The organism is Thermogutta hypogea (assembly GCF_055386265.1).
Window position 1 is genome coordinate 3287277 of sequence record NZ_AP042425.1, and the last position, 115343, is coordinate 3402619.

Annotated in this window: 86 protein-coding genes and 1 riboswitch (2 of these 87 cut by a window edge); of the genes, 46 read left to right on the forward strand and 40 right to left on the reverse strand. The window is 63.6% G+C overall.

The features are described 5' to 3' along the window. From ACZ5B4_RS11855 to ACZ5B4_RS11875, 5 genes are all read left to right on the forward strand, one after another. Positions 1-818 carry the 3' portion of a TFIIB-type zinc ribbon-containing protein gene (locus tag ACZ5B4_RS11855; RefSeq protein WP_464911440.1) on the forward strand. The gene continues 187 nt to the left of window position 1, outside the view, so 818 of the gene's 1005 nt are visible here — the last part of the coding sequence; its start codon lies beyond the left edge, outside the window; the stop codon is at positions 816-818. 136 nt (positions 819-954) lie between these two features. Beyond that, positions 955-2760, forward strand: coding sequence for an ArnT family glycosyltransferase (locus ACZ5B4_RS11860; RefSeq protein WP_464911441.1), 1806 nt, complete (start codon positions 955-957; stop codon positions 2758-2760). Positions 2761-3120: 360 nt separating this feature from the next. Beyond that, on the forward strand, positions 3121-4002 hold the full coding sequence (locus ACZ5B4_RS11865; RefSeq protein WP_464911442.1) for a DUF1559 domain-containing protein: 882 nt from the start codon (positions 3121-3123) through the stop codon (positions 4000-4002). Between the two features lie 60 nt (positions 4003-4062). Continuing rightward, the gene (locus tag ACZ5B4_RS11870) at positions 4063-4521 is read left to right on the forward strand and encodes a hypothetical protein (protein WP_464911443.1); all 459 of its coding nucleotides are present in this window, start codon (positions 4063-4065) and stop codon (positions 4519-4521) included. A 173-nt stretch (positions 4522-4694) separates the two neighbouring features. Next, a complete protein-coding gene (locus ACZ5B4_RS11875; RefSeq protein ID WP_464911444.1) occupies positions 4695-7172 on the forward strand; it encodes a hypothetical protein in 2478 nt (825 codons plus the stop codon). A 106-nt stretch (positions 7173-7278) separates the two neighbouring features. Here ACZ5B4_RS11875 and ACZ5B4_RS11880 read toward each other — a convergent pair whose 3' ends face one another. The 3 genes from ACZ5B4_RS11880 to ACZ5B4_RS11890 form a co-directional block, all read right to left on the reverse strand. Beyond that, positions 7279-8619 (reverse strand): Gfo/Idh/MocA family protein, encoded by a 1341-nt coding sequence (locus ACZ5B4_RS11880; protein WP_464911445.1) that lies wholly within the window; start codon positions 8617-8619, stop codon positions 7279-7281. Positions 8620-8804: 185 nt separating this feature from the next. Beyond that, positions 8805-10727, reverse strand: a complete 1923-nt coding sequence (locus tag ACZ5B4_RS11885) for a hypothetical protein (protein WP_464911446.1) — start codon at positions 10725-10727, stop codon at positions 8805-8807. A gap of 80 nt (positions 10728-10807) precedes the next feature. After that, positions 10808-12505 (reverse strand): DUF4091 domain-containing protein, encoded by a 1698-nt coding sequence (locus ACZ5B4_RS11890; RefSeq protein WP_464911447.1) that lies wholly within the window; start codon positions 12503-12505, stop codon positions 10808-10810. 405 nt (positions 12506-12910) lie between these two features. Between ACZ5B4_RS11890 and ACZ5B4_RS11895 the strand changes: the two genes are divergently transcribed. Next, entirely contained in the window at positions 12911-13300 is a 390-nt protein-coding gene (locus ACZ5B4_RS11895) for a PilZ domain-containing protein (protein WP_464911448.1), read from the forward strand. 43 nt (positions 13301-13343) lie between these two features. On the opposite strand, the gene proB is transcribed toward ACZ5B4_RS11895, so the two are convergent. Then, entirely contained in the window at positions 13344-14489 is a 1146-nt protein-coding gene (proB, locus tag ACZ5B4_RS11900) for a glutamate 5-kinase (protein WP_464911449.1), read from the reverse strand. A 546-nt stretch (positions 14490-15035) separates the two neighbouring features. Between proB and ACZ5B4_RS11905 the strand changes: the two genes are divergently transcribed. The 3 genes from ACZ5B4_RS11905 (at position 15036) to ACZ5B4_RS11915 (ending at position 17564) form a co-directional block, all read left to right on the forward strand. After that, the gene (locus tag ACZ5B4_RS11905; protein WP_464911450.1) at positions 15036-15650 is read left to right on the forward strand and encodes a lysophospholipid acyltransferase family protein; all 615 of its coding nucleotides are present in this window, start codon (positions 15036-15038) and stop codon (positions 15648-15650) included. Between the two features lie 75 nt (positions 15651-15725). Further along, entirely contained in the window at positions 15726-16691 is a 966-nt protein-coding gene (locus tag ACZ5B4_RS11910) for a phosphatidate cytidylyltransferase (RefSeq protein ID WP_464911451.1), read from the forward strand. A 207-nt stretch (positions 16692-16898) separates the two neighbouring features. Next, positions 16899-17564, forward strand: coding sequence for a metallophosphoesterase family protein (locus ACZ5B4_RS11915; RefSeq protein ID WP_464911452.1), 666 nt, complete (start codon positions 16899-16901; stop codon positions 17562-17564). A gap of 77 nt (positions 17565-17641) precedes the next feature. On the opposite strand, the gene ACZ5B4_RS11920 is transcribed toward ACZ5B4_RS11915, so the two are convergent. The 3 genes from ACZ5B4_RS11920 to ACZ5B4_RS11930 are packed head-to-tail and all read right to left on the reverse strand — an operon-like array spanning position 17642 to position 21646. Beyond that, positions 17642-19054, reverse strand: a complete 1413-nt coding sequence (locus ACZ5B4_RS11920; RefSeq protein WP_464911453.1) for a 3-hydroxyacyl-CoA dehydrogenase — start codon at positions 19052-19054, stop codon at positions 17642-17644. After that, a complete protein-coding gene (locus ACZ5B4_RS11925; protein WP_464911454.1) occupies positions 19051-20184 on the reverse strand; it encodes a HEAT repeat domain-containing protein in 1134 nt (377 codons plus the stop codon). Before ACZ5B4_RS11925 ends, ACZ5B4_RS11920 begins: the two co-directional genes overlap by 4 nt. Positions 20185-20212: 28 nt before the next feature. Continuing rightward, the gene (locus ACZ5B4_RS11930; protein ID WP_464911455.1) at positions 20213-21646 is read right to left on the reverse strand and encodes a hypothetical protein; all 1434 of its coding nucleotides are present in this window, start codon (positions 21644-21646) and stop codon (positions 20213-20215) included. Positions 21647-21893: 247 nt separating this feature from the next. Here ACZ5B4_RS11930 and ACZ5B4_RS11935 point away from each other — a divergent pair, with 247 nt between their 5' ends. Beyond that, positions 21894-23972: an alpha/beta hydrolase family protein gene (locus tag ACZ5B4_RS11935; RefSeq protein ID WP_464911456.1), complete on the forward strand. Its 2079-nt coding sequence runs from the start codon at positions 21894-21896 to the stop codon at positions 23970-23972. Positions 23973-24009: 37 nt separating this feature from the next. Here ACZ5B4_RS11935 and ACZ5B4_RS11940 read toward each other — a convergent pair whose 3' ends face one another. Beyond that, the gene (locus tag ACZ5B4_RS11940) at positions 24010-26850 is read right to left on the reverse strand and encodes an alpha-amylase family protein (RefSeq protein ID WP_464911457.1); all 2841 of its coding nucleotides are present in this window, start codon (positions 26848-26850) and stop codon (positions 24010-24012) included. 351 nt (positions 26851-27201) lie between these two features. On the opposite strand from ACZ5B4_RS11940, the gene ACZ5B4_RS11945 reads away from it, so the two are divergent. Further along, on the forward strand, positions 27202-27405 hold the full coding sequence (locus ACZ5B4_RS11945; protein ID WP_464911458.1) for a DUF6485 family protein: 204 nt from the start codon (positions 27202-27204) through the stop codon (positions 27403-27405). Positions 27406-27576: 171 nt separating this feature from the next. Here ACZ5B4_RS11945 and ACZ5B4_RS11950 read toward each other — a convergent pair whose 3' ends face one another. From ACZ5B4_RS11950 to fmt, 4 genes are all read right to left on the reverse strand, one after another. Continuing rightward, complete coding sequence (locus ACZ5B4_RS11950; protein WP_464911459.1) at positions 27577-28509, reverse strand: dienelactone hydrolase family protein; 933 nt, start codon at positions 28507-28509, stop codon at positions 27577-27579. A 57-nt stretch (positions 28510-28566) separates the two neighbouring features. Next, positions 28567-29142: an RNA 2',3'-cyclic phosphodiesterase gene (gene thpR, locus ACZ5B4_RS11955; protein ID WP_464911460.1), complete on the reverse strand. Its 576-nt coding sequence runs from the start codon at positions 29140-29142 to the stop codon at positions 28567-28569. A gap of 49 nt (positions 29143-29191) precedes the next feature. Beyond that, positions 29192-30094 carry a PfkB family carbohydrate kinase gene (locus tag ACZ5B4_RS11960; protein ID WP_464911461.1) on the reverse strand — a complete coding sequence of 301 codons (903 nt, stop codon included), beginning with the start codon at positions 30092-30094 and terminating at the stop codon, positions 29192-29194. 209 nt (positions 30095-30303) lie between these two features. Beyond that, a complete protein-coding gene (gene fmt, locus ACZ5B4_RS11965) occupies positions 30304-31260 on the reverse strand; it encodes a methionyl-tRNA formyltransferase (RefSeq protein WP_464911462.1) in 957 nt (318 codons plus the stop codon). 432 nt (positions 31261-31692) lie between these two features. Here fmt and ACZ5B4_RS11970 point away from each other — a divergent pair, with 432 nt between their 5' ends. After that, positions 31693-32952, forward strand: coding sequence for a Gfo/Idh/MocA family protein (locus tag ACZ5B4_RS11970; RefSeq protein ID WP_464911463.1), 1260 nt, complete (start codon positions 31693-31695; stop codon positions 32950-32952). 64 nt (positions 32953-33016) lie between these two features. Here the strand turns inward: ACZ5B4_RS11970 and ACZ5B4_RS11975 are convergent, their stop codons facing one another. From ACZ5B4_RS11975 to ACZ5B4_RS12010, 8 genes are all read right to left on the reverse strand, one after another. Then, positions 33017-33601: a hypothetical protein gene (locus tag ACZ5B4_RS11975; protein WP_464911464.1), complete on the reverse strand. Its 585-nt coding sequence runs from the start codon at positions 33599-33601 to the stop codon at positions 33017-33019. 100 nt (positions 33602-33701) lie between these two features. Next, complete coding sequence (locus ACZ5B4_RS11980) at positions 33702-36803, reverse strand: type II and III secretion system protein family protein (RefSeq protein ID WP_464911465.1); 3102 nt, start codon at positions 36801-36803, stop codon at positions 33702-33704. A 107-nt stretch (positions 36804-36910) separates the two neighbouring features. After that, positions 36911-37423, reverse strand: a complete 513-nt coding sequence (locus ACZ5B4_RS11985) for a hypothetical protein (protein WP_464911466.1) — start codon at positions 37421-37423, stop codon at positions 36911-36913. A gap of 561 nt (positions 37424-37984) precedes the next feature. Beyond that, the gene (locus ACZ5B4_RS11990) at positions 37985-38734 is read right to left on the reverse strand and encodes a sugar phosphate isomerase/epimerase family protein (RefSeq protein ID WP_464911467.1); all 750 of its coding nucleotides are present in this window, start codon (positions 38732-38734) and stop codon (positions 37985-37987) included. A gap of 398 nt (positions 38735-39132) precedes the next feature. Then, complete coding sequence (locus ACZ5B4_RS11995) at positions 39133-39999, reverse strand: DUF4465 domain-containing protein (RefSeq protein ID WP_464911468.1); 867 nt, start codon at positions 39997-39999, stop codon at positions 39133-39135. 67 nt (positions 40000-40066) lie between these two features. Then, positions 40067-40882: a PEP-CTERM sorting domain-containing protein gene (locus ACZ5B4_RS12000; protein WP_464911469.1), complete on the reverse strand. Its 816-nt coding sequence runs from the start codon at positions 40880-40882 to the stop codon at positions 40067-40069. Between the two features lie 120 nt (positions 40883-41002). Further along, positions 41003-41782 carry a DUF1559 domain-containing protein gene (locus tag ACZ5B4_RS12005; RefSeq protein WP_464911470.1) on the reverse strand — a complete coding sequence of 260 codons (780 nt, stop codon included), beginning with the start codon at positions 41780-41782 and terminating at the stop codon, positions 41003-41005. Between the two features lie 277 nt (positions 41783-42059). Then, positions 42060-42310: riboswitch (cobalamin riboswitch) on the reverse strand. Positions 42311-42421: 111 nt separating this feature from the next. Next, complete coding sequence (locus ACZ5B4_RS12010) at positions 42422-44149, reverse strand: NPCBM/NEW2 domain-containing protein (protein WP_464911471.1); 1728 nt, start codon at positions 44147-44149, stop codon at positions 42422-42424. A gap of 612 nt (positions 44150-44761) precedes the next feature. Here ACZ5B4_RS12010 and ACZ5B4_RS12015 point away from each other — a divergent pair. Further along, the gene (locus ACZ5B4_RS12015) at positions 44762-46369 is read left to right on the forward strand and encodes a PP2C family protein-serine/threonine phosphatase (protein ID WP_464911472.1); all 1608 of its coding nucleotides are present in this window, start codon (positions 44762-44764) and stop codon (positions 46367-46369) included. A gap of 16 nt (positions 46370-46385) precedes the next feature. Here the strand turns inward: ACZ5B4_RS12015 and ACZ5B4_RS12020 are convergent, their stop codons facing one another. Further along, positions 46386-47918 (reverse strand): sulfatase, encoded by a 1533-nt coding sequence (locus ACZ5B4_RS12020; RefSeq protein ID WP_464911473.1) that lies wholly within the window; start codon positions 47916-47918, stop codon positions 46386-46388. A 309-nt stretch (positions 47919-48227) separates the two neighbouring features. Between ACZ5B4_RS12020 and ACZ5B4_RS12025 the strand changes: the two genes are divergently transcribed. Further along, positions 48228-49064 carry a sugar phosphate isomerase/epimerase family protein gene (locus ACZ5B4_RS12025; RefSeq protein ID WP_464911474.1) on the forward strand — a complete coding sequence of 279 codons (837 nt, stop codon included), beginning with the start codon at positions 48228-48230 and terminating at the stop codon, positions 49062-49064. Positions 49065-49143: 79 nt separating this feature from the next. Here ACZ5B4_RS12025 and ACZ5B4_RS12030 read toward each other — a convergent pair whose 3' ends face one another. From ACZ5B4_RS12030 to ACZ5B4_RS12045, 4 genes are all read right to left on the reverse strand, one after another. Continuing rightward, complete coding sequence (locus ACZ5B4_RS12030; RefSeq protein ID WP_464911475.1) at positions 49144-51261, reverse strand: response regulator; 2118 nt, start codon at positions 51259-51261, stop codon at positions 49144-49146. A gap of 68 nt (positions 51262-51329) precedes the next feature. Next, positions 51330-51989, reverse strand: a complete 660-nt coding sequence (locus ACZ5B4_RS12035) for a YfiR family protein (RefSeq protein WP_464911476.1) — start codon at positions 51987-51989, stop codon at positions 51330-51332. Between the two features lie 39 nt (positions 51990-52028). Beyond that, positions 52029-54305 carry a TonB-dependent receptor plug domain-containing protein gene (locus ACZ5B4_RS12040; protein WP_464911477.1) on the reverse strand — a complete coding sequence of 759 codons (2277 nt, stop codon included), beginning with the start codon at positions 54303-54305 and terminating at the stop codon, positions 52029-52031. 349 nt (positions 54306-54654) lie between these two features. Beyond that, a complete protein-coding gene (locus ACZ5B4_RS12045; RefSeq protein ID WP_464911478.1) occupies positions 54655-55677 on the reverse strand; it encodes a leucine-rich repeat domain-containing protein in 1023 nt (340 codons plus the stop codon). Between the two features lie 197 nt (positions 55678-55874). Here ACZ5B4_RS12045 and ACZ5B4_RS12050 point away from each other — a divergent pair, with 197 nt between their 5' ends. After that, complete coding sequence (locus tag ACZ5B4_RS12050; protein WP_464911479.1) at positions 55875-57458, forward strand: class I SAM-dependent methyltransferase; 1584 nt, start codon at positions 55875-55877, stop codon at positions 57456-57458. A gap of 107 nt (positions 57459-57565) precedes the next feature. Here the strand turns inward: ACZ5B4_RS12050 and ACZ5B4_RS12055 are convergent, their stop codons facing one another. The 6 genes from ACZ5B4_RS12055 to lpxD form a co-directional block, all read right to left on the reverse strand. Further along, complete coding sequence (locus tag ACZ5B4_RS12055; RefSeq protein ID WP_464911480.1) at positions 57566-58861, reverse strand: cytochrome-c peroxidase; 1296 nt, start codon at positions 58859-58861, stop codon at positions 57566-57568. Positions 58862-59057: 196 nt separating this feature from the next. Further along, entirely contained in the window at positions 59058-59912 is an 855-nt protein-coding gene (locus ACZ5B4_RS12060; RefSeq protein WP_464911481.1) for a PSP1 domain-containing protein, read from the reverse strand. 110 nt (positions 59913-60022) lie between these two features. Further along, complete coding sequence (locus ACZ5B4_RS12065) at positions 60023-60730, reverse strand: hypothetical protein (protein WP_464911482.1); 708 nt, start codon at positions 60728-60730, stop codon at positions 60023-60025. 92 nt (positions 60731-60822) lie between these two features. Continuing rightward, entirely contained in the window at positions 60823-62331 is a 1509-nt protein-coding gene (locus ACZ5B4_RS12070; RefSeq protein WP_464911483.1) for an SDR family oxidoreductase, read from the reverse strand. 122 nt (positions 62332-62453) lie between these two features. Next, complete coding sequence (locus tag ACZ5B4_RS12075; protein WP_464911484.1) at positions 62454-63380, reverse strand: LpxI family protein; 927 nt, start codon at positions 63378-63380, stop codon at positions 62454-62456. Positions 63381-63493: 113 nt separating this feature from the next. Then, positions 63494-64549: a UDP-3-O-(3-hydroxymyristoyl)glucosamine N-acyltransferase gene (lpxD, locus tag ACZ5B4_RS12080; RefSeq protein WP_464911485.1), complete on the reverse strand. Its 1056-nt coding sequence runs from the start codon at positions 64547-64549 to the stop codon at positions 63494-63496. Between the two features lie 849 nt (positions 64550-65398). Between lpxD and ACZ5B4_RS12085 the strand changes: the two genes are divergently transcribed. The 4 genes from ACZ5B4_RS12085 to ACZ5B4_RS12100 all read left to right on the forward strand — a co-directional run bounded on the left by ACZ5B4_RS12085 (position 65399) and on the right by ACZ5B4_RS12100 (position 74267). Then, complete coding sequence (locus tag ACZ5B4_RS12085) at positions 65399-67837, forward strand: protein kinase domain-containing protein (RefSeq protein WP_464911486.1); 2439 nt, start codon at positions 65399-65401, stop codon at positions 67835-67837. A gap of 609 nt (positions 67838-68446) precedes the next feature. After that, on the forward strand, positions 68447-69220 hold the full coding sequence (locus tag ACZ5B4_RS12090; RefSeq protein ID WP_464911487.1) for a class II glutamine amidotransferase: 774 nt from the start codon (positions 68447-68449) through the stop codon (positions 69218-69220). A 323-nt stretch (positions 69221-69543) separates the two neighbouring features. Beyond that, positions 69544-72693: a PSD1 and planctomycete cytochrome C domain-containing protein gene (locus tag ACZ5B4_RS12095; RefSeq protein ID WP_464911488.1), complete on the forward strand. Its 3150-nt coding sequence runs from the start codon at positions 69544-69546 to the stop codon at positions 72691-72693. A gap of 107 nt (positions 72694-72800) precedes the next feature. Next, positions 72801-74267 carry a DUF1501 domain-containing protein gene (locus ACZ5B4_RS12100; RefSeq protein ID WP_464911489.1) on the forward strand — a complete coding sequence of 489 codons (1467 nt, stop codon included), beginning with the start codon at positions 72801-72803 and terminating at the stop codon, positions 74265-74267. Positions 74268-74480: 213 nt separating this feature from the next. Here the strand turns inward: ACZ5B4_RS12100 and ACZ5B4_RS12105 are convergent, their stop codons facing one another. Next, positions 74481-75815: a Gfo/Idh/MocA family protein gene (locus ACZ5B4_RS12105; RefSeq protein ID WP_464911490.1), complete on the reverse strand. Its 1335-nt coding sequence runs from the start codon at positions 75813-75815 to the stop codon at positions 74481-74483. Positions 75816-76305: 490 nt separating this feature from the next. Between ACZ5B4_RS12105 and ACZ5B4_RS12110 the strand changes: the two genes are divergently transcribed. Next, positions 76306-77307, forward strand: a complete 1002-nt coding sequence (locus ACZ5B4_RS12110) for a type I phosphomannose isomerase catalytic subunit (protein ID WP_464911491.1) — start codon at positions 76306-76308, stop codon at positions 77305-77307. Positions 77308-77409: 102 nt separating this feature from the next. Here ACZ5B4_RS12110 and ACZ5B4_RS12115 read toward each other — a convergent pair whose 3' ends face one another. The 4 genes from ACZ5B4_RS12115 to ACZ5B4_RS12130 form a co-directional block, all read right to left on the reverse strand. Further along, positions 77410-78993 carry a hypothetical protein gene (locus ACZ5B4_RS12115; protein WP_464911492.1) on the reverse strand — a complete coding sequence of 528 codons (1584 nt, stop codon included), beginning with the start codon at positions 78991-78993 and terminating at the stop codon, positions 77410-77412. Positions 78994-79175: 182 nt separating this feature from the next. Then, positions 79176-79841, reverse strand: a complete 666-nt coding sequence (locus ACZ5B4_RS12120; RefSeq protein ID WP_464911493.1) for a DUF1349 domain-containing protein — start codon at positions 79839-79841, stop codon at positions 79176-79178. A 73-nt stretch (positions 79842-79914) separates the two neighbouring features. Beyond that, complete coding sequence (locus ACZ5B4_RS12125) at positions 79915-80919, reverse strand: hypothetical protein (RefSeq protein WP_464911494.1); 1005 nt, start codon at positions 80917-80919, stop codon at positions 79915-79917. 65 nt (positions 80920-80984) lie between these two features. After that, positions 80985-81827, reverse strand: coding sequence for a sugar phosphate isomerase/epimerase family protein (locus ACZ5B4_RS12130; RefSeq protein WP_464911495.1), 843 nt, complete (start codon positions 81825-81827; stop codon positions 80985-80987). Between the two features lie 740 nt (positions 81828-82567). On the opposite strand from ACZ5B4_RS12130, the gene ACZ5B4_RS12135 reads away from it, so the two are divergent. Then, positions 82568-83653, forward strand: coding sequence for an IS630 family transposase (locus ACZ5B4_RS12135; protein WP_464911496.1), 1086 nt, complete (start codon positions 82568-82570; stop codon positions 83651-83653). 43 nt (positions 83654-83696) lie between these two features. On the opposite strand, the gene ACZ5B4_RS12140 is transcribed toward ACZ5B4_RS12135, so the two are convergent. Then, positions 83697-84539, reverse strand: coding sequence for a C-GCAxxG-C-C family (seleno)protein (locus ACZ5B4_RS12140; protein WP_464911497.1), 843 nt, complete (start codon positions 84537-84539; stop codon positions 83697-83699). 323 nt (positions 84540-84862) lie between these two features. On the opposite strand from ACZ5B4_RS12140, the gene ACZ5B4_RS12145 reads away from it, so the two are divergent. The 12 genes from ACZ5B4_RS12145 (at position 84863) to ACZ5B4_RS12200 (ending at position 98168) form a co-directional block, all read left to right on the forward strand. Continuing rightward, positions 84863-86509 (forward strand): outer membrane protein assembly factor BamB family protein, encoded by a 1647-nt coding sequence (locus ACZ5B4_RS12145; RefSeq protein ID WP_464911498.1) that lies wholly within the window; start codon positions 84863-84865, stop codon positions 86507-86509. A gap of 13 nt (positions 86510-86522) precedes the next feature. Next, positions 86523-87656: a hypothetical protein gene (locus ACZ5B4_RS12150; protein ID WP_464911499.1), complete on the forward strand. Its 1134-nt coding sequence runs from the start codon at positions 86523-86525 to the stop codon at positions 87654-87656. Between the two features lie 299 nt (positions 87657-87955). Then, positions 87956-88414, forward strand: coding sequence for a glycosyl hydrolase (locus ACZ5B4_RS12155; RefSeq protein WP_464911500.1), 459 nt, complete (start codon positions 87956-87958; stop codon positions 88412-88414). 748 nt (positions 88415-89162) lie between these two features. Then, complete coding sequence (locus tag ACZ5B4_RS12160) at positions 89163-90131, forward strand: DNA-methyltransferase (protein ID WP_464911501.1); 969 nt, start codon at positions 89163-89165, stop codon at positions 90129-90131. After that, positions 90128-90739, forward strand: a complete 612-nt coding sequence (locus ACZ5B4_RS12165; RefSeq protein WP_464911502.1) for a BglII/BstYI family type II restriction endonuclease — start codon at positions 90128-90130, stop codon at positions 90737-90739. The genes ACZ5B4_RS12160 and ACZ5B4_RS12165 overlap by 4 nt, the downstream gene beginning before the upstream one ends. A gap of 356 nt (positions 90740-91095) precedes the next feature. Further along, entirely contained in the window at positions 91096-91956 is an 861-nt protein-coding gene (locus tag ACZ5B4_RS12170) for a molybdate ABC transporter substrate-binding protein (protein ID WP_464911503.1), read from the forward strand. Between the two features lie 8 nt (positions 91957-91964). Then, positions 91965-92747 carry an ABC transporter permease gene (locus tag ACZ5B4_RS12175; protein ID WP_464911504.1) on the forward strand — a complete coding sequence of 261 codons (783 nt, stop codon included), beginning with the start codon at positions 91965-91967 and terminating at the stop codon, positions 92745-92747. Then, entirely contained in the window at positions 92734-93834 is a 1101-nt protein-coding gene (locus ACZ5B4_RS12180) for an ABC transporter ATP-binding protein (RefSeq protein WP_464911505.1), read from the forward strand. Before ACZ5B4_RS12175 ends, ACZ5B4_RS12180 begins: the two co-directional genes overlap by 14 nt. A 59-nt stretch (positions 93835-93893) precedes the next feature. Then, the gene (locus tag ACZ5B4_RS12185; protein WP_464911506.1) at positions 93894-95486 is read left to right on the forward strand and encodes an RHS repeat domain-containing protein; all 1593 of its coding nucleotides are present in this window, start codon (positions 93894-93896) and stop codon (positions 95484-95486) included. Further along, positions 95471-95965 (forward strand): hypothetical protein, encoded by a 495-nt coding sequence (locus ACZ5B4_RS12190; RefSeq protein ID WP_460182196.1) that lies wholly within the window; start codon positions 95471-95473, stop codon positions 95963-95965. The genes ACZ5B4_RS12185 and ACZ5B4_RS12190 overlap by 16 nt, the downstream gene beginning before the upstream one ends. Positions 95966-96339: 374 nt before the next feature. Further along, positions 96340-97647 (forward strand): RHS repeat-associated core domain-containing protein, encoded by a 1308-nt coding sequence (locus tag ACZ5B4_RS12195; RefSeq protein ID WP_464911507.1) that lies wholly within the window; start codon positions 96340-96342, stop codon positions 97645-97647. Positions 97648-97730: 83 nt separating this feature from the next. After that, positions 97731-98168 (forward strand): hypothetical protein, encoded by a 438-nt coding sequence (locus ACZ5B4_RS12200; RefSeq protein ID WP_464911508.1) that lies wholly within the window; start codon positions 97731-97733, stop codon positions 98166-98168. 577 nt (positions 98169-98745) lie between these two features. On the opposite strand, the gene ACZ5B4_RS12205 is transcribed toward ACZ5B4_RS12200, so the two are convergent. After that, positions 98746-99551 (reverse strand): IS5 family transposase gene (locus ACZ5B4_RS12205; RefSeq protein ID WP_464913989.1). Its coding sequence is split into 2 segments (ribosomal slippage): positions 98746-99206 and positions 99206-99551, totalling 807 coding nucleotides; the frame shifts between segments, so codons are not numbered across the junction. Between the two features lie 395 nt (positions 99552-99946). Here ACZ5B4_RS12205 and ACZ5B4_RS12210 point away from each other — a divergent pair. Further along, on the forward strand, positions 99947-101083 hold the full coding sequence (locus ACZ5B4_RS12210; protein ID WP_464911509.1) for an RHS repeat domain-containing protein: 1137 nt from the start codon (positions 99947-99949) through the stop codon (positions 101081-101083). 66 nt (positions 101084-101149) lie between these two features. On the opposite strand, the gene ACZ5B4_RS12215 is transcribed toward ACZ5B4_RS12210, so the two are convergent. Next, a protein-coding gene (locus tag ACZ5B4_RS12215; RefSeq protein WP_464913989.1) for an IS5 family transposase occupies positions 101150-101955 on the reverse strand; the annotation gives its coding sequence in 2 pieces (ribosomal slippage) (positions 101150-101610 and positions 101610-101955; 807 coding nt in all). A gap of 134 nt (positions 101956-102089) precedes the next feature. Here ACZ5B4_RS12215 and ACZ5B4_RS12220 point away from each other — a divergent pair. The 10 genes from ACZ5B4_RS12220 (at position 102090) to ACZ5B4_RS12265 (ending at position 112090) form a co-directional block, all read left to right on the forward strand. Then, entirely contained in the window at positions 102090-102560 is a 471-nt protein-coding gene (locus ACZ5B4_RS12220; RefSeq protein ID WP_464911510.1) for a hypothetical protein, read from the forward strand. 262 nt (positions 102561-102822) lie between these two features. Next, a complete protein-coding gene (locus ACZ5B4_RS12225; protein WP_464911511.1) occupies positions 102823-103494 on the forward strand; it encodes an RHS repeat-associated core domain-containing protein in 672 nt (223 codons plus the stop codon). Beyond that, on the forward strand, positions 103479-104195 hold the full coding sequence (locus ACZ5B4_RS12230) for a hypothetical protein (RefSeq protein WP_464911512.1): 717 nt from the start codon (positions 103479-103481) through the stop codon (positions 104193-104195). The genes ACZ5B4_RS12225 and ACZ5B4_RS12230 overlap by 16 nt, the downstream gene beginning before the upstream one ends. Positions 104196-104266: 71 nt before the next feature. Continuing rightward, on the forward strand, positions 104267-104458 hold the full coding sequence (locus ACZ5B4_RS12235) for a chromo domain-containing protein (protein WP_464911513.1): 192 nt from the start codon (positions 104267-104269) through the stop codon (positions 104456-104458). Between the two features lie 276 nt (positions 104459-104734). Continuing rightward, positions 104735-104875, forward strand: a complete 141-nt coding sequence (locus ACZ5B4_RS12240) for a hypothetical protein (RefSeq protein WP_464911514.1) — start codon at positions 104735-104737, stop codon at positions 104873-104875. Positions 104876-105055: 180 nt separating this feature from the next. Further along, positions 105056-106045 (forward strand): alpha/beta hydrolase fold domain-containing protein, encoded by a 990-nt coding sequence (locus ACZ5B4_RS12245; protein WP_464911515.1) that lies wholly within the window; start codon positions 105056-105058, stop codon positions 106043-106045. A 227-nt stretch (positions 106046-106272) separates the two neighbouring features. Then, complete coding sequence (locus ACZ5B4_RS12250) at positions 106273-107406, forward strand: glycoside hydrolase family 62 protein (protein ID WP_464911516.1); 1134 nt, start codon at positions 106273-106275, stop codon at positions 107404-107406. Between the two features lie 68 nt (positions 107407-107474). Then, positions 107475-109076 carry a hypothetical protein gene (locus tag ACZ5B4_RS12255; protein WP_464911517.1) on the forward strand — a complete coding sequence of 534 codons (1602 nt, stop codon included), beginning with the start codon at positions 107475-107477 and terminating at the stop codon, positions 109074-109076. A 537-nt stretch (positions 109077-109613) separates the two neighbouring features. Then, a complete protein-coding gene (locus ACZ5B4_RS12260) occupies positions 109614-110345 on the forward strand; it encodes an N-acyl amino acid synthase FeeM domain-containing protein (RefSeq protein ID WP_464911518.1) in 732 nt (243 codons plus the stop codon). 167 nt (positions 110346-110512) lie between these two features. Beyond that, complete coding sequence (locus ACZ5B4_RS12265) at positions 110513-112090, forward strand: FAD-binding oxidoreductase (RefSeq protein ID WP_464911519.1); 1578 nt, start codon at positions 110513-110515, stop codon at positions 112088-112090. Between the two features lie 68 nt (positions 112091-112158). On the opposite strand, the gene ACZ5B4_RS12270 is transcribed toward ACZ5B4_RS12265, so the two are convergent. Then, positions 112159-112545: a nitrous oxide-stimulated promoter family protein gene (locus ACZ5B4_RS12270; protein WP_464911520.1), complete on the reverse strand. Its 387-nt coding sequence runs from the start codon at positions 112543-112545 to the stop codon at positions 112159-112161. Positions 112546-112999: 454 nt separating this feature from the next. Here ACZ5B4_RS12270 and ACZ5B4_RS12275 point away from each other — a divergent pair, with 454 nt between their 5' ends. Both ACZ5B4_RS12275 and ACZ5B4_RS12280 read left to right on the forward strand, forming a co-directional pair. Further along, positions 113000-113839, forward strand: coding sequence for a tetratricopeptide repeat protein (locus ACZ5B4_RS12275; protein WP_464911521.1), 840 nt, complete (start codon positions 113000-113002; stop codon positions 113837-113839). 219 nt (positions 113840-114058) lie between these two features. Then, positions 114059-115343, forward strand: the 5' portion of a protein-coding gene (locus tag ACZ5B4_RS12280; RefSeq protein WP_464911522.1) for a hypothetical protein. It continues 608 nt past the right edge of the window; only the first 1285 of its 1893 coding nucleotides appear in the window; it begins with the start codon at positions 114059-114061; its stop codon lies beyond the right edge, outside the window.

A 115343-nucleotide genomic window follows, 5' to 3' on the forward strand; every position in this document is an offset into this window, starting at 1 on the left:
CCATGAGTTACGATGCCGGGGCCGCGGCGCTGCGCTGTCCCTTTTGCGGTTCCACGCAGCTCGAGGCCAAGCCGGATGCGAAAAGCATCGCCCCACGGGGCGTCATTCCGTTCGCCGTCAACCGAGCGGAAGCCGACAGAATCCTGCGCAGCCGCATGAAGCGCGGCCTGTGGCAACCGTCGGATCTTGCCGAAACGGCCACCGTCACCGAGATGACCCCGGTTTACGTGCCCTATTGGTCGTTTTCCGCCAAGACGCACACGTATTGGGCGGCCGACTCCAGCGTCACTCCGGCCGGGGCCCGGGGGAATTGGTACCCTCTGTTCGGCGAGCATCGGGGGCGGTATGACGGCCTGTTGATCGGGGCGGGCGGCACCCTGAGCATTTGGGAAAGCTCGGAGATCTGCCCCTTCGACCTCGGCCGCGCCGTCCCTCCGCAAGAAGTCGATCTCGACCATGCCATCGTGGAGCAGTTCTCGTTGCCGCGGAGGTATGCCCGGACCTTGGCCGTGCAGAGTTTTCACAGCGGCGAAGCGGCGGTCTGCGCGGCCAAGTACGTTCCCGGCTCCGCCCGCAACGTCAAGGTCAACGTCGTGCTCAGCGGGATGAGCAGCGAAGCGATCTTGGCCCCGGTATGGATTCTGGCCTATCGTTACCGCGATCGGCTATTTCGGTTCGTGATCAACGGCCAAACGGGCAAGGCGGTGGGAGACCTGCCGATTTCGCCCGCCAAGATCATCGGCACGGTCGCCGTCAGCGCGGTCGCGCTCTTCGCTTTCGTGCTGTTATTCGCAGCACTAATCCGCGGCTGCGGTTGAAGCGCCGGAGGAGAGCGGCATCCGGCGCGCTTCGGGCCGACCGCGATTCTCTCTTGTGACATCCGCGCGTTCGACCTAGAATCCATCCACGCCGGATTGCGCGGCGATCATCAAACGAGGCTCCACGGAGGGGACCATGCGCGAATGGGTAAAGTTCGGCCTGCCCGCGATCTTGACCGCGGCCTTCGTGTTCTTCTTCAATCTCGGCGGACCGCGACTTTGGGACCGAGACGAACCTCGCAACGCCGGTTGCGCGTGGGAGATGATCGAGCGGGGCGATTGGGTCACCCCCTATTTCAACGGCGAAATACGCGATCATAAGCCGGTCCTGTTGTACTGGTTCATGATGTCGGCTTACGCAGTATTCGGGGTGAACGAGTTCGCCGCCCGATTCTGGTCCGCCTTGCTGGCGGTGGGGACCGTGGCCTTGACGTTCGACCTCGCGCGGCGGTGGGTGTCTCTGCGGGCGGGGCTTTGGGCCGGCATCATGTTGGCCTCCTGCCTGATGTTTCCCGTCGCCGCAAGGGCGGCGACTCCCGATTCCGTCCTGATTTTTTTCACCACGGCGGCCCTGTGGTGTTACACGGCGACCGTACGACCATCGACGCCGCGCGGAGGGCCGAGCGAGGCCTCGGATCGACCGTCCCCCGACCCCCGTGCCTGGTTCCCGACCGGCCTGTTCGCCGCTTCGCTGATCTACGGGCTCATGGGTGCGGCGGTGCTGGCCAAGGGACCGATCGGCTTCGTGCTACCCACGGCGATCATCGGGCTGTTCATGCTTTGGCAGGGCCTTTACGATCGCGTCGATCCGCCGCCGAAGGGCAGGTTCCGCCGCATTCTTCGCCCGCTTGTACACATGTTTTCGCCGCGGGTGATGGGGCGAACCATCCTGGCCATGCGACCGCTTTGGGCCCTGATCGCCGTGCTCCTAGTGGCCGGTCCCTGGCACCTTTGGGTGGGGCTGCGGACCGACGGCGCCTGGCTGCGGGGCTTCTACTGGACCCACAATGTGAACCGCTTCATCGAACCAATGGAGGGGCACGGCGGTCCCATCTTCTATTATCCGGCCATCCTGCTATTGACCTTTTTCCCTTGGTCGCTGCTGTTGATCCCGGCGTTGATCCACGCCGTGCGGGAATGGCTCGCGCGGGGGCCGCACGCGCGGGCGGTGGCGTTCTTCGGTTCCTGGGGACTGGTTTATGTGGGCTTCTTTTCGTTGGCGGGGACCAAGCTGCCCAGCTATATTACGCCCAGCCTGCCCGCCTTCGCCGTGCTCACCGCTTGGTTTTTGGACACGCGCTTGACGGGCGAATCGGCCGTGCGACGCGGATGGCTCAGCGCGGCATTCGTGATCACGGCGATCGTGGGCTTGGGAATCGCCGCCGCCCTTCCGCCGGTGGCCTCGCGCTTTCTGCCGGGCGAGGAGAGCTTGGGCTTGCTCGGCGTCATCCTCGCTTGCGGCGGAATCGCCGCCATGGCCGCCTTGCGCAAAGAGCGACGTTGGGCCGCCGTAACCGCCTTCGCCGTCTCCGCCGTCCTCTTCGCGGTGACGGCCTTCGGCGTCGCCGCCGAGCGGGTGTCGCGCCATCAGAAGTTCGCCCGGCTGGCCGACGTGATACGTAGGCAACCCGACGCCTCCCTCGCCGCGTTCAACTGCCTCGAACCGAGCTGGGTCTTTTACACCGGCCGCAAGGTGCAATGGTTTGCTCCGCCGGACACGGCCGCCCTGCGCGAGTTTTTGGCAAGCTCCCCCTCCGGCTACGTCATCACCACGGAAGAGGATTACCGGCGCCTTGCTCCCCACTTGCCCCGCGATGTGCAGGTCGTGGACCGCGTCCCGTACTTCTTGGAGGGGACCGATTTGGTCCTGCTGGGCCGCGCGGCCCCCCGGGACGACGTCCCCATGATCGGCAGCCGCAGCGAGGATTCCGCCGTTCGCTGACCCGCGCCGCCGACGGCCCGGGATTGCCCGCCGTTCTTTCCTTTGCGCCGGATGTTTCTCTCAGCGCCCCGCCGCCGTAAATCGGTGATGGCCATCCTTGGAATGCGTTGCAAAAAATATCAGGCCCTGTGATTTTCGCTTTGGGCGGACGTTGGCGTTGCCGACTACCCTTGGCCGGTGACTCGTTCGATGCACGGCCCTGCCCCATGCTTGCCCGTTTCGTCGCAAGTTCATTGACGCGAGAAAAGGGAGAAAGTAAAGTGAGAGCGAGCGTAATGCCCCAGTTCGGTCACAGGTGAATGACGTAGCTGTGTTCCGCGCCATGATGTTGAAACGCTCCCCGCGAAAAAGGAGATAGGTGTGAGGCGTTCCGCATTTACCCTAGTGGAGCTTCTGGTTGTCATCGCTATCATCGGCATCTTGATCGCCCTGCTCCTCCCCGCGGTACAAGCCGCGCGCGAGGCGGCTCGGCGCTCCCAGTGCATCAACAACCTCCGCCAACTCGGTATTGGATTCCAAAACTACCACGATGCCTGGGGGCAATTTCCCCTGCCGGGAATGATCGCCAATCAATTGGGATGGACGGCGTCGGTCCTGGCGGTGATCGAACAAAAACCGATCTATGATCAAATGGATTGGAATGCCGGCAGTTACACGGCCCCGGGCAAGATCAAGCACGCCGCCAATCGTATCCCCGTTTACATGTGTCCCTCGGCAATCCAGGTTCGGACGGAATACGCGGCGGAGATCTGGCCTAATCCCGGCGGCGAGAAGGTGTATACCGTTCATTACTATGGAATTCTGGGCCCCTATGGTTCCAATCCCATCACCAACCAGACCTATCGCTGTCGCGATACCACTCAAGCCTTCGGCGGGGAGTGCGATCAGGGTATTCTATGGCAGTATTCCAGCCGCATGGCCGACGTAACCGACGGGACATCCAACACGCTGCTGTTGGGGGAGATCTCGTGGTCTCCCATGACCAAATATCGCGCCTGGACGCGGGGCAAGTACAGTGACAGCCGAGGAACGCTATACCTCTTGGCCAAGTATCTACGTTTTCCCCTCAACTCCAAGAACGAATCGATTTGGAACGGCATCGCCTTCGGAAGTTTCCATCCGGGCGGTTGCCAGTTCGTGAGGGCGGACGGGTCGGCCAGTTTTCTTTCCGAGACCATCGATTTTGGTATCTATCTCGCGTTGGGCAGCAAGGACGGCGGCGAATCCGTCCAGTCGCCGTGATTTCCGCAAGCGTGAACTCCTCGCGGCACGCTCTATGCACGGTATTGGGAAAGGCTTGGCGTGATGATCCTTTTCAATTGTCGGACTCACCTTTTCCTGCTCACCGCGCTAGGTATCCTATCAGCGGCGGGGTTGGGTTGCGCGAAAGATGATCCCCGTGCCAACCCGATCTCGGGGACCATCGTCTACCGCGGTCAGCCGGTACCCGCAGGGTCGGTCACCTTTATTCCGGACGCATCCCAGGGTAACAACGGACCGGCGGTGACCATCCCCTTCGAGAACGGGCGATACGAATCGCGGAGCGTCGGCATGGGACATGTCGGCGGGCCGCACAAGATCCGTATCACCGGCTTGACCGGCAAGAATTCCGGTGATGAATTCTTTCCCCAAGGGACCCTCCTATTCCCCGATTACGAAACCTCAGCCGACCTGCCGAAAGGTCCGAGTGAGCTAAACTTCACGATCCCGGACGATTGGGTTTTGCCCACTACGGCCCCCCAACCGTATGAAGGTCCCTGAAACGCCTGCTGCTTTCCACCTCGGGCTGACGCCCGAGGCTCGCGCCCGCGCGTCTGGTACGGTGTCTTCGTTGTGCATGCGTTCCTTCCCCCGCACGTGCAAGCCGGTGCTGTTGTAGCGCAATCCAACTCGAGCCCCCGATCCGCGCCTCGTAACCTTTTGGAGACGTTTCCATGCGACGACCCTCGATCATGCCGGCGGGCATCCACCGGCGGCTGTTTTCGGCCTTCGGGCTCGCAATTGTGCTGGTAGTGCCGGTCCGGTCCTGGGCTGCTGAGCAGGCGGATTCCGACCAGACCGGCTATTGCCGCATCTCCGGGATTTATCCGCATCTGGCGGTCTTCAACCAGCCCGAAAATGCCGCCGATCGACCGAATCACGGAGAGTGCGGTATCGGGGCCGTCGCCGTGTGGCAGGATCGTTTGTGGTATCTCACCTACCCGCAGCACAAAACGACGGGCAGCAACGACAAGCTGTACGAGCTGGACGCCGCGATGAACGTCCGCATCCGACCGGAGAGCGTGGGCGGGACGCACGCCGGGCGGATGTATCACCGAGAATCGAATCAACTGATTCTGGGGCCGTACTTCATCGACGCCCGGGGCAACGTTCGCGCGGCCGACCTGAACCGGCTGCGGGGCCGGATGACCGCCGTCATGCGACACCTCCGCGAGCCGGCCGACAAGGTCTATTTCTTCGATATGGAGGGGGCGATCTACGAGGTCGACGTGCGTTCCTTGGATGTCACCAAGCTGTTCGAGAAGCCGGTCCCCGGCTGGCACGGCAAAGGCGGGTACACGGCCCAGGGCCGCGTCGTCATCGCCAATAACGGCGAAGTCGGTCCCGCGGAGGCCTACCGCAAGTTGTTGGTGGGCGGGCCGGCGGTGGGCGACGAGGCCGGCGTCTTGGCCGAATGGGACGGCGACGTCTGGCGGATCGTGGAACGCAAGCAATTCTGCGACGTGACCGGTCCCGGCGGCTTGTGGGGCTCGCCCGACGATCGCGCTCCGCTCTGGGCCGTGGGCTGGGACAAGCGCTCCGTAATCCTGAAACTGCTCGACGGCGGAATCTGGTTCACGTTCCGTTTGCCGAAAGGCTCGCACACGTTCGATCCGCGCCACGGCTGGTTCACGGAGTGGCCCCGCATTCGCGAGATCGCTCCGGGACGGCTCATGCTCTGCATGCACGGCCAGATGTTCGAGTTTCCGCCGAGCTTCGCCGCGCGATCCGCCAAGGGAATTCGGCCGATTTGCACGCATCTGCGGTACATCCCCGACTTCTGCCACTGGAACGGCCGGGTGATCCTGGGCGCCGATGACGCCTCGATGATGCAGAACCCGCTGTGCGGCCAAGCCCAATCCAACTTGTGGTTCGGAACCGTGGAAGGGTTGCGGGAGTTCGGCCCGGCGGCGGGTTGGGGCGGCGTATGGCTGGACGATCCCGTTCGCGCCGGCGAGCCTTCGGAGCCGTACCTGTTCGCCGGGTACCGTGAGCGGACGATCCACATCGTCCACGACGCCTCGACGCCGGTGCGGTTTTCGCTGCAAGTCAGCGACGATGGTACGGAAGCATGGCGGGAACTGGAGAGCATCGAAGTCCCGCCCGGCACCTATTCCGGCAAGGTATTACCGGAAGGCGACCCCGGCGAATGGCTCCGTGTGATCGCCTCCGCCGACTGCCGTGCAACCGTGTATTTGCACTATGCGTCGCCGCGACCGGAGTCGCCGCGCGAAGACGCTTGGTTCGCGGGGCCGGCTCGCGTGACCGACGATTCTCCCCTGTACGGCGGCATCATTCGCCCGGCCGCGCACAATCGCAATCTGCAATGGGTCGTGGAGGAACACCCGGGCATGGGGAATGAGGCTCGCCGATACCGTGAGGTGGACATCACGCCGCGGGGCGAGCCGATCTTCACGCAGCCCGGCGAGGACCGCACCGAGGAGGTCCTCGCGGTGGGACGGGTCGCCGCCGACTATGCCGTGGATGAGGCCTCCGTCATCGTCCGCGACTCGGACGGCAAGATCTTCCGCCTCCCCAAGGGCGCGGCCGAGTTCGACGCCCTGGTCGGCCGGGCACGGGGCGCCCGCGAATGCGCCTCCGAGCGTTTTTTGGCCAATCTCCACGGCACGTTTTACGAAATACCGCGGGCAAGCAACGGCAAGCCCGATTGGGAGCGGATGAAACCCGTCGCCTCCCACGATCGCCGCATCTTCGATTTCTGTTCGTGGCGCGGTCTGCTGGTTATGGCCGGCGTGCGAGCCGACGCTGCGCCGGACGGCCATGTATTCCGAGCCGAGGACGGCCCCGGCTTGTGGTTCGGCGCCTTGGACGATCTTTGGAAGCTCGGTAAGCCCCGCGGTCAAGGTGGGCCGTGGAGGGATACCGCCGTTGCAGCCGGCAAACCGTCCGACCCCTATCTCATGACGGGGTTCGATCGAAAGACGTTGACGCTGGCCCACGATCAGGCCGAAACGGTAACCTTTACCCTGGAAATCAACTTCGATCACCAAGGCTTTCACGTTTGGCGGGTAATTGCGGTGCCTGCCGGGCAAGGCATTTCTTATACCTTCCCCGAGGGCTACCATGCGCACTGGTTGCGGCTTCGCTGCGACAGAGACTGCCGCGCTACGGCGCAGTTACAGTACGAATAGCCCGCCGCCGTTGCGGGATTTACGTGATTCCCGGCGAAACACCCGTCGGCACGCCCCGCCGGCGGCATCCGGCGGCGGAAATGCGGGCGAAGACGCGCGTCGCCTTTCAAGCCTTGAGGTATTCCGCGGGGAATTTCCAGGGCTTGCGATATTCGGGCACGGCCAGGCGGGCCGCCTCCTCGTCGCCCACGATGGATTCCGTGGCCGGGTCGAACTGCACCGAGCGTCCCAGCCGGTACGATAGATTGCCCAGCACGATGGGGATATCGATCTTGATGTGATACTCCACATTACAGGAGGGTTGCCGGCGGTCCTTCACGCATTGGACCCATTCAATCTCGTGGCCTGGCGAGGGCGGAATGGAGGGTTCCGGCGGCGTGCGGTCCTTCATGCGGTCTCCCTCGGGGATGATTTCGTGCATCGAGTAGTTGCAGTACATCGTGCCGTCCAGGCCGTGGAAGTAGATGCCCAACCGCCGCTTGGGCACGGGTTCGCCGTGGAAGTCGAAACCGTAGCTATTGATCAGGCTGGACATCCAGGTCATGGTCAGGTTGGGATACTGGAAGAGCATTTCCTGGACGTCGGGGGCGTCGCCGTCGTCACGGATGACGTACCGCCCGCCCGAGCAATGCACCCGCGTCGGCAACCCCAAGTCCAAGGCCCAAATCGGCAGATCGATGATGTGGGGCGCCATGTTGGGCGTCCACCCGCCGCTGATATCCATCCAGGAACCGTGATTGTAGGAGTTGGCGGCGAGGATGGCGTTGAAGGGACGTTGCGGGGCGGGGCCGAGCCACATCTCCCAATCCAAGCCCGGCGGAGGCGTCGTGTTGGGGTCGTGTCCCACGCCCTCCGGCCCTTGGTTCATGACGTTGAACGTCCGCACGCAGCCCACCGGGCCGATGAAGCCGGCGCGAATCTTCTCGACCACGCGGCGGTAGTTCTCCGAGGCATGGATTTGCGTGCCGATTTGGACGATGCGTTGATGCCGCCGGACGGCGTTGCGGACGGCCAGGCTCTCGCCCAGGTGCAGCGTCATGGGTTTTTGCAGGTACATGTCCTTGCCCGCCTCGCACGCGGCGACGGCAATCAAGGTGTGCCAATGGGGCGGCGTGGCCACGATCACCGCGTCGATATCCTTTTGATCGAGGACCTCGCGGAAGTCCTTGTAAGCGCGGGCGCCTTCGTATTTCTTGACGACGGCCGCCGCGCGTTCATCCCAAACGTCGCAAGCCGCCGCCACGCTGACATCGGGATGTTGGGCGGTATTGGCCAGATTGGCCTGCCCCATGCCGCCGCAGCCGATCAAGGCCACGCGGAGCTTCTCGTTGGCCCCGCCGGTACCGCTCTGTCCTAAAACGCCTTGGGCCAACACCAAGGGCACGGCCGCGCCCGCCGCCGAGCGGTCGAGGAATCCCCGCCGGTTCATTTTCCGAGGTTGCGACATGGTTCGATCTCCGCTGAGGGTCGGCCAGGAATCGATGATCCACTCGGCGGCCCCGCCCTGCCGACCGAAATTGCGACAAGGCCGCCGAGTTCGTCGCGGCACGAATGCCGTGCCGCCGCGACTGGATCGCTTTCACCGAAACCTCCCCCCGAACGCCGGCAAAAACGCTCCATCCGGTCGCGTTCCTATTGCAACTCCACGATGCTCCAAAAGTCAAGTCCCGGCACCTCGATCTGCAATCCTTTTTCGACGGCTTGCAAACGCACTTCCACGGGTTCGACCCGGGGTGCGTACAAGGTCGCCTTGCGGAAGGTCTCCGCCGGGCGTCCCAAAACATCCGGGCTCAAGAGCACTTGGAAAGGCGGCCGCGGGTCCATGCGATCGTCCTCCTTGCGGTAGGCGCGATTCAAAAGATGCACCGCCAAGGTCGAGCCGCCCTGTCCGACTCGAACCCGCGGCACCACCAGCACCCGATCCGTACCTTGGACGCGAACCGGCTCTCCCAGCCGGGCCTGAATCGCGGCGACGTCGGACCAGACGACCGCGCGACCCTGCTCCGTCTCCGCTTGAAGCAGAGCGGCGAGTTCGGAGTCGGGCTGCAAGTCGGCGGGCACGACCAGCAATCGGTAGCGAGCAAGCGTCTCGCCGGTGATTCGATAGCCGGGCAACCAATCGTCGCCTTGCACGACCACGGCGAACGGCACATTGGCGTCGGCCAAGGTCCGCACGATGTCCTGGATGCTTCCTTTGCCCTGCCGCTGGGAATGATTGTCGTACAGAACCGCAAGGGGTGCCGCCGCTTCAAATGCGTCGAAGAGGTCGGCGTGCTCGCGCACGAAACGATAGAGCCAGACGTATTCCTCCGTCGGGCCGGAGTACCAGTGCGTGCCCTTTTGCTGCGTATAGCACCACATGCGGTGGGGCGCCATCAGGTTGTGGCCGAAGGCGTAGGACAGGGCCGCCCAAGTCCGCACCAAGCCCGGCAACCGGTGCTCGTTGATGTAGGCCCAATCCCCGCCGCTCGCCGTGGACGTCACGCTGCGGTGCAAACCGTCCGCCAGTTTGTAGGCGTAGACGGGTTGGAGCGGGACCTCCCGCGAAGCCGCCCGATGGTCCAACTCGCAGCAGAAATAGCCGAGGTGCGGGGTAATCGCCAGGTTCATCGGACCGTTGAGATTGGAGTTGACGGCCAGGGGCAACGGTCCGCCCTTCAACCGCTCGCCTTCGCGGCGAAACTCGGCCACGAAGTCGGTGACGGACCGGACGTGGAAATCCAGGAAGGCTTCGGCCGGCGGCAGCTTGGTCCGTTCCTTATGGTAGCGATCCGGCGTGATTCCCTGCTGCCGCAAGAACGCGCCGTAGTCGAAGGCATCGAGGTCGGCGACGCCCCATTCGCGAAGCTGCGCCGCGTCGTAACGGCTCCGCAGATACTCGCGGAAGCCCTTCATGCAATCGGGGCAGAAGCAGGCATCCAACCAGGTCACGGCGCCGGCCGTCCCCGTATAGTCGTCGATGTGCAGGGCATCGGCGCCGGCGGCGACGACGCGCTCCAGGCGCTGCCGCAGGTACGATCGATACAAGGGGCTGTTGGTGCAAAACCACCACGCCGGCTCCCCTTTGTGCTTGTGATCCCAAAGCCAGGGCACGATGAAGGGTTCGCCCGCGAAATTGAGGCATCGGGCCTCGGCGAAGCGCGGCGAGAAATCGATCATCCCGGCGAATTCCGTGCGGAAGCCCACGCTGGAGGCGAAGACGCGCACCCCCTTTTGATGGGCGACCGCGATATGCTCGCGATCGGCGCGCCCGGCCCAACCCATCACCGTGCATCCGTAAGCCTCGTAGAGGGCCGGATTGTCGTACATGAAGACCACGTCCGAACGCCGGATGACCCGCGGCGTCTCCGCGGCGTCGTCCCCCAAGACGGTTTCGCCGGCGGCGACTCCGCCGATCGCCAGCGCGATCACGGCCCGCACCGCGACGGCGACTCTTTTTCCGCCCGAAGCGGCGACCGACGGCGATACGAGGCGACTCGGCCGGACGCACGGCAGGCTTGCGATCTTCCGAACCCACGACAGCGGACGATCCAGGCACGAGGTCCGGGGAAGCATGATCAGGTCCTTTCCATCAAGCTCGACGTCGGAGGGAACACGGAAAGCAGGCGACGGGCGGGAGGCAGGTAGGAAGCGGGTCACGGACTCGCGGCGCGTTGCAGCAGCTCGGCCAGGCGAAGGCGCGCCCGATCATACGCCGCAGGGTCGGGGTTCCAATCGAAAAAGGAAGTCGTCAGTTCGCGGACGATCGCCTCGGCCTCGGCGCGGCGCCCGGCACGCTCCAGCATGGCCAAGTATTCGTAATCTTGGATGCCGTCGCGGAGGGCCTTGAGGCGCAGGCTGGGGACGATTCCGTCATAGCCGACGGGCCGCGCCGGATAAACCAAGGTCCCCTCGCCGTTGTACACGCGTCCCTTTCCCTCACTCTGTCGGCCGTAGGTCCACGGGTCGGTCCAGGGGTCTTCCGTCTGGTCCCAATACGACATCCCGCCCCAATACAGAATGCCGCGCATCCGATCGTTCCACGCCATCCACAGGGGCACGCGGTAATGCAGTAAGGGAAAGTCGATCTGCCACCACGGGGTCGGCCGGGCGCCTTGGCAGAGGGCCGTGTACGTCCAGACCGTCTCACCCAAGGCCAGCCTTTCCAGAGCGCTCTCCGGCCGGTGGAGGCAGAAGAGCGGGCACCAAATATCCACCGCGCCGTAGAGGTCGCCCCAGGCCGGATCCTGCGTCCATGTCTGCTCGACGACGAGGACCTTGAGCGCGGAGCGAAACTCCTTGATCGCTCGGCCCCACGTTTGCACGTACCGATAGGCTTCCGCGTCATTCGGTTCGTCCTTGAGGTAGGTGTAAAAAACGAGGTTCCGCCGATCCAAGGCTTGAGCCGCGGCATCCCAGGCGGCCAGCCACGCGCCCAAGCGATCCCGCTCCGCCGTGGGATATTGGATCGCCGAGGACGGATGCGGCGTTTGCACGGCGTTCACGTGATATCGGTCCACGAATTCCCGCAACGCGGCAAGATTCTCGTCCGGAATGCGGAAGGTGCCGTCCGGCTGCTCCACCGGAATCAACCACTGCCGGGGGGGCGTGGCATTGATCCGATGTTCGCTGACGAGGGCCGCACACTGTTCCTCCACCGCCGCCCAATCGGTGGGCGGTTCCTCTTTTCCCGCCCGAGAACGCTTTTGGTAGTATCCCCGCATCCGATCGGCGGGCGATCCCAGGGCCGTCTGAACGCTCGGCACCTCCGGCAGGGCGAAATCCCAGACCGTCAACGTCACGGGAATCTCCGCCGCCGCCACCCCTTCCGCCGTCAGGCGATAGACCCCGCGATAGACGCCGGCAGGCGCATCGCCGGGAACAAGCAGGTCCACCCAAAAGCCGTGCGTCTGCTCGGCCGGCAGATCGAAAGGCATGGCCGCATACCGCGCCGAGCCTAATGGCGTCCCCGTTCCAGGATGCAGCACGGGAATCAAGGCGTCCGGATACCAGCCGGCGCGGAAGCGGTCGTTGCGGACGCTGCCTGCGGTCAGTTCGAACTGATGTTGCCGATACAGCCGAGCAGCGGCGCCCGGCAGCACACGGCCGTTCGGCCCAAGCAAATCGCCGGCCACGAGCGAAACGGCGGCGAGCGGTTGGTCGCTTCGCATCAGGATTTGGAAGCCGCGGCATTCGTTGCGCGCCGCGAACAGCCGCGCTTCCGCCGTTGCTCCCGGCGCATCGTCACGGAGCACCCTCACGGTATCGGTCGCGATTCCGATGTGCCATTCGGCGCGGGCCGGCCAAGCCGCAAGGATGATCCCCAGGAGTGCGAAGTACTTCGCCGCGACCATGATGCATCCTCCATCGAAGAAGACCGCCGCGCCGACCCCTGCGCGACCCGGCGGTGATTCACGCCCGACTCGTACGGAAAATGCGCACCCATTTGCGGCCGTCCGAATCGGGCGAACCTTGCCCGTTTTCCAAGGCCTGTGCCGGTGTGGGTAGCTTAATCCCGAAGTCCGAGCGAAACAAGCCTGCGAAAAGTCGCCTCGCGGCGGAGGGCTCCGGGGTACCCGAATCCGCTCGTCCTATTCCGGCCCTGCCGATTTTGCGGCCGACCCCGCCCAATCCGCCGTTGCATCAACCGGGGTCCCCAACGCACAGACGGCGGCCCCGGCCTATGTTTGTTTAAAGGCCTCGGCGGATGTCAACCGACGTTGCCGCGGCCTCGGCAATCCGTATCCGAGGGGGCGGTCATGGGATCCTCCACCACCGAAACCGAAAAACTCGGCAAAGCCCCTGTCGCGCAACGATCCGCGGAGCAGCGGCGTAAGCACGAAAGGTTCAACTTTCCCGTCCTTCAGAAGATTTGTCCGTGTCGGGGTGATGTCATCCCCAGGCCGGCACGCTTCTTAACCGTTAAGTGCAAGGATCTATCGCGGGGCGGGATCTCGTTCTACTTGGACTTCGAACCCTCTTTCGACCGATTTATCTTGATGCTCTGCAACAAGGATCGAACGGACTACGTGCTGGGGGAAGTGATTCATCTGCAAGAGTTGCCGGCCGACTCGCCCGACCGCTATTTGGTGGGTTGCCGGTTGATCAGAAAGGTGAAATCCGCCGCCTGCGCAAGCGAAGAGGAATGACGCCGTTCGCCCGGCCGCCCATTATCACCGGGACACGAACAGATCACCGGGACACGAACAGATTGTCCCGATGAATGATTTCTTCGTAGGGCAACCAGCCGAGGATCTGGGCGATTTGCTTGGTCCGCAGCCCCTTGATGCGTCGCACCTCCTCCGCCGAATAGTTGCTGACGCCGCGCGCGAATTCCACGCCTTGCGGATCGCGGAGGGCCACCAAGTCGCCTTTTTGGAAGGAGCCTACCACGTCCGTCACGCCGATGGGCAGGAGACTGGTGCCCCGGTTTTCGATGGCCTGCCGGGCGCCGGCATCCACCACGACATGCCCCCGCGGCTGGATACTTAGGCCGAACCAGCGTTTTCTCGCCCCCACGGTCTCGCCTTGCGGGAAGAAGAGAGTGCCGACGGTTTCTCCGCGGATGATCTTGCGCAAGGCGCCGGGTTCTCGTCCCGCCGCGATGATCACGCTGCCGCCGGCGGTGGCGACCAACCGCGCCGCGCGCAACTTGCTCTCCATGCCGCCTTTGCTTAAGCCGGTCTTTCGGTCACGAACCAATTGGAACAGGCCTTCGTCGAACTTGCGGACGAGCGGAATCAACTGCGATTGCGGATCGCGCGGATCGCCGTCGTAAAGCCCTTCCACATCCGATAGCAACACCAGCAAGGGGGCGCCCAGCAGCGTCGTCACCAAGGCCGCCAAGCGATCGTTGTCGCCGAAGGTCATGCGCAGCTCTTCAACGGCCACGGTATCGTTCTCGTTGATCACGGGAACGGCGTCGTAGCGATGGAGCAGCGTCAGCAGCGTGTTGCGCGCATTCAGGTAGCTGACGCGGTTCTCGATCACGTCGGCGGTCAGCAGGATTTGAGCGGCCACGTCGCCGAAACGACGAAACTGTTCGTCGTAGGCTTCGACGAGCAGGCTTTGCCCGATGGAGGCCACCGCCTGAAGCTCGGCGAGATCGGTGGGGCGTTGCTTCAGGCCCAGCCTTCCCATGCCCGCGCCTACGGCGCCCGAGCTGACCAAGACCACCTTGCGTCCCGACTGCCGCACGTCGTGAAGCTCTTCAGCCAAGGCGGAAATCCGCTCCTCGTTGAGGCGGCCGTCGGGATGGGTCACGACGCGCGTGCCCACCTTGACCACGATCAAATTCGCCTCGCCGGCAATCTCGCGACGCACCAAATCGATCATCATGGAAGACACCGTCATGACGGAGCCGGAAACGCACGCCGAGACCTGCGCTCCAAAGTAAGACCGCCCGGCCGAACACGCCTTGAGCGAGGGATGAGCGCTGATCGCCCGCGCCCCGGAGCGCACATCCGTATCGGCAGGCCGCAGACCGATGCCCTTCCGTCCCCGCCGAGGTCAAGTTCAACGGCGCCGCAGGCTCGCAACCCCCTCATCCTAGCCCTTCGTTGCTCGGCGGACAATGCGAGGTGACCCTTGCCGTTCGTAGCGACCAAGCCGTTGTCCAATGTACCCACCGCCGGACTACGCCGGAGTCCCGGGAAGGCGGCATCCGCCGCGCGGCGCGCCGAGCCCGCCGTCGTCGCAACGGGACTCAAGGCTGCGCCGCCTTCAGCGTCGGCGCGCTGAAGAGGCGGAATGCGTATTCCGGGGTTTGCACACCACGGGCGGGGGGGTAATATGGACGTTTAGGGTAAGCTTTCGATTTCGTTTGAAACTCCCCGGCCTTCGATTACGAAGTCGCCGCGGCTCATATCCGGAACGGCGCGGGATATGATCCCCCACTTTTTGCGGATTCTTCTGGCTCAAATCGCGCAGTTGCTGAGCGGCGCCAGCGTCCGCTGGGTTGATTGCCAGCCCGACACCTGCCAACGCATCTATTTCGCCAATCACACCAGTCATCTCGACGCGGTGGTAATTTGGTCGTCGTTGCCGATCGCGGTTCGGGCGGTCACGCGACCCGTGGCGGCCAAGGACTATTGGGCGGCGGGGCCGATCCGGCGGTACCTCTCCGAAAAGGTCTTCAACGCCCTTTTGATCGACCGGCAAGACATCAAGGTCCACCAAACGCCGATCCAAGAGATTCTCAACGCGGTGGGCGACCGCTATTCGCTGATCTTATTTCCGGAGGGCGGTCGTTCTTCGGGGGAGGAGGTGGGAGAGTTCAAGAGCGGTCTCTATCATTTGGCCCGGCGCCGACCCGACTTGGAACTGATTCCCGTTTATTTGGACAATATGAACCGCATCCTCCCGCGGGGAGAATTCCTGCCGGTGCCGCTTTTGACCCGCATCACCTTCGGCCCGCCCATGTGGCTGGAGCAAGGCGAACACAAGCAGGCTTTTTTGGAGCGGGCCCGGGCCGCCGTGGTTCGCCTCCGTGATTTATAATCAGAAGCGGACGGCCGCCGCGTCGGCGCTCGCGTCTTCGTTTTCCAGCGGTCCTCGCCGATCTTCGAGCGTGATATGGATGCCGTAGCCTGGGGTTTGATGGGAGGAGTCGTCGCGCTCTTGATCATCGCCACGGTGGTGGTCAATTTGCTGCGGCGCAGGCTCCCCGACCGTCTCAATCCGGCCTTGTTGGAGAACATTTCCAGCCGGTTGCGGGCGTGGTGGTTGCTTTTGGCCGGACTGGCGGGGGCCTTGATGCTCGGCAAAACCGCCACCGTCGTGCTGTTCTTCCTGATTTCGTTTTGGACGCTTCGCGAATTCATCACCATCGCGCCGACGCGGCCGGGCGACCATCGCGCGCTGTTCTGGGTCTTCGTCTTGGCGACCCCCGCCCAATACCTTCTGGTGGCCCTGGCTCAGTACGAGCTGTTCGCCATTCTCATCCCCGTTTATGCCATGCTTTTTCTCCACGCGCGGATCGCCCTGTCCAACGACCCCGTGCAGTTCCTGGAACGGACGGCCAAGATTCAGATCGGCCTGATGATTTGCGTGTACTGCCTCAGTTATACGCCCGCTCTGTTGACGGCCTTGCCCCTCGATCCCGACGGCTACTCGCCGAACGTTCGCTTGTTGTTTTTCTTCGTGCTGATCACGCAGCTCAACGATGCCCTCCAGTTCGCCTGGTCGCAATTGCCCAGCCGCCACTACATCGTGCCCAATATCAACCCCGCGCGGACCTGGGAAGGGCTTTTGGGCGGAGCCGCCAGCGTGACGCTGCTGGGAGCGCTGTTGAGCTGGGCCACGCCTTTCGGTTCGAGCTGGGTCGCCGCGGGCATGGCCTTGGCCGTGGCGCTGGCCGGTTTCGCCGGCGGAATCACCATGTCGGCCATCAAACGAGATCGCGGCGTCAAGGATTATGGGACGCTGGTGGAAGGGCACTCCGGCGTGCTCGACCGGCTGGATTCGCTCTGTTTTGCGGCCCCGGTCTTCTTCCATCTCACCAAGCTCTACTTCCACTATGTCCCATTCGCCGCGGGATAAATCTCGCCCCCGCCGGGATTTTCGAACACCCCTCCGAACCGGACGTAAGTTGAAAATAGGAGATTCCCGCAACTGCGACCGAACGCCGTGCTCGCTTCGGCAACAAACCATCCGAGCGTCCAGGAAAGCTCGGCCGGGAATCACGCCCGGCGGCGACGCAAGCCCCCGATCGCTCGCCCGCCCAAACCCTTGGAATGACGATCCGGCATGACCGAATCCGCCCGCATCATTGCCATCGGCGACATCCACGGCTACTCGCGGCCGCTGGCGGCGCTGCTCAACGCCGTCCGCCCTCAACCCGGTGACACGATCGTCACGCTGGGCGATTACGTGGATCGCGGGCCGGACAGCAAGGGCGTCTTCGAGATGCTTCTGGCTTTGGAACAGCTCTGCCGACTCGTGCCGATTTTGGGCAACCACGATGAAATGCTGCTGGACATCGCCCACGGGCGGACGGAGTTTTTCGAGAACTGGTTGAGCTACGGCGGGACGACGACGCTGGCGTCCTACGGTTGCGCCCTGCCTTCAGAAATCCCCCCCGCTCACCTCGCCTTTTTGGAACGTTGCCGGGACTACTACGAGTCGGAGCGGCATTTCTTCGTTCACGGCAACTATTGGCCGGGCTTGCCCTTGGCCGAGCACCGCGCTCTGGAACTTCGCTGGGAGTCCCTGCGGCAGCGAACCCCCGGCCCGCACATGTCCGGCAAGATCGCCGTGGTCGGTCACACGGCGCAAAAAGACGGCGAGATTCTCGATCTCGGCTACCTCAAATGCATCGACACGTGGTGCTACGGGGGCGGATGGCTGACCGCGCTGGAGGTGCAGACGGGGACGGTCTGGCAAGCCGACCAAGAGGGACATCTGCGTTCATGATGCCGCAGGCCGATGCGAAATCGCTCGGCCGCGCAGCCGCTGGGGTCACGCCGGGGTCCGCCGCCCACGCGATCGGCTCAGTCGGTGCCGTTTCCCGATCGCCCCACGATGCGGCGAATCACTTGTTCCACCCGTTCGTTGACCACGAAAAAGGGATGGTGCCTTCCCAGCTCTGCCAGCTCCCGTACCAAGGCGGACTCGCCGATGACCTGTGCTAAACGGCACGGCCCGCCCCACCGCGGGGGAAACCCCAAGCCGAACACCGCCGCCGCGTCCACGCCCCGAGGATCGCCGATCACACCGTCGGCCAGCAGGCGAAAGCCCTCCAACATCATCCCCAGGGTCACGCGGCGAACGATTTCCTCGCTCGGCGGCCGCGTTTCCGCGGCGGTTTCCCACCAAGAGCGGATCCAATCTTCGCAGACTTCATCGCGTTGCGGCGGCGTGGTCCAGGCGGTCGTGCTTGCATAGCTGTAAAAGCCGCTGCCGCACTTCCGTCCCAGCCGTCCTCTCTTCAACAGGGTTACCAGGATGGGCGACGGGGCGACACGATCGGGGAAGGCCTGCCACAACACGCGACCGACCCGAAACGTGGTATCGATACCGATTTCGTCCATGATCTTGCACGGTCCTCCGACCCAGCCGCAGCGTTCGATCACGGCATCGACCTGGTGCGGCAACCAACCGTGCCGCAGCATGTGCAGCGCTTCGCTCAGAAACGGGAAGAGCAGCCGATTGACCGCGAACCCCGGCCCGTCACCGACTTCCAGCGGCAAACGACCCAGGTCCGCCGCCAGACGCCGCGTCGTCTCCAGGGTCTGTTGCGACGTGGCAGGCGCCCGCACCACCTCCACCAACATCCGCTCCCGTACCGGGTGAAGAAAGTGCAAGCCGAGAAAGCGCGCGGGCCGCGTCAACCCTTGCGCCAGCGTCGCCAACAGTATGCCCGACGTATTGCTGGCCAGCACGGCCGTGGGACTCAGAACGCTCTCCAACCGCGGCAGGAGATCGCGTTTGACGGCCTCATCCTCCACCACGCACTCCAGCACGAAATCGCAATCCCGGAGATCGGCAAGCTGGGAGCTCAGGCTGAGCCGGTCCAGCAAAGCCGAGATTTGGGACTCCGTGCATCCGGCCGCCGAGCAGTCTTGCGCGATCCGCTGCGGCGCCGTTTGAAGGGCTTGCGATTGCACCTCCTGCAAGGTCACGCGGCGACCGCATCGCAGGAACAAAGCGGCGATCGTACAGCCCATCAGACCGGCCCCGACGATACCCGTCCGGCCGGCCGTTCCCTTCACAACCTCAGGCGGAAGGCAGGCCCCGCCCATTCCTGACCGGCTCGGCACCGCCGGCGCGCCGTCGGTGAATTCCCCGAACTCCGCACTCTTGCCGTGCCGCATGCAATAACTTCGCAATTCGCGGAGGTAGTCCGCGGCAGCGGGCACCCCGGCCTGGGAATCGCTTAAGAGCCGTTGCCAGACGTCGGTCATGGCTGCTCCTCGGGGGAAACGGCTCCCGGCACAGGTCCGAACGGGACCGCGTGGGAGCGCGCCGGATCCGCTTGGACGTCCGGCGGATGGGCCCGAGCGAATTCCTCGCGCAAAGCCTCCAGCCGCTCGGCGTTTTCGGCGGGGCCGGATTGCCACGGGAAGTCCCGGGCCGGAGGCCAGTGCTCGGAAAGCCGCTCGTGGGCCGATTTCCGCACCGCATAGACCTGCGACGCGAGACCTTCCAAAAGCAAAGGAGCCGCCTGCCGCCACGGCCACCGCGAAACGGAACGTATCACTTCGAGCTGTACGTCACCGCCGGAATCTTGCAGCAGGCGCCAAGCCGCCGCCGAGACCTCGTCATCCGGCGCATCCGACGGCCGCAACTCCGCCAAGAGCCGGGCAACTTGCAGGCGGACGTACGGCGAGCGGTCGCTCGCGGCACGACGCACGGCCTCCTTGTCGCCCCCCAAAATCAATGCCTTGGCCGCCGCCGCGCGAAAGGCATCCCCTTCCGCCTCGGCCAACCGCCGCAACTCCTGCCGCGAGGTCGGAGTGTTGATGCGTCCCAAAGCGGCCACGGCCGCCAACCGTACCCCTAGGTCGGCATCCGTCAGCGCCCCGCCGACGAGCGTTTCCAACCCGGCATCGGCGGCATCCCCGGAGACACTCTCAAGAGCCGCGATCCGATCCGCGGAGCGGGGACTTTGAAGAGCGCGTGCCAATTCTTCCGAGGAGGGTTGCTTCGCCGGACTGCCTTGCACGTCGGTCGCCGGTCCTCCTTTCGCTTGAGTCGCGGCCTTCCCGCGGTCCTTGCCATCGGATTGGGGTGGGGTTGCATGGGCCTCGTCGCTTGCGCCCGTCGCCCCCGAATGCTCATCCTTCCCGGGGCCGTCGGTTTGCCGCGCATCGCGCGATGGTGCTTGCCCGGGGGACGCCATCGGTCGCGGTTCGCCGAGCCAAGCCACGCTGGAACAACCGTAGCACAGGCAGAGGAGTACGAGAGGAAGCATTGCCCGGCCGGGCACGCAAGCCTCGAAACTCAGCGGCATCCGGGGCAACACCGCCCGACAACCCGGCGTCGCGACCAACGCCGAGCCGGTTCGTCGCATCAAGGAAAATGTCGCCTCCATGCGTCAGGCCTCCCGTATCGGCCGGGAATTACCCGGTGGGAGCCGCGGCGGCGGGCGCGGCGGTCGGCGTCGCGGCGGGGGGCGCCGCCGGTTGCAGGGCCTGCACCGCCGTACTCAGCGTCCCCAATGCCCTGGGCAAGCGCTGCAACAAATCCGCGTTGGGATCGCGCGCGCTCGCCGCATCGTTGAGCGCCTTGGTCACGCCGTCCAGTGCCGTGGAGAGCTTCGCGGCGGCTTGTTCGACCGGCTGTCCGCCCACGGCGCTTCGCACGGCGCGCAAGCCGGTTTGGGCTGAGTACACGTACGAAGCAATGCGACGCGAAGACAGTTTGTTGGCGCTGCCCGCCAGGGAGGCCTGAACGTCGGCCACGCACAAGTCAAGCACCATCTTACCCAGCGCTTGCGTCACGGCGGCGAAATCCACTCCCTGAGCCGAGGACAGATTCAGCCCGCCCAAGGCCTGCGCCGCGGCCAAGCGAACGCGTACCGGTTCCGCGGCGTCGCCCACCATGCCGGTCAAGGCCTGCACGACTTGCGTATTGGCGCCCAAGGCCTGCATCCCGCCCAAAATGCCGATCGCACGCGCACGGAACCAGGCATGGACTTCGGCATCGCGTTCCGCCGGCGGATTCTTCTCTTGAGCCATGGACAACAACAAGGGTATCACCTGCGAGTTCAGTACGTTCGCATCGGCAATCCCGATGACGCAGTGGCGCTCCAGCCCGACCAAGGCGGCCAATTTGACGGCGTCGCTCTGCTGCGCGTCGGTGAGCGCTTCGATGATGACGGGCAAGGCCGCTGCACACGGAGCCGGGGGTTGCGTGCTCCCGACTCCTCGCTCGCGATCATTCAGCTCTCCGATCGCCAGCATCGCACTCACCCGCACCGCCGGATCCAGTTGCTCGTTCTTGACGTAATCGGCCAACGTCTGGAGGGCAATCTGGACCAGGAGATCGTGGGGCGGCCCACCGGCCCGGGCCATGTTCCCCAACTCCGAATTGGTCAGTTGCGTCCGCAACTGTTGCAACTTGGAACGGTTGGCCGCTTGAGTCCAACTGGGAAGAAAATAGTTGACGTAGTAGTCGCGGAATACCTGCTGCCCATTGGCGACGGCGTTGAAGTTGCCCTCGCGGAGCATCCGTTGCACGTTTTGACGCTGCGCCGCCAAGGTGTTATCCACCGACAGTTCCAGGTAGTTCGGCACCGCCGGGGGAACGGGCTTCGGCTCGGGGACTTCCGGCGTGGTCCCGGGCAGGGGGGGAAGGCCGGGGATGTTCGGCACGCCTCCGGGCGGTGGAGCGCCGGCCCCCGGTCCAGGGCCGCCCAAGCCCGGCGGCGGTCCCGGCGGCTGAGCCTGGACCACGCCCCACGCCCAACATACGGCCGCCAAGGCCGCGGTCCCGATCGGCAAAACCATCACGCCGCGACGAACCGAGAGAATAGCGCCCATCCGGTATAGCATGTTCTTTGTTTCCGCTGGCAAACGGACCGACGAAAGGGGACGAGGAACCACCTTTTAGGCTACTCTCGATGGAATCGGCATGTCAAGCTAAACGAGCATGGAATCGCAGCGGTTGATTGATCGTGACGGTCCAAGGCGGTAAACTCCCGTGCGACGGTTTGCGCCCGCGGCGAACGGCTTGATGGGACGATCGCCGCCGAGCGGTGTGGACGCCGTTTTTCGGTCCGATTAGCTTGGAGGATCCGCCATGAGGCCCCGCTACGCCGGTTTTGTCACGCTGGGTTTGGCTGCATTCTGTGCGTTCCGCGCCGCCGTGATGCCGCCGCCCGCCGCCGCCGAGGATGCCCCCTATCGCGTCTTGGGGGAAAAAGAGGACTTCGGTGCGCCGGGCGAAATGATGACGCATTACCTTTTCGCTGAAGTCGCCCGCGCCGAGCAGGCGTGGAAAGAGGCCTACGAGGCACGCAAGACGCCCGAAGCGATCCGGGACTACCAGCAGCGGTGGAAGGCGGAATTCGTGAACCGCATCGGCGGATTTCCGGAACCGACGCCGCTGAACCCGCAGACCGTGGGTACGCTTCAGCGGCGGGGCTACCGCGTCGAAAAGATCCTCTTCGAAAGCCAACCCAAACACTTCGTCACCGCCGCCCTCTTCCTGCCGGATGCCGACCGCTATCCGCCGCCGTATCCCGGCGTCCTGGTTCCTTGCGGGCACTCCAACGAGGCCAAGGCCTACCGGAACTATGCCGGCTACGGCGCCCTTTTGGCGGCGAACGGTTTGGCGGCCTTGGTCTTCGACCCGATCGACCAGGGCGAGCGTCATCAGTGGCAGGACCCCGACGGCAAGTTCACCCTCTGGGGAACCGCAGCCCACAACATGGTCGGCAAGGGCTGCATCCTGCTAGGTTGGAACACCGCGCGTTACGAAATCTGGGACGCCATGCGTGCCGTGGATTATCTCCAGGCTCGCCCCGAAATCATCCCCGACAAAATCGGTTGCTCCGGCATCAGCGGGGGCGGCACGCAAACCGCCTACCTGATGGCCCTGGATTCCCGCATCCTTGCTGCGGCCCCGGGGTGCTACATTTGCGGCCTGTTCGGGCGACTGCTGAAAACCAACGGACCGCAGGACGCCGAGCAAAACATCTTCGGGCAACTCGCCTGGGGCATGGATCACGCCGATTACTGCATGATGCGGGCGCCGCAACCGACCCTGCTGCTCACGGCCACCCGCGATTACTTCAATATCGAAGACGCTTGGGCCTCCTTCCGCATGGCCAAACGGTTGTACAGCCGTCTGGGCTACCCGGAACGCATGGAGCTGGCCGAAACGGACGAAGAGCATGGTTTCACCAAGCAGCTTCGCGAGGCCTCCGTGCGGTGGATGCTCCGCTGGTTGGCAGGCCGCGACGAAGTCGTCTTTGAACCGGAAGACCTCGACGTACCCACCGCGGCCGAGTTGCAATGCACGCCGCAGGGCGAGGTCATGTTGCTGCCGGATGCCCGATCGGTTTACGATCTGAATCGTGATCAGGCCGCCAAGCTGACCGAGCGCAGGGCCCAATTGCGGCGCGAACAGCCGCGCGAGAAGCTGAAGGAACACGTCGCCCGACTCGCCGGTATTCGTCCTCTTCAAGACTTGCCGGAACCCAAGATCGAGTCTCGCGGCGACCTGGAACGGGCGGGGTATCGGGTGCAAAAGCTCGTCTTCCAGGTTGAGGAAGGCGTCGTTTTGCCGGCCCTGCTGTTCGTGCCGCAGGGAAATCCCTCGGGCAAGGTCTTGTACGTTCACGAGCAAGGCAAGGCCGCCGAGGCCGCGCCGGGAGGGGCCCTCGAAGCCTTGGTCCAAGCCGGCAAGATCGTGCTGGCGGTGGACCTCCGCGGCACGGGAGAGACCCAGCGGACCGGACAACGCTATTTTCATCCCGACTATCACGGCCCGGACGGGCAGGACTTCTACATCGCGTATTTGCTGGGAAGATCGTACGTGGGCATGCGGGCCGAGGACTTGATGGTCTGCGCCCGGTGGCTTCAGGGGAACCAACCGCAAGGGGCCGCTCCGGAGTTGATCGCGGTCGGGCACCTGGGCATTCCGGCGCTCCACGCCGCGACGGTCGCCCCCGACCTTTTTGGTCGCGTGACGTTGATCCGGCCGTTCATCTCCTGGACGAACGCGGTCGAATTGGGCGTCAATAAGCTGCCGTTGGTGGGAACGGTGCACGGGGCGCTGGAGGTTTACGATCTGCCCGAGCTGGCCGCGCTGCTAGGAGATCGCTTGCAGACGATCGATCCGCGCGACGCCATGGGCCGCCCCGTGCAGCCTTGACGCAGCACGCACGCGAGAACTCGGACTGTCTGAAGGCTCAATCGATCACGACCATGTAATAGGGCGTGCGGTCGCGGGCACCGTCGATCAGGAATCGGCCGCCTGTGACCGGCAGCTCGCGACCTGTCTCGCGACCGGCCTGATCCAGCACCAGCACGCGGATGGTGCCCGATCGGCGGATCGTGATCTCGGCCGACACCGGCTCCATCCGAATCGGCCCCTCTCCCGGAACCAGCAAGCGCGTGCCGTCGGGCGAGACCTTGGCGTTGGTGTTACGGGCGCGAGCCAGCGCTGTGATCAGCAATGCGCGCGAGGCGGCCAGCGTGCCGTCCTTCTCCCGGGCCGTGACGTAAACGGCTCCGAAACGGCTTCGCGGGGCAAGGACCACCTCCCCCAGGTTGAAGGTCTCCCCTTGGAAAAAGCCGACGGCGGCCTTGGTCGCCGGGGTATTCAGGGTCATCCAACCACCGCGATTCCCGTCGCCTTCCCGCCACGCCAACTGGCCGGTCGCCGAAACGATGAGGCCGTCGTGGAGATACGGGCCGAGATCGAACGGCGGCGTCGGTCGAAAGGCGTCCGCGAAACTGACGACGCAGCGCGCCGCGGCCAAGGCTTGGGCGGGCACCTGGCTGCCGCTCAATTCCTTCGCGTCGTAGCCCTGAACCACACGATCCTCGAATCCCAATCGGCCCTCCCACAGCGACGGGACATGCACCTCGCGCGAGATGACGCGCTCGGATTCGACCACGTCGCCGCGCAAGACGTGCCGGGCGACCGCGGGAAAGACGCCTAGCACTTGCGGCGCGGTCACGTCCCACTGCTGCCGCCCCAATCGCTCGCTGAAGCCGCCGTCGTCCCCGTTCTGGAACATGAAGGAGACGTCCCAACCCTGCAAACCCAAGCCGTAGGCACCGATCACGGCCGGTCCCTCCACGCCCATCTCGTTGGGAAACACGTGAATCCATTCGGAGAGCATGAAGGGGCGATCGGCCGCCTGCTGCAAACCCGTGCTGAGCATGCCCGAACCCGCCCGCGACATCATCGTCGCATCGACCTTCTCGCCGCCGAAGTAATTGTGGCGGTCAATGGTACCGACCAAGTAATCGGAGTGGAGATTGGCGAAGTGACTAAAGGCCCGACCGGCCTGCCAATTGGAGGCCACCAACTCGCCGGAATACCCGGCCTCGCGCACGGCGCGGACGTAGCGCCCGTAGAATTCGCACTGCAATTGATAGAGGAATTGAAGCGTGTCCAGCAGCCGCCGCCTACGAAAGGCCTGCGATCCCGCCAGTTGGTCGGGGTCCCAATACCAGGGGTTTCCCAAAGGCAGAATGTTTCCCTTTTCCAGCCGTTCCGGTTCGCTCGCGGGCACCTCGCCGGAGAAACTATCCAAGGCCGCTTTCCCCCACGCTTCCACGAGTTTCTCGTGACTGCCATATTTCTCGGCCAACCATCGGCAGAATCGCTCGCCCGTCATCCGCCGCAGCGTCGCGCTCTTCTTCAGCGGTTCCATGGAGGAATAGAAGAGGATGCTCTGCTCGTTAATAATCTCGATGAAAGCCACGGCGGGGTCTTCCGCGTAGGTCAAGCCCGTGTAGGGATTCCGGTGCTCCAAGAGACGCCGAATCTGGAGGATTTGCACCTCCTGCAACTCCGGCGAGTAATGCACGGCGCTGTGCGGCGGTCGCACGCGGGCTGCGGATCCCGAAAAAGCGCCGAACTCTTCCAGGTACGGCACATATCGTCGATCCTTCGGCCCCAGCGACGGCGTTCCAAAGTGCGCGGAAAGCTTGACGAAAATGCCGGCCTCCTTGAACTTCGCCACTTGGTAGTCCATGCGATCCAAGGCCTGGGGATCGAACTCCAGGCAGCTTTCCGGGGACTGGATACCGGCCCAACCCGGCCCGTCCGCGAACTTGTGCAAACGCACGGCGTTGATGCCGTAACGGGCATAAAGCCGAGCCCGCTTTTCCGCCAATTCTCGTTCCGGAGCGCACGCGCTATAGCACAGGTTGAGGCCCCACAGCTTGATCGATCGATCGCCGTAATAGAGATCGTCGCCGCGGCGCGTGATGCGGCCGCGTCCTCCCGCCGGCTTGTCCAACCAGTCCTCCAAGCCGATCCGGCTCCCGTCCTCCAAGCCCGTCGCGGTCCATTCGTACCACGCGTCCAAGCCGGGCTCATCCGGAATGTCGGCCGCGGTCGGATACCAGGCCACGTCGTCGGGCAACGCTAACGTCAGTTCGATCCGAGGGCTTTCGGACGCCTTGAGACGGTCCGCGGCGAGGACGATCCGCGCCGCCCCATCGGCTTGAATCGTGACCGGGACCGCAAACTCGACGGCGGTCACGCGGTTCGCTTCGTCGTGCAACTCCATTTCCCGCACGTCGCGTCCGACGACGCCTCGCCCGAAGGGACACTTGACCGGTGATGCACCCTCCGCACCGCGAACGACGCCTTGCCGCCCTTGAAAGGCCCGGCCGGTCGCCATTTCCAACACGATCAACGTGAGGTCGGTGTCGCGCTCGGCCTTGAGCTCCACGGAGAGAGCAATCCGCCGGGCATCCAACGGCTCCGCGCGAAGTACGGCCCGGATCGGCACCCCCGTCCCGCCCAACACGGCGGAAAGCTCGCTCACCGCGGCCCGACCTTCCTTGCGAGCATCCGCTTTGAATCCGGTCCAAGCCCAATTCGGCCCCCAGGCCGCCGTTTGAAAACGCAGATAGTCTTCGCCGCGGTCACTGATGACCAATTCGCGGCCCTGGATAAAATAAGCGTCCATTGCGAGACACACGCGGTGCCCGGCGATGGTCGACCACAACGTCAAGCCCGCGATGATCGCTGCGCAACGCACCCCGACACGCCTCTTCTCGACCATGGGACGGCTCTCCGATCTGCTGCTGAATTTGGAGGATGGGCCACGCCGGCGGGCAAGAGCAGTGGGACGCCGGCGGGCAGCATGATGCGGGCCTGCGTCGCCGCCGGGTGAAGGGCGACTGTTCCGATACGCCCCGGCAACCGCGCCGGTCCCGCGATCCTTGAGCCAAGTATAGTCCGTGCCGCCCCCGCCCGCCACGCCGCGCGGACGGCCGTGCAGCGTCCAGGCGGTAGCGTCATCCGCCGCCGCGCCGGGGATTGTTTCACCGGCCGAACCGCACTATCCTGCCGTGAAAAAGGCGATTTCAAGAGGCACGCCGACGACGACTTCGAACGGGAGGAAGGGCCCCCAATGGACTGCAAAAAAGAGCGGAATCTGGACCTTTGCACTTGCACCTACGATCCCTGCCCGCGCAAGGGCGTGTGTTGCGATTGCCTGCAATACCACTTGAGGAACCGCCAATTACCGGGATGCTGCTTCCCCAAGAGCGCCGAAGCGACCTACGACCGATCTTTCGCCCATTTCGCTCGCTTGGTGCAGGAGGGCAAGGTCTGATCCGTGCCGGCCCCGTCGAGGGCCGATCGCAAACGGACGGCGGACGGCTCGGCATTCCGAGTATTCACGCCCTTGCCGGCTGAGACGTTTCGGGCACCGGTCGATGCGGGCCGAATTCATTACGCGTCCCACGCAAGAGTCGGAACGCAAGAGTCGTGATGTGCCGTCCGTTCAACCCCGCAAGTGCCGGGCGAACCATTCCCGGGTGCGTCGCCACATCTCGTCCGAGAGGACATGCCCCGCTCCCGGCTCGATGAAATGGCTGAAGTTCTCTTCCGCGCCGGCATCGCGATAGGCCGCGCGAATGATCTCGATTCCTTGGCGTACCTCGGGAATCGGACTGCCGCCGTCTTCTTCGCCGAAGTTCAGATGCAGTGCCCGCGGCGCAATCAAACCCGCGATATCCGGCGTGTCGCCGTATTGGAACCAGCCCGGAATGAAGTTGGGAAAACAGTGCAAGATGTGCGTGCGGTGGATGGCGGCGTACGTGGGCAAACAACAGTTGCCCACCAAGCAGCGCAGCCGCTCGTCCCAAGGACCTACCAACCACGTGAAGGTGGAACCCATCGAGTGCCCATAACAACCGATGCGATCGGCTCGCACATAGGGCAGGCTGACGAGCAGATCGATCGCCCGGCGCATGTCCAGGATGTTCTTCCAGGCCATGCATTTCCCTTGCACCACGTAGCGGAGAAACTCGAACCGTTCGTAATTCCCGCCCTTGAGATAGGGGCTTTGGCGTTCCTCGAAGCAGAGGGCGTCGGGGCAAAGCACCACGTATCCCTCGCGTGCCAAGGCCGCCCCCGTGTGATGCATGGGGTTGCCCGCCAAACCGGCCGGTTCGCTCTTGCCCAGGTGCCACTCGCCGTTGTGCTGATGCCAGACCGCGACGGCGGGGGCGGGATGGGCGTCGTCCACGCCGTCGGGAACCAGCAGCAAGGCGGGAACGCGATCTCCCGGTTCCACCGCGTACCGCACGGGGAGGATGCGGTAGCCGTCTTTTCGCTCGGGTTCGCCCCACTGCGGATCGAGAGGCGTCGGCTCCGGCCAAGGCCCGCCCAAACACTGCAACAGCTTGCTCTTGAGGAATTCCTTGCGATCCATGGGAAAGGCCTCCGAGGAAGATGGCAGCGTCATCATCGAGCGACCGAAGCCCGCGCGTCAACCGCGCAGTTCGGCGCGGCCCATCGGCTCGTAGACCGGCCCGCTCGGTTGAAGTTCGCTGGAGAAAACCACCACTTCGTCCACCGAGGACGGCCCGAACTCCAGGTCCTGCGCCTCGCGCATCATCTCCGCCAGGTCTTGCACGGCGTGATCCTGCCTGCGGACCCGTCCCAGGGTCAGATGGGCTTGAAACCGCCGCGCCTCGCGGGGATAGCCCAGCGATTGGAGCGCCGACTCGACCCGCGCGTTGAGGTCGCACATTTGCTCCGCGCCGTCATCCACGCCCAGCCACAGCACCCGCGGCCGCGTCGGCGTAGGAAAGGCCCCGACCCCGCGGACCTCGATGGAGAACGGCTCGACCGCGGCCACGGATTTCTCCACCGCCAAGCAGATGTGATAGACGTCGCGCAGGTCCACCTCGCCCAGGAACTTGAGCGTGATGTGCATTTGCCGGGTATCGACCCAGCGGACGTCGGCGCCGCTCTGTTGCAGGCGGCGGATCAACTTGGCGGCTCGATTGCGAACCCCCTCATCGACTTCGACGGCGACAAAGGTGCGAACCTTTCCCTTCATGGATGCCACTCCGACCCGGCGGTCCGTCCGCCGCTACCCGGAATCCGCTCTAAAACGTCAACATCCGGCGATACTCTTCCATCCGGCGTTCGACGTCATCCCGCGTGATCTTGAGGAGGCGATCGACGCTGAAATCCTCGACGGTGAACCCGGCGCAGACGATGCCGTAGGCCATGGCCAGCTTCAGCGTCTCGGGAGTGTAATCGGCCTGCTCGGCCAAATACCCCATCATGCCGCCGGCGAAGCTGTCGCCCGCGCCCGTCGGATCCTCCACGCGATCCGTGGGATAGGCCGGCAACACATACATTTCGTGCTTGCTGAAGAACATCGCGCCGTGCTCGCCCTTTTTGATGACGATGAAGCGCGGCCCCATTTCCAGCAGCGCTCGGCCGGCGCGGAGAACGTTTTCGTCCTCCGCCAAGAGCTTGGCCTCCGAGTCGTTGAGCACCAGCCCGTCCACGCGACGCATCAACTCCCGCAATTCCTGCGGCTCATTGCGGATCCAGTGATCCATCGTGTCGGCCACGGTCAGCATCGGCCCCACGCATTGCGAAAGGACGTTGAGCTGCATCTTCGTCGAGCCGTTGGCCAAGAATAGGAACTTGCAGCGGCGCAGGTCCTCGGGCAGGATCGGATCGAAACGCGCCATGACGTTGAGTTGCACGTCCAGCGTCTCGCGTTCATTCATGTTGGAGAAGTAGCGTCCCCGCCAGAAGAACGTCTTGGCTCCCGGAACGACTTGCAGTCCCGCCGTATCGACGCCCTGGGCTTGCAGCAACTCCGTGTATTCGGGGGGCCAATCCTCGCCCACGACGCCCACCAAACGCACCCTGGTGAAGAACCGCGCCGCCAGCGAGAAATAGACGGCGGAACCGCCCAACACGCGTTCCCGTGTCGCTCGCGGCGTCTCCACGCTATCGAAGGCTACCGAACCCACAACCACCAAGGGCATGGCACTCATCTCCCGACGTATCAATTAGGGGAACCGATGGAGCCGCGGTGCCGGGGGGAGTTCCTGCGTCCGTCCTGCCCGGCCGGGCCGTCCCGCCGGGCCGGCAGCCTTCACTCCCGGCTCCACGGCTTTCTCAACATGTTACACGGACGGGGCGTCGCCTGCATGAGGGAGCGGGAGCGACCCCGCGGCGTAGCCGACATCCGCCCCTACGCGCCGGTTTCCGGCGTTCCCAGACGATCGCCCGGCTGGAGGCGATAACCGCGGAGGAAATCTTCGGCCGACATGACCCGTTTGCCGGCCGGTTGCAAGGCGCGGATCAGCACGGCCCCCTCTCCCGCCGCGACCAAAATGCCCTGCGAACCGACCTCCAGGACCGTGCCGGGAGGCGCCGCATGGGACCGCTCCGCTGTTTGCACGCTCTCGAGGATCAACCGCAGGGGCGGTTTTCCCGATCGGCACCAATAGGTGTACGTCTTGGGCCAAGGGACCATCGCTCGCACCTGATTGCGGATCACTTCGGCCGGCCGCCGCCAATCCACCAGCCCATCCTCCTTCTTCAGCTTGGGGGCACGGCAAGCGGCCTTGGCGTCTTGCGGTAACGCCTCCAGCAAGCCGGCCTCCAAATTGTCGATCGCCCGGAGCATCAACCAGGCCCCAATCTCCGCCAGTCGCGCTTCCAATTCCACGGCCGTTTCGTCGGGCAGGATGTCCACCTCGCTTTGCGCGATCACGGGCCCCGCGTCCACCTGCGGCGTCATATGGATCACGCTCACGCCGGTGGTCTTTTCGCCGTGGTAAATCGCCCAGGGAATGGGAGCGGCCCCGCGATACTTCGGCAGCAGCGAAGCGTGCAGATTGACGCCGCCGAGCCTGGCCGCGGCCAAGGTCTCCGCCGACAGGATCTGCCCGTAATCGCAAACCACCAGCAAATCCGCCTCCCACGAGGCAAGCGTCCGCCGCGCTTGTTCGGCGTTGATGTCCGGCGGGTCGAAAATGGGGATTCGATGGGCCGCCGCGATTTCGCGCAAGGGGCTGGGAGGCAAGGGACGGCCGTCTCGCTCGCTCGGCGCGGTGATCAAGCTCAGCACACTGTGCCGCGATTCCAACAGCCGACGAAACGTGGGGACCCCGAACGGACCGGTCCCGACCATCACAAGTCGCATGTTTGCTGGAGTATCCCTCCTTGGGCTGGGAAGGCCGCCGATTTACAACGCGAAAACGCATCGCCGAGGCTTGCCGGGAACAGGGCGAAGGACCGTTCCCCGGCCGCGCCGAACCGCTTGCCCCAGTGCGGGAAAAACGCCCACGCCCTCAGCATATCGCGGTCGGCTCGGATCGTCACCCCCGCCGCAACCAAACACCGGCCATGGCGGCGGGCGGCGTGCCGCGACCGCAAGACCGTCCATCCTCGCCGCCGCATCCCGCTCGCTCGGGGATTTCGCCGCCCGGGCGAACGTCCGGCGCCGTAGGTTCTTGCTTTTCCCGGACCCCGCGCTGTGGTAACGTATCGTCGGCTCGATGCCGTATTGCGGTTCGGTGTTGGAGGGGAGCGATTCGGTTTCAACCGGGAGATCAGTGCTATGGAGACCAGTGCCATGAAACCAACCTCAGGATCGTCTTGTGACCGTCGTCGTTGGCTGGGAACGGCCGGTAGCTTGGCCGCCGCGGCCGCGCTGCCGATGCCCCAGATCTTCGCATCATCGCGGATCGCAGGGGCGAATGACCGGCCGGGCATCGGGTTCATTGGGACGGGCGGGCGGGCCGGCGCGCACATCGACATCTGTCTGAAATTCAGGGAACAGGGACGCTGCGACACCGTAGCCGTCTGCGACGTGTACCGACCGCGGGTGGAGGCGGCCGCAGCCCGCACCGGCGCGAAAATCTACCGCGACTATCGGGAATTATTGGCCGACGACGGCGTCGATCTGGTCTGCATCGCAACGCCGGATCGGCACCACGCCCCGCAGGCCCTGGCCGCCGTCCGTGCCGGCAAAGACGTTTACGTGGAGAAACCGCTCACGCATTGGTCGCAAATGGATTTGGCAACCGAGTTGTGCGACGAGGCCGAACGCCTCCGACGGATCGTTCAGGTCGGTACGCAGTATGTTGCCGACGAGGCCTACGCCAAGGCTCGCGCATTGATCGGACAAGGAATCGTGGGCAAGATCGTTCACGTCCAGCTCGGCTACTTCCGCCGCGGCGACTGGGGCGAACGGATGCCCATCCCGGATCCCAACGCCAAACCCGGGCCCGACCTCGACTGGGAGCAGTTCCTGGGCGATGCCCCCAAAGTCCCCTTCGACGTGTCGCGTTTCTTTCAGTGGCGTCTGTATTGGGACTATGCGGGCGGGCCGGCGACCGATTTGCTCGTGCACGCCTTCACCCCCGTTTTCTGCCTCCTCGAACTCGGTTACCCGGAACGCGTCCTCGGCGGAGGCGGAACGTTCCAATATCCCCGCGAAGTGCCCGACCAGTGCAACATCATCGCCGACTATCCGGGCGGCCCCAGCGTCGTCATGAGCAATTCGCTATCGAACTTTACGGGCATTCAGACGATCTTGCGCGGCACCGACGGCGCGATCGTGCTGGGCGATCTGGATCATCCCGGGCGGGGGATTCGCATCGTGCCCGTCGCCAAGGAATCGCAAGAGGTGGTGATCCCTTGGAGCGGATTCGGCAACACGGAAAAGCTCTGGGAAAACTTTCTCGACTGCGTGCAAACGCGGCAGCGTCCGTTCAGCCCGGTGGACATCGGCGTCCGGGTGCAGGCACCCTTGAACATGGGAATCCTGTCGCATCGCGAGGGTAAAGTCGCTCGCTTCGACGCCGCCGCGCGCAAGATTCTCTTGCAATAAGAAGGCTCCAGGGGACAGCGATGCCGGCGGCTTGCCGGTTTCCGAGACTTCGGCGAGCGCAACTTCACCGCCGGAGGCCGCCGAAGGAGCGGCCGTAGCCGCCGTAGCCGGCGCCGGTGCCGTAGGTATCGTTGAGCGTGCGGTAGTAGGCGGCCTCGCCCTCCACGGCGCTGAGGCCGGCCGTGAAGCCGGGGGCCGTGATCACGCGCGCGTCGATCTCCTCCCGCGGATAGCCCAACTCCGTCAGGAGGTTCACGATCGTCGCCCGCCGGGCCTGATCCAAGGCCGGGTCCTTCTCGTCCGGCAGTTCCTCGACCACCACCGGGAAGGGGACGTGCTTCAGCCGCACGGCGACCGACAGCAGGTGTTTTCGCCCCAGCGGCGTCAACTCCGGCGTCCGGCCCACGAATTCGTGGTCGTAGAAGATGAAGTCGGCCGCCTCGGCGTTGGTCTGCATCGTCTCCCAATGGGCGTCGGTAACCTGGCCCAAGGGGAAGGGCCGGTCGTAGGCCGGTCCCCGCTTGGCCTCCCCCACCGCCCCGTGGCAGCCGCTCAAGAGCGCCAGCAGGGCCAGCCCGCCGATCGTCTCCGCCGCCGTCCGCCGCGATCGCGGACGCACGCCTGCCTGATATTGCCGATGCCGTTCCATGGCTTCCGCTCCGGGTCTTGCTTCGTTTCGTGTCTGATCGCTGGTGCGGTTCGCGCGCCGCCGCGCAACGCCGCCCTTGCCTCTCCGCCCGCCGGCCGGGTCAGTCCCCGTGACCGAAGGGACCGGAGATCGTCGCCGGTCCGCCCGCGTTGTACCGCCGGCGGAGGTTGGGCCAGGTCGTGCTGTCGTACTCCAGCGTGGGCCGGCCCTCCAGGTGTCCCTTGATGAAAAACTCGTGGTTCGTCGGCTCGGTCACGTCGAAGCCCGGCAGCGGCGGCGTCTCCTCCGGCTCCATCGGGTGGACCAGCTCCGGCGTCACCAAGATGATCAACTCCGTCTCGTTGCGGGACATGCTGCGGCGGCCGAAGATCTGGGCCACGATCGGCAGGTCCCCCTGGTTGTTACCCGACATCGAGTCGTCCAACAGACCGGCCAGGGCCAGGGTCTGACCCTCCCGCATCTCCACCGTGGTGGTCACCGCCCGGGTCCGCAGTCCCGGCGTCCCGTTGACCTTGTTCTTGTTGTCGATCTGGCTGAACTCCGGCGAGACCTCCAGGCGGATGAGGTCTTTGTCAATGACCGTGGGGAGGAAGGTGATGATCGCCCCGTAGGCCCGAAAGTCCGTGGTCACCGCCCCCACGCCGTTGACGCCCACCGTGGTCGGCACGGCGAACTCGCCGCCCGCGATGAAGGTGGCCGGCCGACCGCTGAGCGTGACCAGCGTCGGCTCGCTCAGCATCCGCAGCACGCCGTGCTCCTCCAGGTAGTGGATGCCGAACTTCAGGTCCCCGCCGTCGAAGGTCCCCAGGATCGAGGCCGTCCCGCCGGAACTGAGGTTCAGCAACGATTGGATCAGGAACTTGCCCTGATCGAGATTGAGCTTCATGTCCACGCCGAAGTTGCGGGCGGCCGAGCGATTCAACTCCGCGATCTTGACCTTCAGGGCGACCTGCGCCGGGCCGGGGATGCGGAGCAGATTGATCACTTGCAGGGCCGGCAGATCCTGGCCGGCGGCCATGCGACCCACCGGGTCGTCGGCCTGCCCCTCGGCCACGCCCCGGGCGCGGATCAATTCACCGCGGATCACGGCCATGATCTGGGCGGCTTCGGCGGCGTCCCGCGCCTGACCCCGCACGATCAGCTTGTCTCCCACCGCCAGCAGCTCGACCTTGCTCTCGGGGAACAGCCGGGCCAGGTGCGATTGCAGCAACGCATACCGCTCGGTCTGCTGTTTTTCGATCTCCGGGTCGGGTTTGACGCGGACCAGGTAGGTCACCGGCCGATAACGATCGTCGGCGAACCAGAACGTGACGTGCGTGGCCCCCTGCCCCTTGCCCAGGATGGCGATCTCGCGGGGCGTGAACTGACTGACGTCGCACACCGCCGGATCGACCACCGCCGTGCGGTACACGTCCACCTTCGTCCGCAGCAGCTTGCTCCGCCGCACGATCACCGTCAACTCTCCCGACTCCTCGATGATTTCAAACGGCGCGGCCGCCGGCGCCATGTTCCCTTCCGATGCCCCCGTCTCTTCGAAGAAACCGATCCCGGGCGATTCCTCGACCATTTCCGATCCAATCACCGTTGAGGTCTCGCGATACGGGGCCGTATCTTCGGCCGCGGGGAACTCAATCACCTTCATCCCCGGCGATTCGACCGCAGCCGACGCGCCCGGCGAGGCCGCCGCGCCGGATTGAGAGGCCGCGAAACCGGGCGACGCCTGCCGCCGATCACCTTCCCAAGCGGAAACCGTCGGAGAATGACTCGTTGCCCCGGCGGCGGGCAGGGGCGTCCATAACTCCCGGGAAGTTTGCCGAGGGGTTTGCGTTTCTCGGCCGGAACCGAAGGCCGGTTGCTGAGCGGAGAGCGACTCCGTGGGCAATTCCAAGGGCCCCGCCGCCACCGGCGGCTGCGAAGGCATGAACTTAAGTTCGGTCATGGACTGCTGCGACGCGGCACCTACGCCGGGCAGGATCCGAACCGCGTCGTCTCCCCGTTCCGCAAACCCGGCTTCAGCCCGAGAATCCATCGCCCGAGTATCGGCCGCGGGCCAGTTCAACCCGGTTTGCACCAAGCTGCGGGAGCTTTGCATGCGGCTGACGGCTTGCTCGACCCCGGAGGTCACCGGTCGCTCCTCTCCGGCGACCAGCCGCAGCTCGCGATCGCGAATCGTCGGTTCTTCGGCAGCCGGCTCCGCGATCCATGCCCGGTCGTTCTTCGGGCTCAGGCAAGAGACCCGATCGAATCGGGTCATCGCCGCGGTGCGCGCTGCCGGCATCGGCACCCGGCCCGGCGATTCCTCTCGCAGGTTTCCCATAGCGGTCGGCGAGAGCCAAGGCAAGCAAGTCCGGACCGCCCCGCGGTTCATCGCCGATTCGCGAGCCGCCGCCGCTTGCATCCATAATTCACTGCGGGACGGACGCGACTCGACCTCGCCGAACGGCACGTGGGCGATCTTTTCCGCCGGCCGCAATTGCAAAATCACCTCGGTCGAGCCGCTCGATAGATCCAGGCGTTCGATCCTGATGCGATCCGAAGAAGACACCGACTGGGAAGCTTGCTTGTCGGCCCGCAAGACGACCTGCGGTTCGTTCTTTACTACGTCCGGCGCCACCGATGCCGCCGTCCTATCGCCCTGGGCGAGCCGAACGTCCTTTCGCGGCAACTCTTCCAGCTCGGGCGCGTCCTCGACCCAAACCTCCGGTCCATCCTCGGCCGTGCGAGCGGCTGTGTTTTGCGGCCGAACCGGGGCGGGAGCGACATCGGGCGCGGTATTTCCCGCCATGCGTTCGATCGATGTGTCCGCATCCATGTCCAAGATCGCTTCGCCGAAATCCGCCGCAGTTTGCGAGGAATCGGCCTTGCCGGCGAAGTCGCGAATGGTCAATTGGGCCGCCTCGTTGTTCCGCGGCGTGCTTGTCGCCGGACCATCCGAGGATCTTGTTTTCAGCACCGTCAGAGGTTGAGCCGCGGCGACTCGAATTTCCAGCGGCGCGGGATTCGCCGCCTCCCGTACGGTGGGCGAAGCCGGTTGATCCGCCCAACCGCGCGACGCCAGGGCCCATCCTAAGACCACGGCCGGGCCGCAGCCGAGCGTCAGGGCAAGGACCGCCGCCCGAGCATGGATGCCCGCCGCGGACTTCCAATGGATACCGCCCTGATCTCGGGACCGCCGCGTATGTCTGGGAAGCAGGAGTTTCATGGCTCAATCCAAAGTCGGAGGAAGAACGATCCTTCTCAGCTTCGGCGGCACGTTCTTTCGACCCGGCCGCTCGCAAAAGTTCTTGCGAGATTCGCTGTACGATCCGACTACGGCATCGGGACCGGTTCTGTGCCGGTGGGCAGCGGGGCCGGTTCCGGAGCGGCGTCGCTCGGGGAATCCGCCGCCGGCAGCGCGGCGGATTGCGGCATGGGACGCCAACCGCCCTCGCCCGACGCGTCCGGCCGATGCATCCAGGGCGGCATCTTCAGCGCCGGATAACGGTAGGGACTCCAGTAACCCGTCATGCTCTGCTGCGAGTACATCCCCGGCCAGTGATACGTGAACCGCGGGGGCACGGGAAACTTGTAGCTGCCCCGGCACCCGCAGTTGAAGCTAGCGATCAACGCGTCTTTGTGAACATGTCTGGGACGACCGCAAACCGGGCAGCATTCCGGGCACGCCTCCGCCGCGGCGATCGGCGTCGAAGAAACGACTGCCGATTCGGGGTCCGCCGGCGCAGATGCCGTGTCTTGTCCCCATACGGCACCGCCCACCGTCAGCATTAGTCCGACGACGAAGAGCGGTGCGCAACCGCCAACAAGAGGTAAAACCTTCGTCATGTCTCAAGTCCTCGCACGGGTCCGTCTTTCAGAGCGTTTGCGCCGGCCGACCTCGACTGCATCATGCGGTGCGATGCCCGTGTACCCCCGCATTTGCCGCAGAAACAAGCGCTACAGTTCCTTCCGCCGCTTATTCCGATTCGGTCTTCCCTCCAGGAACGGATGAAGAATCGCAAATCATCGGCAGTTTCTTTACATCGGCCGCCTTGCTCATAATCGTCAAATCGCCGCTATGGCATACAGCAAGAACTTTCAGAAAAATCAGCAAGACTAGGACGAGTAGGCAATACAGGCGCTTTGTTTGGGGTCGGATAGTCCGATCAATCGCGGCAGGACAAAAAACTCGCCGAACCCGCATCGAGAATACGGTCGGAATAACCGCGATAGGCAGAACGACCCGACCGCCGATCGAGGGGAGACACCGTCCCGGCCGATTTCGCGCGGCGATCGCCGACGCAGTGGTGGCGCATCCGCAAGGAAATCCCAACGGTCGCGAGCGATCCGGCAGTACGGAACGGCCGAGGTCTTGGAAAAAGCCGCCGTCAATCCGATGACGGGCGATCAGAGGAGACTTTCCAGCAAAAGGCGGAACTTTCGCAGCTCCGCCGCCTGATCCACGTCCGGCTGAGGGGCTATATCGATCGACAGGGCCTGCTTGTAGCCGTGGCGCTCCAACCGTGCAATCAGTTTGCCGTACTCGACTTCGCCTTGCCCCACGCGGACCTGGAACTTGTCTTTCTTGGTATCCCGTAGTCGAACATGCCGGACGTACTTGTACAGCGGCTCCATGGAGGAGGGGGTCTGTCGGCCGTAGATGAAATAGCTCGGGTCGAGCGTGATCCCCAAACCTTTGGCGTGATTGCACAGGACGTCCACGGTATCCGGCGACTCGCTCATGCGGCCGGTTTCGGTCAAAAGGCTGACGACCACCTCTTCGAGATGCCCAATCGCCACCATCCGCTGAAGCCGCTCCACCTCTTCATTGAAGGGCGTCCCCAGCTCGCTGGAGCGTACCACGATCGGAACGACCCGCGTCGCTTTGGCAAGTTTGCAGCAAGCGGCAAATTGGCGGAAGAATTCCTCCCCCGTGGCATCGGTTTCGAAGCTGTACGCCACCGGCGTCACCCGAGCCGTCTTGCGGCACAAAGCCACGGCCGACTCGAAATCGGCCACCACTTGAGATGGCTTCAGATGGCCGTCGGCCTCGTGGAGCATGATCTCCACAGCCGAGAATTCGAGGTCGCTCGCCCGTTCGAAAGCGGCCTCCAAAGGCAGATCGGCAAAACACCGGGTCGTAACGGCGACAAACACGGACACCTCCTCCATAAGGGGGCGTATGATTCAATCCAGCGAGCGGAGCCGCGATCCGGCGACGCACGACCTACGCCGGACGAATACGACGTTCCATCGGAAACCCCAACGTCCAATGGCGACCAACCTCTCCGCCTCCAACCGTAGCATGCAGCTTACCGCCCAAATGCTTCTCTTGGCAACACCGTCTGATAAACCGCTCCGGCGCCCCGTCATGATGTCGTCCCTGACCGCACGGCGTCCCGACCATCGATATCGGCGCGGTCGGCGCGGGACTTGCCGCGGCCGCGACGGTCGCAACATAATGGGGATGCAAAAACGTCAGCCTCGGGGAGGGGACCCGAGGCTGAGCAGACGCTGACTAGCAGCGTCATCGGAGGGGATCGTTGGCGCCGCTACTACGCGGCGAGGGCTTTTTGTCTGCGCCGACGATAGAGATAGCCCCCGGCAACGACTCCGCCCAACAACAGGACGGCCGAGCCGGGTTCCGGCACCACCTGGCTGCCGTCTCCCGCCGTTTGAAACACGATGTCATCCAGGGCGAAATAGGCGGGCGTATTCATCCCCCACGCGCCCACATCGGACGAGTCCAGGGCGAATTCCAAGATTCTGGCGGAGGCGATGGGCGACAAATCCACCGTGGCCCAGCTATTCAAGATGTAATCCAGGGAGTTATCCGCGAACCGGAAGTCGGCCAGGTAAAACTCGACCGAGGCGATCAGGTTCTTGGCCAAGTCCTTGCCCACAATCGTCAACTTGAACCAGTCGGGATCGTTGCCGGAACTCCCGCCGAACTTCTTGGCGAAACTATCGCCGTCCCGCATGGAAAGATAGGCGTAGGTCGTGTTCGTGACGGCGGCCGAGACGAGCGAAACTCCGGCAGGCACGTCAATTCGCGGCGGACTCCCCCAGGCATCGACGAAGCTCACGGCGTAGTTCGCGGATCCGCCCGCCCCCGAACCGGCTGCCGCGGAGTACTGATTCGTGTAGCCCGGCGTCGTGGTATCGGTCACGTTCGAGTAGGCGAAGCCGCTCCAGACGTCGACTCCCCACGAATTGTCGAAGTTGTTGTAGAAGGTGAATCCTTGAGAGACGAACGTGTTCGTCCCATTGTTGGGGGAACCGTTCCAGTAAGAATCCGGACTGAGGACCAAATCCTCGAAGTCCACGGTCCCTGCAAGGCTCGCTCGGCCCGAGATTAGAATCGCCGCGACGGCGATCCCCCCTGCGACGGCGAGCCGCCCTCTCCGCCAGGTGCTACTCATGCTGCTTCTCCTTTCATCAGAACTGTGATGACACCAGAGACATCCGTCGATGCACACTTAAGGAAACTCACCCTCTGCCTCCGGCCCCCTTGAAGCGCCGCCGCCACGCGACGACGACCGGCAGTCCCGTCAAGAGCAGCAACGCGCTTGCCGGCTCCGGAACGGCTTGCACGTCGGCAAAATAACGCACCCCCAGGGCTTCCAGGTCGAATCCCCCGCTTCCCACCGTGGGATGCGGATCGTAAATCGGGCGATCGAAACTATCCAGGTAGGTCCCGTCGCCGATGATGTCCACAATGCGGACGAACGGTATCCAGGTCACATCGAGCAGGGGTGAAACGCCTTCCAAGACACTCAGGTCAAAGGGCGTGCCGTAACCCTGACGGTATTTCCCGGCCAAGCCGTCGATATTCGTCGGATCGACCGCGCCGAAAGCACCGACCGCCGACGGCGTAAGAGACGTAAGAGACTGGTTCGGAAAGCGGAAGAAATCGGAACCATTCGAGGAAACTTCCACGTAAGCCAGCTCCAAGAACGTATCGCTAAAGGAATTCTCGAAGACGGCGAAGTCCCAGCCGGGCCCGTTCGTGATGGGCCGATCAAAGGTCAAGACAATACTTCCCCCATTACCCAGGCAGACGATATCGAAACTGGTGCCCACAGCAGGCCCGAGGGCTTTTTCCGGTGTTTGCCAAGCGGCATCGACGCCGGTCCCCACGATATAGCTGCTCCACCCGGTCGCCCAACCTTGAAATTCCAAGCTGCTCATGTGTACCGCGGACGAGCCGGGCTGCCCTGCCGCGGGCTCGAAGGGACCGGCATGAACCGCTTTCGTCGCCAAAACTCCCAGTAGAAGCAAGGACGGGCACAGACGTCGCATCATGATGTTTGCACTCCTCGAACATGGTGCCGTCCCCTCATCGAATCTCCCCTCCGTATGGGTCGCCGACCGCCGACGACCCGGCCGTTCATTCCCAAAACTCACCCCAAATCGAACACGCCTTCACCACTCGGAAACGATCTCGCCGCCGGCCCGCGTGCAAAGGGCGGCCAAGACCCTCAAGTCCATCGTCTCCTTCAGAAAGTGGACGGACCCGTCCGTGAACAGGGCATTCGCCCCGCCGGGATGCTTGCTGCGGATGTCGTTCTCGAAGGCCGGCGCCTGATTGATCGCGTAGGCCTGATCGAACACGTTCAAGCCGTTGATCCACTGCCCGTCACGAAAGCCGGAGTCCTCGGAGACGATGATCGTGCTGGATGTCCCGTCGGTGACATCCGCCACGGTGAGCGATCGATCGTACAGCATCATCCCCTTGGGCGGATTGTTGGGGCTGGTGATGCGTTCGCCGTAGATGCCGCCGTAGTCGCACGGTCCGCGCCCCTGCCGCAATTCCCGCTGATTCGTAGCGCTGGGGCAGATATAGAATGTGAGGATGGTCTTGGCGGCCTCGGCATTTTCCGGCGCGTCGAACGGCTTACCCGTATCGATCTGCTGGTAAAGCGGCTGCTGCTCGACATACGGGAGCAAGAACAGCGACCAGGCCAATTGCCGCCCGGCCGCGCCGTAGGGTTTGCCGGTCTTGGGATTGATCATAGCGCGATGTTCGATCCCGCCCGGCGGAAAGCAGCCCATCGCCTGATGATAGTTGTGCAAACCCAAGCCGATTTGCCGGAGGTTGTTGGTACAGGACGCGCGGCGTGCGGCTTCCCTGGCGGCCTGCACCGCCGGCAGCAACAGGCCGATCAGGACGCCGATGATGGCGATGACGACCAAAAGTTCCACCAGCGTAAAGCCTCGCAGTCGGCATCCCTCAGCCGAGCGGCTTACCGCTTGCCGGGACCGGCGCGATGGAAGACGACGGACCGGACGTAGGGTCCAACACGGCATGGCGCAACATACACCCGCGGCCGACGCCGCCTTAATCCCCTCGTCGCGACTCGCACTTGCACCCTAGGCGCTTGAAGCGCACACAGACGCGAAGACGCGATCCCGGCAAGGCTGGGCAGGCGGCTACCGCCGCAAAAAAAGGTACGCTCAATAACCTTCGTCCCACGCAAAGGTTAAAGGCCCTACGTTGGTAGGTCTTCTGACTTCCAGGCTCGATTCTGCCCGGCCTTCTCGTCGCAATTCGTCGCACGGCAAATCGCCGAGCTTCGTCACAGGTGCTACTCGCGACAATGGCCGATGGAGACTGGGCGAATCTGTTGACGCCTGGTCACAGCGGCGGGGACCGTTCCGGACTCTCACCGGATTCCCTGTTCGTCGAGCGCGAAACCGTCGCGCTCGACCACCAACGTCCACGGCTTCCATGATACCACGCCCGATCTTGGCGTCAAGCGCTTCATTTCGGCATCGGCCTTACCCCGGGACCCGGGATCGACGGATGCCCGGCGCTGGAGTCGGGGCTTTCACCTCCGCCTGTCATTCGGCGGTCGGCCGCAAACGGGGTTCAAGCCAAACGCCCCAGTCGCTGCCGGGGCCGTCTTCGCCCGTCTCCACGATCAACTCCAGCACGCGGATTCCCTCCACGTTGAGGTCGAGATTTCGCGGGACGTTATCTTGGATTAGCGGTGAGCGGAAGAGCTCGCGACCGTCGCCCCGGATTACGAACACGACCGACCCTTTGTGCCCGTCTTGCAAGCCGTAACCCGTGCGAAAACGAGCGTATTTACGGTCGATTTCCAGTTCGTACCGGGAGGGGGCATGGGCGAACAATCCTTGTTCGAAGAATTGCCCGCCGACTTGGATGAAACACGGCCCGCCGCGTTCCATCCAGACCTGATCCCGCAACGGCCGCCCCCAGCCGGTCGTCGCGGTCCGGAAGGCTGCTCCGCTGACGGCGACCCAACCCGCTTCGTCGCGCGGTAATTCGGCGAGCGGTCGCGGTGGAACGGCCTCCAACAGCCGCATCAAATGGGCGATCCGCCGGTGCAGTTCCGACAAGTCGGGGAAACGGTCCCGGTACACGTTCGCCAGGTCCTCCAGTCGCCTGCGATCCCGTACGGCGAAGGCCTGCATCGCCTGTTCGAGCGGCACGCGCATGCGAAAGACGTCGAGCTGCGGTCTCCCTCGCCCGTCTACGTCGTAGTCGAAGGTGAAAACGCTGACCGATCCGTTGACATGGCACACCCGCAAGCGAAGTTGGGAACGCCCGGGCCGCAATTCACCGATTTTCACGCGGAAACGCCCCTGCTCATCCGTTTCGGCCGTCCAGCCGACGGCATCGTAATCGGCAGGCGGGGAAGCACCGTCGTTCAGCGCGACCACGCCGAACGCGGCCGGCCGTGCCTCCAACGAGCCGCTCAGCACCAACTCGTCGTCCTCGAACTCCGCGTCCAAGGCGGTCAAACGGCATGTCGGCGGTACGTCGGCATCGGGCCGTTCGCCCGCAAACGGGCGAACATAAGCGAGCTGCATGGCCGAGGCATGGCTGAGAAACGTCCCCGGGCCTTCCCCCCGCAGTTCCCGGCCGTAGGTGTGGTTTCCGCCGCCCATTAAGGATCGCCCGCGACGGGTGCGATCCGCGTTCGTCTCGCAATCATGCGGCAGGCCGAAGGCGTGGCCCATCTCGTGGGCGACTCCTCCGATGTAGTGCGTGTTGAATTGTCCCAGCGAACAAGGCCCGTTGTAATAGCCGCCCGGCTCCTTGGACGGAAGCAGGCGGGGATCGAGCCGCTCGTCGTCATAAACCCACGCCGTCCCCCCGCGGTGATTGCCGCCGCCCACGTACGGGCCTATCTCGATCGCGCGGTCGCCTTCCCAGGCCAAGAGCACCTGAAAAATGACGACGGTCTCGCGATCCGCGTCGATCCCATGCTGCGCCAGGGCAGTCTTGACCTCGCGTCGGACCTTGGCCGCATCATTGCGGCCGTATTCCCGCATGGGATATTGACCGCGAACCAGATGCAGCCGCAACCGCCCCTGATCGTCTCGTTCCAAGGTGAAGGTTTTCGGTCCGTAACCGGCGGCCTGCATTCCCTCGCGATAGAACCGCTGCACCTCCGTCATGACCCGGTCCAGCCGCTCTTGATAGTGCGGCAGCGGCTCGCGATCGGCGGGGACGAAATACACGACGCGGAGCGGCGGTGGTTCCTGATACCCTGCCGCAAGACCAACGCAAGCCGCCAGGACGCTTATCCCCAAGTTCATCGGTTCTCCCTCTCAAGCAAGACAACTTCGCCATTCCTCCGAGGGGTTGTGCCGCGGCATCAACTACTTCGACAGCACCGTGTCGCCCCCCGCGACTACCGGCGCCGGGAGCGAGGCCGTTCCATCGCGATTAGCCGGCCGGTCCCATCATCTCCCCCGATCGTGAAGCGCGATTCACCAGCGTCAGCCTACCGCAGCCAACTCCATCATCGCATCTATTGCAACCATATCCAACCTGCAAATCGGATCCAACGCCGCAGATAACCCATCCTTGCCGGTCTAATCAGCGAAAGGCAGTCCGAAGGCGTGCGCAAGGGAAGGACCGAAGGTTTAGCGACTTTAGTGAAAATGCAGCACCTAATACAAAGCTCACCTATGAGGGTATATGTATGACTGGGAAGGTTGTATGACGATAGACCTATACAGAAGATGAACACGTTTGGAAATCTGTAGAACGTGAGATTACTGAATCGAATCGGGTAATTGAGTGCCGGTCGCGCTAACGTCGCGCATCCACCCCAACAGGGTAGCCAATAGGGTAGATCCTATTTTGACATTGAAAGAGCGGCAGGGCCGCCCCCTGCCCCCGTGCCGTCCCTTGGAGCCGCAGCCGTGGAACCGTCAACCCCGAAGTATCTTCGCGTCGCCCGGGAAGAACCCCGGCCTTCGCCGGTGCCCGATGTCTCGGCGATCTCGGGATGGCGGCAGCTCAGCCGATCCTTTCTCGAATTGACCGGATACCTGCTGCGGTTCCTGCCGCACGAGAAAGCGCGGTCGCCGAACGAGATTCCGGTACCGGCCCCAAAATTCGTTGCAGGAGATGCGCCGCTTTCTCAGGATTCGCGTCCGGCGCTCGGCCTGCTGCGATTGGACGCCGCGGAGCCGACAAGCCACGACGCGTCCATTCCCCCGCCCGTCCGACGTTTTGCCGAGTCGATCGCTGAGATGCTGGGCGAACTCCTGAGCCTCGAGACGGCGCTTTGGGAGCGAGAGGCGGAGTTGGCGACGGCGATCCCGCTCGTACCGCACACGGCGGAAGAAAAGCATCTGGCGGAGCGTCTGACGGAAGTCCTGCGTGCCGCCGCAGAGAGCATTTCGGCCCAAGCCGCGGCCCTCTACCTGCTGGACGAAGGTACCACGGAATTGAAACTCCGCGCGGCGTGGGGATTGCCGCCCGGCCGACTGGCGGCGCCGCCCCGCCCGCTCAAGACCGCCTTGGCGGACCTCGAGGCCATGCTCGGTCATGCCGTCGTGCTGGAAAACACCCGAGATTTGACGCGATGGCAACCCCCGGAGCCGGCCGCCGCCGCCGTATGCCTACCCGTCGCCGGTCCCACCACGATCCTGGGCACGCTTTGGGTCTTTTGCGATCGGGCGCGGACCTTTTCGGAGCGGCAGACCGATTTGCTGGAAGTAGCGGCGGGCCGCATCACCGCCGAATTGGAACGCGAAGTGGCTTTGCAAACGGCATTGGAAGCGGCAGGATTGCGTAAACAACTCGAGTCGGCTCGGCGATTGCAACGCAGCCAATTGCCCGCCGTCGCTCCGTTGCTGGACGACTGGGAGTTCGCGGGCTGGACGGAAAGCGGCGACAACCTGGCCGGCAGCTTCCATGACTGGTTCTGCGGGAATGACGGCCGCGTGCTGATCGCCCTGGGCGACGCCGCAGGGGGCGGCTTGGAGGCCGCCATCACGACCGCCGCCCTGCGAACGGCCGTCCGCTCCCTCGCCGATCGCCAACGGGACGCCGGGAAACTCCTGGAACGCGTCAATCTGACGCTTTGGACCGGCTCGGCGGGAGACCAAAAGGCATCGCTCTTCTGCGGCCTGCTCGATCCGCGGCAAGGCTCTTTGCGGGCGTCCGCCGCCGGCTCCGTCCACGCCCTGCTGCTCGGCGGCAAGCGGGCACGGATATGCTCGGGCGAGACTCCGCTGGGTATCGACCCCGAATTGCGATTTCCCCAAACCCGCTGGACCATTCCCGGCGGCGGATTGGTGCTGGTGTGCAACGCGGCGGTACGCCGGGCGAAGGACGAGGACGATCGTCCGATCTGGGAAACCCGGCTGCTCCCCATGCTCCCCGGCCTGGCCCGGCACTCCGCCAAACAGGCCGCCGAGCGACTCCGCGATGCTTGGGAACAAACCGCGGTCGATGACGCTCAAGGCAGCGCGTCGCTCATCATCATCCGGCGGGCGGATCGCGGCACGGTGAGCAAATAGCCCGTCCGGCTCTCCCTCAGGGGTCGAATTCGCCGTACCACTCTGCGGCGAAATACGCGCGCAGTCCCGCCGGCCAGCCGGCCTGCTCGGCGGCCCGGGCCGCGCCGCGCCGATTCTGACGAGCGGGCTCCGCCTTCGGCCCTTCCTCCCGATTTTCTCGGGGCAGCCGTTTCGCCAACTCTTCCTTGACCCCACGATATTCCGGCCGACTTGCCAGGTTCGTCCACTCCATGGGGTCGTTTTCGTGATCGTACAGTTCCTCGCTACCGTCGGCGTAGCGGATGTAACGCCAACGCTCCGAACGGACCGCGTGATTCATGTAGCCGTGGGTCGTGATTACGGGACGGTTCCACTCGGCGGCCGGATCCCGCAACAACCGCACGATGCTGTCGCCCTCCACGTGCGGCGGAATCGGCACTCCCGTCAGCTCGCACAGCGTGGGGTAGATATCCAGCAGGCTGACGGTCCGCTCGCAAACGCCGGGCCGCGTGACGCCCGGAACCTGAATCACCAGGGGCACCCGCGCGGCCTCCTCCCAAAGCGTGAACTTGCGCCAGTGCAGTTTTTCGCCCAAGTGCCAACCGTGATCGCCCCATAGGACGACGATCGTGTCTTCGGCATGAGGGCTATTGCGAAAGGCCGCGAGAAGTCGCCCCACCTGGCCGTCCACGAACTCGATGCTCGCCAAATATCCCTGCACCGCCCTTTCCCAATTGTTCGTCGCCAGAACCTTGGCATGATCGCCTTGGGGATTGGCGATGCGAACGCCCGGCGGCGGGACGTCGGCCAGATCATCCTCCTTGACTTGCGGTAGGACGACGCCGTCGAGCGGGAAGTCGTCGAAGTACTTTCGCGGGACGTACCAGGGCAAGTGCGGCCGGATGTAACCCACCGCAAGAAAGAACGGCCGATCGTGTTTTTGACTCAAGAACTCCGCGGCCCAATCGGTGAGCTTCGCGTCGCCCATGCTCCCGTCGTCCACGTCCAGCGGTCCCCAATCGAAATGGGCGGCGTTGGGAATCCCGTTCAGCGGCGGATTCGGCGGCGAGGGATCTCCCGGCCGCGACCAGTAAACCTCCCACGAGTTCAAGTCGTTGAATGAATTGTGAAACAGCTTCCCTCCGCCGTAGACCTTGTAACCGTGGGCCATGAAGTGCTGAAACAGGGTGACCGTGTCGGGCATCTGGGGACGCCAGGGATTGTCGTTGTGATATACGCCGGACGTGGACGGACGTACCCCGCACAACATGGCGGCCCGAGACGGATTGCACGCCGGAGCCGCGCAGTACGCCCGAGTGAAAACCAGGCTCTCCTTGGCCAAGGCGTCGAGGTTCGGGGTCTTGCTCTGCGGATGCCCGCCCAAAAAGCCCGTCCAGTCATTCAGATCGTCGATGGCGATGAACAGGACATTGGGCCGCACGGAAGAAGCGGCGGACGTCGCGCTCCCATCCTCCGCCCATCCCACCGAGGGCATTCCTCCTAGGGACACAAACAAGATCCCAAGCACCGCCGGGACGTGCCAACCTCGCTCCAAGACGGATCGACGCATGACCGTGCCTCCCCTATCGGAAAAGTGGATCGTAGGCCCCGCCGGCTCGGCTCGACGACCGCGTGCCGGTGCATGGCCCTGGGAACACGGCGAATTGTAATTTGCCCGACTCGCCGCGGTCAACCAAGCGGAAAACGAAGGTCGAACCGCGGTTGAGCACGTCCCGGCACGCGGCCGAGGCCTTCCTTCTTGCCGCTGCGCGAGGGCGAGAATCCGGCGCGCGGTCGGGCTATACTGGAGGTTTCGATCTCCGCCTGCATCGTTGGTCGCGGAGATCCCCACGAACGCCTTGCATTGGGAGGAATGAACATGAATCTTTCACGACGAGACGTCTTGCGAACCGCAGCGGCGGCGGGACTGTTCGCGGCCTGCGGGAAGTTACCCGCCTGGGCCGCCGAGAAAAAGATCCCCATCGGCGTGCAGCTCTATTCCGTCCGCGAAGCGGCCGCCCAGAATCTGGCCCGCGTGCTGGCGGCTATCAAAGAGATGGGCTACGAGGCCGTCGAGTTCGCCGGCTACTACGGCCACTCCGCCGCCGATCTCCGCAAAATGCTGGATGACGCCGGGCTGAAATGCTGCGGCACCCACACCGGCTGGGATACGTTGCAACCGCAAAACTTGGCCGCCACCGTGGAATTCAACCAAACCATCGGCAACAAGTATCTGATCTGCCCGTATCTTGCCGAGAGCTTCTTCGCGACCAAAGAAAAGGCCGTGGAAACCGCCCAGGTCTTCAATGAATTGGCCGAAAAGGTCAAGGACCAAGGCATGCTGGTGGGCTACCACGCCCACGGCGGCGACTTCCGCAAATTGAACGGCGAGACCGCGTGGGAGGTCTTCTTCGCCGCGACCAAGCCCGAGGTCGTCATGCAGATGGACATCGGCAACTGCCTGGGCGGCGGCGGCGATCCCTACGCCATCCTGGAAAAGTTCCCCGGCAAGGCCAAGACCGTGCACCTCAAGGAACACGGCGGCAAGCAGGGCGCCGTGATCGGCGAGGGTGAGGTCGATTGGGAACGCGTGTTCAAGATTTGCGAGACCACCGGCGGGACCGAGTGGTACATCGTGGAGCAGGAGAGCTACGCGGGCGGCCCGCTCGACGCCATCCGCGGCTGCATCCAGAACCTCCGCAAGATGGGTAAGTGAGGCGGTTCGTCTCGCGGACCGCGTTGCGGACGGAATCGACCGACCGGGGAGCGGCTCCGCGCCGCTCTCCGGCACGGCCTCAGACGGTTTGCGCCGGTAAATCCCCGGGCGCTTTGTCCCGCCGGCCCCGCGTGACGTACTTCGCCACCATGCTGATCAGCTCGCTCCGCTGGATGGGTTTGGAAAGATAGTCGTCGCACCCGGCGGCCAAGCAGACTTCGCGATCCCCTTGCATGGCGTGGGCCGTAATCGCAATGATGGGAACCCGGCAACCCCGTTCACGGAGGCGGCGGGTAGCTTCGTAGCCGTCCAAGACGGGCATTTGCATGTCCATCAAAATGCAGTCGAAGGGCCGGCCCTCCTTTTCGGCGGCTTCCACGGCATCCATGCCCTCCTGCCCGTTTTCCGCAGTCGCCACATCCGCCCCGGCTTTCTTCAACAAAAACGCGATCAATCGCCGATTGTCCGGGCCGTCCTCCACGAGCAGCACGCGACCGCAAATTGCGGTGGAAGAGGTCGGGGAGGCGGGCGCGGCAGGGGCGGGCGACACGGCCTCCTGCCAGTCGCGAACCCATTCCACGTCCGAGGGCACCGCCGTCGGCAGACGGAGACGGAACGTGGAGCCTTTACCCGGCTCGCTCTCCATCACGACCTCGCCGCCCAACAGTTCCGCCAAGCGGCGCGTGATGGTCAAGCCTAAACCCGTGCCGCCGTGACGCCGCGACATCGAGTCATCCGCCTGTACGAAGGGATCGAAGACCGTGGCCTGGTTCTCGAATGCAATACCCGGGCCGGTATCGACAACGGCGAATTCCAGGATGCCGGAAATTACGCCGGCGGAGGCCTCACGCGGCTCGCCGTTCGTCTCCCCCGAGGATGCCGCGTCCTCCGGAGATTGCTTCAGGAATTGCAGCTCCACGCGGACGAACCCTTCCTCGGTGAACTTTACGGCATTGCCGACCAGATTGATCAGAATTTGCCGCAATCGCATCGGATCGGTACGAACCGCGGACGGGACCTCGCCTCGGCATTCCGCCGACAGCGCCAGCCGCTTGGCCTGTGCCTTCGCCCGCAACAGCGACACGACTTCTCCCAGCAGCGTGAGTGGGTTGACGTACGCGGGGTGGACCGCGAATTTGCCCGACTCGATCTTGGAAAGGTCGAGAATATCGTTGATGAGGTCGAGCAAGTGGGCCCCGTGGCGGCGGATGGTCTCGATGTACTCTTGCCGACTCTCGGCAGGGACGGTAGGGTCCGCCAAGAGATCCGTAAAACCCAAGATCGCGGTCATGGGCGTGCGGATCTCGTGGCTCATGTTGGCCAAGAATTGGCTCTTGGCCTGATTGGCTTGCTCCGCCGCCATTTTGGCCTCTTCCAAGGCGGCGGTTCTTTGGCGCACCCTTTCCTCCAACTCGTCGTGGGCCTGCTGCAAAGCCTGCTGGGCGGCCTGCACGTAATCGAGCATCGAATTGAAACCGCCCGCCAAGGCTCCCAATTCGTCGGCGGATCGCACCGGGACGCGGAGCGAGTAGTCGCCGGTTCGGGAGATTGCTCGCATTACCTCCGTCAATTCCGAAATCGGTCCCGCGATGAAGTGCCGCATGGGGATGGAGATCCATGCCGCCGTCAAACCCGCGAACAGGATCACGCCGATCGATAACATCACATGCAGGACGAATTGGCGCCGCACTTCGATCGGCTCGGCCCTAGCGTACAGGTAACCCACCGTCCGATCCTTCTGTACCATCGGCCGCACCACCTCAATGAATCTGTCGATGCGAGTACCCGGTGGGTGTTGTAAGGCGGCCGGCGGAGAGAATAACTTCGATGCTCGACCCACGTTGTAATGCCAAGCAAAAAGCCTACCTTGGGCGTCATAGATGGCGACGACCTGAACCGATTCTTGATTTGCCATGGCGGAGAGCAGCTCCTCCGCGGTGGCGACATCATTGAACTCCAAAGCCGCCGTGGCGTTGGCGCCGACGACGCTCGCCAAGGCCTCGACTTGCCGCGCTTCGAATTGCAGAAGCAAACGCAGTTGCGTCGAAATGAAGGCCGCGCTGATGATCGACAACGCGATTCCCAAGGACACCGCCAAAAGCCACTGCAACTTGCGACGGATCGGCGCATCGGCGAATCGCCGAATGAGTTCTTGCCGCAGCTTTGGAATGTTGTTCGGGAATTCGCGGAGCATCATGGCCGTGAATACCGTCCGCCGGATCGAGTATGATGGCCGCAGTCCACGAGCCGGACCCGAGGAAGTCGCTATCGGGTCCCTTGAGAGAGGCGAGCATCCGCGTCCACGACGCGGGCGACTTGCAGAAGCTTGGAGCTGACCTTCAGGCCCTTGGCCTCGATCGGTCTCAAGGCCATTTCCACCCGGATCTTGTTGTCCTCGATTGCGAAGCGAACCTCGCCGCCCTCTTGAAGAAAGTCTAGGTTATCGCCGACGGTCAAGACGGGAGCATTTTCCGCCGCGCGGAGCAGTTTTTGGCGCAGGTCCGGACTGAGGGAACTCGGTAGGAAAAGGATGCGGCATCCATCCGGAACAACCTCTCCTTCCACTAATTCCACTCGAAAGGAATCATCGCCTCCCTGTTGGGCGGCCTGTTGCAGGTAGAAGACGATCGGGTGCCGCCCCGCCACCCCGATGATTGGGGGGTGCTGCGTGTCCTCAGCCCCCTTGGGCCAATCCACGTAACGGAGAAAGTTGGCCAAGTAAGCCGCCTTGATCACGTGCTCCCGGTTGATCCGGCCTTCTTGAGCACGGCAATCGCGACCGAGAAGAGAAAACCACAGTAAAACCATCAAGAGCCCCCCCAAACGGCAGATGCCGTTGGGGAGTGGAACGGCCCGTCGCCGGCCCGCCGCCGGCGCGGTCGCATCTTCGCCCGTCCATTTGCCCACCTTGGTTGTGTCTGCCACAACCTTTCTCCGATCTTCTCTGCCCCGAATGACGAAGCCTCAGAACCGCCACGCGGCACCGCCGTAGACTTCGCTTTGCACTTCCGTGCGCGTCAACCCGATGAAATCGAGGCTGTCTCCCTCGGCATGCTCGCCGTCCAGCAAGTTGCGTCCCGCGACAAACAATTCGCAATGCTTACGCGGCCGCCAAGCAAGGCGAACGTCCATCACGAAATAGCGATGAGCATAATGCGCGTTATCCACATACCGGCCGATCACGTCCAAATCCCAACGTTCCCGCGGCTTCCCGGAAAGCCACAGGAAAAACTGATTCTTGGGATCGGGCCAATCACTGACGGCGTTTTCGAAGCCGGGTCGATCGGTCACGTCGATCCTCAGAAAACTATAGCCCCCGCGGAGCTTCCAATCGGCTGCGAATTGATAATCGGCGGCGATTTCAAACCCGTAGGTCTGGGCGTCGGCGCCCCGCGCGAACCAGGCAGGGGTCAACACGGCGGGCCATCCGCCCGGCAAAACCCCCAGCGCGGGACTACCCGCCCGCCACGCCGCAATATCGTCATAGTCGTTGAAGAAAACCGTGAAATCCCAGAATACTTCTTGACGAGGCTGCCCGCGAATACCGATCTCGTACGCCATCATCTTTTCGGATTCGATCTCAGGGTCGCCGGAGACCAAGGCGAAAGAGGGTAGAGGGCCGGGGTAGATACCCAGGAGGACCGGATAATCGTCCAGATCGGCCTCGGCCCGCGAAGGCGTGCGCACGGCGCGGGAGACAGCCCCCCATATCGTGTATCGCTCGGAGGGCGTCCAAAGCAATCGGCCCGTCGGCTGATACTCAAAACCCGTATAATCGTTATGCTCGAACTTGCAGCCTGCGATGAAGTGCCATCGGTCCTCCACCAACGTAATCTCATCCTGAACGAAATAGCTGAATAGATCGTCTGCACGCTTGGCGGGGTCGAATTGCAAATAGAACGAGGCGGGCGTCAAAAAATCTTCGATGTACCTATAACCGAACCCCCAAGTTATTCGGTGCCTTTCCAAAGGACGGAAGGAATGCTGGAAATCGAAATCCAAGGTGTCGCGGTCCTCGGCGAAGGCCGTCGCCGTGGAGTGCCGTTCTAATCGGTCGTAATAGAACTGTACGGAGTATTGGTTATCTTCGTCCAACGTGCGAGTCCAACGGGTCAACAGATTTCCGCCCGAGACGTGAAAATCCTCGATCGCGTAACGGTAGAAGAGCGGTGGGAACGGATCATCGAAGCGATAGAACGCGCCCGAATGGCCGTCGAAATAGTCCCCTTGGAACGTCACCAGGTCTGGGTCGGAGGGCGTCCAATCGACGCGGAATCCGGTCCGCCCCTGGCGCCAATCATCCGCTTCCCGCGGATCGGGGGCGTAACCGGCGTCGCGGTCCAGCCACTTTCCGTAAATGCGGTAGGTGGCATCTTTGCCCAACGTGCCGCCGTATCGAGCGGAGGCGAAGCCGCGTTCCTCCGTGCCGGCGCCGCCCTCGACGAAGGCGCCTTGCGTCTCGGATGACTTCTTGGTGATGATGTTGATGATGCCGTTGACGGCATTGGCCCCCCAAACGCTGGCGCCGGGACCGCGGATGACCTCGATCCGCTCCACATCTTCCAACAGCACGTCTTGCGCGTCCCAGTAAACCCCCGAGAACAGCGGCGTATACACGGTGCGGCCGTCGATCTGGACCAGCAATTTGTTGGAGAATCGGCTGGCGAATCCTCGGGACGTGATGCTCCAGGTGTTGGAGTTGATCCGTGCGACGTGCAGGCCGGGAACCAATCGCAGAACCTCGGGGATGGAGCGCGCACCGGAACGGCGAATCATTTCGCTGTCGATGACGTACACGGCCGCCGGCGAGCGGCCCACCGTACTTTGGTTCCGCAAGACTGTGGAGACCTCGACATTCATGACCGGCGCGATGACGTCGACCCGGGCGAGCTGATCGATGTCCATTTTGAGAATGGACGTTTCATCGCCTCCATCACCGCCGCTCTCCAAGCTCCGGCTGTCGCCCTCAGCCGTACCCGTGTCGGCGGGGGATGCCTCAAGCTGCCAGGATGCCGGTGCGGCCTTGGCGGGGAAGAATGGGCCGGAGGATGCTGGGCGTTGATCCGCCGTTCCCGATGCAACAGGGAACGAAAGCCGCGGCGGTTCCGGTGCAACTTCCGCCCGGACTTGCCCCACCGCCGGCAAATAAGCGAAAAAGAGCAGGCCGATCGTCGATAACATCGTCGGCACGATCCTGCCGGTCACCCAAGCGATACTGTTGAGAACGGTACCCCGCCGCATACCCTCCTCCCCGCGAGGATTCTCCGAGCTACCATGGCTCGGATTCGATCCGCCTGGAATCCCGAAATATCAAGGGCGGGATGACAAGTCGAGGTTGCAAGATGTTTCGCAAGTCCGCCGTATAAGGCGATTCGTCTTCCGGACGAGACCGGCTTGAGCGGATTTTTCGCACAATCCGCACTTTACAAAGATACGCCGCATCCCCTGCGACGATCATAACTTTCAGAATTACCCAGCCTTCCCGGTTTCGATGAAGGAAAAGGTTCAGAACGCCCAGAGAATTGTCGTTCGTTTGCCGCTTCGGTCGATCGAAGGCGGATCCGCCGCGGAGCAAGGGTCGGGCGTGTTATCATCCCGGATTGCCGGAAGGCGGATCTTCCGGAACCTTGGTGACCAGTTCGCAGTCGGGCAAGGCTTGGCGCAAGATCTCCACGCCGGCATCGGTGACCGGCGTCCGCGTGACGTGGAGCGTCCGCAGCCCCTTCAATTCGGTGATCGGCTTCAACCCCTGATCGGTGATCGCGGTCCGTCCCAGGTGCAGGAACTCGAGAGCCTGCAAGGAAGCGAGGTGCGGCAAGCCCGCATCCGTCACCTTAGTATTGTCCAGGTTCAGCCAGGTCAATTGCGTCATCGTGCCGAGATGCGGCAAGCCCGCATCCGTCACCTGCGTACTCCATAGGTTGAGTTTGGTAAGGGACTTGGCCGCGGACAGGGCAGCCAAGCCGGCGTCCCCTACGCCGGTTTCGCTGATATCAAGGTCGCTCAATTGCGGCAACTGCGCCAAAACCTGCATGGCAGCGTCGGTGATCGCCGTACCACGGAGACGGACGCGGCGTATGACAGCGTGTTTGGCCAAGGCCTCCACGCCCGCGTCCGTGATCCCGGTGCGCGTCAAAAAGACTTCCTCCAATTCCGGACAGTCCGTCAAGGCGGCCAGGCCGGCGTCGCCGACCCGGGTATCATCCAAACCAAGGCTCTTCAATCGGGAGCAGCCGGCGAGGGCCTTGAGGGCGGCATCCGTGATGGGCAGTCCGGTCAGCTTGACGGCCCGAAGTCTCCCGGCGGCGGCCGCCTCCGCCAAGACGGCGTCGTCCACACGGCTTCCCGTCGCATCGATCTGGATGACGTGGCCGTCATCATCCAATCGGACCTTGGCACCCAATTCGGTCAACGTTCGCTCCCAATCACGTTCGCCGGAGGCGGGCGCAGCGGCCGCCGCCGAACCGGCTTCCGGGCGAGGAGCCGTCTCCGCCTTGTTCTGCGCGTTATCGGAGGTCCCGGGCGACGCCGGCTTTTGTCCGGCGGGACAACCGCACAATAGCACCGCAAGCGATAGACACGCCGCAAACGTCACCGCGAATCGTGGGGACATGGTGAGAATTTCCTTCGTCTTCGTCGATCTGGGATTCGTTACCGCCCGGCAACCGCCGGTCGTGCGCCGGCGTTCCCAATTGAGGCGAACCGTGCGGCCGCATAAGGTTGCAACTTGAGTTGCCGACTATGCCAGCCTATGATGAGCATCACGCGAATTCGTTGCAAGGGCCTATCCTGGGGAAGCGGAGGACGGCCATGGATCAACCGTTAAGATCGGCGGCATCGCCGAGCGCGCCGCCCGCCTCGCCGGAAGCCTTCTCAAACGATGAGCGGGCGAACCGAGGCGGCGGGTTGGGTTGGTGGAAGCGGTTGTGGCGCGGTCTTCGGCGGCATCGCGAAGCCGACCTAGAAACCACGCTCCATCGCTTGATCTACCATCTCCGTCAATGGGAGGAGCGGCCGCGACCGGCGCCGCCCATCCTCTTCGCCGCCGGATGGAGCATGGCAACCCTGATGGATTTCGGGGTTCGCGACGCCGCTTGGCAGGTCGGGCGATGGCTGCAATCGCAGCAGCAGCCGGACGGCACGGTGTCGGAGTCGCGTGCCCCGGAACCGGTGTTCTGGGCCACGGCGGCCGCGGCTCGGGGTTGGCTCTCGGCCTTGCCGGACCTGCCGGAGTTCCAAGCCTCGGCGCAGGCCGCCTGCCAGGCCTTGCGCCGCTGGATTACGGATGAAGGCCGCGTCCTGCCCCCGCGCAGCCGCGATTGGAATTACGAGCCGGAGTCGCTGTGGCACGATCCGCCCGACCTGACCCCGCTGCTCCTGGCCGGTCGGCGCTGGCCCGACACCGATTGGACCTCGGCCGGCATCCGGGCGGTGGAATATTGGCTCTTGCACGGGCAGCGGCGGCATCCCGCCGAGCGATCCTCTTCGTGGGTCCGCCGGGCAAGGCTGTATTCGGAATGGGGTCGGCGGAATGAGGCGGGCCAGGCCCTGCAAGAAGTGGAAAAGCGGCAAACCCCTTCCGGCGCCATTCCGGAGAGGCCCGGCGAGGCAAGCGTCCTGACGACCACCGTTTTGGAGGCCGCCGGTCTCTGGTTCCAATACCTGCGACCCGAGTATGGCAAAGCCGCCCTGCGCTGCGCCGAACGCCTCCGCCTGAGCACGGGAGGTTTTCCGCCCCGTTTGGCCGGCGAAAAAGGCGGTGATCGCGAGGAAGAGCCGCTCGCCGCCAAGTTCTTCCTGGACGCCGTCCAGGCCGAGGCTCGCTGCGAGTATCAACTGCAACTCCGTGGGACGGGCGAGGACCCGCTGGATCCGGACGACCCGCGGCTGCAACTCGTCGCGCGTTTCGCCCAAGGTTTCGCCGAAGGAGCCGTGATCGCGGACCTGGGCTGCGGCACGGGAAGGTATCTGCGCATCCTGGCCGCGCGCTACCCGCACCTGCAATGGACCGGCATCGACTTCATCGCCGAGGCCTTGCACCGCGTCCCGCACGCCATCCGCACCATCGAGGGCAGCCTGCTAAGGATTCCCGTCCCAGAGCGCAGCTTCCACGGCGGATTCTGCGTGGATGCCCTGTCGCACTCCCTTTTGCCGCGGCAAGCCATCTGCGAGATCTGCCGCGTCCTTCGTCCGGGCGGACGCCTTCTTATCATCGAACCGACGGCCTTGTCGCAGAGCACGGCCGGGAAGCGACAACAAGCATTGAGCGCCGATGCCTTGGCCCGGTGGCTCCAGCCGTACTGCGCCAAGCTGACGTTCGGCGAATTGACCGTCCACCAAGGAATGATGAAGCGGACCGCCTACGTGACCGTTTTCGCGGAACGCAAAGATTAACGCCTCCCGGACCTTTAGGTCCCGGAGGCGTCTTGCCGAGAATTCCGTTGGATTCTCACGGAGCCGTGCTCTTCCGGTAAACGACGGCACGGTTCCGCGCCGTGACGTCACGGCAGTTGCGGCGGCTCGACTATCGGATAGGTCCCCGACAGCGCTTTGAGGAACTCCACGATGTCCTTCTGTTGCTCGGGCGTCAGTTGGGCCTCGCGGACGGTATCGAACTCGACCGATCGGTGTGGGTTATCCTTGCCGCCCGCGGCCATCAGCGCCACGGCCTCCTCCAAGGTGGCGGCGCTGCCGTCGTGGAAGTACGGAGCCGTATTCGCCACCTCGCGCAGGCTGGGAACGCGGAAGGCGCCCATGTCGTGGTCTTCGCCGGTGACGGCCTTGCGTCCCTCATCCGGATTCTCTTTGTCCATGCCCACGCCCGCATTGTAATACTCATACGAGCTGAACAGCGGCGGCGTGTGGCAGTCGGCGCAACCGGAGTTTTCGAACAGCTCCAAGCCGCGCTTTTGGGCGTCGGTCAAGGCATCCTCTTGCCCCGCTTTGAAGCGATCGTAGGGCGAATCGCCGCTCAACACCGTGCGTTCGAAGGCGGCCACGGCCTTGGCAAAATTCTCCGGCGTGACCCCCGTCCCGAAGACCTTTTGGAACATCTCGCGGTATTGCGGGATCGCCTCCAAGTTTTGGATCATGCCTTCCATGGTGTTTCCCATCTCGATGGGATTGGCGACCGGACCCACGGCCTGATCCTCCAAGGTGGCCGCGCGGCCGTCCCAAAACTGTGCCGCCGCGTAGGCTGCGTTGATGACCGTGGGCGAATTGCGACCGCCGATCTGTTCGTGGATGCCCTTGCTGGTGGGGGTGTGCTCGGCCCAGGCCATTTGCGGGTCATGGCAGGTTGCGCACGAGATCGTGCCGTCCTTGCTCACGCGCTTGTCGAAGTACAGCATCTTGCCCAGCTCGATCTTTTCCACGGTCATGGGATTATCGGCGGGGATTTCGAGCGGCGGCAAACCCAAGGGGATCTTCAGCTCGTAGGGCGTTCCGGCAGGGGGCGTTTGGGCGGACGAGGATTCGGCGGGGGCCGCCTCCGCAGCCGGCGCCTCCCCAGCCGGCGCCTCCGCCGCGGGCGGTGTCATTTCGGGTTGATCGGCCGATTCCGCGGCGGGCGGGGCCTCGGCTTCCGCCGCCGGCGCCGTGCTCTCCGCGGCAGATTCGGCGGGTTCGGCGGGAGATTCCGCCGTCCCGCCTTCCGTCACCGCCGGCCCGCGTTCACTGCCCGTCGTGCTCGCCGGGGCCTTTTGGTCCGCAGGCGGTTTCGGGCAGCCCGGGACGGTCAGGATCACGCCGACTCCGATCAGAATCACCCCTAGAATCTTGTGCCAACGTGCCTTCATGTCGCACCTCCTCCGAATACGAGTCCCCCAGGCTTACTTGGACGCGGCGAGCCGTCGGCCCACCGCCCGTCTGCCTCACGCGACGGCCCAAGACTACGGTATAGTGTAGCGGCTGCCAAGCAGGTCGCAAGCAACAGCGACGGGCGAGGAGGAAACCGCGTTCGCGGGCGAAGCAACGAGCTGAGAAACGGCGGCCTCATCCGACGTCTTCGGCGGCCTGCCGCACGTCTTCCGCCGGGGCGGCTCGCCCCACCACCCGCACTTGATCGTACGCAACCAGCTTGCGGACGCGCTCCCGCGTCTCGATGAGGACTTTTTGCGCCAGGATTTCGTGTCCCACGACCTTGGCCGGACCGTCCTTGGTCTCCACTTCGCTACCCACGGGGGGCAACTTGTCGAGCAGTTCTTCGTATTGCTCGAATTCGTAGCGGAGGCAGCACTTGAGACGGCCGCACCGCCCCGAGATCTTGGCCGGATCCAGCGTCGCCTTTTGCAGCTTGGCCATTTTCATGGAGACGGGCGGCATGGAGGAGAGGTGCGTGTTGCAGCAGAGGGGCTTGCCGCAATCGCCGTAATCGCCCAACAGCTTGGCCTCATCCCGCACGCCGATTTGGCGCATTTCGATGCGGGTATGGAATTCGGCGGCCAGGCGACGCACCAATTCGCGGAAGTCCACGCGCTGGTCGGCCAAGTAATAGACGATGATGCGCTCCCCGCCGAAGATGTGTTCGACGTCCACCAACTCCATCTCGAGGCCCAACTCCCGCACGTGTCGATTGCAAATCTCGATTTCGTCCTCGGCCTGGCGGCGGATGCGGACGACTTCGCGCTGGTCGTCGGCCGTCATGCGGCGCAAGATGCGCCCCTCCGGCGGCGTGCCCAGCATCTGGATTCCTCGCTCCGTAGCCGGCCCGAGGACCTCGCCCGCCTCCAAGCCGCGATCCGTGCGAATGATGACTTGATCGCCCCGCGCGAACGTTTGGTCCTCGCTGGGCGGAGAGAAGACGCCCAGGATGCGGGTGATCCCGTAACGAACGAAATATCTTTCCATGGAAGGGAAGCCCTTTGACAAATGGGGAAACCGGGGCGTCCGACGGACGCCGGGACGCAACCTGCCGTCAGGATTGCGAACGGGCGGCGCGACCTTGGACGGACGCGGATCTAGAAGGGGATGACCCGATTGAGAACGGCCGCCACCGACGGGTTCCCTTGGAAGACGCCCACACTGACGGCGATCAAGAGCGCCAAGCCCACCGCGACCAGCACCAGACCGCGGGGGTTGGGCGGCACCTCCGTCGCCGCCAAGCGGCTCGCCAAGGCCCTTCCGAACGTTCGCCAACCCTGATGGTCTTGATGGGGGCCGATCGCCGACAAGGTGACGTTACGCCAACCGGGCGACACGACCAAGAAGAGTTGAATCCCCAAGCCGGGCAGTACCAGGCAATCGCCGGCCCAACGTGCCGCTTGGTCCAATTCGAGCGCCGTCTCGGCGACGATGGCGCGGAGCTGATGGGGCGCCGTGTTGAAGATCACGATCCGCGGCGGGGCCGTAAGAATCACCAGCCCGACCGCCAGCGAAAGCAGGATTACCAAAATCAACCAGACCGCGCCGCCGTACTGGATGTAGGCTGCAACGGGAAGAAACAGCTCCATCGGCCCCACGATAAGCAGACCCACCAGCGACAGGCCGAGCAAAAGCCGATCCTGCGTTCCCGTCAGCAGAACGGGGCGCCGCCAAAGGTTCAAGCCGCCTACGATCATCAAATAGATCGCGACGGGTGCAAAGGCCAAGAAGCAACGCAAGACATCCATACCGGCGGCAACGGGGATGTTGAATTTCGCTGCTGGGGTGAAATCGTTTTGCGGCATGCGCGTCAGCGGGCACGCCCTCAACCGGTATTCTAGCCTGTTTTCGCGAGTCCTGTCGAGGTGAGGTCGATCGGTCCGTTGAGCCTGCGGCGTCACTTCGCACCGGAACCGATGCCGGTGTGACTTTCGGCCGCGCGGGCCAGCTTTTTCAACATTCCGCCGAAGATCAGGCAGTGCAGGGGATACATCGCGTACCAATAGGCCAGACCGAGCAACCCCAAGGGTTCAAAGATGGCCGTTTGGCGAATCACGGCCCCGTGTTCGGCGGGCGTCACTTCGAATTCCAGCCATGCTCGGCCCGGCAGCTTCATCTCGGCCTGAAGCCGCAACAGGCGGTTCGGCTCGAAGTCTTCCACGCGCCAGAAATCCAGGGCTTCCCCGACTCGGAGGTGTTCGGGATCGCGGCGTCCTCTCCGCAAGCCTACGCCGCCCACAAGCAGATCCAGCAATCCCCGCAATCGCCACAGGCCGTCGGCGTAGTACCATCCGGTGCGACCGCCGATCCGCTCGATGGGGGCAAAGGCCGCGGCGGGGGGAACATTGACGGAAACACTCCGGGTATCGACGATCCGGGAACCGAAACGCACGCCCCCCCAGCGCGGTTGAATCCCGCTCGCGGAGACGGCGTCGGACCAACGCGTGGCCGCGAATTCCCGATCTTCGTTGAGCATGGCCCGCTCGATCGCCTCGCGCAGTCCTCGGGGCCGGATCGGGAAGACCTCCAGCGCGGCTTGGTCTTCCACGATGGTGGGATTGCGCAATCCCTCGATGAGCTTGCGGCCCACGCGAGCGTAGACCGGCGTCACCAGCCCCAGCCACAAGCTGGAGAGATACGGCGTGAGCACGGGAACGGGGATCATGATGCGCTTCAAACCGCGCTGCCGCGCATATTCCCGCATGATCTCGCCGTAGCCCACGCGGTCCGGACCGCCGATTTCGAAAATGCGACTCTCGCCGGGGGGCAGATCCAGCGCGGCGACCAAGTAATCGAGGACGTCTTCGACGGCGATCGGTTGGGCGGGCACGTTCACCCATTTCGGGCAGATCATCAGGGGCACCCGCTCGACCAAGGCCCGAATCAACTCGAACGAAACGCTACCGGAACCGATGATGATGGAAGCGCGAAACTCGATCACCTGGGCGCCGGATTCTCGGAGCAGCATGCCGGTTTCGTGCCGGCTCCGCAAATGCCTGGAGAGGGGATGCCGGGGATTGCCCAACCCGCCGAGGAAGATGATCCTGCGGACGCCCGCCTGCTTGGCCGCCGCGGCGAAGTTGGCGGCCGCCCGCAATTCGTCCCGTTCGAAATCCCCCGCCTGCCCCATGGAATGAATCAGGTAGTACGCGGTATGCACGTCCCGGAAGGCCGCCGTCAGGGATTCGGCGTCCAGGACGTCGCCGCGGACGATCTCCGTCGATGGGGCGACACGCGAACGGAGGTTATCCGGCCGTCGGGCCAGGCATCGCAAGCGCAGTCGGCGTTCCTCCAGGATTGGCAAGAGCCGACCCCCGATGTAGCCCGTGGCGCCGGTCAGCAAGACGATCCCCTGCTGCGGCGTTGGCGAGGAATGCTGAAAAGACGCAGCGTCCAAGGACTCCATGGCGGCGGAATCTCGCATTCAGGCGTGGGCGGCAGACTCGCCGATCCGGAGGCGATACGGTTTCGCCTTGGTCCCGTGTCTCGCGTTGGAGACGGGGGAAACGCTCGGACCAAGTCTCCCGATCACGGTCCGCCGAGGGCGACCAAGGCCACCCCGTTCCGGTCGGCATGTTCCAGTACGTCGTGGCGGTGCAGGAAGATCGTTTTTTGGGCTTCGACGGCAAGGACCGCGCCTCGCCCGGCCGCGACGTTGCGGACGGTATTCATGCCGATGGTCGGCACGTCGAATCGCATGTCTTGCTGCGGCTTGGCCACCTTGACCACGGTGAAGCCGCCGGCGCCGCACAGTTCTCCCGCCCGAAGGATGCAGGCGTCGGTCCCCTCGATCGCTTCCACGGCCAGGACGGCCAAGTCCTTGACGACGACGGTTTGGCCGATGTCGAGCCGGCCCATCTCCTTGGCGATCCGCCAGCCGAAGGCGATATCTTGCCACTGCGCGGCGGTGGGTTGCCTTCGGGTAAGCACGCCGGGTTCCACCAAGACTTCGGGGACGAAGTCGGTGGCGGCATGCATGCGAATGCCGCGGCGGGCGAAGGCCTCGCAAACCGTTCCCAGCAGCGAATCGTCGCGATTATCCTTGGCTCGAAAGAGAAAGTGCGGGGCGAAGGTGCGCAGCCCGTAACCGTCGGGAAGATGCCGCAACCAGGCCCAACGTTGGAAGAGGATGACTTTGTGAATCTTGCCGGCCATGGTGGCATGGGCCACGCCGTGGCGGCGGAAGAATCGCACGGCTCGGCCGAGTTGCCCCAGTCCGATCCAACCGAATTCGCGGCAGTAGTCGCGGATAACGGGGTCGGCGTGCCCACGGACGCCCAGACCGAAGACGGCCAGTCCGCGTTCGTGCAGGGTACGGGCCAAGATGATCGGGTAGTCGCCCCATCCCGCGATCAGGCCGATCCGGCTGGGAATCGTCGCGCCCGGCGGAACATCGTCGCGCGGAGAAGCGGGCCGTTGAGGGAAGCGTCGGTCTGGAACGGCGACTCCGAACATGACACAAGACACTCGCGATGAAGAAACCGCCGGCCGGAGAATCCCCAGTCGAACAGCCGGCTCCGCAACCGGCTGCGAAGCGCGGGATCGGGCGGCGGTCGGGGCGATCCCCCTCAAGCCACTTCGCGCCGCCGGTCCGGTTCGGCGGGCGCGAGCCGCCGGACGGTCTCTTGCAATTCCTTGAGCTGGCGCCGCATTTCGGGAAGCTTGGCGAAGGCCGCCTGCTTGAGCATCTGCTCGCGCTCCGGCGTGGCGGGGATGCCGACGTAACGCGAATGCGGCGGAATGTCGTGGATGACACCGGCCATCGCCCCCAAGACCGCCCCGTCGCCGATGTGGACGTGATCCCGGACGCCGACCTGGCCGGCCATCACCACATAATCGCCCGTCGTCGTGCTGCCCGCGATGCCGACCTGGGCGCACAGCATGTTGTGTCGTCCGATACGGCAATTGTGCGCGATCATCACCTGATTATCGATTTTCGTCCCTTCACCGATGACCGTGGAGCCGTAGGTGCCGCGGTCGATGGTGGTGTTGGCGCCGACTTCCACATCGTCCTCGAGGATGACGTTTCCCAACTGGGCCGAAAGGACGTGCCGCCCGTCGCGACAGACGTAACCGAATCCGTAGGCGCCCAGGACCACCCCCGCATGGATGCGGCAATTGTCGCCGACGACGGTATTCTCGTACAGCACGGCGTTCGGGAAGATTTGCACGTTGCGTCCGATGCGGCAGTGATCCAGGATGCGGACCCCGGAATGGATGGTGCTTCCGGACCCGATCCGCACGCCGTCCCCAATCACGGCGTAGGGATGGACCTCGACGTCGTCGCCGAGTTCGGCCGTGGGGCTGATGACGGCCGTGGGATGGATTCCCTTGCGTTCCACGGCTCGCGGCGGACGAAAAAAGCCGACGATCGCGGAAAAGGCACGGTGCACGTCGTCGGCGCGGATGGCCGGCAGCGGACACTCCGAGACGGTTTTGGGGATGACGACCGCGGCGGCCTGGGTGTCTCGCAAAAGGTAGATGCGGTCCGGCCGGTCGATGAGGGTGATTTGGCCGGCCTTCACCTCGTGGATGGGAGCCGCCCCTTCAACCGGCAGGTCCGCCGGCCCCTCATACTCGCCTCCCACGAGTAGGCTCAACTGCTCAAGAGTAGCGGGATGCATCGGAAATCCTTTCCGATAGGACAGTGGCGCCTGGGTCGCGAGGCCTCCAAATCCGCGCACCTCACCCGTCCAGGTTCGCCCATCCTAGCGAAATCCCGTGAAACGGGCAAGGTCAAGCCGGACGACCCTGTCCTACCCAAATAAATCCTGCCTAAATAAACAATGCCCTTTTGCAGCGCAAATAGACATCTCCCCATCAACCCTCCGACCGGAGGTCGGTATTGAGACATTACGGATAAGGGCGAAAAAGTGGCCGAGGTTGGAGGTATTCGGTCGGGTGAAGGCGGGAGATATTTCGCTGGTGAAGGCGAACGAGATCCTGGGAATGAGCTATCGCCAGGTCAAGCGTTTTCGGTCGAAAATCCGGGTGGCGGGAGCGGCGATATTAGTCCAGCGCTACGAGATTGGGCGTCGAATCGGTAGGCGGCCCCGGTGTTGAAGGAGAACGGTTTGGCTTTGTGCCGCGAGAAGCGCGCGGAGTACGCTCCGATGCCGACGGCGGAATGCCCGGCTGCGGAGGACGGAATGTCGGTGCCGGTAGAAATGCTGCGGGCGAGCCGTCCGGGGAGGCCGGCGGGGCCGGGTGCGCGGGCCGGGGAGAAATCGGGCGGCTCCCTTCCGGAATCGCTCTGCTCGTCTTCCGCTCCGCCGCCGGATTCGGCAGATCCTTGAATTCCTACCAGGGGACATTTCTATTTCTAATCATGGGTAACAAGTCTGGGGCGCCGCGCGGTTGACCGTTCCAGGGGGCCGGATTAACATGGCGTTGTTCCTTCTAGTCTCTGTTCGTGGTCGGCTGCCCAGGGTGTCAATGAACCGCTTGCTGCGGCGGCGGTGGGGATGCAAATAATGAGTAGCCGCGGGGCGTCTGACGGCGACAATCGGCTCTTGCTGTGCCGCTGCGACCTGGAGTTTGGGGATGAGGTCTATGTGGCCCGGGGGCTCTCCATCGGTCGCGCCCCGGACAACACCTTTCTGATCGACGACCCGGCGGTGTCGCGCCACCACTGCCAGGTGGAATGGGACGGCTCGGGGGGCGTCATCCTGCGGTGCGTGGACCCCGGGGCGGTGCTGGAGTACCAGGGCGGCCAAGTCACCGAGCTGCGGCTCCAGGCGGGGCAGCGGTTTCGGGTAGGTCCGGCCGAGTTCGAGTGTCGCGTCGGGGGCCGGGCGGCCGAGGCGGGGCCTCGCTGGGTGGGCCGGTGTCCGTACTGTCAGAGCACCAAGCTGCCCGCGCCGGGGCCGGCGGTGCAGTCTTGTCGGGGCTGCGGTCGCCCGATTCTCGTCTTTCGCCCGCGCCTCTCCGGGGAACCGGCATGTGTAGCAGGCCAGGCCGGTCCGGTCCGCCTGCTGCGGTTGGTGGGCGAGGGGGGGATGTCGGTCGTCTTCGAGGGGCGGGTCATCAAGACGAACGAGCCGGTGGCGGTCAAGCTGCTTCATCCCCATTTGGTGGAAGACGCCGGTGCGGTGCGGCGTTTTGAGCGCGAGGTGAGCGAACTCCGCAACCTCAAGCACCCGCGGTTGGTGAGGATTGTCGGTCAAGGCAAGTGGCGGGGCTATCCGGCCTTGGTCACCGAGTGGCTCGCCGGAGGGAGTCTGCAAGACGTCATCCGCAAGCAGCCCGGAAAGGCATACCCGTTTGCCCAGGCCTTGGTTTGGCTGCGTCAGGCCTGCGAGGGGTTGCGGACGATCCACGAGGCCGGGCTGGTGCATCGGGACATCAAGCCCTCGAACCTCTTGCTCACGCCCCAAGGCGAACTCAAGATCGCCGACTTGGGGCTAGCCAGGCGTTTGGGAGGCGAGACCCGGGGGCTGACGGCGACGGGGTTGGCGATCGGCTCGCCGCAGTACATGGCGCCGGAGCAGTGGGAGCGGCCGGGGGCGGTGGACGGCCGGGCCGACATTTATGCCTTGGGCGTGACGGTCTACGAGCTTCTTACGGGGCGCATACCGGCGGGGGCCTGGCGGCCGGCGTCGGAGTTGAACCCCACGGTCCCCAAGGCCTTCGACGGGATCTTGGAGCGGATGCTGGTCCCGGCCGTGGAGGAGCGTTTTGCCAATGTACGGCAGTTGCAAGAGGCGCTGGAGCCGGTGTTTGCTCCCCAACCGCCGCCATTGCCTCACACCAGCGGCGGCGCGGGGGGAAAAGCGGTACCGCCGCGTATGCTCTTTGCTTTTGGGACGGGTATTGCCCTGCTCGCGGGGATATTGCTGGGGTTGGTCTTATCTGGGCTGGGGCAGCCGAAGCCTGTCACGGACTCGGGAATGGCGAGAGAGCCCGCCGTCTCGAACGGTGAGCCGCCGCCCGGTGTGGACGCCGGGACGTTTGTTGCAACGCAGCGTCAAACCGGCTCATTATCGGGAGTGGTGGATGCCGCTGTGGACCCCGGGGTGTTTGTTGCAACGCAGTCGCCGTGCTTGCGTGCCGCCTACGGTCCGGATGGTCGGCGAATCGTGACCGCATCGGGCGGCACGGCCGTCGTATGGGATGCGGCTAGCGGCGAACAGCTTCTGGTGCTCCAAGGGCACACCAACTCGGTTGTGTCTGCGGCCTTTAGTCCGGACGGCCGGCGGATCGTGACCGCATCTAGCGACAAGACGGCCATCGTCTGGGATGCGGGCACGGGCGAAAAGCTCCTGGTGCTCCAAGGGTACACCGACTCGGTTGTGTCTGCGGCCTTTAGTCCGGACGGCCGGCGGATCGTCACTGCCTCCGACGACAAGACGGCCGTCGTGTGGGATACCGCCAGCGGCGAAAAGCTTATGGTGCTCCAAGGGCACTCCGACCCGCTCTGGTCTGCCGCCTTTAGCCCCGACGGCCGGCGGATCGTGACCGCATCCACCGACAACACGGCCATTGTGTGGGATGCCGGCACGGGCGAAAAGCTCCTGGTGCTCCAAGGGCACACCGAGTTGGTTCTGTCTGCCGCCTTTAGCCCCGACGGCCGGCGGATCGTGACCGCATCGGGCGGCACGGCCGTCGTCTGGGATGCAGCTAGCGGCGAAAAGCTTCTGGTGCTCCAAGGGCATACCCATCTGGTCTGGTCTGCGGCCTTTAGTCCGGACGGCCGGCGGATCGTGACCGCATCATGGGACAACACGGCTATCGTATGGGATGCCGCTAGCGGCGAACAGCTTCTGGTACTCCAAGGGCACACCGCCCCGGTTGTTTCTGCGGCCTTTAGTCCGGACGGCCGACGGATCGTCACTGCCTCCGCCGACGCGACGGCCGTCGTGTGGGATGCCGCTACCGGCCAAAGGCTTAAGGTGCTGAAGATCGCAGAATGACGAGATTTCCCGCCGCCGGCTGCGGGTTCATCTAAGCGATCCCCGTGGAAGCGGCCAGCTTCAGGCAATCGCGACGGGCGAACTTTACGGGCCGGGCTGACGGGGTGAACTTTCGGGACATCGGAGGTGCCTCCCTCGGATTGCGGTTTCTTAAAAGACTCCCGACGCATACACTACCCGACGCATGCACTAGCTTTTGTGCCTCGGGATTGCTCCCCACCCAACGGGAGCGACTAGCGGCCAAGTGTAAACGCCGAGACGGCGCAACGCAAACGGTTTTCGTAAACTCGCGCGACGCCTTCCTTCGCATGATCGACGCGCGAACGGTCCTTCCCATGATCAACGCCCGAACGACAGGGAGACATGCGATTTCCCCTCGAAAGAGCTAGTCCCTGCAAGGACCAAACGTTTGAATTTTTTTGCCCAAAAGGCAATACTTGAGGGATAGCAAGGGCGCTTCGCATGCCGGCCGCATCAAACGGGCCACGTTTTCGCGGTTGGAACAGAGGGGCGAGAGGGTGGCTTGGTTCCATCCAAGTCCCAACAATCACGAGAAAACGCGGGATGCGAAGTAGGGCAGCATTTCGGCCGGCGAAAGGTTAAGAGCGAATGGGTCGTCTGTTAGGTCTGGTTGCCCAAAAACCGATCAACGTTCACTTGCGGGCGGAGCCGGCGGCGAAGGGCGAGGGTTTGCCGCATTGCGCCGGGGCCTCGGGCTGGGGCCTGGGTTGGTACGACGGCTCACGCCCCGCCGTGTTCAAATATCCTTCGCCGGAACAAAACGGGAAGGATTCGGAACCTCTGGAACACACGTGTCAGTCGCGCGTGTTGATCGCCCATGTGCGCGAGGAAAAGGCTGCACCGGGCCCGGAAGACTCGCATCCTTTCCACTACCGCAATTGGATGTTCGCCCATTCCGGTAAGGTGAATCGGGAGGCTTTGGCGGGCCTGCTGGAACATGCCCATCGCAATTCGCTACGGGGCGGCACGGATTCGGAGGTCCTGTTCCATTGGATTCTTCAGAACATCAAGAAGACCCGCGACATCGTCGATAGCATTCGCGACGCCCTCCGCTCCGTCTCGTCCGAATCCATGCAATTCGTGCTGTCCAACGGGCGATGGGTGTTCGCTTACCAAACGCAGCAGCCGCTGTATGCCGCCGACTGGAATCCGGAAAGCGCCGGCCGTCCTTGGGTTGCCTGGGGTTCCCCCATCCGCTTGGAAAGCAGGGATCTGACGCAGGTTCGGGCGGTGTTCGTCGGCTCCGAAACCTGCGGCGGCATGAATTGGGAGCCGATTCCGCCGGGTCGCCTCTTCGCCGTATCCCCCCGTCTCGACCGTTACGAAATCGACCTGGAAAAAGAGGCGGATTTCGTTCACTAAGCAGTGATTCCTTCGGATCGGAACATTCCCGGAGTGCCGTAGCAGGCCGCACGCCGCCGCGCCCGCCGTTCGATCGCGGGAGAGCGGGGAATCTCCCCCATCAGACGCCTCTTGGTTTGGGAGGACGCTGCTTCCATCATTGCTTGACGGCTGTTGAGGCCGGTTTATAATCAATTGCGACTGGCGATTGTGACATTCGATTCGAGTCGGCTCCCCAACCTTCACCTACCGGCGTCGTTTACGTTCGGCGGGCGGCCTTCCTCCGAGTGATCGACGGGCGATCGGTCGACAGTCGACGGTTCAACCCGCCACGGAGCTTCCCCATGGCCCGACTGTTGCGTGATGTCTTCGCCGAGAGGCGTCCTTTTCTTCCCCGCGCCCTGCAACGCAGCTTTTTCCCGGCCCTAGGATGGATGGTCCTTGGGCCGCTCTCGTTATGGGCGGGAGAGGCTGCGGTCCCGGACTTCGATCGGCAAGTGCGTCCGATTTTCTCCGACAACTGCTATGTGTGCCACGGTCCGGATCCCGGCACGCGCAAAGCCGACCTCCGCCTGGATGCGATCCTGGAGGCGATCGACTCCGGTTACATCGTTCCCGGCAGTCGCGCGGAGAGCGAGGTTTTCCGCAGGATCACAGCGGAGGACGGGGCCGAGCGGATGCCGCCGCCGTCCACCGGCAAGACTTTGACCCCCGCGCAGATCGAGTTGATCGGACGCTGGATCGATTCGGGGGCCGAGGCCGCTCCGCATTGGGCGTTCCTTTCACCCTCCCGGCCCGATCTACCCGACGTCGGCCGTCCGGATTGGTGCCGCAATCCCGTGGACCGGTTCATCCTAGCCCGATTGGAAGCCGAAGGTCTGGAGCCTTCTCCTGAGGCCGACAAACCCGCCTTGATCCGCCGGTTGACCTACGATCTGACCGGCCTGCCGCCTACGCCGGAGGAGGTGGAGGCCTTTCTCGCCGACGACTCGCCGGATGCCTACGAAAAGGTGGTCGATCGCCTGTTGGCGTCGCCTCGCTACGGGGAACACATGGCCCGATATTGGTTGGATGTGGCCCGCTACGGCGACACCCACGGCCTGCACCTGGACAATTACCGCTCGATCTGGCCGTATCGCGACTGGGTCATCCAGGCATTCAACCGGAATCTGTCATTCGACCGTTTCGTCGTCGATCAAGTGGCGGGAGATCTTGTGCCGGACGCTACCGTGGAACAAAAGGTCGCCTCGGGTTTCAATCGATGCAACGTTACCACAAGCGAGGGCGGGGCCATCGACGCCGAGTTCCTCGTGCGATACGCCGTGGATCGCACCTCTACCGTGGGCACGGCCTTCTTGGGTCTGACCGTAGGCTGCGCAGTCTGCCACGACCATAAATTCGACCCCATCTCGCAAAAGGAATTCTTCGGGCTGTACGCCTACTTCTACAGCATGGCTGACCCGGCGATGGATGGAAACGCCAAGCTGACTCCGCCGATCGTCAAGCTGCCTACGCCCGAGCAAGCCACCACCAAGGCCGCGCTGGAGGCCGAACTGCAAGACGTCCGTGGGAAAATCGCGGAAGCCCTGGCGAAGATCGAGTACGAGGACCCCGAGGCGGAGTTGAACGCCGCGGCCGATTTGACTCCCCAGGAAATTGTATGGGTCGAGGACGATCTGCCCGCCGGAGCGGAACCGAAGTTCGACGGACATCCCTGGGAGTTCGCCGCGGGGGAGGAGCATCCCGTGTTTAGCGGGACCAAGTCCTTCCGGCGCAAGGCGGACGGCCTGGCCCAGCACTTTTTCACCGGTGCCAAGCAACCTCTGATGATCGGCCAGGGCGACGTGCTGTTCGCGTACGTGTTTCTCGATCCGGCCGATCCGCCGCGGGAAATCATGGTGCAGTTCAACGACGGTTCTTGGGAACACCGGGCATATTGGGGCGAGAACGTGATCGAATGGGGTGCGGACGGCACGCCCTCGCGCCGCTCCAAGGGCGAGTTGCCGCCGCCGGGTCAGTGGGTCCGTCTGGAAGTGCCCGCCGCCGACGTCGGCTTGCAGCCCGGCAGTCAGATCAACGGTTGGGCCTTCACGCAACACGGGGGCACGGTGTATTGGGATCGGGCCGGCATCGTGACCAAAACGCCGCAAGCGGGGCAACCCTATCGCTCTCTGCGGCGGTGGGAACTGGTGCTGCAAGAGACCAAGGTAGGACGCGACGCCGTGCCCAAGCCGATCCTGGAAATCCTCGATCGCAAACCGGAGGATCGAGACGAGACGGCGCGCAAGCGTTTGCAAGACTACTTCGTGGAGCACGTCTTCGCCGATTCCCGGGAAACGTTCGATCCGCTGCACGCCGCGGCCAAGGAGTTGGAAGAAAAGCTGAAGAGGTTGGAAGACGAGATCGTGGGGACGCTGGTCTCGGCGGATCTCCCGCAACCCCGCGAGGCATTCTTGCTGGAGCGGGGCGATTACGAAAAGCCGAAGGACAAAGTCGAACCGGGGACTCCCGCCGTCTTGCCCCCCATGCCCGCCGACTTTCCCCGCAACCGTTTGGGTTTGGCCCGGTGGCTGGTCCTACCAAACCACCCTTTGACCGCGCGGGTCACGGTGAATCGGTTTTGGCAGCAGGTTTTCGGAACGGGATTGGTGAAGACCGCCGAGGACTTCGGCACGCAGGGCGAGCGGCCCTCGCATCCCGAACTGCTGGATTGGTTAGCGGTCGATTTCGTGGAAAACGGGTGGGATGTGAAACGCTTGATGCGGATGCTGGTAACATCTTCGACCTATCGGCAAACGGCCCGCGTCACACCCGAACTTCTCGCCAAGGATCCCGAAAATCGGCTGCTGGCGCGGGGTCCGCGCTATCGCCTGGACGCGGAGGCGATTCGCGATACGGCCCTGTTCGCTTCCGGCTTGCTGGTGGAGAAACTCGGCGGGCCCAGCGTGAAACCGTACCAACCGGCGGGCCTGTGGGAGGCGGTCGGCTACACCACCAGCAATACCGCCAAGTTCGTGCAGGACCACGGCGAGAGCCTCTACCGGCGGAGCTTGTACACCTTCTGGAAGCGGACCTCGCCGCCGCCGGGCTTGGTGGTTTTCGACGCCCCCAACCGGGAATCCTGCGTCGTGCGTCGCCCGCGGACCAATACGCCGCTGCAAGCCTTGGCGTTGATGAATGATGTGGGCTACGTGGAGGCCGCCCGAAAAATGGCCGAACGCCTGCTCCGCGAGCAGGACGCCCCGGTCGAGACACGGATAGCGCTGGGGTTTCGCTGGGTGACCTCACGCCCGCCTCGGCCCGAAGAAACAGCCGTTTTGTCGGACTTGCTGCAATGGCAGCGGAGGTATTTCGAGGAGCATCCCGACGCAGCCGGGGAGTTGCTGCGCGTGGGCGAGGCCCCTCGCGACGAATCCTTGCCGCACACGGAGTTGGCGGCTTGGACCATGGTATGCAACGCGCTCTTGAATCTGGACGAAACCGTCACGAAATAGTCGGGATACTTCCGGCTTACAACTAGGCGAGGGGGTACGCCGACCTCGGAAATCGCCGTCGCGTGCGAGGCGCGGTCCGCCCCGTTCGCACGATGGGAGCAAGGCTTATGGACCCGCGAGAAGAACGGGCATTACTGGAAACGCGAAGGCAGTTTTTCGGCCGGATGGCCCGCGGTTTGGGGCCGATCGCCTTGGCTTCCCTGCTCAACCCCGGCCTCGGGCGGGCCGCCGTCCCCGAGCATCAGCCCGGCGCTACCGGCGTTTTGGAGCAACTGCACCACCCGCCCAAGGCCAAGCGGGTCATCTACATGATTATGAACGGGGCTCCGTCGCAGCTCGATCTGTTCGACTACAAGCCCAAGATGCAGGAATTGTTCGACGCGGACCTGCCGGAATCGGTCCGCATGGGGCAGCGCCTGACGACGATGACCTCGGGCCAAAGCCGATTCCCGGTCGCCCCGTCGATCTACAAGTTCGCCCAATACGGCCGATCCGGGGCGTGGATCAGCGAGCTTTTGCCCCACTTGGCCACGGTGGTGGATGAGATCGCCATCGTGAAGAGCATGTACACGGAGGCCATCAATCACGACCCCGCCATCACCTATCTGCTGACCGGCGCCCAAGTCCCCGGCCGGCCGAGTTTGGGGGCTTGGCTCTCCTACGGGCTGGGGTCCATGAACGCGGACCTGCCGACGTTCGTCGTCTTGCATTCCACCTGGAGCGCCAAGCGCGACGCGCAAGCGATTTACGAGCGGCTTTGGGGGCCGGGCTTCCTCCCCTCGCAACATCAGGGCGTCAGCTTTCGATCTCAAGGCGACCCGGTCTTGTATCTCAGCAATCCGCCGGGCGTCTCCCCCGAATCCCGCCGAAAGGCCGTAGATGCGATTTCGACCCTCAATCAAAAGCTCTTCGAATCGCTGGGCGATCCCGAGATTCAGACGCGCATCGCGCAATACGAGATGGCCTATCGCATGCAGTTTTCGGTGCCGGAGCTGACCGATCTATCGAGCGAGCCGGAGGAGACGTTCGAGTTATACGGCGAGGACGCCCGCAAACCCGGCACCTTCGCCGCCAATTGCCTGCTGGCTCGCCGCTTGGCCGAGCGGGACGTGCGATTCATCCAGATCTTCCATCGCGGCTGGGATCATCACGGCGATTTGCCGCGCGACTTGCCGCTCCAGTGCCGCGACGTGGATCAGGCGTGTCGTGGTCTAATCCTCGATCTCAAGCGGCGGGGATTGCTCGAAGACACCCTGCTGGTTTGGGGCGGCGAATTCGGCCGCACAATCTACTGCCAGGGGACCTTGACCAAGACGAATTACGGCCGCGACCATCATCCGCGATGCTTCACGATGTGGCTGGCCGGCGGGGGCGTCAAGCCCGGCATCGTCTACGGCGAAACCGACGATTTCAGCTACAACATCGTCCGCGACCCCGTCCATATCCACGACCTCAACGCGACGATCTTGCATCTGTTGGGCATCGATCACACCAAATTGACGTACCGCTTCCAGGGCCGCGATTTCCGACTCACCGATGTTCACGGTGAGATCGTTCACGGCATCCTCGCTTAGTCGCGCGGAGGCATCGCACGAGCGGCGGCATCGTCCGGGCGGATGATGCGGTCCGGCCGGAGTACGCGGCCGACCGGCGGGCGCGCAAAAAACCGCCGGCCCGAGTTCGCTTCACGAATCGCATGGAGCATTCGTAGGGAGATGATCGCTCGGCGATTCTCGGGCGGCGGTGGATCACGGCGAGGACGGGATGCGTCCTCCGCGAGGCGGGATTCAGACGTCCAGCACGTAGCCCTCGCGGTAGTCCGGCTTGACGATCAGTTCCAAGCCGGAAACGTTGGTGGACTTGAGGTTCTTGGCGTCCCATTCCACCTTCGGGCCGACGCCGGGTTCATTGGCCACCCAAACGGCCAAGTTCCCCAGCAGGACGGTTTCGGTGAGCGGGCTGGCGTAATTGGGGAAGTTGGACATGGCCGCCTCGCCGCCTTTGATGGCTTGGACCCACTCCTCGAAGTGGCCCGGCGATCGGCGGATTTCCACCTCGGGGATCGCGACTTCCGGCAGGATCTTGTAATGATCGCAGTAGTCGCCCGGGGCGTACATGGTCGCCTTCTCGCCGATCAGCAAGGCACCGCTGCCGGAGGGAGCGTCCGGATCGTTGAAGGCGGCGAATAGCTCCTTGTCGGGTCGCTTGCCGCCGTCGTACCACTTCATTTTCACAGCCGGCCGCCAATCGTTGGCGGGGAATTCGTACGTGATCACCGACCACTTGGGATAGCTGTCCCGATTGTGGCCGGAGGTCTCGGCCTGGACCGAGATCGGGTCGCGCAAATCCAAGGCGGCATAGGGCATGTTCAGCGTGTGGCAGGCCATGTCACCCAACGCCCCGGTGCCGAAATCCCACCAACCGCGCCAGGAGAACGGGTGGTAACCCGGGGCGTGCGGCCGGAACGGCGCCGGGCCGATCCACTCTTCCCAGTGCAAGTACGGCGGGACGGGAGCCTCGGGGGCACGCTCGCCGCCCTGCGGCCAGATGGGCCGGTTCGTCCAAACGTGCACTTCGGTGACGTTGCCCAAGACGCCCTTCTTGATGATCGCCGCAGCGCGACGGAGGGCCTCGTTGGCGGTGCCTTGGTTGCCCATCTGCGTGGCCACTTTCTTCTCGGCGGCCACTTGGCCCATCAATCGGGCTTCGTAAATGGACTTGGTCAGCGGCTTCTGGCAGAAGCAGTGGATGCCCATCCGCATCGCCATCAGGGCGGCCGCGGCGTGCGTGTGGTCCGGCGTGGAAACCGTCACGGCGTCGATCTTTTCGCCCATCTCTTCCAGCATTTTGCGGAAGTCGTTGTACTTCTTGGCATCCGGGAAGCGTTGGGCCGCCCCGTTCAGCGTGCGATCGTCCACGTCGCAGATGGCGATCATGGCGCCGGAGTTACCGGCATCGGCCGAGTCGCTCTGGCCTTTTCCGCCCAAGCCGATCGCGGCGAACTGAATCTTTTCGTTGGGCGACTTGCTCTCTTGGGCCTGGACGCCGCCCGCGACCCAATACCCCACGCCGATCGCCGCCGACGTCTGCAAAAATCGCCGTCGACTTGCATGCAACTTCATGGCAATCACTCCTTGCATCGAAGAAAGCTCGAACACACCAGCGACTCCGCCGAACGCTCCTTACCTTAATTCGCGGCTCGGTCCTCGGCAAGCCTTACCCAAGCAACCTACGCCGCTTTTCCGAAAGCGCGACGGAAGAACGCCGCACCGGGGATTCGCGATCGGATGGGTCGACCATCTCCGAGAAGCGACTCGTATCGTGCCGCGATCGTCTTCCGTCATATCCGGATGCCGGGCCGGGCTTGCAGGCGGGAACCGAGTTGGGCGGGCCGCAACGACCTCGGACTTCATGATAGCACAAAACGATCGCGCCATGCCACACTGTTGCAGCCCCTTCCCCAACCCGCCGCACCATGCGATCGCGCAACCCCGAAAACTCGGCAACCGCCCCCCTCGAAGCCGCGAATCGGCACCCGGTCGAAAGCATGACCTACAATGTTGTATGATCGAAGGGCCGACCGGCCGCAATCCGCAACTTCGAGACCGTGGAATGGAACCGATCGTTTTTCATCCCTTCTTTCGGCCGCAAATCTGGGGCGGCAGGCGGCTTGCCGCGTGTCTGAACAAGCCGCTTCCGCCGGAGGGGCAATACGGTGAATCGTGGGAAATCAGCGGCCATCCCCTGCACGTTTCCGTGGTTGCCCAAGGTCCGTGGGCGGGCACCGCACTGGACGAGTTGTGGCGGCGACACGCCGAGCAAATCTGGGGAAACGTCACTTCCCCTCCCGAGGCCTTCCCCTGGCTGGTCAAGTTTCTGGACTGCGAAGACTTTCTCTCCGTGCAGGTGCACCCGGACGATGCCGCGGCCGACCGCTTCTGTCCCGGCGAACGCGGCAAGAACGAGGCCTGGGTCGTCCTCCATGCCGAACCGGGGTCCGTGCTCTACACGGGCCTGCTCCCCGGGATCGATGCCGCAGCGCTGCGGCAGGCTTTGGACGAGGACGCCGTGGAACGCTGCCTGTTCGGGTTTCATCCCCGGCCGGGCGACAGCATCTATCTGAGTGCGGGGACCGTGCATGCGGCGGGCGGGGGCGTCCTGCTGGCCGAAATCCAACAGCCCAGCGACGCCACGCTGCGGCTCTTCGATTGGAACCGGACCGGCCCCGACGGCAAACCGCGACCGCTGCATCGCGAGGCCGGCCTGGCCGCCGTGGACTGGACCGCCGGGCCGCGCAATGTCCGCAGGGACGAGGCCCCCGCCTCGGGACACGCCGTATTGCTGGAATCCCCGTTCTTTCGCATCCACCGCATTCGTCTGCGGCCGGGCGATCGCACGGACCTGACAATCTTTCGCGGCGGAATGTCCGTGTGGACCGTCATCCGCGGCGAGGCCGAGCTCCACACGGCGCAAGACCGTTACCGCTTCGCCTTAGGTTCCACGGTGCTGGTTCCCGCCGTATGCGAAGCCCGGGCGTGGGAAAACTCAGGCCGGGAGGGGGCGACCCTGCTGGCTTATACCCCTCCCGGCTCAAATGCGGCGCGTCCGGATTGATCCCGGGCGATTTCCGGCTGCAAAGTGCCCGTGCGGCGAAGAGGTCGGCCCCGTCTCGACCGCAGGCACGGCCGCCGAGCCCCCTGCCCCTGCCGCGGCACATCAGGCCTCTTGCAGCACTTGCCAGCCCAAGGCGTCCGCCAGGGCGAAGACCGGCTCTTTCAGGTCGCCGTAGAACGTCACGCGGTGCCAACCCCACTGATCCCATTCGCGGAACAGCTTCTCGATATCGCCCACCGGTTCCCCGCACAGCTTGGTGCGGCACGCCCGATCCTCCAGCGAGTTGCCGACGCTCTTGGCTTGGTGGAACAGGATCGTCTTGCGTTCGGGCGCGATCTCCAGGGTCGTCGTCATGTAGCCCTCGGGCATCAAGGAGCGAACCGACGCCCCCTGGCGATCCTCGGAATGCGTGAGGATCTGGAAGGGGTTGGCCGGGCCTTGCGGGCCGAACGGCTTGTTCGAGGCCACGCAGTGGGCATAGATGATTTGCCGTTTGGCGGTATCGACGACCGGATCGGAAATGAAGCCGGGGCGTCCCTGGGTCATGGTGGTCATGAGGACCATGGTGGCGGTGGAGCGGAGGTCGCACTCGCAGGCCCCGATCAAGCTCTCATTGTTCAATTGATGGAAACCCAAGCAGGGGTACGCGTGGATGTGCCCGCCGTAGAAGCCGCCCAAGCAATTGATCGTGATGGCGTTGGCGTTGTGGGCCTGGAGGACCGCCTTTTCGGCCAAATACATGGCGGCGGAGGCTTGCAGCGTTTCGGGCGAGACGTCCTCGATCACGGCGGCCGACTTCTTCCACATGTCGGCCAGGGCGGCCGCCTCGTCCTTATCCGCTTTTTCCCAAGCCGCGTTCAATTCCTCGAAGGCCACCGACTCGACCGGAATCCCCAACTCCTTTTGCAGAGGCTCGATGATTCCCGGCCAACCGCCGCCCACCGCCAAGATCTTGGTCTCCTTAAGCCGGCGGAGGGTCTCTTCGACGGAGAGCACGGCGACCGCGTCGGCAAGGCACGTCATGTCGCCGGGGGCCGGCGTCCTTTCGCGACGGACTCGGGCCACGGCGGCCGCGAAATCGCTGCCCCCTTTCCCCTCCTTCACCAGGCGGAAGCAGCGAACGGCCGCCACGTGATCTTCCCAGTCGGACGACCCCATGAAGGCCACGTTCGGGGCGTTCTGCCGCAAGAAGCCCGCCGTATAGACCAGGAATCCGCCGCTGCCCGCGAATTGGAAATCGAGGTACAGCGTGGGCTTGCCCGTCGCCGCCGCCGATTGCACGACGCGGTTCCAGCAGTTCATCTGATAGACGATGTAGCCGTCGATGCCCTCGGCTTGGTCCTGCTCGATGATCTTGGCGGCCGCCTCGGGACCGTTGGCCATGGCGGGCAGGAACTCGAAGTCGGGGCACCCTTCCTTGAGGACGCTCTCGATCTTCTGCATCACCGGGCGGAAGTCGAAACCCACGTTCGGCCAGTCCGGTTGCTGCTGGACCGGGCCGTGCAGCGAGTAGAGTACCCGCAATCGCATCTTGGATGCGGCGGAACCGGATTCCGCCAAGGCCCGGCGTGTGGCTCCGCCCAAGGCGGCACAGGCCGCGCACCCCGCCGAGAACTCCAAAAATCGACGCCGCGACAAGCAGCAGCCGCAGCCGGACACGGTCGGCAAACCGATTCGTTGAGCCATGTCGTTTCCCTCCCGGAAAGAACACCAAGCGCGTCGCCGCCCGCGACCTTGAGCCCAAGGCGAACGGCGCTCATGCGAATCCCCACGTCCCGTTTCACCACTACCGGGCGAAGACGTTGCCGCGTTCCCCGGCACCCGTCCCGCCCGACAAGTCCATCCCGAATCTTACCCCTCGCATCGGTTCACGGCGTCGCCCGCAAAATGCGGAAACCCTCGAATCGGATCCAGTGCTCCGCGTCCGTCGGCCCGTGATAGCACTGGATGCTGATTTCGTCGTTCTTGGGCGCCGGCAACGGTCCTACCGCTGCGGTTCGGAACTCTTTTTCCCCTTCGGGCCGGAATTGGGCCGTAAAGCGGTCGGCGGTCAGGATCAGCCGCAAGACGACGCGATTGCCTTCCAGCGGCACGCGTCCGGGGATGATATACAGCCCGCCGTCGATGCGTTCCTTTACCAACTTGAAGACCGGTTTCCCGTCGTTGTAGAGCGTTATCCCGCCTTGCTCGTACTGCTCGGTGGGCGGAACCGCATTGGATACGGCGACCTCGACGATCAGTTTGGCCCGGTCGCGATCCGGCAGCGGCCGAACGAGGGCGTTGCGAACGGTCTCCGCCAAGCCGGGCTCGGCGCGGATTTCCAGGCCGCCCTCCCGCAGACGCCAATAACCTTCGTGCTCGCGGATCCAGCGCCAGCCTTTTTCCAGCTCCGCGCCGCGGAAATCATCCGCGAATACGACCTCGGCCTCGGCCCGCGACGAGGCGGCGGATTCCTCGGCTGCGACGGCCCGGCCCGTCACGATCACGGCCGCGCAGACGCACAAACCCCAACCCATCCACGATCGCAGCATCATCGGTTGCTCCTCCGTAGGTTCCACGACCGAGCGGTCCGTTCTGAGTTCCTTCCGCCCTCTCACCCTTCGCGCGCTATGCACACCAGGGCCGCGAGCGGTTTTGCGTTTCGGCGATGATTTGGGCGGCCAGCGCGGCGTCCTGGGCGATTTCGAAGTCGAACATGCCGGCCACGATGAAATCCGCCCCGTTCCCGTAGGCGTGACGAAAGGCGTTTTGCGGGGGAATGGCGCCCGCCGCCATCACCTTGAATGCGATCCACGGTTTGCGGACGCTTTGCATCAGGGCGGCCAATTCGTCGGGCCGAGCGCACCATCGCGAATCGTAGTTCAGCTTGGCGGTGGGATACTTGAGGTGGTGGAAGGTGACCATGTAGAAATCGTTGTCCAAGCCCGCCTTCTCGCAATCTTCCACCACGCCCATGCGGTGCCCGCCGATCCCCACCGGCAACCCGAACTGCTTGGCGTATTCCAACGCCTGCGCCAGCATCTCGATCCGCGGTGCTCCCACGCGATCTTCCGCCTCGGGTCCGGAAATGTCGTTCATGAAGCCGCAGGCGTGATCGCCCTCCACGCCGGAGATGTACAAGGCGTTCGTTCCCGCCGCGACCAGGGCGTCGATTTGCTGCTTGAAGGCGTCCAGACCGCCGCTGACCATGGCATGGGCCGTGCAGGTGATCCATTGCATCTTGCCGCCGCGACGGCGATGCTCTTGCAGCAGCTCGATCGCATGCGGCACGTAGTGGATGATCAGCGTGTTGATCCCGTTGGCTTCGGCGACGGCCAAGGTCTGCAAGATTTTTTCGTCGGTGTTGTACTCGCGAGCAAGGCTGTAGACGTAGCGGAGGTCGCGACTGTGCGTGTAGTGGGTAAGGAGATTGCCGCCCAGCAGCAAGCGGCTGACCTCTAAATTCTTGATCTTGCCCCGCGGCAGGGTCGCGGTCGCCGTTCCCGCCGCGGAGTCGGCGCCGTCTTGCGCATTCGCGGGCGCGGCGGGGATGCCCATCCCGGCCGCCAACGAAGCCGCGGTCCAAGCCGCCGTCCTTGCCACGAAGCCCCTGCGATGCGTCTGCTCGAACATCGATCGTTCCTCCCTTGCTTTCCGGCGCGCCAGGTCCGCGAGTCGCGGCCGATCCGGTATTCGGTTTACACCAAGGACCGCATGAAATCAACACTTTTCCGCATGAATTCGTCCGTTCCCAGGCATTCGATGGAGACCGCGCCGCTCCAGTCCGTCTCCTTGAGGTAGGCGAATACCCGGCGAATATTCTCGGCGTTGACGCCGCCGCCCACCGGCACGAACGACATGCCGATGCCCGTGTCCTTGCCCCTGGCCTCGGCGGCCAAGTCCGGGGCCACATCCTTGACATGCAGGTGCACCAGGTATTTGCGGAACGCCTTACAGTATTCGAGCGGGTCCAGCCCCGCGATGAAGCTGTTGCCCGTGTCGAGATTGAATCGCAGATATTCCGACTCGAAGTGCTCGAACAGCCGCCGCATGAAATCCATGTCGTTGGTGTACGGCCCGTGCGGCTCGACGGCCAAGATGATGCCGTAGTCCTCGGCCCAGCTCAGGCAGTGCCGGTAATTCTCGCACGTGATACGAAAGACTTCGTCCCGGGTCATGCCCGGCACGGTGGCCGCGCCGTCCGTGGTATCGACGATGGGACAACCTACTTCCGCCGCGAAACGGATGGTCTGCTGCACGTACTGAACGCCGTAAATCGTGCCTCGCGGCCCCATCAACGGGAAAGAACCGTCGATCTGCGATACGCTCATCCCCTTGGATTCGAGGTAGCGGCGGAGGGCGCGGGGGTTGCTTTGCAGGGAGACGGCCGGATCGTATCCCATCTCTTGGATGAAGTCTTGGCCGTGAATCACCGCGAATTCGACGTGCTTCAATCCCAGTTCGGCCCCCTTTTCCACCGCGAATTCAAAGCTCTTGCTGAGCGGCCGCCAATTGTCCGTGTGAAATCCCAGCTCGATCATGCCCTGGAACCTCCCGTTCGATCCACGTGGGGAAGCAACCTCGCGCGACGAAAGACCTCGCCGCCGATCCCCCGACCGACGCGAGGCATTATAACGGATCGGCAGGGCGAACAAGGGGCGGTTCCTCGTTGCACCTCGGGCTGACGCCCGAGGCTCGGATGCTAATCGAGCCACCAGCGTAAGCTGGTGGTGAATTCTTGCGCATCAGTTTCCCACGCCGTACGCCGTCGGGCATTCCCACCTCGGGCTTACGCCCGAGGCTCAGGTGCTAGCCGAGCCACCAGCGTGAGCTGGTGGTGAATTCTTGCGCGTCAGTTTCCCACGCCGTACGCCGTCGGGCGCTTCCACCTCGGGCTGACGCCCGAGGCTCAGGTGCTAACCGAGCCACCAGCGTGAGCTGGTGGTGAATTCTTGCGCATCAGTTTCCCACGCCGTACGTCGTCGCGCATTTCCACCTCGGGCTCACGCCCGAGGCTCGCGAGTTCGCCAGCATTTCCACCTCGGGCTCACGCCCGAGGCTCAGGTGCTAACCGAGCCACCAGCGTGAGCTGGTGGTGAATTCTTGCGCATCAGTTTCCCACGCCGTACGTCGTCGGGCGATTCGACCTCGGGCTGACGCCCGAGGCTCAGATGCTAACCGGAGCCGACGATGGTACGCTGCGCTAGTGTAGTGTCTTGTAATTGAGGGAACTTATCCATGGCCGCCGGCGTCTCACTCTCAGACCGAGGAGGATGACGCCATGCGAGTTGCGAAAGCCATCGAGTTGAGTGACGCGGAACGAACGACGCTGACGAAATGGTCGCGGGGTCGGAGCACGCCGGCACGCGTGGTGTTGCGTGCCAAGATCGTCCTGGCCGCGGCGGCGGGCAAGCGTAACGACGAGATTGCCGCCGAACTCGGCTGCACGCGTCGCACGGTGGGAACGTGGCGGACCCGCTTCCTGGAGGCGGGTCTGGCGGGCCTCGACAAGGACAAGCCGCGCGGCGGTCGCAGACCGAAGGTCCGCGCCGCGAAGGAGGCGGAGATCCTCCGCAAGACGACGCAGGAGAAGCCCGCCAACGCCACGCACTGGTCGACCCGCTCGATGGCGAAGGCCGTGGGGGTAAGCAAGGCGACTGTGCATCGCATTTGGCGTGACCACGGCTTGAAGCCGCACTTGGTGAAGACCTTCAAGGTCTCCAACGATCCGCGGTTTGTCGAAAAGGTCGTGGACCTCGTAGGCCTGTACCTCAACCCGCCCGAACACGCCTTGGTGCTCTCCTGCGACGAGAAGAGCCAGATTCAGGCGCTCGATCGCACGCAGAAAAGTTTGCCGCTGTATCCCGGCCGGTTGGGTACGCTGACGCACGACTACAAACGCCACGGGACGACGACGCTGTTTGCGGCCATCGAGGTGGCTGAAGGCAAGGTCATCGCCGAGTGCATGCCGCGACATCGCCATCAGGAATGGTTGAAGTTTCTCAAGAAGATCGATGCGGAGACGCCGCCCGAACTCGACTTGCATTTGATCGTGGACAACTACGCCACGCACAAGCATCCGAAGGTGCAGCGGTGGCTGGCACGGCACCAACGCTTTCACATCCACTTCACGCCGACGAGTAGTTCCTGGCTGAATCTGGTCGAACGCTGGTTTCGCGACATCACGGATCGCCGCATTCGCCGCGGCGTCTTCAAGAGCGTTCGGCAGTTGGAACGGGCGATCTATGAATACATTGCCGATCACAATGCCAATCCCAAGGGCTTCACGTGGACGGCCAAGGCCGAGGCGATCCTCGCCAAAGTCCGTCGCGCCCGCGCCGCACTGGATAAGGCCCCATCTGAGTGAGACACTACACTAGCGTCCCCCATCGCCGCCATCGTGCGCAAGCCTAGCGGCTGTGGATCGTTTCCGACGGGTGCGAGGCCGGCAGATGGTGACAGGACCCGCACTCCATCTTCACCATCGCGTCCGCCAGTTGCGTCTTTCCGTGGCAGGAATTGCAATCCTTGGCCGTGGACGAGACATCGAGCAAGTTGTGATAAGACTGGGTCTGGGCCTCATTCAATAGGATGGCCAGCATTCGCGCCCCGTCGGCGGTCACGCGGCGGCATCGTTCGCTTTTTTCTTTGGAGAATGCCGGATATCCCGAGGCCTTGCACCACTCCGACACCGAAATGTGGCACAGGATGGAGCGCGGGGCGGCGGCAGGCACCTCCATGGCCGTTGGTGAATTCTTCGGTTGATACGTCGGAAGCGGCGTCGATTCGAACCACAGGTTAAAGCGGCCGATCAGCTTGTTGCGAGCCTCCTCGTCGTCCTGATGGAACAGCGAGATGATGGCGGCCGCGCCATTCACGACGCCGCAGAGCGAGCCCCAACCGCCGACCCCGCCGTGGCCGTAACGCATCATGCCGTAAGGGAACGAAGCAAACGGCTCGCCCACCTTTTCAGCCAAGGCCGTCATCACGGAGCCGACCATGGAGTACATGCACGACCCGTTGGGGTACATGGCGTAGGCCCGATCCGCGAGTTCCTCCGGGTCGAGGGCGAGGTACTTCCACGCCGCCGGCCTCCCGGCCGGGACCTCGGGCCGCCCCGATACCCCGACGCCGGACGTCGCCGAGCCTCCCGGCGAGTCCCCCAGACTCTGAACGGATCCCGCGACCAGAACGCCGCCGGAAAACAGCCCCAAGGACGAAAGCACGCTGCGTCGATCAAGTCGGTCGGCCATGAAACCTCGCTCCCGGAAAAAATGGAACGGCCGGGAAAACGTAGAGATCGCCGCCGAGACGCGTACCGATTTCGCGTTTTCCCGCGCTCATGTTGCATATTTTGCCAAATCGCCAAGGATTCATCAAGCCTCGAACCGCGCCGGGATCGCCGTCGGTCGCAATACTCGGGAATCGCACGCGTCCCATCTCCCTGGGCGATGCTGATGACGGATTCGCCGTGGACGTCCGAGCCGTTGCTGGATCGGCGGCGGGCGGGCGGACTAAAATAGCCACGGGTTGTGCGGGCACGGCCGCAAGCGGTTTCGCGATGGCGAGGGCTACGATGGGACTTCGAACAACAAACCGATCCGCCGCAGTCGTCTTGTGGGGGGCGTGCATCGTGAGCGGCTGGTGCTGCGCGGACGGCCGATCCGCCGACCCGCCCTCACCTCAGGCCTCGCCGGTCGCTTCGGCGCCTTCTCATGCAAGGGCGGAAGATTGGCCGCAATTGCAGCGTACCGCCGAGCGCCATGGGCGATCCGAGATCGAGGTACCTCCCCCGTACCGCGCCCGCTGGATCTGGTTCGGACCGGAGCATATTCTCCGCAATCGCGAATCGAAGCGGGCGGCCGGTTGGGACGACGACCTGGCCGGCGGGGAGGGGAAGAGATACCCCATGCCCGACCGCTTGCCGTTCTGCTTCGCCGGGTCCATGCAACCGATCTGCGTGGGCGGCCGCGTCTTCGTGGCGGACTGCCAAGGAGCCGTATATGCCCTGCGCAGCGACGACGGCGCCACGTTATGGACGGCGGCGAACCCCGGCGGCTCGCTCTGGTCCGGCGCGGCCACGGAAGACGTGGTCGCCTTCGCCTCGACGACGGGTTACGTCACGGCCTGGGACGCCGCGACCGGCCGCGAGCTTTGGAAATACGACTCCGGCAAGGCCGTCACCAGCGCACCGGCTTTGGTGGGAGACATCCTCTACACGCCGAGCCAATCGGGCCGAGTCTATGCCCTGCGACTGAAAGACGGACAAGAGGTTTGGAAAAGCGAATACTTAGGCGCACCGATTCAAGGCGGGTTGTGCGTCGCGAACGGCAGGGTCTATGTCGGCACGGAAGCCATGGAGGCCGTGGCGCTGGACGCCGCCTCCGGCCGGGTCTTGGCTCGCAGTGAACGGCTGATGGGCCAGAGTTTTCGGCTCCTCTGGCCGGTGGCGGTCGCCGAGCGCGTGATCTTCACCACCGTGCCGCTGATTTGCGTGGGGAGCGAGTATGTGAATGACCCGATCCTGGCCGGGAAGGATTCCGCCTTTGGAACGGTGGGCTGGGACCCGCAACTCAAGCCCGGCTATCCCGACGTGGCCGCCGAACAGGCCGCCCTCCGCCGCTGGCTGAGCGGGCCGGGCAAGGTCTGGGAAACGCACTTCGCGTTGCGGGCGGAGGACCTGAAGAAGGACTATATCATCGCCACCGGCGTCACCGAGGGCTGCGGCATGCCGCCCAATCCGCCGGCCCTCGATGAGCGGGGTCGGCCGCTCTTGTGGTGGGCCTCCGGTTACGGCACCGTCATCCGCAAGTGCGGCTTCGGAACGAACTTCACCACCGACATCAGCGCCCTGGATCTTCGCAACGGCGACCGCATCCTCATCGACAACGGCCGCCATGCCGATCAAACCACCGAGACCGACAACCTGTACGCCATGAGCACCGGCGGGCGGTACTTGTATCTGCGGCAGAATTTCCGCGGCACCAGCGTCATCGATCTGCAAACCTCGCAGCACCACCGCATCTCGGCGATCTATCGGCGGTGGGACGGCGGCGGATGGCACTCGCCCGTCAACTACGCCCAAGGCGACGGCGACGCCGTCCGCGTTCCGTCGACGCCGCCCGCGCCCTCGGGCCGCACGGCCCCGGCGGTGGCCGACGGAAAGCTCTTCTTCACCGAAGAATTCGCCGTTACCTGCGTGGAAACCGCGCGATCACCATGAGGATACTTCTATCATGTTCCTTACTTACTGTGTGATCTACGGCGTAGTTCTATCCGGCGCCGCATTGCAGTCGGCGGACTATGACGACTATCTTTGGCAAACGCCGCGCGTTACGAATATCGACCCCGAGGCGACCGCCGCGTTGCGGGCCGAATTGCGCGAGGAAGTGGATCGGATTCTGAAGGCGGGCCTGCTCGCGCCGCTGCGGTTGAGCTATGCCGACGTGCCCCACGAAGCCTATTGGCTGTACTACGAGCGCGGTCGGACGATCACGACCTTGGCCTACGCCTATCCCCATTTGACGGAATCGCAACAATCGGCCGTGCGAAAATACGTCGCCGAGACGCTGGCGGATTCGAAGCACGCGCCCTATCGGCCCGGGATTTTGGGGCCGGCGGACGGCGCCCCCCGGGCCTTGCACGGCCGTCTGGTCACGGAGGGTCGCTATATCTCCGAATACGGCACGTCGCCGACGTTGCACGTGCTCTACGGCTTGTGGCTGTACGGCGATCGCAGCGGGGATTGGAAGACCCTGGAGCGGTACTGGGATCGCATCAAGGCCCGCTACTTGGAAGGGATCGAGAACGAGCCGATTCTATACGGCCAAATGAGCGCCCATATCGCCGTCGCCCGTCTGGCCCGGAGGTTCGGCGACGAGCCGACGCTCCGCCGAGCGACGGAGGCCTTGACCGCCGACTTCGACGCGGGCCGGGACGTGGCGCGGATCGCGGCACGCTTGTCGCGGACCCGCTTCGCCCGATTTCAAGAGCCTCGCAACCGGGGCAGCTTTCCGGGCGATTGCTGGATCTTCCTCGACGCGTGCCCCGAGGTCCTCCGCTTTCTGGCCGACACCCAAAACGCCGAGGTATTGCGTCGCATCGGACTGATGAAGGCCCGCTATCCGCTCTGGTGGCTGCATCAGGCCCCCTATTTTACGCGTTGGACGGGCGACGAGGGCGTGGGCGTGACTCCGGAGCTGATCGGCATGATCCATCCCGTCGAGCGCTGGGTGGCCGGCACCGAAGCCGCACAGCTCACCGGCTTCATGCGCTCCGTATCCGTCGGCATCGGCGACTGCTACCGGCTCGAGGCCCTGACGCAGACCATCGAGGCCTACGGGCAAACGGCGTGGGAGGCCGTCGAGTAACCGGGGCATCGCGCGGCTTTCGCGGCTGGGGCCGTTTGCAAGTCCGCTCCATCGCCGCGGAAATTCCGCCCCGCCTCTTTTTTTCGCCTCGGTCCGGCGGGCCGATGCACCGGCCGGGCTCCGCGACTGGAACATTCCTGCTCGGCCTTGCCGTGTCGCGTGCGGGCGGAACCCTTCCGTATAATGAGGGTTTGCTGCACGGCGCTTTCGCGAGCTTCCGCCGGCGCCGGCGTTTTTCACGGTATGTTTCGGCTTGGGCACGGCCCGGGGGCTTTATTTCCGCATGGAGGATGCCATCGATGAAACGAGCCGCGCGACCTGTCGGTCTGAGTCTGATCCTTTTGCTGTTGCCGGCAAGTTTCACCGCGGCGCAGTCCCTGGATGCCGGCTGGGAGTCGCCGCCCCGCGAGGCACGCCTCCGCGCTTATTGGTGGTGGCTGAACGGCTGCGTCACACCGGAGGCTGTCACGCGGGATTTGGAAGAGATGAAGTCGCAGGGCTTCGGCGGAGCATTGATCTGCGACGCCGACGGCTCCAGCCAGGACGGAAACGAGCGAGCACCGCACGGGCCGGACTTCTTCTCACCTGAGTGGAGGGAATTGTTCAAACACACGTTGCGGGAGGCCGATCGCTTGGGGCTGGAAATGAGCCTCAATATTCAGAGCGGTTGGAATCTGGGAGGGCCTGTCGTTTCCGCCGATGACGCCGGAAAGAAGCTGGTCTGGTCCGAGGTCCGCGTCACGGGCCCGGCCGCCTGAACAAAGACGGCATCCGTTCCCGCTGGCGGCTTGACCCGCAATTCCACGAACTCGTCGAAGGTCAATCCGATTCGCATGTTTCGTCCTTGCCCTGACACAGGCACCACCACGAGCGAGCCCATCGCTCGCCCCTCCTATCCACATATTTCCCAGAGCAGGCCGGATTCATAAACGCGGGCCGCCGTTTTTCGTAACCGGCTACCAGACAATCGCTTGCGACGCGCCGCAGCTCGGCCGACGCCTCATCCCCAAGCGGGAATCGCACCGGGGCGAACGACACGGGCCCCACCTCAATGGGGTTTCGTCGGTCATGCGGCCTGCTAGGCGAACAACCGGGCCTCTCGTAAAATTATGCACACAAGGGGGGGCGTGAACCGCCAAGCAGGCCCGCAAAACGGCAAGGCTGTCATACTCCGGATTCACTGCAGTCTGCCATGTGCAGGCCGGCTGACACACGGCTGGGCACGATGAAAAATCGCCTTGGCTGCGCGAGGAATATTGAACCGGGCTGGGGTGCGGCGTTCGCGGTCCCACAGACGCCTTGACACGGCGTCCTGATGAGCGCTAGGCTGAAACAGCCTGGCACGCAGCGAGACGCGCGACAATCTGACTAGCGACGACTACACTGCGACTTATGACGACCGGCCTTACGCGCGTTGGGCTGCACGCCTGCAATCTAGAGCCTGATGCGATGGTCATTCCAAGATCAAGTTACGCCTCACGAGAACGACAAGTTGAGAGAAGTGGGATGAACGGACGCGATCGATCTTTGTTCGGCCCCAAGACCACGATCTCCGACAAATTCGACCTTTCGGAATCCATCGTGGTCTACCCTGGTGACTGCGTTGCGCTACTCCAGACTATCCCCGATGACTCGATTCACCTCATCGTCACATCACCGCCTTATAACATCGGCAAGGAGTATGAGAAGAGACTCCATCTCGAGATCTACCTTCGCCAACAGGCTCAGGTCATTGCTGAGTGTGCGCGCGTGTTGTCCCCCCGAGGCAGTATTTGCTGGCAGGTCGGAAATTACGTCGACCGTGGAGCGATCATCCCCCTTGACACGGTTCTCTATCCCATCTTCTCCGGGCTCGGGCTTAGGATGCGTAATCGTATCATCTGGCATTTCGAGCACGGGCTCCACTGCAGCCGCCGCTTCTCCGGACGATATGAAACGATTATCTGGTTTACCAAGTCCGAGGACTACGTCTTCAATCTTGACGCAGTGCGGGTACCTCAAAAATACCCAGGAAAGAAGCACTTCAAAGGTCCAAAGGCCGGACAGTATTCCTGTAACCCCCTGGGTAAAAATCCAGGCGACCTCTGGGTAATTCCGAACGTCAAGAGCAACCATGTCGAGAAGACTGAGCACCCTTGTCAATTCCCGGTGGAGTTGATTGAACGGTTAGTGCTCTCCCTCACAAACGAGGAAGATTGGGTCCTCGATCCATTCCTTGGGACTGGAACCACCGTCATCGCCGCCATTCGGCATCGCCGCCGAGGCGCCGGTGCTGAGATCGTCCCCAAGTACGTGAAGCTCGCACAAGAGAGGATTCAACAGGAGTTGGAGGGGACTCTGCGGACTCGCCCTATGGACAGGCCCGTCTATGACCCTGTTGAAGGAGGGAACAGCCTCACTGTCGCCCCCTGGAAGAAGGAGACCAAGCAGATGACGCTCTTCGAGACAAGCCCGAGATACGGGAGAAAACGATGAAGATTGCTGAGACGTACTCCCACCTTAACGGGCTTGAGTTTCTTCTGGTGCACAAGCCAACCCTTTGGGAGGAAATACGAGACGTAATCTCCGCGGTGGATGCCAATGAATGTCACACGAAGGTGTCCAAAGAAAAGACGATGAAAGGGAAGCGTCTGTTCAGCCCGATTGATATGAATGCAGCTTTCAAACGTCTCCTTCGCGAAAAGGCGTGGCAAGAGAACCGGGTGAGCTACTGGGTCACACGGAGCGAGAAGCTGATCCGGAAAACGCTGACGATGCCCCCCGAGGAGCAGAAAAGAGAGATTGAAACGGCAGGCGAGAAGGCAATTTACAGCTACAACCAAACGGACTTCGTTAAGGATCGCGTGGCTGTTGAGATTCAATTTGGAAAGTATGCCTTCGTGGCGTATGACCTCTTCGTCAAACACCTGGCTTTTTACGTGGGCGACCAAATTGACGTTGGAGTCGAAATACTTCCGATGAAGTCGCTCCAGAGCCAAATGAGTTCCGGTGTTGCCTATTATGAGGGCGAGTTCTACAACGTCGTTCGCCAGGGCCGAGGAGTCCCAGGCGTCCCGCTTGTCCTGATTGGCATCGAACCATAAAAAGATGGAGACCTAACAACCGATTGCAGCAGACGGCGCTGCGCGGCCCGCCGCGTGAACTTGATCGTTACCGCCCAGTGGCCTTTCACCGTTTCCACTCGAAGGAGACCCGCTCCACACGGCTACCCAGGCGGTCCGCCCGGGCAAGAACCGGGTCCGCATCGAGGTCGTCAATTTCTGGCCGAACCGAATCATCGGCGACGCCGCGCTGCCCGCGGACGAACGACTAACGCGGACCAATATCCGTAAGCTCACGGCCGATACCGCTCTGATGCCTTCGGGGCTTTTCGGTCCCGTAAGGCTCGGCCGGACGGACTGAGCCTCGGTTCTTCCGTGCGGCAGACGAGAAAGCGACCATGAAGACGTCCTTTTCGATTATCTCGCTACTCGCGCTGATCGTGCTCGGATTCGGTTGCGCGCCTCGGCAAGGCGAGCCTGCCCGGCTCTTGGTGTTCGCGGGAGCGGCGTCCAAGCCGGTCGCCGAGGAGGCCGCGGAGCTCTACCGGCGTCAGACCGGCGTCCGGGTGGAGTTGGTCTTCGGCGGTTCCGGCTACGTCCTTTCTCAAATGAAGCTGATGCGCGAAGGCGATGTTTACTTCCCCGGCTCCTCCGATTATATGGAGCTTGCGAAACGCGACGGCTTGGTGTTCGCCGATAGTGAGAGGATTTTGGTGTATCTTGTTCCGGCTATCAACGTGCAAAAAGGCAATCCCCTTAACATCCGCGAGCTGCGCGACCTGACGCGGCCGGGCGTGAAGGTCGCCATCGCCGATCCCGCGGGCGTGTGCGTCGGCGCCTATGCGGTGGAGATCATTGAGCGCGCGTTTTCGGACGAGGAAAAGATCGCCTTCCGGCGCAATCTCCTGAATTACACGGAAAGCTGCGAGAAGACCGCGACTGCCGTCGCGCTCAAGATGGCCGACGCCGTTATCGGATGGAGCGTCTTCGAGCATTGGGACCCGCAACGGATCGAAACGATACCGCTGGATAAGTCGCAAATTCCTCGCGTCGGCTATATTCCCGCGGCCGTTGCCGCGTTCACCAAGGACCGCGCCGCGGCGGAACGGTTCATCGACTTTTTGGCCGGTCCGGAGGGCAGGCGGCTCTTCGCCAAGCATCACTACTTCGGCACGGCCGAAGAGGCCTTCCGTTGGCTCGGCGAGGAAAAGCCGGTGGGCGGAGAATACTCGGTTCCCAAAGCGTGGATGGCGGAGTAAAGCGGTTCATGAGCTTGCGACGTTCGACCATTGCCGCCGCCCTCGCAATCCTGCTTTTGTACGGCGGCCTGATCGTTTCGCTGGCCTGGTTTCTCGACGCCGGCACGGTGGCGGCGACGCTGCGCTCGCAGCGGACGCTGTTCTCGGTGCGATTGTCGCTGATCTCGGCGACCTTGGCCGCCGCGCCCGCCCTGCTGCTCGCCGCACCCGCCGCCTACGCCTTGTCGCGCTATCGCTTTTTCGGCCGGGAATTGGTCGATACGCTGCTGGAGTTCCCCATCATCGTTTCGCCCGCGGCGCTGGGGGCCATGTTGTTGATCTTCTTCAACAATCCGCTCGGGGCGTGGATTCAGGGACGTCTGGTCCACTTCGTCTTCAGCGTGGCAGGCATCGTGCTGGCCCAATTCGTGACCGTGTTGGGCGTGGCGGTGCGAGTCCTCAAAACTTCCTTCGATGAAGTGCCGGTCGAGTTGGAGACCGTCGCTCGAACGTTGGGCGCGCCGCCTTGGTACGTTTGGACCACGGTCACGCTGCCGCTGGTACGTCGCGGCCTGATCGCGGCCTTCGTGCTGGCCTGGGCCAAGGCCCTGGGCGAATTCGGCGCCACCATCATGGTCGCCGGCACCATGGCCATGCGGACCGAGACGCTGCCGATCGCGATCTACATGCGATTGGCCGGCGCGGATATCGAAGGGACCGCGGCCTTGATCCTGATTCTGGTCATCATCGGCCTGACCGCCTTGTTTGCCACGCGGCGGCTGCTGGGAGGGGCGGCCCATGCTCCGGATTGAATCGTTGACCACCGCCGTCGGGAGCTTTCGCCTCCGCGACGTCCATCTGTCGGTTGCCGAAGGCGAATGCCACGCCCTGATCGGGCCGTCCGGGGCCGGAAAATCCACGCTCCTCAACGCGGTGTTGGGCCTCCTAAAGCCGCAGTGCGGACGCATCCTCCTCGCCGGCCGCGACATCACCAGGCTTCCCATCGAACGCCGCGAGCTGGGTTACTTGCCGCAACAAACCGGCCTGTTTCCGCATCTCGATGTCCGACGGAATCTCCTTTACGGCGCTCGCGCAAGGCGGCTGCCCGCCGCCGAGTTCGAGCCCCTGCTGGATCAACTGGTGCGGGCAACGGGCCTGGCGCCCCTCTTGCATCGGCAACCCCACACGCTGTCCGGCGGCGAGCGCCAGCGCGTGGGATTGGTTCGCGCGCTGGTCAGTCGCCCGCGCGTGCTCCTCTTGGACGAGCCGTTCGCTTCGCTCAACGAAAGCCTGAAGCGCGAATTGTGGTGGCTGCTCCGCGATCTCATCCGGGAGCGGCGATTGACCGTCCTCATGGTTACGCACGACTTGGCCGAAGCCTATTTCCTGGCCGACCGCTTGACCGTACTCGTGGACGGCCGCGTCGTACAGCAGGGACAAAGCGCGGATGTCTATCTCCGCCCCGTCGCTCCGCAAGTGGCCCGCTTTCTGGGCGTGGAAACACTTCAGCCCGGTCGAATCCTTGAATTCCAGGACGGGCTGGCCACGGTCCAGGTCGGCTCGACCCGGCTGACCGCGCTGGCATCGCCCGGCCTTTCTGAGGACGTTCTCGTCAGCATTCGCGGCGAGGATGTCATTCTGGAACGCGACGACAACGTTACCAGCAGTGCCCGCAACCGCCTTCCCAGCCGCGTCCTATCCGTGCGGCCGGGCAGCCCGCTGCTGTGCGTGCAATTGGACGCGGGATTCCCCCTGCTGGCCTGCATCACACGGCCGGCGTACGAAGAGCTGGCGATCCGCCCGGGCTTGTCGGTCACCGCCGTGGTCAAGGCGACGGCCGTCCATTTGATCCCGAACTCGGCCGGAACCGGCGCCGATCCTTCCCGGACCAAGATCTAGCAACCCCCGGCCGGCTCGCCGGTCTCACCCGCTACGCCGACCTGGCCGGCACCCAGCTTGTGGCCCAAAGCGACTACGGCCACGACCTGGCCGGGCGACTGACCGACCTGGTCCACCACCGCGGCCAGACCACCTTCGTGGACTACGGCTGGTCCTTCGACGCCGCCGGGCGGATGACGCAGTACGTCAACTCGGTGGACGGCACGGCCGACTATACCAGCGACGCCACCGGGCAACTGACCGCCGCCGACTACGACTACCAAAGCGACGAAAGCTACACTTACGATGCCAACGGCAACCGGGTGCTCGCCAACGGCAGCACGTACACCACCGGTGCCAATAACCAGCTCCTCTCCGACGGCACCTACCGCTACCAGTACGATGCCGAGGGGAACCGCACGCACCGGTTCATCGACACCAACCAGAACGGCCGGCTCGACAGCGGCGATACCGACATCACCCAGTACACCTGGGACCACCGCAACCGGCTGGTGAAGGTCGAGCACCGGCCCGGCTACGCCGCGGCGGTGGACAAGGTGGTGGAGTATGCCTACGACTACCAGAACCGCTGGGTCCGCAAGCGGCTGGATGCCGACGGCGACGGGCATACCGACCAGCGGCGGCTCTTCGTTTACGACGGCAACCAGATCGTGATGGACTTCTGGCGGGCCAACTCGGGCAACATGCAGATCGGCCACCTGCGAGAGCGATACCTGTGGGGCCCGGCGGTGGACCAGATTCTGGCCGAGGAAGAAGTTGACGGCGGGACGGCGGATTCGGTCCAATGGACGTTGACGGACCACCTGAACACGGTGCGGGACATCGCTAAGTACGACCCGCAGACGGGGACCACCACCGTGGTCAACCACCTGGTCTACGACGCCTTCGGCAACGTGACGAGCGAGACCGACCCGGCGGTGGACTCGCTCTTTCTCTTCACCGCCCGGCCGTTCGATGCCGACACCGGCCTGCAAAACAACCTCAACCGCTGGTACGACCCCGCCGTGGGAAGGTGGCTGAGCGAGGACCCGATGGGGTTCGCGGCCGGCATCAATCTGTGCGAGTACGTAGGCAACGCACCCGTGTACCATACCGATCCCTACGGGCTGAAACCCCTTGGTCAGAAATGGGACGTGCCCGACTTCTTCTGGTGGTACTATTTTGGGTTCGGGCAGGAGGTATCGTTGCACAAGATAGGATTGCTTCAGCCCTGGTGGCAGGAGATAAAGCCCCAGGTCCAAGTGCAATTGCGTCACAGACTGGTACCCAAACTCATATCGCAGCTCTCTTGCGAGTCGGGAATAACGAAGGCACAAGTCAACCTCTCGGACCTTGTGCCGGTCGTTCTCGACGTACATTCAGGTGGTGGCATGTTTGACGTCTTAACCATCATGGGGCATTCGAATGTACGCGTGCGTGGAACATGCGAAGTGACAATCGACTGCAAAGGGTGTAATGAGGACCTCTGGATTAGTGCGTCATTAGGGACTTGCGACCTTTGGTTTCATGTTCGCGACAGGTTTCAGAATCCCTTGGACATCGGCGGCCAGTTCGCGCCCATTGACTTGCCGTTTGCAAAGCCTTATGACCTTGTGGCAACCTGGTATTGGAAGTTCACTTGGAAGGAGACTTATCCATGTCCGAAAAAGTAAGCAATGCACACGGTTATCGCGCCGTTTGGATGAGGGCGTTTCGGTTGCGGATCGGACTCGCGATACTATGCTCATTTGCATCTGTGTCTCTGGTGTCGTGTTCCCTGTGCTGCCGTTGGATCCGCTATCTCACTGAGCCGCCTTATCGGCTCTTGGTGGATGAACTGCCCGAGTCGGCACGTTTGCTCAGGTATGACCTAATTCGGCATGGCATCGATTATTGCCACTTATTCGAGTTTGCTTGTTCAGATGGGGCGTTATGCGATATCCTCGTGGCGAGATGGAAGTTGGATGAGTTGACCGGCACCAGTGAGTATCCCACATCGTTTGTGGAATTTGACCATCCCGAGTGGTGGACGCCCACTAGCCCGACACCCACTCGTATTTTTGCCCGGCGGGATGAAAAAACTGAACAATATCTGAGCGTTTGGGAACAGGCTCAGGTAAACCGGCTGTATGTCGAATATGGCCGATGGTGATTTGGACGGGCCGGATACCCTTGCTCAAGGGAGGGGCCGGCAAGGTGGCCGGGGCTGGAAGATTCGAGCTGCAGGGGCGAATCTGAAGCCCCGGAGGCTACAGGGAGTGGTTGGGTGAAACACATCAGACGGTTACACTTCCCGCCAGCCAAGTAGGTCAGGCACACCGTCCCTGACCAGAGCGCGCGGGTGCCCCTGCTTGGCAAACGGACGCAGAGTGTTGTGGCACTGCTTGGGACAAGCAGTGCCAAGGTGGCTTTACCGAGGGCAACCGCACGTACTGCTTTGTCGATAATAACCAGAACGGGCAGCTCGACAGCGGCGACGGGGATATTACCAAGTACACTTGGGACCATCGGAATCGGTTATACAAGGTGCAGCATCAGGCGAGTTACGGGGCGGCCGTGGATTGGGTGATTCGGTATTCGTATGACCACGAGAACCGCCTGGTGCGGCGGCGGATGGATGCCAACGGCGACGGTGACTACGAACAGAAACGAGTCTTCGCCTACGACGGCAACCAGGTGGTTTTGGATTTCCAGCATACCGGCGCAGGGGACGTAGCGGCTTCGGATCTTCGCCAGCGTTACCTCTGGGGCCCGGCGGTGGACCAGATTCTGGCCGAGGAAGAAGTTGACGGCGGGACGGCGGATTTGGTAGCCTGGACGCTGACGGATCACCTGAACACGGTGCGGGACATTGCCAAGTACGATCCGCAGACGGGAACCACCACCGTGGCCAACCATCTGGTTTACGACGCCTTCGGCCGCGTCACGTCGGAGAGCAACACGGCGGTGGACTCGCTCTTCCTCTTCACCGCCCGGCCGTTTGACGTCGACGCCGGCCTGCAAAACAACCTCCACCGCTGGTACGACCCGCGTGTCGGCCGCTGGCTGAGCGAGGACCCGATCGGGTTTGCCGCAGCTGACGGGAATCTATATCGATACGTGGGCAATTGCCCGGTCCTGTACGTCGATCCTGCTGGCCTTCGCCCCATCTACTTCAAGTTCGCTGCGTTCATTGGCTCGCACCTCGGCGGCGACTACTTGCCTGGGGGTCGCTGGTTGCCGGAGCCTATGCTCGGCGGCTGGGTGGGGTTCTTTTTCAAGACGGATGATCGCGGGTTTGGGCAAGCGGGAACGTCACGGCTCTACAGTGAAGGGTGGATCGAGTCCTACGACATCGGCCACCTGACCTCCGGGACTCAAGGGCCGACGAAGTATTACGTCAACACAGACTGCGATACGAGCTTTCGTGGGAACTGGTCGCCCGTAGGCGATCCCGGTTTTCACGGAGGCAACGTCAACAACATTTGGGCTTGGCGGGTTGTCTCGAAGAAAGCAGCCCCCTCGGTCAAGACCGTAACGGTATCCGATGGCCCGTGTGAGAGCACAATCTCCATCACGGCCGCCGCTGCTTATCCCTTCGGTGGACGTTTTGCACCCAACATCGACTATACCGTGCATTTCCGTTTCCGAATCACGGGCAACGGGAAAGTCAACGTCAGCGTCAAGGGTACGCACGATTCATTCCCAGACTATGAGGCGCTCCTTGATCATGGTCCCCAACCCTTGTACGTTTACCAGACGGCGGGTTCAGGGCCAGGCATTGGAAACCTGACTACGCCGGTCAATTTCGGCACTTCGGAGGTTGTGGTCTTTGCTCCAACGGGAGTCTATTAGTTCGCTAACGTCGGCGGCGCGATGGCGGGATTAGAGCGCCCTCGCGTACTGCAAATGAGACCACTGTTGTTCAAGGAAGTCGAATGAGTCTTCCCGACCATCGCACGCCGCCGGCCAAACGACACAGCAAGTTGCTGCTTTTCTTTCTCGCAAGCCTAAGCTGCACGGGTAGCGCTCTCATTGCAGAGCAAGTGTACGTTGCATCGCACGAGGGCTTCGGTGCAGGTGACATCTGGGCATTTGCGTTCTGGCTCGCTCAGTTTTCGGTCGTCGTCGGCATGGTGGCCCTTGCACTTGGCACGCTTCGATGCCGCTCATGGCTCCGGCTGACACTTTCTATCATTGCCGGACTCGTTGGTGGCTACGTCTGGACCTGGTTCGTTTACTTCGCTTTCGGCCCCTGGTTCGGAGCTTTCAGCTTCCCGGTACTCCACTTCTGGATGCTGGGTGCTGTTGTGGGGCTTCTGCTTGGCGGCGTTTACGTGAGCCTCTACGGCAGGAGAGCAGAGCAACTCCCGTGACCGACCGAGCCGGGGTGCAGTCTCGACGCGGAGCACCTGCTCGCGTCATGGATGCCGACAGCCGTTGTGCCATACACCACAGCGGCTTGCAGGTAGCCGTGTCGGGCATCACAGCCGAGGTACAAGCAGAAACGAAGGGGCAGCCGCCTATACCATTTGGAATAGGTGCATTGGTTCGCGTGGATGTCTTGTTTCAGGGGGGCCCGGGGATATCCGGTGAAGGGGAACAGGATGGGTCGCGTTTCTTTCGCGGCGCCGCGGGAGATGAACCCTCACCCGGCTCGACCCGGCTCGCTGACGCTCGCCGCCCTTTCCCGGGGGGAGAGGGCGAGTGACAGTTCTCCTCTATCTATCAGACCCGACTGTAGCCATCATTTTGATTGACGGTGGGACGGTGGATTTCGGCTGCCATTTCGAATCTGCCTCGCTGTGCGGACAGAACCTGGCTTGGAGGGCCGTAGCGCGATATTCGGGGCGGGGCTGTCTCTCCGTGGTGCTTGTCGAATTCCGAACACCGTTCGGCTCGCTGTACCTTTTCGGCTTGATCGTGAAGCTTGCTCCGTGGGTTTTAGGGGCTCTAACAAAACTCCATGACCCGGTTCCAGCAGATCATGGCACAACCGATGAACAGGAACGCATCGTGAAGATCCGGTCGTTTCTCGTAACGCACCCGCAGACGGCGCCAGTTGAACAGCCAATCGAAGCAGGCTTCGACGACGTAGCGGAACTTGCCCAGGCCACTGCCATGTTCGGTGTTGCGACGGGCAATCAACGGCCGAATGCCGCGCTTCCGCAAGGGCTTGCGAATCTTGGCCTCGGCGTCATACGCGCGATCCGCGAGCACCTCGTCGGGCCGCTTGCGCGGCGCGCCGCGAGGTTGTTTGATCGGAGGAACGGCATCAACCAGAGCAACGGCCATCTCCGAGTCGTGACAGTTCGCGCCGGTGTGGGCAATCGCCAGAGGCGTGCCGCTGCCGTCGACCATCAGATGGCGCTTCGAGCCATTCTTGCCGCGATCCGTGGGATTCGGGCCGGTCTTTGCCCCCCAAAAAGCGCCCGCACGGAGCAACTGTCGATGGCCGATGTTGACCAGTCGATGCGACCGGCCGCCCCCAGTTCGTCCAGCAGCAGCCTCCAGATCTTCTTCCACACACCGGCTGCATGCCAGTCGCGGAGTCGCCGCCAGCACGTCATGCCGCTTCCGCAACCCAATTCCTTCGGAAGATACTCCCAGGGGCAACCGGTCTTCAGCACGAAAAGAATCCCCGTCAGCGCGGCGCGATCGGGAACACGCGGCCGGCCTCCTTTCGGCTTGGGGCGTTCGGGCGGTAGGTGTGGCTGGATTCGTTCCCACAGCGCGTCGGGCAACAACGGCTTCGCCATCATGTCCTCCTTGACACTTCCGTTGGCTAACCAGGCTGGCCCGAGAGTTAAGCAGCATTGCAAAGACTAGGCAAGAGCGGTTTTGTTAGAACCCCTTAGAACTGTTCGGGCCGCAATCCATTCGAAGGCGTGAGGTGTTCCGCCGGCCGCGTGTGCCGAGGCGGTAGGCGTGCCGAGGCGTGACGAATTTATATTTCGAGCCGCAGCACGTGCCCAGCCGCGATGCGTTTGTATTCCGGGGCGCGATAGGTGCTGAGCAACGATCGAGGTTATATTGCGAGCCGCGACCGCAAGGGGGCGGGCCGCCCCACGCGACGTAACGCCTTTTTTGCCAACATGTTGTTACTCGCTATCGCTTCCCCTCCGTCCCTCGCTACGCCGCGGCGGTGGACAAGGTGGTGGAGCATGCCTACGACTACCAGAACCGCTGGGTCCGCAAGCGGCTGGATGGCGACGGCGACGGGCATACCGACCAGCGGCGGCTGTTCGCCTGCGACGGCAACCAGATCGTGATGGACTTCTGGCGGGCCAACTCGGGAGATTTGCAGATCGGCCACCTGCGAGAGCGATACCTGTGGGGCCCGGCGGTGGACCAGATTCTGGCCGAGGAAGAAGTTGACGGCGGCACGGCGGATTTGGTAGCCTGGACGTTGACGGACCACCTGAACACGGTGCGGGACATCGCTAAGTACGACCCGCAGACGGGGACCACGACCGTGGTCAACCACCTGGTCTACGACGCCTTCGGCAACGTGACGTCGGAGAGCAACCCGGCGGTGGATTCTCTGTTTCTCTTCACCGCCCGGCCGTTCGACGGCGACACCGGCTTGCAAAACAACCTCAACCGCTGGTACGACCCGCGTGTCGGCCGCTGGCTTTCGGAAGACCCGCTGGGCTTTGACGCCGGGGATCTCAACCTGTATCGGTACGTGGGCAACTTACCCGTGTACCGTACCGATCCCTTTGGGCTGAAACCCCTTGGTCAGAAATGGGACGTGCTCGACTTCTTCTGGTGGTACTATTTTGGGTTTGGGCGGGAGGTGCCGTTGGATCAGATAGGGCTGCTCCTACCGTGGTGGGCGGCGATCAAGCCACAAGTCCTTCTGCGACTCAAGCTGAAAATGGTGCCTAGCTTGGAATCGCAACTCTCCTGTGAGCATGAGGACTCACCCAGCGCGGAGATTTCGGTTAAGCCATTCACCATTCCTGTCGCGGCGGGGGGTGCTATTACCGATCCGCTGACGGTAATGGGAAACTCTATAGTCAAGGTGCGGGGGACGTGCAAGGTCACGTTACAGTGCAAACAGTGCTGCGCTGGGGAGCGTGTCGTGAGTGGTTCGTCGGGAAGTTGCGACCTCGACTTCTTCGTTCGAGACAAGTTTCAGAACCCGCTGGACTGGGGCGGTCCATTTGGAAAGGAGGATTGGCCTGGCGCGACGCCGTATGATCTTGTGGCGTCCTGGTCCTACACGTACACATGGAAAAACACCTATGATAACCCGTGTCCCGAGGATCAGTGGAAGTCGAAATAGCGATTCGCCTGTGTCCCGGTACCGCTGGTGGCACGTTTGCGATACCCCGTGCGGTTGTTAGGGGCTCTAACAAAACTCCATGACCCGGTTCCAGCAGATCATGGCACAACCGATGAACAGGAACGCATCGTGAAGATCCGGTCGTTTCTCGTAACGCACCCGCAGACGGCGCCAGTTGAACAGCCAATCGAAGCAGGCTTCGACGACGTAGCGGAACTTGCCCAGGCCACTGCCATGTTCGGTGTTGCGACGGGCAATCAACGGCCGAATGCCGCGCTTCCGCAAGGGCTTGCGAATCTTGGCCTCGGCGTCATACGCGCGATCCGCGAGCACCTCGTCGGGCCGCTTGCGCGGCGCGCCGCGAGGTTGTTTGATCGGAGGAACGGCATCAACCAGAGCAACGGCCATCTCCGAGTCGTGACAGTTCGCGCCGGTGTGGGCAATCGCCAGAGGCGTGCCGCTGCCGTCGACCATCAGATGGCGCTTCGAGCCATTCTTGCCGCGATCCGTGGGATTCGGGCCGGTCTTTGCCCCCCAAAAAGCGCCCGCACGGAGCAACTGTCGATGGCCGATGTTGACCAGTCGATGCGACCGGCCGCCCCCAGTTCGTCCAGCAGCAGCCTCCAGATCTTCTTCCACACACCGGCTGCATGCCAGTCGCGGAGTCGCCGCCAGCACGTCATGCCGCTTCCGCAACCCAATTCCTTCGGAAGATACTCCCAGGGGCAACCGGTCTTCAGCACGAAAAGAATCCCCGTCAGCGCGGCGCGATCGGGAACACGCGGCCGGCCTCCTTTCGGCTTGGGGCGTTCGGGCGGTAGGTGTGGCTGGATTCGTTCCCACAGCGCGTCGGGCAACAACGGCTTCGCCATCATGTCCTCCTTGACACTTCCGTTGGCTAACCAGGCTGGCCCGAGAGTTAAGCAGCATTGCAAAGACTAGGCAAGAGCGGTTTTGTTAGAACCCCTTAGGTCTTGCCATCGGAGTTGCCTTTGGAGCAATGCCCATGATCCGCGACCGTAGCGAGGAGCCATCGAAGTCGAACGTCAGAAGTCGGCAATGGACGTTTCGTTTGGTGCTCGTGTTCGGTATGTTGCTTGCGATTGGATACGCCGTGAATCGTTTTCTGCCGCGACCGCCTTATGCCCAGATCGTGGACGAATTGCCAGACTCGGCGTGCCTGGTCAGGCATGAACTGATCCGGCATGGCGTGGATTACTGCCATGTGTTTGAGTTTTCTTGCTTGGACGCCGCGCTACGCGAGAAACTGGTGAGTCGGTGGCAGTTACGCGATTTGACGAGAGGCAATGAGGCCCCCGTTTCATTCATGGCAAATGACCATCCCGACTGGTGGGCACCCGATACGCCAGCGACGACTGGTAAGTTTGGACGACGCGATGACAACAGCGAAAGCTATATGAGTATCTGGGAGCAGCCCGAGACGGGGCGGTTGTACGTTGAAGTCGGCAGTTGGTGAAGCGGACATGGGCGGGTAGCACCGCTGGCTTGCCTGGCAGTGCTCACCCGATGCCGATACCTTCGAGATTCACGAATTCACGGCCGCGCCGGGCCTTCGTGGCGTAGTGCAAGCAGGGACGAAGGGGCAGCCGCCCATGCGATTTGGAATAGGTGGATTGGTTCGTGCGGATTTGACTCTGCCTCGGTCCCGCAGGCATGTTTAGTTCAACCGTTGCTGACGAGGCGGCCACGGAATAGCGACCAAGCTGTGAAGCCCGGCGGTGGACCAGATTCTGGCCGAGGAAGAAGTTGACGGCGGCACGGCGGATTTGGTCCAATGGACGTTGACGGATCACCTGAACACGGTCAGGGACATCGCCAAGTACGACCCCGGCACGGACACCACCACCGTGGTCAACCACCTGGTTTACGACGCCTTCGGCCGCGTCACGTCGGAGAGCAACCCGGCGGTGGATTCTCTGTTTCTCTTCACCGCCCGGCCGTTCGATGCCGACACCGGCCTGCAAAACAACCTCAACCGCTGGTACGATTCTTCCGTCGGCCGCTGGCTGAGCGAGGATCCGATAGGGTACGGGGCGGAGGATTTCAATCTCTATCGTTACTGCGGAAACAACCCGCTAATGCGCGTGGACCCGCTGGGCACAAATTGGCTGACCGACATGTGGGACTGGCTAAAGCAGTGGTTTGATACCGCGAAGACGAGCATCTGCCCTAGCGCTGAACCTCTTGGTGCTTTGGAGTGCGCACCCGGCATGGCGCACGCGTGGATTTTGGGGACGCTTCGCAACAAAGCCATAAAAGCAGAGGTGACTTACGGCCCGAACTCTCTGCAAGCCCAGACTGCCTGGAAGGCGTACTACGATGCCGTGGCTAAGCTCCAGGACAATGTTCAAGAGTGCCTCGGGAGGGAATGCCCATGTCCAAAGAAATAGCCTTGCAACGCCGATTGATGGCGAATTGGCTCGTGTTGTGCGTCAACATGTTGCTGCTCGCGTTCTTAGTATTTACTTGGCTGAATCGGCTGCGCCCATTGCCGACAGTGATCGAGAAGGACAAACAGATCTCGGGAATGGATGTCTATTGCTACAGGAGTCCCTTTGCGGTTTTCGTGAACAAGGACTTCCCTGACAACAAAGGGTTTATGTTCGCTCGATACGGCCGTCTTCCACTTTTCGTGTCGTGTGAAGATGTGAAAAAACCGTCCCAAGCACCACCGAACGGCGACCATGGCGAAGCTCAAACGGCACAGAATATCACGCTTGGATTTGGAGATAAGGGTTATTTTACCGTCTCCTGCTTGTATTCCATTGCGAACAACCGCGTTCATGTGGACGAATTGTTGGTGAGCCGAGACGACGCCGGCCGTGTCGAGGCCTATTTCGATCTCAACGCCGACGGTTTCCCCGATTCGCGCCTCACAGTCGATCACAAGCGGGACGTGCATCGTTCGGAGATATGGTACGGCGGTAAATGGCAGGAAGCAGCTGCACAGGGCAGCAAGTATGAAACGCAGTTGCTCAACGGAGAGAAGGTACGGTTCGATAAGCAAGGTGGGCTCTGGGTTTTGGCCGGCGACGAGAAGAACGGCGGTCATAAAGAAGGGTCGGAAGAGGCGGAAGCATCCAAGAAATGATAGCGCGCGGCTAGTGACCGGTCCCGCAAGCGCCGCAGTGAACAGCCGAGTAGAGTGCTCCGATAGCACCCATGTTCGGAGGCCTCCAGGCGCGGAACACCCAAGCGGTGCTGCTGCAGCGTTACCTCTGGGGCCCGGCGGTGGACCAGATTCTGGCCGAGGAAGAAGTTGACGGCGGGACGGCGGATTTGGTTCAATGGACGTTGACGGACCACCTGAACACGGTGCGGGACATTGCCAGGCTCAGCCGACTAATAGCGTAAATCAGCGCGAGTAACACGGGCATACCCGGAATATACAAGCATAGCGGGACTATAAATATATAGCCCTGGCGGGTTTATAAGCGAAGGGCGCTGGAAGCGGGGCGAGAGGACCACCACCGTGGTCAATCATCTGGTCTATGACGCCTCCGGCAAGGTGACGCGCGTTGCGAGCCGCCGGCGCGGGTCGGCGGTGGAATCGCCGGGAACACGTAGTGCGTTCGGGGATTGGCGGCGCGGCCGGCGGATTGGCAGCGGCCCGACGGAATCGCAGTGCCGATGATGCACGAAACGGCTGAAAGGCCATGGCCGCCGTTGGGATCGGCCCAACGCCACGGCCGTGTGGCGGCCCTGGATACCCTGGACCGAAACGGCCAATGGCGGCAAGTCCGGCCGAATGCCCGCTACACCACGGCTTGAACCCGCCCAGAACGCTGATCACGCACGACGCGGTCGCGGTGCTTGATTTCATCGCGGCGGGGGAATACGCTGTCGGCAGCTTCGTGGTCCGCGCGACCCCTTGCTGCGAACATGTGGTTCGTCGCCCGTCGTGCGGCGGGATCGTCATGCCGTGCATCAGCGAAAATGGAGCTTATCGCCATGTTATCCCGTAGTGGCAACCGTGGTGCCTTGGGGCTTGCTTGGTTCGGTGTTCTTTTGTGCGTCGCGATACAGTGGACGGGGAGCGGGCCGTGCCGCGGCGAGGCTCGGCCTCCACGCGTCCCCGACTCTATCGAGGCCCAGTGGGATATCCCCTACGCCGAAACGGATCATCCGCGTCAACGCTTGGATCTGCTGCTGCCCAAGAACCGGTCCTCGGACAAGCCGCTGCCGGTGATCGTGGCCGTGCACGGCGGGGCCTGGCTGGGCGGAAACAAACGCGACGGGGTGGGGTTCCTCGTGCCGTTCGTGGCCTCGGGGAAATACGCGGGCGCGAGCATCGGTTACCGTTTGAGCCGAGACGCGACCTGGCCCGCGCAGATTCACGACTGCAAGGCCGCCCTCCGCTGGCTGCGCGGAAACGCCGAAAAGTACAACCTCGATCCCGAGCGCATCGGCGTCATCGGCTTTTCGGCGGGAGGGCACCTGGTGGCCATGTTGGGCACCTCCGGCGACGTGAGTGAATTGGAAGGCGATCTGGGAGAATTCACCGACCAAAGCAGTCGTGTCACGTGCGTGGTGGATTTCTTCGGCCCGACCAATTTCCTCACCATCGGCGATCACCCCAGCCAGATCCAACATTACGCCGACGATGCCCCCGAGGCCCTCTTGCTGGGAAGCGCGATTCCGGCCGACGAGGCCAAGGCGAGGCAGGCTTCGCCCATCACGTTCGTGACGCCCGACGACGCGCCGATCTTGATCATCCACGGCACGGAGGACCCCTTGGTGCCGCATCCGCAGTCCGAGGAGTTTCGCGACGCGCTCCGCAAGGCGGGCGTGCCGGTCGCCCTGATTACGGTCCAAGACGGGAGTCACGGCGGATTTCGCAACCCCATCATCGAACGCCAAGTTCGCGACTTTTTCGCCGCGCATTTGCTGGGCGAAAAGGCCGAATTTCGAGATATGACCGTCCCCAACACCGCACCCTAAGTGAACCCGCCCACGGAATGCGCATCCGTGATGTTCACCTGATAGGCCGCGCCGCGGCCCGCCGAATGTTCCGCGCGTAGCACGTTCTCAAGTTTGCCGGGATCGACGGTCGCGCTGGGGCTTGGTTGAACGTTCAACGGCTCCCCCGACCGATAGGGAAGCCGTCGCGGAAGCCGTTTCTCCGCGGCGGCGATTGCCGACGTCCTTGGAATGGGAGGCCCAAGACCATGAGACGCAAGTTCCTCGGCCCGGTTCGACGCTTCGAGGTTGGATTGGGGGTATGGCGATGCGCGGTGGCGGGAATCGGTGTTGCGGCGGCGGTACTCGTGGCATGGGGGGGCGCGCCCGCGGTCGCGGCCCAGACCGCCGAGATGGAAGGCATTCGCACGGCGCAAGCCCCCGCTTTGCCGTTCCCGGGCTTTCAGGACGGGAATTTCCGCTGGAAGATCATCCCGCCCGTGGTGGAACGTCCGCCGGATGACGCGGAGACGACCTATTTCTCCATCAAGGACCCCAGTGTGGTGTTTTTCGGCGATCGCCGGCACCTGTTTTGCACGGTTCGGGCAACGCCGCGGACGCACCAGGTGGAATATCTTACCCTGCGCGATTGGGGGGATCGCAAGCCGCAACGGACGTTCCCCGATATCGTGGACGGTTACTACTGCGCCCCGCAAGTCTTCTTTTTTCACCCGCATCGCAAGTGGTATCTGCTCTATCAAACGGTGATGCCGGATCGGAAGCCGCAGCTTCAACCCGCCTTTTCCACGAACGATCGCGTCGATGCGCCGCAGGCTTGGTCCTCGCCGCAACCGCTCTTCGAGAGGTCGCCGGATAACGTGGAGCGATGGATCGACTTCTGGATCATCTGCGACGACGAAAAGGCATATCTATTCTTTACCTCGTTGGACGGTCGATTCTGGCGGGCTTCCACGCGGCTGGAGGATTTCCCGGGCGGTTGGAGCCGACCGGTCGTTGCGATCCAGGCCGACATCTTCGAGGCCGCCCACGTCTATCGCCTCCGGCAGGCCGAGGCGTATTTGGCGATCATCGAGGCGCAAGGGGGAGGCCGTCGCTACTACAAGGCCTTCTTGAGCGATTCCCTGGACGGACGCTGGCGCCCCTTGGCCGCCGAACGCGATCATGCCTTTCTGGCCCCCGCCAACGCCGAGTTCGAAGGCGAACCGTGGTGCCAATCCTTCAGCCACGGCGAACTGCTGCGGTCCGGTTACGACGAACGGATGGAGGTGGACGTCCGAGCGGGCCTGACCATGCTCTTCCAAGGCGTCAGCGACGCGGAGATGGCAGGCAAACCCTATGGCGAGATACCATGGCGGCTGGGGCTGGCCGTCCAACGGCCGTAACCGGCCGGAATACCGCCGGCATGCCCTGGACGACGGCGGCAAGCACAATCCCGAGGAGAATCCCCGAAATGCGATGGTTTGCTTCCCCGATGTTCATGTTGTTCATGGTCGTCGCGGCGTCGGTGGAAGCGCAGGAGCTTACTGCAAGTCCGGTGCGGATGCACGAGGCGGCCGTGCCGTGGCATCGCCCCGCCGACGCACCGGCGGAGAGCGCCGTTTGCTTTTCCAGCCGTTGGTCGCACCCGACCAATGCCCAGGACCCGTGGGACACGTTTCAAGCGGCGGCGGCCTTCCACGCCACGGATTTCGTCTGGGTTTACAGTTTGGATCCGCAGTTCGTGGGGCGTTTGCGGAAACACGCCGTGGAAAACGGGGGCCGAGCGGTCATCCTGGCCGTCAATTCCATGATTCCCGACCCGCCCGATTTCCGGCGGCGCGAACGCGGTCGCATCCTCGATCTGAACGGCAATCGCATCACCGCGCCGTGGATGCGGTCTTGGGCGGATCCCGCCTGGGGTTGCGCGAACAGCCCGGAATATCGGGCCGGGTTTGTGGAATACGCAGCCCGCGCCCTGGCAGCCGGAGCAACGGCCCTGCAAATGGACGATGCCCGCATGAACATGGCGGCCGTCGCTTGGGGCGGATGCTTCTGCCCGCACTGCATGGAAAAGTTTCGCCGCTACCTCCGCGACCGGACCACGGTTCAGGAACGCACCGCATGCGGTATCGAGAACCTCGACGACTTCGACTACGGCCGATACCTGCGCGATCGCGGCGCTCCCGCCGGCGACGCCTTCGCCAAGTACGACGGCGGACCGCTGAAGTCTTGGTTCCGCGATTTCCAGGAGGAGTCGGTACGGGAGTTCTTCCGCGCTGTTCGCGCGGAGATCGATGCCCGGGCCGAACGGCACGTCGTCTTTTCGACCAACAATTACCGCGGGAGCTGGGATTCGCCTTACGACTTATTCGAGATCGGGATGGCCGAGCTGCCTTTGGCGGAAGCCCGGCCGGAAAACCTGCACCGCCTGCTTGCCGACGCGCGAGCCAAGGGCAAAACCCAGATCTTCACCGTGGTTCCCAAGGTTTGGGACGGCTCGGAAGCGGCTGCGACGCGACGGGCGATTGCCGCGTGCTACGCCCTGGGCGGTCATGTGATCGTGCCGTGGGATGTCTACACGGGCAGCAACACGCCCCGCTACTACGGCAGGCCCGAGGATTATGCCGACTTGTACGCCTTCGTGCGGCAGTACTCGGACTGCTTCGACGGCTATGAGGAGGCGTACTTTGCCGAGCCGGAGACGGTCGAAACAAGCTCTTCCGCGGCGGCGAACGACGTCCCACCCTGTGTGCTCGAAGAGGCGGCGGGGTTGACGGTCGTCGTCCGCGCCAAGCCCGGCGGCGCAGACGCACCGGTCGTCATCCACTTGATCGACGGGCGAGACGAGCCGCGGCCGTTCCGCGTTCGCCTGGCGCACGCTCGATTCTTCGATTCGCCGGCGTTGCGGGTGAGGTTTCTGCGGCCGGGGAGTGTGCCGCAAGAGCTTGCCGTTCGGCACGATGCCGTTTGGGCGACGGTGCAGATACCCGCCTTGCAACCGTGGGGGCTTCTCGTGGTAAGTCCGGACGGCACAGCGTCTGAAAGCGCGGCAGCCGCCGCCGGGTCGCCATGAACCGCGGTTTCGTGCCGTGCTTCACGCCTGGCGAGCCGACGGCGTAACGCGGTGGTGCAATCCCTTTCGAATGCGATGCCAAGGACCTCCTTGTACGTGCCGAGGGATGAAACTATCCCAGCTTGCGCCGTTTAGCACCTTTGCCGGGAAGGGTTTTCCTCTCGTGAGGGGTTTGAGCTATACCGTCACCCCAGAACGCGCCAAATACTTTACTTCCTCTTCTTCTTTTGACAAACTAGCTTCTCAAGCTACGCTTTAATAGCAAAGCTTTTCGTCGTAGTCGGCCCAGTTGGGTCCCGAGTGAGCGGAAGTTCTTGGCGGCGGACATTCGCGCCACCGTGCTTATCCGGGCGCAGGCTCATCGGGTTCGGGCCGGGTGGAGGGTTTCCCCTCGGATTGCCGTTTCGGCGGCTGGGAATGTCTGGGGAAACTCTCTCGGTGCTTATCCTGGTTCGCCACTTGGTTCAGTATTGCTCCCTTGCCGGGGGAAGGCATTTTTTTGCTTTTCCAAACGGCACCTTTTCGAGCGGAAGCCTAATGACGCGATACCGATTAGCCGCAACGCTGGGAGAGCGTCTGGCCGCCCTTCGACTTGTGCACAACGCCTACGTGCGTGCGGGATTGATCGAACCGAACCCGCACGGTGTGCGAGCCACCCCCTATCACTTGCTGCCGACGACCACGATTTTCGTGGCGGAATGCGATTGCGGTCGCGTAATTTCCACGATGAGCTTGGTCGGTGACGGCGAACTGGGCCTGCCGTTGGAGACGGTCTACGGCCCGGAAATCGCCCAGCGGCGGAGGGAGGGCAAGCGGATGGCCGAGGTCTCGTGCCTGGCCGCCGATCCTGCCCAGGTGGGGTGCGGCATGGAAGTCTTCATCTATCTGTGCCGCTTGATGACCGTGTTCGCGATTTGGCAGGGGTACGACGAACTGGTGATCGCGGTCCATCCGCGGCACGCCAAGTTCTATCAAAGGATGTTGGCGTTTCGGGTGTTCGGCGAATTGCGGGAGTATCCCAGCGTCAAGGACCATCCGGCCGTGGCGCTGTACCTCGACTTGCACAACATGCAGCGCTTGCCGGCCAAGTTGTACCGTTTTCTCATGGATTCGCCGTATCGTCCGGAAGACTTCCGCGTGCCTCGTTTGGGCGCGCAGGAATACGCGATGTTGGAAGAATGCGTGGATACGGAAAGCTACCCGCTCCCCTCGCTCGGCATCTTCGAATCCGGCGTCAAGACCGAGGCGGGCGAAGTCCTCGTCGTGTGAGGTGCATGCCAGGCGGGGCGGCCGGCGGCCTGGACCGCCGCGTGTTCCCCGCCCTTGCGTACCGTGAGCTAAGTTTGAGGGAAGGCCGCGGTTGCGTCGGGCCTTGGTACACGGCCCGCCGCCGTGGAATGGGTTTGTCTGCCCTCTCATAGCGAGATCTAGGTCTCATGGCTCACCAGCTCGCGGAGTCTACCGTGCAGTCGTCGGCGCGAACGGGACTGGAATCGGCTTTGCAGCGTTGGCGGAGCATCGTCGGAGACGAATTCGTCCGCAATGATTCCGCTACGCTCGATGCCTATTGCCGCTCGACGCTTCCACCCAAATACCGGCATCGACCGGCCGCCGTGGTGTTGCCGGAGTCCCGGGAGCAGGTCCGCCGCGTGGTGTCAACCGCTCACGAGACGGGCGTCGAACTGCACCCCATCAGCCGGGGGCAGAACTGGGGATACGGCGCCGCCATGCCGCCCCGCGACGGCATGGTGGTCCTCGACTTGCGGCGGATGAATCGCATCGTGGAGGTCAACGCCGAGCTGGGCTACGCCGTCGTCGAGCCGGGAGTGTCGCAAAAGCAGTTGGCCGACTATCTCCGTGAACGCCGCCTGCCGTACATCCTCGATGCGACGGGCGCCGGACCCGAGGCCAGCCTGGTGGGCAACGTTCTGCAACGCGGGTTCGGCCACACGCCCTACGGGAACCGCATCCTCAACGTCTCCGGCATGGAGGTCGTGCTGCGCGACGGCACGGTGATCCACACGGGCTTCGGCGGGTTTCCCAATGCCCGCGCCACCTACGTTTTCCCCTACGGCGTGGGACCGTGGTTGGACGGCGTCTTCACTCAATCCGACTTGGGCATTGTGACGCGGATGGCGGTGTGGCTCTATCCACGACCGGAGCAAATCACGGCCTTCGCCCTGAAGCTGGATCGCGTCGAGCAGCTCTTCCCGGCGATCGACGTGTTGCGACGGTTGCGGATGGCGGGCATGGTGCAGAGCACCGTCCACATCGCCAACGACCTCCGCGTGGTCTCGGCGCGGCGGCAGTATCCTTGGGAGTGGACGGGCGGCAAGGTGCCGCTTCCGCCGGAAGTGCGTGCCCGCCTCCGCCGCGAGGCCGGCGTCGGCGCCTGGAACCTGATGGGCGCCCTGTACGGCACCAAGGCCACGGTTCGAGCGGCCGCCGCCGAGGTCCGCCGGGCATTCGCCGGGTCGGCCCGCGTCCATTTCTTCGACGATCGCAAGCTGAAGCTGGGCCAAGCCGTCACCGGGGCCTTCAGCCGCCTGGGGCTGTTCCGGGGATTGGCCGGCACGGTCGAAAGCGCTCGCTCCGTGTACGATCTGTTGTGCGGCATCCCGGCCGCCGATCACCTCCGCGGCGTGTACTGGCGGATGCGCCGGCCGCCCAGGGATCTGATCGCCGATCTGGGAAACGCGGGCGGATTGTGGTTTTCACCCGTCCTGCCGGCCACCGGCGAGCACGCGCGGGCACTCCTGGATATCGTCGAACCGATCTTCGACAAACACGGCTTCGAGCCGCTGATCACGATGACGTCGGTCACGGAACGGGCGCTCGTCGGCGTGATCAGCGTCTTCTACGACGCGGAATCGGAGGCCGAGGCCGAAGCTGCCGCCGCCTGCTACGAGGAGCTGTCCGCGGCCGCCCTCGCCGAGGGGTTTTGGCCGTATCGCACCGGCGTGCAAAAGCCGATCCGCTCGCCCGTCCGAATCTCGGTTTCCGTGGAAGAGTAAACCCTTCGCGTGCGATACCCCTCGGTCACGATGCGGCTGCGGCGGAGGCATGTCGATGGGCGGACGACTCACGCCGGTCCGGCCTGATCTTGCCCGCTCAACTTGCGAACCAAGGGGTGATCTTGCGGTGCCTGTTTCCGCCCATCCCAGAAGTGAAACAGGGTCAGAATCGGATGGTACAGCATCATCCACGGCCCGGAAAACCGCATCACCTCTCGGACGCGCTCTCGCATCGCCGGCTTGTAGCAATGCACGGGACATTGGGCGCAGGTCGGCTTTTGTTCACCGAACACGCAGCGGTCCAAGCGACACATGGCGTAGTCCAAGAGAGCTTGGCAGTCTTCGCACAAATCCTTGCCGCCGGCGTGGTTCTTGCGGCAAAAGATGCGGATCATGGCCGTGATGGTCGCCCTTTCACGGCGAATACGCCGACCGCTAAGAGAAAAGGATGCCATACCGGTGGTAGAGCCTGCTTCAGGAGTCTCGGATGCTCGTTGCGCCGTCGTGCATCGTGATCGTCGCTGAAAAGGGCGTTTGCGCAGACGCCCGGGCGAGAATATCACCCATAACGAAGGCGATGCCGTCCCGCTACCGCACCGCCTATTGTTATCGTCACCGCCGAGCGGCGAATGTCAAGCCGCGGCGGGACGCTCCGGGCCTCGATCAGCGGTCCCAGAAAGACGGCGAAGCCCTCCAAATGGGGTGGAGGCGCTCGGCCGGCCCGCGCCGTGACGCGAGGCGCGTGCGACCCGTTCGGTACCGTTTCCGAACATCCGCGCCGTTTGCTTGCAAAACGTTTCGGCGCCAGGTATTTTGCAATAGGTTTTGCCTAGCGGTTCTCCGCGGCGGAAGATCCGGCTGCGGTCGTTCGTCGCGTGAACTGCCCGGTTCTCGTCCGTCTCCCTTTCCATGGCTTTCGGTCGCGTCATGAACCTCGACCCGCTTGCTTGGCTGCAACGTCTGACCAAGGCACTGGGTTTCCGCGAGCGAACGCGCAGCCCCGGCGGACCCGTGCTTCGCTCGGAAGAAGTCGTCGCGGAGCGGCATTTGGCGGCAGCCATGGAGCACTTGCAGGCGGGACGCGTGGACGACGCCTTGGAGGAGTGCCACGCGGCGGTTCGGGCGGCGCCCGCCTATGCCCGAGCCTATTACGGCCGCGGGCTGGCCTACTATGCCCGCGGCGACTACCAGTGGACGATCACCGACCAAACCCAGGCTTTACGCCTCGATCCCTCGTTGGCGGACGCGTATTGCAACCGGGCCCAAGCCTGTGCTGCGAAGGGGAGCTACGATTGGGCGGTCAACGATTTCACCGCGGCCTTACAACTGAATCCCAACTTGGCCGAGGCCTACAACGGCCGGGGGTTCGCGCTGACCGCCCTCCGCCGCTTCGATGAGGCCTTGGCCGATTTCGGCCGTGCCGTCCAACTCCGTCCGGACTATGCCGATGCTTACTTCCATCGCGGCGTGATTTGGGGGATTCGAGGCGACAACGCGCGGGCGGTGGAAGACTACACTCGGGCGATCCGGCTTCGGCCGGACTTCGCTCAGGCCTACGTCAACCGCGGAAACACGTATTACGCCATGCGAGATTACCGCCGGGCGATCGCGGACTTCGACGAGGCCGTGCGTCTCAACCCCAACCTGGCCGAGGCGTATAACAATCGCGGACTGGCCTACCGCGAGCTGGGCGACACCGCCCGGGCCGAGGCCGACTTCGCCCAAGCCGAGCGCTTGGGTTTTCGCTAGTCCGCGGCGGCCGTCACTTCGCCCCTTGCGCCAAGTCCGCCGGCGACACGAAACCCCGGCAAGAGATGCAAGCCGGCGCCAATTCAATCCGGCGGCGCAGTGGAACGCCCCGGCGAAGCGGAGTACGCTAAGCGGATGGCCGACGGACTTCCTTGCGCAGCCCTCCACTGGTAGCCGCCGTTTCTTTACCGCTTCGTTAGCAGAGAGGCAGGCCACGCCATGCAAAACGCCGAACACTCCTTCCGCGCGGTGATCACGGTCTTGCTCGTTCTGAACGCGGTATCGGCGCAAGAGGTCCGGCTGACCGGCCGAGAGACCCAAGCCCGGGTTTTCTTCGTGGACTCGGAAGGCGGCAGCGACGATAACGACGGTTCGTCGCCGGAGCACGCTTGGCAATCCTTGGAGCGAGTCAACGCGGCGGACTTGAGACCGGGGGATACCGTGCGGTTCCGATGCGGCGGCGCGTGGCGAGGCTCGCTCGTGCCGGTTAGCGGCGAGGACCAGGCTCCGGTGACGTACACGTCGTACGGTGAAGGCCCCAAGCCGCTGCTACTCGGCTCGCGTTCGCGTCGGCGGCCGGAAGATTGGGTACGCATCGACGCCCGGGTTTGGGCAACGCAGCCCGCGGAGTACCGTTTGGGACGCATGATTCTCGATTTGCGGCAAAGCTCCTGGAACCGTTATCACGAGGCCGGCGCCCGAACGGAATGGACGCTGAAGGAAGAATCCGACGCACGAGTCGCGCGCATCACCTGTATCGCACCCGGCTCGGCTCCCAACCACATCCAACTTTGGGGTCCCGGGACGCCGACGGAAAAGGGGGCTTACATGGTATTGATGCTTCGCGCCCGAAGCAGCACGCCGGTGACGCTCCCCGCCGTGACCGTTCTCCAAGCGGCTTCCCCATACCGGCGTTACGCGGGTTCGGTCCGGCAATTGCCAACGCTGGGGAACGAATGGGAGACGTATCGGATTCCGCTTCGCGCCGAGCAGACTTCCACGGACGGGCGACTGCACATGAATTTGGGGGGACTGCTTCCCGCCGGTGCCGTCTTGGAGCTACAACCTCTGGCTCTGTACGAGGCCTCGCCCGGCATCACGGACCCCTTGGACGCGGACGTGGGGAACATCATCTTCGACGGCGGCACGGTTTGCGGTTGGAAGAAGTGGTCGCTCGACGCCCTGGAAAAACCTTACGATTTCTACTACGACGGGGCTTCGCAGCGGGTGTTTTTGTACGGCGAGACGGCTCCCACGGAGCGCCACCACGCGATCGAATTGGCCCTGAGTCGGCATGTCGTCAATCAAAGCGGCCGCCATCACGTGGTCTACGACGGCCTGGCCGTGATGTATGGGGCGGCGCACGGTTTCGGAGGCGGCGGGACGCATCACATCGTGATCCGCAATTGCGACCTGGGCTACATCGGGGGAGGCCATCAACTCACGCGTCCCGACGGCAAGCCGGTCCGCTACGGCAACGCCATCGAGTTTTGGGGGGCCGCCC

Bases quoted from the DNA above. Each gene is read 5' to 3' on its own strand.
- ACZ5B4_RS11860 (WP_464911441.1), top strand. From the start codon at position 955: ATGCGCGAATGGGTAAAGTTCGGCCTGCCCGCGATCTTGACCGCGGCC.
- ACZ5B4_RS11875 (WP_464911444.1), top strand. From the start codon at position 4,695: ATGCGACGACCCTCGATCATGCCGGCGGGCATCCACCGGCGGCTGTTT.
- ACZ5B4_RS11880 (WP_464911445.1), bottom strand. From the start codon at position 8,619: ATGTCGCAACCTCGGAAAATGAACCGGCGGGGATTCCTCGACCGCTCG.
- ACZ5B4_RS11885 (WP_464911446.1), bottom strand. From the start codon at position 10,727: ATGCTTCCCCGGACCTCGTGCCTGGATCGTCCGCTGTCGTGGGTTCGG.
- ACZ5B4_RS11890 (WP_464911447.1), bottom strand. From the start codon at position 12,505: ATGGTCGCGGCGAAGTACTTCGCACTCCTGGGGATCATCCTTGCGGCT.
- ACZ5B4_RS11895 (WP_464911448.1), top strand. From the start codon at position 12,911: ATGGGATCCTCCACCACCGAAACCGAAAAACTCGGCAAAGCCCCTGTC.
- proB (WP_464911449.1), bottom strand. From the start codon at position 14,489: ATGATGATCGATTTGGTGCGTCGCGAGATTGCCGGCGAGGCGAATTTG.
- ACZ5B4_RS11905 (WP_464911450.1), top strand. From the start codon at position 15,036: ATGATCCCCCACTTTTTGCGGATTCTTCTGGCTCAAATCGCGCAGTTG.
- ACZ5B4_RS11910 (WP_464911451.1), top strand. From the start codon at position 15,726: ATGGATGCCGTAGCCTGGGGTTTGATGGGAGGAGTCGTCGCGCTCTTG.
- ACZ5B4_RS11915 (WP_464911452.1), top strand. From the start codon at position 16,899: ATGACCGAATCCGCCCGCATCATTGCCATCGGCGACATCCACGGCTAC.
- ACZ5B4_RS11920 (WP_464911453.1), bottom strand. From the start codon at position 19,054: ATGACCGACGTCTGGCAACGGCTCTTAAGCGATTCCCAGGCCGGGGTG.
- ACZ5B4_RS11925 (WP_464911454.1), bottom strand. From the start codon at position 20,184: ATGGAGGCGACATTTTCCTTGATGCGACGAACCGGCTCGGCGTTGGTC.
- ACZ5B4_RS11930 (WP_464911455.1), bottom strand. From the start codon at position 21,646: ATGCTATACCGGATGGGCGCTATTCTCTCGGTTCGTCGCGGCGTGATG.
- ACZ5B4_RS11935 (WP_464911456.1), top strand. From the start codon at position 21,894: ATGAGGCCCCGCTACGCCGGTTTTGTCACGCTGGGTTTGGCTGCATTC.
- ACZ5B4_RS11940 (WP_464911457.1), bottom strand. From the start codon at position 26,850: ATGGTCGAGAAGAGGCGTGTCGGGGTGCGTTGCGCAGCGATCATCGCG.
- ACZ5B4_RS11945 (WP_464911458.1), top strand. From the start codon at position 27,202: ATGGACTGCAAAAAAGAGCGGAATCTGGACCTTTGCACTTGCACCTAC.
- ACZ5B4_RS11950 (WP_464911459.1), bottom strand. From the start codon at position 28,509: ATGGATCGCAAGGAATTCCTCAAGAGCAAGCTGTTGCAGTGTTTGGGC.
- thpR (WP_464911460.1), bottom strand. From the start codon at position 29,142: ATGAAGGGAAAGGTTCGCACCTTTGTCGCCGTCGAAGTCGATGAGGGG.
- ACZ5B4_RS11960 (WP_464911461.1), bottom strand. From the start codon at position 30,094: ATGCCCTTGGTGGTTGTGGGTTCGGTAGCCTTCGATAGCGTGGAGACG.
- fmt (WP_464911462.1), bottom strand. From the start codon at position 31,260: ATGCGACTTGTGATGGTCGGGACCGGTCCGTTCGGGGTCCCCACGTTT.
- ACZ5B4_RS11970 (WP_464911463.1), top strand. From the start codon at position 31,693: ATGAAACCAACCTCAGGATCGTCTTGTGACCGTCGTCGTTGGCTGGGA.
- ACZ5B4_RS11975 (WP_464911464.1), bottom strand. From the start codon at position 33,601: ATGGAACGGCATCGGCAATATCAGGCAGGCGTGCGTCCGCGATCGCGG.
- ACZ5B4_RS11980 (WP_464911465.1), bottom strand. From the start codon at position 36,803: ATGAAACTCCTGCTTCCCAGACATACGCGGCGGTCCCGAGATCAGGGC.
- ACZ5B4_RS11985 (WP_464911466.1), bottom strand. From the start codon at position 37,423: ATGACGAAGGTTTTACCTCTTGTTGGCGGTTGCGCACCGCTCTTCGTC.
- ACZ5B4_RS11995 (WP_464911468.1), bottom strand. From the start codon at position 39,999: ATGAGTAGCACCTGGCGGAGAGGGCGGCTCGCCGTCGCAGGGGGGATC.
- ACZ5B4_RS12000 (WP_464911469.1), bottom strand. From the start codon at position 40,882: ATGATGCGACGTCTGTGCCCGTCCTTGCTTCTACTGGGAGTTTTGGCG.
- ACZ5B4_RS12010 (WP_464911471.1), bottom strand. From the start codon at position 44,149: ATGAACTTGGGGATAAGCGTCCTGGCGGCTTGCGTTGGTCTTGCGGCA.
- ACZ5B4_RS12020 (WP_464911473.1), bottom strand. From the start codon at position 47,918: ATGCGTCGATCCGTCTTGGAGCGAGGTTGGCACGTCCCGGCGGTGCTT.
- ACZ5B4_RS12025 (WP_464911474.1), top strand. From the start codon at position 48,228: ATGAATCTTTCACGACGAGACGTCTTGCGAACCGCAGCGGCGGCGGGA.
- ACZ5B4_RS12030 (WP_464911475.1), bottom strand. From the start codon at position 51,261: ATGATGCTCCGCGAATTCCCGAACAACATTCCAAAGCTGCGGCAAGAA.
- ACZ5B4_RS12040 (WP_464911477.1), bottom strand. From the start codon at position 54,305: ATGCGGCGGGGTACCGTTCTCAACAGTATCGCTTGGGTGACCGGCAGG.
- ACZ5B4_RS12045 (WP_464911478.1), bottom strand. From the start codon at position 55,677: ATGTCCCCACGATTCGCGGTGACGTTTGCGGCGTGTCTATCGCTTGCG.
- ACZ5B4_RS12050 (WP_464911479.1), top strand. From the start codon at position 55,875: ATGGATCAACCGTTAAGATCGGCGGCATCGCCGAGCGCGCCGCCCGCC.
- ACZ5B4_RS12055 (WP_464911480.1), bottom strand. From the start codon at position 58,861: ATGAAGGCACGTTGGCACAAGATTCTAGGGGTGATTCTGATCGGAGTC.
- ACZ5B4_RS12060 (WP_464911481.1), bottom strand. From the start codon at position 59,912: ATGGAAAGATATTTCGTTCGTTACGGGATCACCCGCATCCTGGGCGTC.
- ACZ5B4_RS12065 (WP_464911482.1), bottom strand. From the start codon at position 60,730: ATGCCGCAAAACGATTTCACCCCAGCAGCGAAATTCAACATCCCCGTT.
- ACZ5B4_RS12070 (WP_464911483.1), bottom strand. From the start codon at position 62,331: ATGGAGTCCTTGGACGCTGCGTCTTTTCAGCATTCCTCGCCAACGCCG.
- ACZ5B4_RS12075 (WP_464911484.1), bottom strand. From the start codon at position 63,380: ATGTTCGGAGTCGCCGTTCCAGACCGACGCTTCCCTCAACGGCCCGCT.
- lpxD (WP_464911485.1), bottom strand. From the start codon at position 64,549: ATGCATCCCGCTACTCTTGAGCAGTTGAGCCTACTCGTGGGAGGCGAG.
- ACZ5B4_RS12085 (WP_464911486.1), top strand. From the start codon at position 65,399: ATGAGTAGCCGCGGGGCGTCTGACGGCGACAATCGGCTCTTGCTGTGC.
- ACZ5B4_RS12090 (WP_464911487.1), top strand. From the start codon at position 68,447: ATGGGTCGTCTGTTAGGTCTGGTTGCCCAAAAACCGATCAACGTTCAC.
- ACZ5B4_RS12095 (WP_464911488.1), top strand. From the start codon at position 69,544: ATGGCCCGACTGTTGCGTGATGTCTTCGCCGAGAGGCGTCCTTTTCTT.
- ACZ5B4_RS12100 (WP_464911489.1), top strand. From the start codon at position 72,801: ATGGACCCGCGAGAAGAACGGGCATTACTGGAAACGCGAAGGCAGTTT.
- ACZ5B4_RS12105 (WP_464911490.1), bottom strand. From the start codon at position 75,815: ATGAAGTTGCATGCAAGTCGACGGCGATTTTTGCAGACGTCGGCGGCG.
- ACZ5B4_RS12110 (WP_464911491.1), top strand. From the start codon at position 76,306: ATGGAACCGATCGTTTTTCATCCCTTCTTTCGGCCGCAAATCTGGGGC.
- ACZ5B4_RS12115 (WP_464911492.1), bottom strand. From the start codon at position 78,993: ATGGCTCAACGAATCGGTTTGCCGACCGTGTCCGGCTGCGGCTGCTGC.
- ACZ5B4_RS12120 (WP_464911493.1), bottom strand. From the start codon at position 79,841: ATGATGCTGCGATCGTGGATGGGTTGGGGTTTGTGCGTCTGCGCGGCC.
- ACZ5B4_RS12125 (WP_464911494.1), bottom strand. From the start codon at position 80,919: ATGTTCGAGCAGACGCATCGCAGGGGCTTCGTGGCAAGGACGGCGGCT.
- ACZ5B4_RS12130 (WP_464911495.1), bottom strand. From the start codon at position 81,827: ATGATCGAGCTGGGATTTCACACGGACAATTGGCGGCCGCTCAGCAAG.
- ACZ5B4_RS12135 (WP_464911496.1), top strand. From the start codon at position 82,568: ATGCGAGTTGCGAAAGCCATCGAGTTGAGTGACGCGGAACGAACGACG.
- ACZ5B4_RS12140 (WP_464911497.1), bottom strand. From the start codon at position 84,539: ATGGCCGACCGACTTGATCGACGCAGCGTGCTTTCGTCCTTGGGGCTG.
- ACZ5B4_RS12145 (WP_464911498.1), top strand. From the start codon at position 84,863: ATGGGACTTCGAACAACAAACCGATCCGCCGCAGTCGTCTTGTGGGGG.
- ACZ5B4_RS12150 (WP_464911499.1), top strand. From the start codon at position 86,523: ATGTTCCTTACTTACTGTGTGATCTACGGCGTAGTTCTATCCGGCGCC.
- ACZ5B4_RS12155 (WP_464911500.1), top strand. From the start codon at position 87,956: ATGAAACGAGCCGCGCGACCTGTCGGTCTGAGTCTGATCCTTTTGCTG.
- ACZ5B4_RS12160 (WP_464911501.1), top strand. From the start codon at position 89,163: ATGAACGGACGCGATCGATCTTTGTTCGGCCCCAAGACCACGATCTCC.
- ACZ5B4_RS12165 (WP_464911502.1), top strand. From the start codon at position 90,128: ATGAAGATTGCTGAGACGTACTCCCACCTTAACGGGCTTGAGTTTCTT.
- ACZ5B4_RS12170 (WP_464911503.1), top strand. From the start codon at position 91,096: ATGAAGACGTCCTTTTCGATTATCTCGCTACTCGCGCTGATCGTGCTC.
- ACZ5B4_RS12175 (WP_464911504.1), top strand. From the start codon at position 91,965: ATGAGCTTGCGACGTTCGACCATTGCCGCCGCCCTCGCAATCCTGCTT.
- ACZ5B4_RS12180 (WP_464911505.1), top strand. From the start codon at position 92,734: ATGCTCCGGATTGAATCGTTGACCACCGCCGTCGGGAGCTTTCGCCTC.
- ACZ5B4_RS12190 (WP_460182196.1), top strand. From the start codon at position 95,471: ATGTCCGAAAAAGTAAGCAATGCACACGGTTATCGCGCCGTTTGGATG.
- ACZ5B4_RS12200 (WP_464911508.1), top strand. From the start codon at position 97,731: ATGAGTCTTCCCGACCATCGCACGCCGCCGGCCAAACGACACAGCAAG.
- ACZ5B4_RS12220 (WP_464911510.1), top strand. From the start codon at position 102,090: ATGATCCGCGACCGTAGCGAGGAGCCATCGAAGTCGAACGTCAGAAGT.
- ACZ5B4_RS12230 (WP_464911512.1), top strand. From the start codon at position 103,479: ATGTCCAAAGAAATAGCCTTGCAACGCCGATTGATGGCGAATTGGCTC.
- ACZ5B4_RS12235 (WP_464911513.1), top strand. From the start codon at position 104,267: ATGTTCGGAGGCCTCCAGGCGCGGAACACCCAAGCGGTGCTGCTGCAG.
- ACZ5B4_RS12240 (WP_464911514.1), top strand. From the start codon at position 104,735: ATGATGCACGAAACGGCTGAAAGGCCATGGCCGCCGTTGGGATCGGCC.
- ACZ5B4_RS12245 (WP_464911515.1), top strand. From the start codon at position 105,056: ATGTTATCCCGTAGTGGCAACCGTGGTGCCTTGGGGCTTGCTTGGTTC.
- ACZ5B4_RS12250 (WP_464911516.1), top strand. From the start codon at position 106,273: ATGAGACGCAAGTTCCTCGGCCCGGTTCGACGCTTCGAGGTTGGATTG.
- ACZ5B4_RS12255 (WP_464911517.1), top strand. From the start codon at position 107,475: ATGCGATGGTTTGCTTCCCCGATGTTCATGTTGTTCATGGTCGTCGCG.
- ACZ5B4_RS12260 (WP_464911518.1), top strand. From the start codon at position 109,614: ATGACGCGATACCGATTAGCCGCAACGCTGGGAGAGCGTCTGGCCGCC.
- ACZ5B4_RS12265 (WP_464911519.1), top strand. From the start codon at position 110,513: ATGGCTCACCAGCTCGCGGAGTCTACCGTGCAGTCGTCGGCGCGAACG.
- ACZ5B4_RS12270 (WP_464911520.1), bottom strand. From the start codon at position 112,545: ATGGCATCCTTTTCTCTTAGCGGTCGGCGTATTCGCCGTGAAAGGGCG.
- ACZ5B4_RS12275 (WP_464911521.1), top strand. From the start codon at position 113,000: ATGGCTTTCGGTCGCGTCATGAACCTCGACCCGCTTGCTTGGCTGCAA.